This is a genomic window from Nocardia sp. NPDC060259 (genome assembly GCF_042728775.1).
In the GTDB taxonomy this organism is placed as follows: Bacteria; Actinomycetota; Actinomycetes; order Mycobacteriales; family Mycobacteriaceae; genus Nocardia.
In genome coordinates, this window is the sequence record NZ_JBHXAY010000006.1 from 1 (window position 1) to 110225 (window position 110225).

Annotated in this window: 102 protein-coding genes, 2 tRNA genes and 1 riboswitch; of the genes, 74 read left to right on the forward strand and 30 right to left on the reverse strand. The window is 68.5% G+C overall.

Annotated features, from left to right (window positions below; genetic code table 11):
• The first annotated feature begins 772 nt into the window (after nucleotides 1–772).
• The 3 genes from ACFWF2_RS04420 (at nucleotide 773) to ACFWF2_RS04430 (ending at nucleotide 4791) form a co-directional block, all read left to right on the forward strand.
• Nucleotides 773–1447 (forward strand): hypothetical protein, encoded by a 675-nt coding sequence (locus ACFWF2_RS04420; protein WP_379304540.1) that lies wholly within the window; start codon nucleotides 773–775, stop codon nucleotides 1445–1447.
• A 129-nt stretch (nucleotides 1448–1576) separates the two neighbouring features.
• A complete protein-coding gene (locus ACFWF2_RS04425; protein ID WP_379304542.1) occupies nucleotides 1577–2956 on the forward strand; it encodes a transcriptional regulator in 1380 nt (459 codons plus the stop codon).
• A 56-nt stretch (nucleotides 2957–3012) separates the two neighbouring features.
• Nucleotides 3013–4791: a DEAD/DEAH box helicase gene (locus tag ACFWF2_RS04430; protein ID WP_379304544.1), complete on the forward strand. Its 1779-nt coding sequence runs from the start codon at nucleotides 3013–3015 to the stop codon at nucleotides 4789–4791.
• A 15-nt stretch (nucleotides 4792–4806) separates the two neighbouring features.
• Here the strand turns inward: ACFWF2_RS04430 and ACFWF2_RS04435 are convergent, their stop codons facing one another.
• Both ACFWF2_RS04435 and ACFWF2_RS04440 read right to left on the reverse strand, forming a co-directional pair.
• On the reverse strand, nucleotides 4807–5583 hold the full coding sequence (locus tag ACFWF2_RS04435) for an NgoMIV family type II restriction endonuclease (RefSeq protein ID WP_379304546.1): 777 nt from the start codon (nucleotides 5581–5583) through the stop codon (nucleotides 4807–4809).
• 64 nt (nucleotides 5584–5647) lie between these two features.
• The gene (locus ACFWF2_RS04440) at nucleotides 5648–6034 is read right to left on the reverse strand and encodes a very short patch repair endonuclease (RefSeq protein ID WP_379304729.1); all 387 of its coding nucleotides are present in this window, start codon (nucleotides 6032–6034) and stop codon (nucleotides 5648–5650) included.
• A gap of 183 nt (nucleotides 6035–6217) precedes the next feature.
• On the opposite strand from ACFWF2_RS04440, the gene ACFWF2_RS04445 reads away from it, so the two are divergent.
• On the forward strand, nucleotides 6218–7558 hold the full coding sequence (locus tag ACFWF2_RS04445) for a DNA cytosine methyltransferase (RefSeq protein WP_379304548.1): 1341 nt from the start codon (nucleotides 6218–6220) through the stop codon (nucleotides 7556–7558).
• 512 nt (nucleotides 7559–8070) lie between these two features.
• Here the strand turns inward: ACFWF2_RS04445 and ACFWF2_RS04450 are convergent.
• Nucleotides 8071–8715, reverse strand: a complete 645-nt coding sequence (locus ACFWF2_RS04450) for a hypothetical protein (protein WP_379304550.1) — start codon at nucleotides 8713–8715, stop codon at nucleotides 8071–8073.
• A 67-nt stretch (nucleotides 8716–8782) separates the two neighbouring features.
• On the opposite strand from ACFWF2_RS04450, the gene ACFWF2_RS04455 reads away from it, so the two are divergent.
• Nucleotides 8783–9214 (forward strand): NUDIX domain-containing protein, encoded by a 432-nt coding sequence (locus tag ACFWF2_RS04455; RefSeq protein ID WP_379304552.1) that lies wholly within the window; start codon nucleotides 8783–8785, stop codon nucleotides 9212–9214.
• Here the strand turns inward: ACFWF2_RS04455 and ACFWF2_RS04460 are convergent, their stop codons facing one another.
• A complete protein-coding gene (locus ACFWF2_RS04460; RefSeq protein ID WP_379304554.1) occupies nucleotides 9215–10513 on the reverse strand; it encodes a hypothetical protein in 1299 nt (432 codons plus the stop codon).
• A 171-nt stretch (nucleotides 10514–10684) separates the two neighbouring features.
• Here ACFWF2_RS04460 and ACFWF2_RS04465 point away from each other — a divergent pair, with 171 nt between their 5' ends.
• Complete coding sequence (locus ACFWF2_RS04465; protein WP_379304556.1) at nucleotides 10685–10888, forward strand: cold-shock protein; 204 nt, start codon at nucleotides 10685–10687, stop codon at nucleotides 10886–10888.
• Here ACFWF2_RS04465 and ACFWF2_RS04470 read toward each other — a convergent pair.
• Both ACFWF2_RS04470 and ACFWF2_RS04475 read right to left on the reverse strand, forming a co-directional pair.
• Nucleotides 10885–11160, reverse strand: coding sequence for a hypothetical protein (locus ACFWF2_RS04470; protein WP_379304558.1), 276 nt, complete (start codon nucleotides 11158–11160; stop codon nucleotides 10885–10887). The genes ACFWF2_RS04465 and ACFWF2_RS04470 overlap by 4 nt on opposite strands.
• A gap of 74 nt (nucleotides 11161–11234) precedes the next feature.
• Nucleotides 11235–12017 carry an MHYT domain-containing protein gene (locus ACFWF2_RS04475; RefSeq protein ID WP_379304560.1) on the reverse strand — a complete coding sequence of 261 codons (783 nt, stop codon included), beginning with the start codon at nucleotides 12015–12017 and terminating at the stop codon, nucleotides 11235–11237.
• 396 nt (nucleotides 12018–12413) lie between these two features.
• Between ACFWF2_RS04475 and ACFWF2_RS04480 the strand changes: the two genes are divergently transcribed.
• Nucleotides 12414–12617 (forward strand): cold-shock protein, encoded by a 204-nt coding sequence (locus ACFWF2_RS04480; RefSeq protein ID WP_014987157.1) that lies wholly within the window; start codon nucleotides 12414–12416, stop codon nucleotides 12615–12617.
• A 59-nt stretch (nucleotides 12618–12676) separates the two neighbouring features.
• On the opposite strand, the gene ACFWF2_RS04485 is transcribed toward ACFWF2_RS04480, so the two are convergent.
• A complete protein-coding gene (locus tag ACFWF2_RS04485) occupies nucleotides 12677–13486 on the reverse strand; it encodes a DNA polymerase beta superfamily protein (RefSeq protein ID WP_379304562.1) in 810 nt (269 codons plus the stop codon).
• A gap of 133 nt (nucleotides 13487–13619) precedes the next feature.
• Here ACFWF2_RS04485 and serA point away from each other — a divergent pair, with 133 nt between their 5' ends.
• Together serA and ACFWF2_RS04495 are read left to right on the forward strand one after the other, a co-directional pair.
• Nucleotides 13620–15218, forward strand: coding sequence for a phosphoglycerate dehydrogenase (gene serA / locus ACFWF2_RS04490; protein WP_379304564.1), 1599 nt, complete (start codon nucleotides 13620–13622; stop codon nucleotides 15216–15218).
• Nucleotides 15219–15336: 118 nt separating this feature from the next.
• Nucleotides 15337–16344 (forward strand): 3-isopropylmalate dehydrogenase, encoded by a 1008-nt coding sequence (locus tag ACFWF2_RS04495; protein ID WP_379304566.1) that lies wholly within the window; start codon nucleotides 15337–15339, stop codon nucleotides 16342–16344.
• Nucleotides 16345–16498: 154 nt separating this feature from the next.
• Here ACFWF2_RS04495 and ACFWF2_RS04500 read toward each other — a convergent pair whose 3' ends face one another.
• On the reverse strand, nucleotides 16499–17623 hold the full coding sequence (locus tag ACFWF2_RS04500) for an MFS transporter (protein WP_379304731.1): 1125 nt from the start codon (nucleotides 17621–17623) through the stop codon (nucleotides 16499–16501).
• A gap of 356 nt (nucleotides 17624–17979) precedes the next feature.
• On the opposite strand from ACFWF2_RS04500, the gene ACFWF2_RS04505 reads away from it, so the two are divergent.
• From ACFWF2_RS04505 to ACFWF2_RS04520, 4 genes are all read left to right on the forward strand, one after another.
• Nucleotides 17980–18753, forward strand: a complete 774-nt coding sequence (locus ACFWF2_RS04505) for a fumarylacetoacetate hydrolase family protein (RefSeq protein WP_379304568.1) — start codon at nucleotides 17980–17982, stop codon at nucleotides 18751–18753.
• An 18-nt stretch (nucleotides 18754–18771) separates the two neighbouring features.
• Entirely contained in the window at nucleotides 18772–20247 is a 1476-nt protein-coding gene (gene gltX / locus ACFWF2_RS04510) for a glutamate--tRNA ligase (protein WP_379304570.1), read from the forward strand.
• 188 nt (nucleotides 20248–20435) lie between these two features.
• A tRNA-Gln gene (locus tag ACFWF2_RS04515) sits at nucleotides 20436–20507 on the forward strand.
• A 28-nt stretch (nucleotides 20508–20535) separates the two neighbouring features.
• Nucleotides 20536–20608 (forward strand) — tRNA-Glu (locus ACFWF2_RS04520).
• 45 nt (nucleotides 20609–20653) lie between these two features.
• Here ACFWF2_RS04520 and ACFWF2_RS04525 read toward each other — a convergent pair.
• Nucleotides 20654–21355: an IclR family transcriptional regulator gene (locus ACFWF2_RS04525; RefSeq protein ID WP_378851355.1), complete on the reverse strand. Its 702-nt coding sequence runs from the start codon at nucleotides 21353–21355 to the stop codon at nucleotides 20654–20656.
• Between the two features lie 63 nt (nucleotides 21356–21418).
• Here ACFWF2_RS04525 and leuC point away from each other — a divergent pair, with 63 nt between their 5' ends.
• The 3 genes from leuC (at nucleotide 21419) to ACFWF2_RS04540 (ending at nucleotide 24300) form a co-directional block, all read left to right on the forward strand.
• A complete protein-coding gene (leuC, locus tag ACFWF2_RS04530) occupies nucleotides 21419–22843 on the forward strand; it encodes a 3-isopropylmalate dehydratase large subunit (RefSeq protein WP_379304572.1) in 1425 nt (474 codons plus the stop codon).
• Between the two features lie 34 nt (nucleotides 22844–22877).
• Nucleotides 22878–23486, forward strand: coding sequence for a 3-isopropylmalate dehydratase small subunit (gene leuD, locus ACFWF2_RS04535; protein ID WP_189024488.1), 609 nt, complete (start codon nucleotides 22878–22880; stop codon nucleotides 23484–23486).
• 157 nt (nucleotides 23487–23643) lie between these two features.
• Nucleotides 23644–24300, forward strand: coding sequence for an HU family DNA-binding protein (locus ACFWF2_RS04540; protein WP_189024485.1), 657 nt, complete (start codon nucleotides 23644–23646; stop codon nucleotides 24298–24300).
• 192 nt (nucleotides 24301–24492) lie between these two features.
• Here the strand turns inward: ACFWF2_RS04540 and ACFWF2_RS04545 are convergent, their stop codons facing one another.
• From ACFWF2_RS04545 to cofC, 3 genes are all read right to left on the reverse strand, one after another.
• Nucleotides 24493–25413, reverse strand: coding sequence for an NUDIX domain-containing protein (locus ACFWF2_RS04545; RefSeq protein ID WP_379304577.1), 921 nt, complete (start codon nucleotides 25411–25413; stop codon nucleotides 24493–24495).
• A 20-nt stretch (nucleotides 25414–25433) separates the two neighbouring features.
• Entirely contained in the window at nucleotides 25434–27590 is a 2157-nt protein-coding gene (locus ACFWF2_RS04550; RefSeq protein WP_379304579.1) for an RNA degradosome polyphosphate kinase, read from the reverse strand.
• Between the two features lie 83 nt (nucleotides 27591–27673).
• Nucleotides 27674–28354 (reverse strand): 2-phospho-L-lactate guanylyltransferase, encoded by a 681-nt coding sequence (gene cofC, locus ACFWF2_RS04555; RefSeq protein WP_379304581.1) that lies wholly within the window; start codon nucleotides 28352–28354, stop codon nucleotides 27674–27676.
• 31 nt (nucleotides 28355–28385) lie between these two features.
• Here cofC and ACFWF2_RS04560 point away from each other — a divergent pair, with 31 nt between their 5' ends.
• Both ACFWF2_RS04560 and ACFWF2_RS04565 read left to right on the forward strand, forming a co-directional pair.
• Nucleotides 28386–29381 carry an NAD(P)H-dependent glycerol-3-phosphate dehydrogenase gene (locus tag ACFWF2_RS04560; protein ID WP_379304583.1) on the forward strand — a complete coding sequence of 332 codons (996 nt, stop codon included), beginning with the start codon at nucleotides 28386–28388 and terminating at the stop codon, nucleotides 29379–29381.
• 43 nt (nucleotides 29382–29424) lie between these two features.
• The gene (locus ACFWF2_RS04565; RefSeq protein ID WP_379304585.1) at nucleotides 29425–30519 is read left to right on the forward strand and encodes a D-alanine--D-alanine ligase family protein; all 1095 of its coding nucleotides are present in this window, start codon (nucleotides 29425–29427) and stop codon (nucleotides 30517–30519) included.
• A gap of 34 nt (nucleotides 30520–30553) precedes the next feature.
• Here the strand turns inward: ACFWF2_RS04565 and ACFWF2_RS04570 are convergent, their stop codons facing one another.
• The gene (locus ACFWF2_RS04570; RefSeq protein ID WP_379304587.1) at nucleotides 30554–31408 is read right to left on the reverse strand and encodes a DUF3515 family protein; all 855 of its coding nucleotides are present in this window, start codon (nucleotides 31406–31408) and stop codon (nucleotides 30554–30556) included.
• A 95-nt stretch (nucleotides 31409–31503) separates the two neighbouring features.
• Between ACFWF2_RS04570 and ACFWF2_RS04575 the strand changes: the two genes are divergently transcribed.
• From ACFWF2_RS04575 to ACFWF2_RS04585, 3 genes are read left to right on the forward strand one after another with little or no spacing between them, the layout of a single operon-like run.
• Nucleotides 31504–32508, forward strand: coding sequence for a thiamine-phosphate kinase (locus ACFWF2_RS04575; RefSeq protein ID WP_379304733.1), 1005 nt, complete (start codon nucleotides 31504–31506; stop codon nucleotides 32506–32508).
• 11 nt (nucleotides 32509–32519) lie between these two features.
• On the forward strand, nucleotides 32520–33203 hold the full coding sequence (locus tag ACFWF2_RS04580; protein WP_379304589.1) for a uracil-DNA glycosylase: 684 nt from the start codon (nucleotides 32520–32522) through the stop codon (nucleotides 33201–33203).
• A gap of 49 nt (nucleotides 33204–33252) precedes the next feature.
• Nucleotides 33253–33504 (forward strand): hypothetical protein, encoded by a 252-nt coding sequence (locus ACFWF2_RS04585; protein ID WP_378849454.1) that lies wholly within the window; start codon nucleotides 33253–33255, stop codon nucleotides 33502–33504.
• A gap of 7 nt (nucleotides 33505–33511) precedes the next feature.
• Here ACFWF2_RS04585 and ACFWF2_RS04590 read toward each other — a convergent pair whose 3' ends face one another.
• A complete protein-coding gene (locus ACFWF2_RS04590) occupies nucleotides 33512–34300 on the reverse strand; it encodes an enoyl-CoA hydratase/isomerase family protein (RefSeq protein ID WP_379304591.1) in 789 nt (262 codons plus the stop codon).
• Between the two features lie 268 nt (nucleotides 34301–34568).
• Between ACFWF2_RS04590 and ACFWF2_RS04595 the strand changes: the two genes are divergently transcribed.
• Nucleotides 34569–35441 (forward strand): arginase family protein, encoded by an 873-nt coding sequence (locus tag ACFWF2_RS04595; protein ID WP_379304735.1) that lies wholly within the window; start codon nucleotides 34569–34571, stop codon nucleotides 35439–35441.
• Nucleotides 35442–35446: 5 nt separating this feature from the next.
• Here the strand turns inward: ACFWF2_RS04595 and ACFWF2_RS04600 are convergent, their stop codons facing one another.
• Nucleotides 35447–35926, reverse strand: coding sequence for a GNAT family N-acetyltransferase (locus ACFWF2_RS04600; RefSeq protein ID WP_379304593.1), 480 nt, complete (start codon nucleotides 35924–35926; stop codon nucleotides 35447–35449).
• A gap of 81 nt (nucleotides 35927–36007) precedes the next feature.
• Nucleotides 36008–36199: a 50S ribosomal protein L28 gene (gene rpmB / locus ACFWF2_RS04605; RefSeq protein WP_011210730.1), complete on the reverse strand. Its 192-nt coding sequence runs from the start codon at nucleotides 36197–36199 to the stop codon at nucleotides 36008–36010.
• Between the two features lie 306 nt (nucleotides 36200–36505).
• On the opposite strand from rpmB, the gene ACFWF2_RS04610 reads away from it, so the two are divergent.
• Nucleotides 36506–38248 carry a DAK2 domain-containing protein gene (locus ACFWF2_RS04610; RefSeq protein WP_379304737.1) on the forward strand — a complete coding sequence of 581 codons (1743 nt, stop codon included), beginning with the start codon at nucleotides 36506–36508 and terminating at the stop codon, nucleotides 38246–38248.
• Nucleotides 38248–40512: an ATP-dependent DNA helicase RecG gene (gene recG, locus ACFWF2_RS04615; RefSeq protein ID WP_379304595.1), complete on the forward strand. Its 2265-nt coding sequence runs from the start codon at nucleotides 38248–38250 to the stop codon at nucleotides 40510–40512. Before ACFWF2_RS04610 ends, recG begins: the two co-directional genes overlap by 1 nt.
• Before the next feature lie 3 nt (nucleotides 40513–40515).
• On the opposite strand, the gene ACFWF2_RS04620 is transcribed toward recG, so the two are convergent.
• Nucleotides 40516–41940 (reverse strand): short-chain fatty acyl-CoA regulator family protein, encoded by a 1425-nt coding sequence (locus ACFWF2_RS04620; RefSeq protein WP_189024468.1) that lies wholly within the window; start codon nucleotides 41938–41940, stop codon nucleotides 40516–40518.
• 183 nt (nucleotides 41941–42123) lie between these two features.
• Nucleotides 42124–44388 carry a 5-methyltetrahydropteroyltriglutamate--homocysteine S-methyltransferase gene (gene metE / locus ACFWF2_RS04625; RefSeq protein WP_379304597.1) on the reverse strand — a complete coding sequence of 755 codons (2265 nt, stop codon included), beginning with the start codon at nucleotides 44386–44388 and terminating at the stop codon, nucleotides 42124–42126.
• A 142-nt stretch (nucleotides 44389–44530) separates the two neighbouring features.
• Nucleotides 44531–44729: riboswitch (cobalamin riboswitch) on the reverse strand.
• Between the two features lie 277 nt (nucleotides 44730–45006).
• On the opposite strand from metE, the gene ACFWF2_RS04630 reads away from it, so the two are divergent.
• From ACFWF2_RS04630 to coaD, 3 genes are read left to right on the forward strand one after another with little or no spacing between them, the layout of a single operon-like run.
• Complete coding sequence (locus ACFWF2_RS04630) at nucleotides 45007–48405, forward strand: pyruvate carboxylase (protein WP_379304599.1); 3399 nt, start codon at nucleotides 45007–45009, stop codon at nucleotides 48403–48405.
• A complete protein-coding gene (gene rsmD, locus ACFWF2_RS04635) occupies nucleotides 48402–48965 on the forward strand; it encodes a 16S rRNA (guanine(966)-N(2))-methyltransferase RsmD (protein ID WP_379304601.1) in 564 nt (187 codons plus the stop codon). The genes ACFWF2_RS04630 and rsmD overlap by 4 nt, the downstream gene beginning before the upstream one ends.
• A gap of 3 nt (nucleotides 48966–48968) precedes the next feature.
• Complete coding sequence (gene coaD / locus ACFWF2_RS04640) at nucleotides 48969–49454, forward strand: pantetheine-phosphate adenylyltransferase (protein WP_189024460.1); 486 nt, start codon at nucleotides 48969–48971, stop codon at nucleotides 49452–49454.
• Here coaD and ACFWF2_RS04645 read toward each other — a convergent pair.
• A complete protein-coding gene (locus ACFWF2_RS04645) occupies nucleotides 49451–49987 on the reverse strand; it encodes a GtrA family protein (RefSeq protein WP_379304604.1) in 537 nt (178 codons plus the stop codon). The two genes, coaD and ACFWF2_RS04645, sit on opposite strands and share 4 nt — an antisense overlap.
• A 251-nt stretch (nucleotides 49988–50238) precedes the next feature.
• On the opposite strand from ACFWF2_RS04645, the gene ACFWF2_RS04650 reads away from it, so the two are divergent.
• From ACFWF2_RS04650 to ACFWF2_RS04695, 10 genes are all read left to right on the forward strand, one after another.
• Nucleotides 50239–51012 carry a DivIVA domain-containing protein gene (locus tag ACFWF2_RS04650; RefSeq protein WP_379304606.1) on the forward strand — a complete coding sequence of 258 codons (774 nt, stop codon included), beginning with the start codon at nucleotides 50239–50241 and terminating at the stop codon, nucleotides 51010–51012.
• Between the two features lie 85 nt (nucleotides 51013–51097).
• The gene (locus ACFWF2_RS04655; protein WP_379304608.1) at nucleotides 51098–51781 is read left to right on the forward strand and encodes a YceD family protein; all 684 of its coding nucleotides are present in this window, start codon (nucleotides 51098–51100) and stop codon (nucleotides 51779–51781) included.
• Nucleotides 51782–51783: 2 nt separating this feature from the next.
• Complete coding sequence (gene rpmF, locus ACFWF2_RS04660) at nucleotides 51784–51966, forward strand: 50S ribosomal protein L32 (protein WP_040708879.1); 183 nt, start codon at nucleotides 51784–51786, stop codon at nucleotides 51964–51966.
• A gap of 3 nt (nucleotides 51967–51969) precedes the next feature.
• On the forward strand, nucleotides 51970–52704 hold the full coding sequence (gene rnc, locus ACFWF2_RS04665; protein WP_189024452.1) for a ribonuclease III: 735 nt from the start codon (nucleotides 51970–51972) through the stop codon (nucleotides 52702–52704).
• A 3-nt stretch (nucleotides 52705–52707) separates the two neighbouring features.
• A complete protein-coding gene (mutM, locus tag ACFWF2_RS04670; protein ID WP_379304610.1) occupies nucleotides 52708–53568 on the forward strand; it encodes a bifunctional DNA-formamidopyrimidine glycosylase/DNA-(apurinic or apyrimidinic site) lyase in 861 nt (286 codons plus the stop codon).
• Nucleotides 53569–53631: 63 nt separating this feature from the next.
• A complete protein-coding gene (locus tag ACFWF2_RS04675; protein ID WP_379304612.1) occupies nucleotides 53632–54213 on the forward strand; it encodes a dihydrofolate reductase family protein in 582 nt (193 codons plus the stop codon).
• 5 nt (nucleotides 54214–54218) lie between these two features.
• Nucleotides 54219–55256, forward strand: a complete 1038-nt coding sequence (locus ACFWF2_RS04680; protein WP_379304614.1) for a PHP domain-containing protein — start codon at nucleotides 54219–54221, stop codon at nucleotides 55254–55256.
• Between the two features lie 94 nt (nucleotides 55257–55350).
• The gene (locus ACFWF2_RS04685) at nucleotides 55351–56841 is read left to right on the forward strand and encodes a PstS family phosphate ABC transporter substrate-binding protein (protein WP_379304616.1); all 1491 of its coding nucleotides are present in this window, start codon (nucleotides 55351–55353) and stop codon (nucleotides 56839–56841) included.
• Between the two features lie 284 nt (nucleotides 56842–57125).
• Entirely contained in the window at nucleotides 57126–58298 is a 1173-nt protein-coding gene (locus ACFWF2_RS04690; RefSeq protein WP_379304739.1) for a glycosyltransferase family 4 protein, read from the forward strand.
• Entirely contained in the window at nucleotides 58295–60439 is a 2145-nt protein-coding gene (locus tag ACFWF2_RS04695; RefSeq protein ID WP_379304618.1) for a glycogen debranching N-terminal domain-containing protein, read from the forward strand. The genes ACFWF2_RS04690 and ACFWF2_RS04695 overlap by 4 nt, the downstream gene beginning before the upstream one ends.
• A gap of 44 nt (nucleotides 60440–60483) precedes the next feature.
• Here the strand turns inward: ACFWF2_RS04695 and ACFWF2_RS04700 are convergent, their stop codons facing one another.
• From ACFWF2_RS04700 to ACFWF2_RS04720, 5 genes are read right to left on the reverse strand one after another with little or no spacing between them, the layout of a single operon-like run.
• The gene (locus ACFWF2_RS04700) at nucleotides 60484–61353 is read right to left on the reverse strand and encodes a potassium-transporting ATPase subunit C (protein ID WP_379304620.1); all 870 of its coding nucleotides are present in this window, start codon (nucleotides 61351–61353) and stop codon (nucleotides 60484–60486) included.
• Nucleotide 61354: 1 nt separating this feature from the next.
• Nucleotides 61355–63502: a potassium-transporting ATPase subunit KdpB gene (gene kdpB, locus ACFWF2_RS04705; RefSeq protein WP_379304622.1), complete on the reverse strand. Its 2148-nt coding sequence runs from the start codon at nucleotides 63500–63502 to the stop codon at nucleotides 61355–61357.
• 1 nt (nucleotide 63503) lies between these two features.
• Nucleotides 63504–65174, reverse strand: coding sequence for a potassium-transporting ATPase subunit KdpA (gene kdpA / locus ACFWF2_RS04710; RefSeq protein ID WP_379304624.1), 1671 nt, complete (start codon nucleotides 65172–65174; stop codon nucleotides 63504–63506).
• Nucleotides 65175–65261, reverse strand: coding sequence for a potassium-transporting ATPase subunit F (locus ACFWF2_RS04715; RefSeq protein ID WP_218719288.1), 87 nt, complete (start codon nucleotides 65259–65261; stop codon nucleotides 65175–65177).
• The gene (locus ACFWF2_RS04720) at nucleotides 65258–65341 is read right to left on the reverse strand and encodes a potassium-transporting ATPase (protein ID WP_110035904.1); all 84 of its coding nucleotides are present in this window, start codon (nucleotides 65339–65341) and stop codon (nucleotides 65258–65260) included. The genes ACFWF2_RS04715 and ACFWF2_RS04720 overlap by 4 nt, the downstream gene beginning before the upstream one ends.
• Nucleotides 65342–65616: 275 nt before the next feature.
• On the opposite strand from ACFWF2_RS04720, the gene ACFWF2_RS04725 reads away from it, so the two are divergent.
• From ACFWF2_RS04725 to ACFWF2_RS04775, 11 genes are all read left to right on the forward strand, one after another.
• Nucleotides 65617–65781, forward strand: a complete 165-nt coding sequence (locus tag ACFWF2_RS04725) for a hypothetical protein (RefSeq protein WP_189024436.1) — start codon at nucleotides 65617–65619, stop codon at nucleotides 65779–65781.
• Entirely contained in the window at nucleotides 65778–68321 is a 2544-nt protein-coding gene (locus ACFWF2_RS04730) for an ATP-binding protein (protein ID WP_379304626.1), read from the forward strand. Before ACFWF2_RS04725 ends, ACFWF2_RS04730 begins: the two co-directional genes overlap by 4 nt.
• A 59-nt stretch (nucleotides 68322–68380) precedes the next feature.
• The gene (locus ACFWF2_RS04735) at nucleotides 68381–69088 is read left to right on the forward strand and encodes a response regulator (protein WP_379304628.1); all 708 of its coding nucleotides are present in this window, start codon (nucleotides 68381–68383) and stop codon (nucleotides 69086–69088) included.
• A 91-nt stretch (nucleotides 69089–69179) separates the two neighbouring features.
• Nucleotides 69180–69623 carry an OsmC family protein gene (locus ACFWF2_RS04740; protein ID WP_189024432.1) on the forward strand — a complete coding sequence of 148 codons (444 nt, stop codon included), beginning with the start codon at nucleotides 69180–69182 and terminating at the stop codon, nucleotides 69621–69623.
• On the forward strand, nucleotides 69620–69898 hold the full coding sequence (locus ACFWF2_RS04745; protein WP_379304630.1) for an acylphosphatase: 279 nt from the start codon (nucleotides 69620–69622) through the stop codon (nucleotides 69896–69898). Before ACFWF2_RS04740 ends, ACFWF2_RS04745 begins: the two co-directional genes overlap by 4 nt.
• A gap of 199 nt (nucleotides 69899–70097) precedes the next feature.
• Nucleotides 70098–70634, forward strand: coding sequence for a hypothetical protein (locus tag ACFWF2_RS04750; protein ID WP_379304742.1), 537 nt, complete (start codon nucleotides 70098–70100; stop codon nucleotides 70632–70634).
• Nucleotides 70634–71797, forward strand: coding sequence for a glutathionylspermidine synthase family protein (locus tag ACFWF2_RS04755; RefSeq protein WP_379304632.1), 1164 nt, complete (start codon nucleotides 70634–70636; stop codon nucleotides 71795–71797). The genes ACFWF2_RS04750 and ACFWF2_RS04755 overlap by 1 nt, the downstream gene beginning before the upstream one ends.
• Before the next feature lie 35 nt (nucleotides 71798–71832).
• On the forward strand, nucleotides 71833–72288 hold the full coding sequence (locus ACFWF2_RS04760) for a DUF350 domain-containing protein (protein WP_280300482.1): 456 nt from the start codon (nucleotides 71833–71835) through the stop codon (nucleotides 72286–72288).
• A gap of 88 nt (nucleotides 72289–72376) precedes the next feature.
• Complete coding sequence (locus ACFWF2_RS04765; protein ID WP_379304635.1) at nucleotides 72377–72880, forward strand: DUF1707 domain-containing protein; 504 nt, start codon at nucleotides 72377–72379, stop codon at nucleotides 72878–72880.
• A gap of 147 nt (nucleotides 72881–73027) precedes the next feature.
• Nucleotides 73028–76654, forward strand: a complete 3627-nt coding sequence (gene smc / locus ACFWF2_RS04770) for a chromosome segregation protein SMC (RefSeq protein ID WP_379304637.1) — start codon at nucleotides 73028–73030, stop codon at nucleotides 76652–76654.
• Between the two features lie 71 nt (nucleotides 76655–76725).
• Nucleotides 76726–77358, forward strand: a complete 633-nt coding sequence (locus ACFWF2_RS04775; protein WP_379304639.1) for an HAD family acid phosphatase — start codon at nucleotides 76726–76728, stop codon at nucleotides 77356–77358.
• Nucleotides 77359–77529: 171 nt separating this feature from the next.
• Here ACFWF2_RS04775 and ACFWF2_RS04780 read toward each other — a convergent pair whose 3' ends face one another.
• Nucleotides 77530–78753 (reverse strand): MFS transporter, encoded by a 1224-nt coding sequence (locus ACFWF2_RS04780; RefSeq protein WP_379304641.1) that lies wholly within the window; start codon nucleotides 78751–78753, stop codon nucleotides 77530–77532.
• Nucleotides 78754–78916: 163 nt separating this feature from the next.
• Nucleotides 78917–79828 (reverse strand): NmrA/HSCARG family protein, encoded by a 912-nt coding sequence (locus tag ACFWF2_RS04785; RefSeq protein ID WP_379304643.1) that lies wholly within the window; start codon nucleotides 79826–79828, stop codon nucleotides 78917–78919.
• 112 nt (nucleotides 79829–79940) lie between these two features.
• On the opposite strand from ACFWF2_RS04785, the gene ACFWF2_RS04790 reads away from it, so the two are divergent.
• The gene (locus tag ACFWF2_RS04790; RefSeq protein ID WP_379304645.1) at nucleotides 79941–80738 is read left to right on the forward strand and encodes a TetR/AcrR family transcriptional regulator; all 798 of its coding nucleotides are present in this window, start codon (nucleotides 79941–79943) and stop codon (nucleotides 80736–80738) included.
• Here the strand turns inward: ACFWF2_RS04790 and ACFWF2_RS04795 are convergent.
• Nucleotides 80722–81111, reverse strand: coding sequence for a DUF2237 family protein (locus tag ACFWF2_RS04795; protein ID WP_019048221.1), 390 nt, complete (start codon nucleotides 81109–81111; stop codon nucleotides 80722–80724). The two genes, ACFWF2_RS04790 and ACFWF2_RS04795, sit on opposite strands and share 17 nt — an antisense overlap.
• Nucleotides 81112–81266: 155 nt before the next feature.
• Here ACFWF2_RS04795 and ftsY point away from each other — a divergent pair, with 155 nt between their 5' ends.
• The 6 genes from ftsY to ffh all read left to right on the forward strand — a co-directional run bounded on the left by ftsY (nucleotide 81267) and on the right by ffh (nucleotide 89303).
• Complete coding sequence (gene ftsY, locus ACFWF2_RS04800) at nucleotides 81267–82730, forward strand: signal recognition particle-docking protein FtsY (protein ID WP_379304647.1); 1464 nt, start codon at nucleotides 81267–81269, stop codon at nucleotides 82728–82730.
• 291 nt (nucleotides 82731–83021) lie between these two features.
• Nucleotides 83022–84368, forward strand: coding sequence for an ammonium transporter (locus ACFWF2_RS04805; protein ID WP_379304649.1), 1347 nt, complete (start codon nucleotides 83022–83024; stop codon nucleotides 84366–84368).
• Nucleotides 84369–84373: 5 nt separating this feature from the next.
• Entirely contained in the window at nucleotides 84374–84712 is a 339-nt protein-coding gene (locus ACFWF2_RS04810) for a P-II family nitrogen regulator (protein WP_110036141.1), read from the forward strand.
• Between the two features lie 79 nt (nucleotides 84713–84791).
• The gene (locus ACFWF2_RS04815; protein WP_379304651.1) at nucleotides 84792–87236 is read left to right on the forward strand and encodes a [protein-PII] uridylyltransferase; all 2445 of its coding nucleotides are present in this window, start codon (nucleotides 84792–84794) and stop codon (nucleotides 87234–87236) included.
• 134 nt (nucleotides 87237–87370) lie between these two features.
• A complete protein-coding gene (locus tag ACFWF2_RS04820; protein ID WP_229739554.1) occupies nucleotides 87371–87685 on the forward strand; it encodes a hypothetical protein in 315 nt (104 codons plus the stop codon).
• A 55-nt stretch (nucleotides 87686–87740) separates the two neighbouring features.
• Nucleotides 87741–89303: a signal recognition particle protein gene (gene ffh / locus ACFWF2_RS04825; RefSeq protein WP_379304653.1), complete on the forward strand. Its 1563-nt coding sequence runs from the start codon at nucleotides 87741–87743 to the stop codon at nucleotides 89301–89303.
• 52 nt (nucleotides 89304–89355) lie between these two features.
• Here ffh and ACFWF2_RS04830 read toward each other — a convergent pair whose 3' ends face one another.
• Nucleotides 89356–90147 carry a 3-oxo-5-alpha-steroid 4-dehydrogenase gene (locus ACFWF2_RS04830; RefSeq protein ID WP_379304655.1) on the reverse strand — a complete coding sequence of 264 codons (792 nt, stop codon included), beginning with the start codon at nucleotides 90145–90147 and terminating at the stop codon, nucleotides 89356–89358.
• A 105-nt stretch (nucleotides 90148–90252) separates the two neighbouring features.
• On the opposite strand from ACFWF2_RS04830, the gene ACFWF2_RS04835 reads away from it, so the two are divergent.
• The 7 genes from ACFWF2_RS04835 (at nucleotide 90253) to trmD (ending at nucleotide 95199) form a co-directional block, all read left to right on the forward strand.
• Nucleotides 90253–91071, forward strand: coding sequence for a nuclear transport factor 2 family protein (locus ACFWF2_RS04835; RefSeq protein ID WP_379304657.1), 819 nt, complete (start codon nucleotides 90253–90255; stop codon nucleotides 91069–91071).
• Nucleotides 91072–91193: 122 nt separating this feature from the next.
• Nucleotides 91194–92288 (forward strand): amidohydrolase family protein, encoded by a 1095-nt coding sequence (locus ACFWF2_RS04840; protein ID WP_379304659.1) that lies wholly within the window; start codon nucleotides 91194–91196, stop codon nucleotides 92286–92288.
• Nucleotides 92289–92534: 246 nt separating this feature from the next.
• Entirely contained in the window at nucleotides 92535–93113 is a 579-nt protein-coding gene (locus ACFWF2_RS04845; RefSeq protein WP_379304660.1) for a Uma2 family endonuclease, read from the forward strand.
• A gap of 197 nt (nucleotides 93114–93310) precedes the next feature.
• Nucleotides 93311–93745, forward strand: coding sequence for a 30S ribosomal protein S16 (gene rpsP, locus ACFWF2_RS04850; RefSeq protein ID WP_379030953.1), 435 nt, complete (start codon nucleotides 93311–93313; stop codon nucleotides 93743–93745).
• Complete coding sequence (locus ACFWF2_RS04855; RefSeq protein ID WP_019048210.1) at nucleotides 93745–93987, forward strand: RNA-binding protein; 243 nt, start codon at nucleotides 93745–93747, stop codon at nucleotides 93985–93987. The genes rpsP and ACFWF2_RS04855 overlap by 1 nt, the downstream gene beginning before the upstream one ends.
• Nucleotides 93988–94512 (forward strand): ribosome maturation factor RimM, encoded by a 525-nt coding sequence (gene rimM, locus ACFWF2_RS04860; RefSeq protein WP_379304661.1) that lies wholly within the window; start codon nucleotides 93988–93990, stop codon nucleotides 94510–94512.
• A gap of 3 nt (nucleotides 94513–94515) precedes the next feature.
• Nucleotides 94516–95199, forward strand: a complete 684-nt coding sequence (gene trmD, locus ACFWF2_RS04865; protein ID WP_379078877.1) for a tRNA (guanosine(37)-N1)-methyltransferase TrmD — start codon at nucleotides 94516–94518, stop codon at nucleotides 95197–95199.
• A gap of 9 nt (nucleotides 95200–95208) precedes the next feature.
• On the opposite strand, the gene ACFWF2_RS04870 is transcribed toward trmD, so the two are convergent.
• Nucleotides 95209–95577, reverse strand: a complete 369-nt coding sequence (locus tag ACFWF2_RS04870) for a VOC family protein (RefSeq protein ID WP_379304663.1) — start codon at nucleotides 95575–95577, stop codon at nucleotides 95209–95211.
• A gap of 343 nt (nucleotides 95578–95920) precedes the next feature.
• Nucleotides 95921–96772, reverse strand: a complete 852-nt coding sequence (locus tag ACFWF2_RS04875) for a response regulator transcription factor (RefSeq protein WP_379304665.1) — start codon at nucleotides 96770–96772, stop codon at nucleotides 95921–95923.
• An 85-nt stretch (nucleotides 96773–96857) separates the two neighbouring features.
• On the opposite strand from ACFWF2_RS04875, the gene ACFWF2_RS04880 reads away from it, so the two are divergent.
• From ACFWF2_RS04880 to ACFWF2_RS04935, 12 genes are all read left to right on the forward strand, one after another.
• Nucleotides 96858–98486: an AMP-binding protein gene (locus ACFWF2_RS04880; protein ID WP_379304667.1), complete on the forward strand. Its 1629-nt coding sequence runs from the start codon at nucleotides 96858–96860 to the stop codon at nucleotides 98484–98486.
• Entirely contained in the window at nucleotides 98486–100099 is a 1614-nt protein-coding gene (locus tag ACFWF2_RS04885) for an AMP-binding protein (RefSeq protein WP_379304669.1), read from the forward strand. Before ACFWF2_RS04880 ends, ACFWF2_RS04885 begins: the two co-directional genes overlap by 1 nt.
• A gap of 47 nt (nucleotides 100100–100146) precedes the next feature.
• On the forward strand, nucleotides 100147–102537 hold the full coding sequence (locus ACFWF2_RS04890; RefSeq protein WP_379304671.1) for a Tex family protein: 2391 nt from the start codon (nucleotides 100147–100149) through the stop codon (nucleotides 102535–102537).
• Nucleotides 102538–102558: 21 nt separating this feature from the next.
• Entirely contained in the window at nucleotides 102559–103449 is an 891-nt protein-coding gene (locus ACFWF2_RS04895; RefSeq protein WP_379304673.1) for a hypothetical protein, read from the forward strand.
• A gap of 166 nt (nucleotides 103450–103615) precedes the next feature.
• The gene (gene rplS, locus ACFWF2_RS04900; RefSeq protein ID WP_019048201.1) at nucleotides 103616–103957 is read left to right on the forward strand and encodes a 50S ribosomal protein L19; all 342 of its coding nucleotides are present in this window, start codon (nucleotides 103616–103618) and stop codon (nucleotides 103955–103957) included.
• An 85-nt stretch (nucleotides 103958–104042) separates the two neighbouring features.
• The gene (lepB, locus tag ACFWF2_RS04905) at nucleotides 104043–104807 is read left to right on the forward strand and encodes a signal peptidase I (RefSeq protein ID WP_379304675.1); all 765 of its coding nucleotides are present in this window, start codon (nucleotides 104043–104045) and stop codon (nucleotides 104805–104807) included.
• A 30-nt stretch (nucleotides 104808–104837) separates the two neighbouring features.
• A complete protein-coding gene (locus ACFWF2_RS04910; RefSeq protein WP_379304677.1) occupies nucleotides 104838–105542 on the forward strand; it encodes a ribonuclease HII in 705 nt (234 codons plus the stop codon).
• A 46-nt stretch (nucleotides 105543–105588) separates the two neighbouring features.
• Nucleotides 105589–105894: a DUF2469 domain-containing protein gene (locus ACFWF2_RS04915; protein ID WP_011210678.1), complete on the forward strand. Its 306-nt coding sequence runs from the start codon at nucleotides 105589–105591 to the stop codon at nucleotides 105892–105894.
• Nucleotides 105895–106005: 111 nt separating this feature from the next.
• Nucleotides 106006–106362 carry a YraN family protein gene (locus tag ACFWF2_RS04920; RefSeq protein WP_379304679.1) on the forward strand — a complete coding sequence of 119 codons (357 nt, stop codon included), beginning with the start codon at nucleotides 106006–106008 and terminating at the stop codon, nucleotides 106360–106362.
• A complete protein-coding gene (locus ACFWF2_RS04925) occupies nucleotides 106362–107870 on the forward strand; it encodes a YifB family Mg chelatase-like AAA ATPase (protein ID WP_379304681.1) in 1509 nt (502 codons plus the stop codon). The genes ACFWF2_RS04920 and ACFWF2_RS04925 overlap by 1 nt, the downstream gene beginning before the upstream one ends.
• Before the next feature lie 29 nt (nucleotides 107871–107899).
• On the forward strand, nucleotides 107900–109072 hold the full coding sequence (gene dprA / locus ACFWF2_RS04930; RefSeq protein ID WP_379304683.1) for a DNA-processing protein DprA: 1173 nt from the start codon (nucleotides 107900–107902) through the stop codon (nucleotides 109070–109072).
• A gap of 102 nt (nucleotides 109073–109174) precedes the next feature.
• Nucleotides 109175–110098 carry a tyrosine recombinase XerC gene (locus tag ACFWF2_RS04935; protein ID WP_379304685.1) on the forward strand — a complete coding sequence of 308 codons (924 nt, stop codon included), beginning with the start codon at nucleotides 109175–109177 and terminating at the stop codon, nucleotides 110096–110098.
• Nucleotides 110099–110225 lie beyond the last annotated feature (127 nt).

Consider the following 110225-nt stretch of genomic DNA (forward strand, 5'->3'; position numbering starts at 1 on the left):
GCGGCGCCTGGGTGGTGTCGTCCTCTCCGGTCGCGGTGGTGGTGGGGGTGTGGGTGGGGGTGTGGGAGAGGGCGGCGGTGGCGTGGCGGGCCCCCCCCACCGGCCGCCGACTACACCATCGGATGCCGCAGGCCACGGATCAGCGGGGATTGCCAGCGCTTCCGGTACGGATGTCCCACATTCCGGGCATGCGACGGCAGATTTCTGCCCAGCGCTGCTGGCTGATCCATTCGGGCCGCCAGCAAAGTCCTGCCGTAGCTGGCGGAGGTCCTCCCAGTCGATTACCTCCAGGCTTCCGTCGATCGCTGACCTGGCAAAGACGTAGATCTGTCTCAGGGTGGGCTCATGTGGTCCGCGCTTGTGCTGGCCTGTCAGCAGCCGTGTCACGGCGTCTTTGCTGATATTGGCTCCGTCGGCAAGCAGGCGATGCGACGTGCGGGTGCAGCACATCAGCTTGCGAACTTCGAAAAGAAACCGGCACTGGCTATACGACCAGCCTTCGTCGAACTCGTAATCCGAACAGTTGATCAAAACAGCTCTCCCCAGGCCATATGCACGATCGAAACCATTGTGCCTCGCCGGGTGGGGACGGGAAACAGGCCGGCTGTCCTGACTTTTCCAGACTTATCTGGCCTGGTCGCGCCGGAAAAGTCGTGACGGCCAATCGCTTCCCACCGTGCGGGTTTTGCTGTTCCGTTGATAGGGCCAGGCCGCTAGGCCGATCTGGTGGAGTGATTCCGCCTGGCGCATCGACACGAAAGGACGAGACCTGATGGACTTGCCTGACTGGAACGACCCGAAGCTCGGCGCGATGAAGGCCTGTGCGCTGTGGCTGGTGCAGGAGATCGGAGTCGGCCAGCTCTTCACGAAGCATCAGTTGAGAGAGGCGTTTCCCAGAAAGTCCCAGATCGATCGGCGGATGCGTGACCTCCGAGACTTCGGCTGGCGGATCGACACTAATCGTGAAGACGCGTCTCTCGGACCGCACGAGCATCGGTTCGTCGAGCAGGGCGTGGCTGTGTGGGAGCCGGGCAAGGCGACGCGGCAGGTCGGAGTCACCATCACCGCTGCCGACCGGCACGAGCTGATGGTGCGAGACGGCCGCAAGTGCCGCTCGTGTGGTATCGGGCCGGGCGAAAACTATGCCGGCACGTATGTCGCTTCGCAGCTCGACGTCGCCCGTCGTGCGGTGAAGCTGCCCACGGGTGAAACCGAAGTGCAACTACTCATCGAGTGCAGCCGATGCCGCATCGGCGGCCGGGAATGGGTCGCGGACCTCGCGGACATGCTGGATCAGGTCGATAAGCTGCAGACCTATGAGAAGCAGATGCTGAGCCAGTGGATCGAGCGCGACGCTCGTGGCTTCAGTGAAGTCGAGGACCTGTGGGCCCTGTACCGGACACTCCCGGCGGAGTCCCGGGACGAAGTGAGGGGCCGTTTGAAGTAGATGGTTTTTGTGTAGTAGTTGATACAGCAAGCGGCAGCTGACCTGAGTCAGCACGGTTCGATCGAAAGAGACTGCAGAAACATGTTCACAAATTTTGGCGTTCCTCCTACGGCGGAAGCCGTTCGGACGATGGTTGCACAGCGTCTCGAGGACCTGGACCACGATGGTCGTGTCGCCGAGACGCTGACATTGGAGTGGCGCGACGCCCCGTTGCACGTCCAAGTCATCGATATGCCGCTCAACGCGCTCTACTATAATCCCGGCACGCATCGAATCCGTGCGCAGCGGAGCCTGGATCAGGCTCGTGACGCGGCCCTTTCCGAGGATCCATGGAGCCAGGAGAGCCAGGACTACCTGAAGTATCTGCTGACCTGTCGGCCGGCAGACCCATCGCAGCCGGATCCCGAATTCGACAAACTGGCGGAGCACCTCGAAGAGTTTGGCCAAATCGAACCCGGCCTGATCACCCGCGAAGGCATCCTGGTAAACGGGAACACTCGCTGCGCTGCGCTTCGAGACGGCGGAACATTCACCAGTATGCGTGTCGGTGTGTTGCCAGCTTCGTGTACCTGGGACGACATCAATGCCGTCGAAGTGTCCCTGCAGTTGCGGCGGGACAAGCGGCGCGACTACTCATACATCAACCATCTTCTGGCGCTGGAAGAGCAGCGTGACCAGCTGCACCGCCCGACAACGGTCATCGCGAAGACCTTTCACACGACGACAGCCGTGTGTGAGCGAGACTTCTGGGTCCTGGCCGAACTGCGCAACTGCATCAAACGCAGCCAGTCCACTGGGCAGGAGTCGATGCGGCTCGTGGACTTCGAGCAGTCCAAAGAGAAACTTGGCGAGCTCTATCGCGTGTACCGCGAAGAGCAGAGGAAGAGCCCTCAGCGGGCAGAGCTGCTCAAGGAATCCCGGCTGGCCGCCATCGTCCTGGATTATGCCAAGACCGATGTCCGGTTTATCGGCACGGATTTTCAGGAACGGTACCTCGACAAGGGATTGGTCGACGAATTCGGCCGCGTGGAGTCAGACACCGGCGCTGCTGTAATTCCGGGCTTGGGTCGTAGCGTGAAGTCACCCGGAGCCGATGTCGCGGCGGCGCGTGCCATCACCGACAGGCTTCTGCGAGCCAGGGCTGTGGCAACTGCTGATTCTGTTGACGAGCCCGCGAAAACGGCTGCAAAAGAACTTATTTCGGCGTACCACGAGGCCTTTGGTGAGGCGATCACTGTTGCGGGTCGTGACGCTATGCTTCGCAAGAAGCGTCTCGCTGCTCCCGACCGGGTTACTGCGGCGTGTAAGGATCTCGAACAGGCCGTCACGGACCTGGTTTTGGCGCGGGGCAACTCCAGTCTCGACGAGGATGCCTTCGACGACGCGCTGATCCAGATGCATACTGTGCTGGAGCAGCTCGCTACCGAGGCGCAGCGGTCGGTGAAGATACCTGGCAGTGGCCTCGACTGGCTCGCCACCGCAGTTGAGAACAGGCCTGAACTCTCGTGAACGACGCTGGTGACGACCCTTCGCTCCGGCTTCGGTTCGGGATGACCCGAACCCGGGTGGAACTGCTCACGACGCCGGCATGTCAACGTGAGTTCCAACAGCTGGCAGCCCGTCTCAGCACCTCCGGGGCGCGGGGGCCGCTGTCCGCAGAAGTTGATCTCGATGATCTTCTCGTCAATCTGGGAGAGCTGGCAGGCTGGCCCCACCCTGAGGTGGAGTGGGCCGACGACCTGAAGTCGCTTGTCACGGGGGTGCTCGACGACACCGAAGCCGTCGAGCGGAACCTGGCGGGTGCGACGGACGACCCGCCGGGCGTCCGGCCGGACATGGTTACCGATCTGCTCGGCAGCGAATGGACCGGCGAGCTCACTTCATTCCAGCAACGCGACATCGCTAGGCTTCTGTCGCTGCGGCACGGAGCGAACTTCAGTGTTCCAGGTGCGGGCAAAACCCGTGTGGCGCTGGCTGTCTACGCTGCGGCCCGCGCTCGCGGGCAAGCGGAACGTATTCTCATCGTCGGTCCGAAGTCAGCCTACGAATCCTGGGAGTACGAGAGCACGTACTGCTTCGCGAAACCACTGCGCACTGCCGTAACAGGCCGCTCTACCGATCCCTTGGCGGAGCTGTGCATCGTGAACTACGAACGCCTCGATCGTTCGCTGGACAGTCTGGCAGCCTGGCTCAGGGCGAAGCCCTCGATGATCGTGCTCGACGAGGCACATCGGATCAAGCTGGGCGCCCGCGGAACCTACGGCTCGGCGGCTCTGGCTCTCGGCCCACTGGCGAACCGCCGGTTGATCCTGACAGGGACACCGGCACCCAACGGTGCGCGTGACCTGGAAAGTTTGCTCTCGTTCGTGTGGCCGGGTCACGGCAAGCGGGCAGTGATCGAGGCTGTCGGTGGTGGTGATCTCGCGCGGGCCAGCGCCGTGCTGCGCCCGCTGTTCACCCGCACGACGAAGGGGGAGCTCGGGCTGCCGCCGTTCGAGCCGAGAATTAGATACGTGGACATGCCACCGATTCACGCGGAGATCTACGAAGCGCTGAAAGGGAACTTCTCCACCCGCGCAGAGGGTTCGCGAGGGAATATCGAAGCCCTCGGCCGGGCGATGCTCCGGATGCTGATGGCCGCGACGAGCCCGGCTCTGCTTCTCGAAGGAACGAGCCGCTACGAACCGCTGGAATACCAGCTCCCGCCGATTCAGCCTTCGCCGGGCGATTCGCTCTACGACCTCTTGCAGAACCTCCCCAACATCGAGCTCTCACCCAAGTATCGCGAAGCTGTCAAGATTGTTGCGGTCAACGCCGCCGTGGGCCGAAAAACGCTGGTGTGGACGACATTCGTTCGTAGCTTGACAACTTTGGAGAAGCTGCTTGAAAATTTCGGACCGGCGACAGTATACGGCGGCACTCTGAACCGGGACGAACAGCTGCGGCGATTCCGGGAAGACCCTGACTGCCACGTCCTCATCTCCAACCCAGCGACGCTCGGCGAAGGCGTCAGCCTCCACCACGTCTGCCACGACGCGGTCTATGTCGACAGGGACTTCATGGCCGGTCGATTCCTGCAGAGCCTGGACCGCATCCACCGGCTCGGACTTGCACCGGATACGGAGACACGAGTGACTGTCCTTGCCACTCGCGGCACGGTCGACGAAGTGGTGCGCCTCCGCTTGGATGCGAAGCTGAGGTTCATGGCGGCGATTCTCGATGATCCAGATGTTAAGCAACTGGCCGACCTGGAAGAAGAGCCTGCCGCAGGGGCAGGCATGGACGCTGCCGATGTCCGTGCACTGCTGCGGCATTTCGATGACGAGGTGGTTTCGGCCGAATAGCTGTTTCCCGGTGGGCTACCAGGTAGCGAGCGACGCAGCGAGTCGCGTGTAGTCCAGCAGACGTCCCTGTTCGGTGACCTCTGCCCACGCATCTTGCTGTTCGCGGGTTCCGACCGCCGCCACGGCCTGTGCCATGGCGGGATATGCAAGGTGGTAGGTGGCGTCGACTTCGCCGGTTCCGCGTGCGATCGATGCCAGCCGCGTCGGCAACGGTTCTGCGGTGATGGTCACCAAATGAGGCAAGCGTCCCCGCCGATGCCGGATCATATTGCCGTTTTCGTGACGGATGTTCTGGACCCGGTCGGACCGGATTGTCCACTTGCAGGCAAGCGCAGCGTGCAACCAGGGATGCTCTGTCGCTGTCGGGGTGCTGAGAAGACCCACGAGGACGTCCGGCTTGATCAGGTAGTCGGTCCCAAGGGTGACGCGAAGGTTCGGATCATTCGCGATAGCGCGGTCCATAGCGGCCAGATGCTGGTATTGCGCATAGTTGACGATGCTCTGCCCTTTGCGGACTTCCCACTTGCGTTGTGGATCCAGCAGCGGAAGCTCGGTGGCGAGGTCGGCCGCGACCTGGGTTTCGAGCAACGCACCCGGGTTGTCGGGAGGCTCGACTGGATCGGATGCACCGCCGTTCGGATTCGGGGCGGTCAGATACTCGAGCACAGCCGCCGACAGCCGGAGGCTCGACACGTTGTCGGTGTCGGCGGTATTCGGTACCCACTTCCAGCCGAGCTTGTTCTTTCGGCTGCGCTTCCACCCCAGCAGATCAGTTCCGAATGTCATCCCCATGTCTGCCAATCTAGCTCTGCCGGTGGGTTGCCGTGACCTCAGCTACCTGATCACCTACGATCGCTCATATGTTCGGGTCCCGATCGAGCTTGTCGACCACAGCGGTCAGTGCAGACGCGACCGGTTCGTGCTCCCAGACTCGGACCACTGTCCATCCAGCCGTCGACAACGCGGCGTCCGCTTCCCGATCCCGTGTGACGTTGCGGCGGAGCTTTGGTGTCCAATACCACTCGTTCGTGGTCGGTGATCTGCCGTGCTCAGGGCATGCGTGCCAGAAGCAGCCATCGACAAACACCGCAACCCGGCGAGCTGTGAACACGATGTCCGGTCTGACTGGCCTGCGACCCACGACCGCGATCGGGAAGTCTTTCCGGAACCGGTACCCGAGCCGATGCAGTTCGCTCCGCAGCTCGACCTCTGGCTTGGTGTCGGTACGCCTGATCGCCCGCATGTTGCGCCCACGGCCGGGCGACGATGCTGCCGGTACGCCATTGCGGCTATCCGGCCTCGGCGGCGGCAAGTCGTCTCGATCCATCCTCTACCCAGCTTTCGACTGGTCTCTGACTGCACGGCATGATAGCCATCCGCGTCCCACAGGATCGCTCGATACATCACTTCGCAGAAGGGACACCGCGTGACCGAGCTCAGCGTCATCGAGATTTGCGCAGGAGCAGGCGGCCAGGCGCTCGGGCTCGAGCGAGCAGGCTTCGAGCACAAGCTCGCCGTCGAACTCGACCAAACCGCTGCGGACACCATTCAGCGTAATCGTCCGCACTGGAAGGTCGAAGTCGGTGACGTGGCCAATCCTGCGGTGTTCAACCCGAAGGCATTTGCTCCGGATGCCGAGGGGCGGGGCGGACGGCAGATCGATCTGCTCGCAGGGGGTGTTCCGTGTCCTCCGTTCTCCATTGCGGGAAAGCAGCTCGGCGCGAATGACGAGCGGGACCTGTTTGCTTGGGCCGTCGAGCAAGTTGATGTAGTGCGACCCCGTGCGCTGTTGCTCGAGAACGTCCGCGGGTTGAGCATGCCGCGCTTTGCCGGATACCGGCAGCATGTGCTGGATCGACTCAACAAGTTCGGCTACTCGGCAGAGTGGCGCCTTATCCAGGCATCCGAATACGGAGTACCTCAGCTGCGGCCTCGATTTGTTCTCGTTGCCATGGCATCCGAAGATTTCCAGTACTTCAAGTGGCCCGAGGCGACCGGCGAAGTCAGGACCGTCGGGGAAACGCTACTGCCGTTGATGATGGAACGTGGCTGGAAGGGTGCGGCTGCGTGGGCGGAGAAAGCAAACGGTATCGCTCCGACAATCGTGGGCGGATCGAAGAAACATGGCGGTGCTGACCTTGGTCCGACCAGGGCGAAGCGCGCCTGGGCGGAACTCGGTGTAGACGCCTACGGGGTGCACGACACCGCGCCGCCCTACGACAAGCGGCCGATGACCGAGTTCGGCCCGAAACTGACAGTCGAGATGGTTGCGCGCATTCAAGGATGGGTCTTTGCCAGGGACGAAGCGCATCGGTCCGAGCTGGAGGATACCGGGAACGGCGAGTTTGCATGGATCTTCACGGGCAAGAAGACAGCTCAATATCGTCAGATCGGCAATGCGTTTCCACCTCCGGTTGCCAAAGCGATCGGGCAGTCCATTTCCCGCGCACTTCGTCACATCGGTAATCCGATCGAGCGCAACGGAGATCCACTCACAGATCCCATCTACAAGGTTCTGCGTGACCAGGCCCAACAGGACCCGGACACCTTCCTCACCGCGGCACAGATAATTCAGCGGGCGAAACTCTCCATCGACGATCCTGAAATCGACCGTCGAATTTCCCTGCTGGACAAAGACTTCGAAATCATCAAGGACGAGAGGTCCAGCGGTCTCGCGTATCGAATGGGTGAGTTTCGGGCGTTTATTGGTCAGGGCGACCACATTCGGCACGAGTACTATCGGAACCACATTTCGAGAGTGAGCTGACCTGTCCGCGTCAATGTCTGGCCGCTGGCATGGATGAAGACCGGGCTTGGGAAACTTAGCCGATCCTGTAACCGTTACAGGTACCCTTCGGTGGTCTGGGTCGCAGTTGGCCCACAGCTGCTGATCTGGGTGTACAGCGCGTCCAGTGCTGCGGCCCAGATGCGGAGGTGTATCGCCTCTTCTGCTGATTCTGCAATTGCTTCCCAAGCATCGTGCGTTCGCTGAATAGTCATGGGTTACCGCCCCTTTCTGGATATCCCGCTCGCGTGTACTTCAGCTCGAGCGAGTTGAGGTTCAGTGACAGGTAGAAAGGTCTATGGGTGTCCCACATCCGCTGGTGCTGTTGGCGCACACGCCGGCCGTCACGGGTGGCTCGGCGGCGAACGGGCACCACGGGATCTCACACACCTGGACAGACAGCTTGTCCGCCTGAGGGTAGGGCACGGGCCATGTTGTCTCCTCGGGATGGCTGACGTCGAACGGTGTCACAGCTGCATAGAGTCACCACAAGCTCAGTTCGTTGCGCGGACCTTGATGGCGTCGTGGGAGATGAGGACGTCGTATTCGCCAGGGGTGGCGATGACGGCGTTGCCGTAGGCGGATTTTACGAAGGGGGAGGTGTACCAGATGCCTTCGTTCATGTCTTCGAAGAAGTCTCGGTCGCTGCCGTTGAGCATGATGTGGTCTTGGGTGGTGTGTTTGCCGTCGAGGCGTTGGCCGTAGAGGCGGGTGATTTTGTAGCCGGAGTGGAAGCCGAGGGCGTTGACCCAAGGGTGTAGTTCGACGATGTTGGCTTGCAGGACCCAGAGGTTGCCTTCGACGCGGTGGGTTGTGCGGGTGTCTACCGCTCCCTCGTCGTCGAAGATGGTCAGTTCCAGGTCGAGTTGGTCGGATTGTCCGGCAACGGGTTTCGCGATGACGTGGGCGGCGGCGATTTCGCCGGTGAGGCCTAGGTAGGTCTGGAGCAGGGTGGCGATCCAGAGGAGGAGGGTGGCGACGAGGAGGAGGGCGAGGGCGGGGGCGCCTCGGCCGAGGACGGCTTTCGCGCCTCGGCGGCGGCGGGCCGCGAGGGCTGCGGAGACGAGGAGGGCTAGGGCGAGTGCGATCAGTGCGAGGAGGACGACCTGGGCGAGCCCGAAGGTCACCGGGAAACTCATGTTCTCGGTATACCCCGAATGTGGCTGTGGGATGGGTGGTCTCGTAGTTCTCGGTAGGGTGGAAATCGTGGACAAGTATCGGGTGCTCGTCGGCGTTCATCTGGTGCTCCTCGACAGGGGTGGGCGGGTGTTGCTGGGGCGCAGGCGCGATACCGGGTTCGGAGACGGGTTGTTCCACGTGCCTGCCGGGCATCTCGAGGCGGGGGAGTCGGCGGTAGCGGGGCTGATTCGGGAGGCACGCGAAGAGGTGGGGGTTGAAATCGACGCGGGGGATGTCGAATTCGCGCATGTGCTGCACAGTGCCGAGCGGGTGCAGATGTTCTTCACCGTCCGGCGTTGGCGAGGTGCGGTGACGAACTGTGAGCCGGAGAAGTGTTCGGAGCTGCGGTGGTTCGAGGTGTCGGCGCTGCCGACGGAGATCGTCGAGTACTGCCGTGTCGGGCTGGGGGAGGTACTGACCGGGCGGGCGTTCTCCGAACTCGGTTGGCAGGACGCCTGACTAGTCGGGCGCGGGGCGGTGACGGATCAGTAGTGCGATGGCGACGGCGCAGCCGATGGCGATGCCGATGGCGATGCCGATCGCGATCGCCGCCGGGAGCGGGCCTCGGTTCACGTCGGCGGTGCGGTACCAGGACGACGAGTAGGCCAGATGGCCGAACTCGCTGTCGCTCAACGCGACTCCGATGGACGGCACGCACAGGATCGACAGGCCGACCGTGGCAGAGGTGGGGCTCAACGGGACGGCGGAGCCGACGCAATAGCCGCAGATCGCGCCGAGTGCCAGGCAGCCGATCGCGGCATTGAGGGTTGCCGGTGGGTCGAGAAGGTCGGTAGCCAGGACGAAGACCGCCAAGCCCGCCACGCTGACTGCGGCGGCCAGGGGATGGGGACGGCGCAGGGCGGCCAGCAGTCCGGCGCCGAGGGCGATGACGGTGCCCACGTCGACCAGGCCCGAACGGGGCAGCGCGATGACGAGGCTGCCAGCCACGGCGAAACCGGTCATCAGCAGCACCAGGACACCGTCGCGGTCCGGCAGGATCAGCGCGGCCACCGTCGCGGCCGCGACGACGACGATCGAGCCGACGAGCACAGCCGGGATGCTCGTCTCGCGGGACGCCACGGCGAGTGACGTCATGAGAATGGTCGAGAAGGCGACGACGCCGGCGAACACGGGGGCCAAGGGAATCGCGGTGTCGACACCGTTGCGCGGCGGGGTGACGGTCGTGATCGCGAAGTAGGCGAGTGCGAGTACCCCGGCCGTGATGAACCACAGCGGCAGCGAGCCGGCGAGGACGCCGTCGAAGCCTGCCGAACCCTCGTCGGTGGGTGTCTCGGTGAGGTCGCCCAGCACGGCGGCGGCGGGCACCGCGAACAGGTAGACGGTCCGCAGCAGTGGTTCGGGCCAGACCACGACGGCCATCGCGCCCAGCGTCACGCCGGCGAGCAGCGCGTCGAGGAAATTGAGCGTGGCCAGCGAGAGGCCGGTGAAGTCCGCGTTGTCGCTGTGGGGGACCAACAGCAGGTGGCTCAGCACGATGCCGGCGAGTGCGAGCAGCGCCGTCCAGCGGGCGGTGCGCCGGCTGCCGACGGCGACCGTGACCGCCGCGGTGATGACCGCGGCGAACGCGCCACCGGTCATCGCCCGCGGAATGTTGAACACCAGCAGGTCGATGTGGCGCGCCTGCGCCAGGGCGGCGAAGCTGATCGGCAGCATGATCGCGAGCACCGCGACGGCGGTGGCCGCGAAGACGGTGACCGCTTCGGCGGCGGAACGGACGGTGGTGGCGCTGCGCTGCACCGACTCTCCGTTCTCCCGGACCCGGCCGGTCCCCTGCGGACCTACCTGGAGTTTATCCAGCGTGGATGCCTGCGAACGGCTGCGAGAACTCCACGGCTTTCGTGTCGCGGGGCTGGGCATGCGACCATGGGCGAATCAGCGTGTCAGGCAAATGATTCGGAAGGTCGGTTGATGCCGGGCGGCGTCGTGAGCTGGTTCGACAGCGGCAAGGGATTCGGATTCATCACCCCCGACGCGGGCGGGGCGGAGGTGTTCGTGGAGTACACCGAACTCGTCGGGGAGGGGTTCCGCACGCTGCGGGCCGGTCAGCGGGTGGAATTCGGGGTCAGGGAGACCCGGCGCGGACCGGAAGCGCACCACGTGCGGGTCGTCTAGTAGACGGCGACGGCGTAGATCGCGAAACCGGTCGCCGCCAGCGACGCCACCGCGCTGACGCTCAGCCACCGTGTGCTGAGCCGGTGCAACCGGTCGTGGCGGGCGCGCAGGACGAAGAACCCGCTGGTCGGGTTGCCGTCGCCGATGAAATGCGAGGCGGCCCGCGACGCGAGCAGCGCGTCGCTCGCCTTGGATTCGGCGATCGAGGCGGCGAACAGGGCGAGAGCGCCCGCGCCCGCGCAGAGCACGGCCGCGATGATGAAAAACAGCACGTAGATCCCCCGTGAAGACTCGGCCGGAGCCGGTGATTGCTACCTCCTCAGTGTCTCAACGGGGTACGACAGATTCAGTTCTGGCCGCTGGGCCAGAAGCGGCTCGCGCGCTGATCGTGCACCGGCCTGGCCAGGTTGGGGTCCTCGGCCTCGGTGACACCGACCTGCATGAGCAGCACCATGGTGACCATGCTGATTCCGATGATCAGCGGGGTGAGCAGTTGGTACGCGGTGGCGCCGGAGGCGTGGGCGACGTGGGCGCTGGTGTGCGCGCTCATCGAGAACATGCCGGTGTAGTGCATGCCGGTGACGGCCACACCCATCAGCAGGGCGGCGCCGATGGTGGCGACGAGGCCGTGGATGTGCAGGGCGAACCAGAGCGCGGCCGTGGCGGCGACGACGGCGATGACCATCGAGACGGCGACGACGAACGGGTCGTAGACGATTTCGATGTCGGTCTTCATCGCGTACATGCCGGAATAGTGCATCGCGCCGACGCCGAGACCGGTGATCGTCCCACCCACCGGGAGGGCGGCGCTGTCCCAGCTGCGGCGCACCACGATGGACAGGCCGAGCCACACCACGCCCATTGCGACGGCGGCGCTGAACAAGGTGATCGGGACGTTGTATCGGATGGTCGCGCCGTGCACGGAAAAGCCGAGCATCGCGATGAAATGCATGACCCAGATGCCGGTCCCGCCGAGTGCGATCGCGGCCGCGGTGAGCCAGCCGCCGTGACTACCCGATGCGCGCGAGCGAACCATGCAACGCAGTGCCAGCATCGATCCGATGACCGACATGAGATACGCCAGCAGTGGGGTTACCCAGCCGTAGGTGAAATGGTTGATGTCCAGCACTCTCTACTCCTTGCGTGATTTCTCCGCGGGGTGTGCCCTCCCTCACAAACTCGGAAAATACGCTGGTAGGAAATTTGCCGTACTAGGTTTCTTGAAAATGTCTAGGGATGCTGACGGTGACCGGGCACAGTGGCATAGAGATGTCGATGGTGAAGCGTGCCAGCCGGTTCGGTGGAGGGTGTCGATCGAATCCGGCATCCTCGCCGCAACTACCTCGGCATACACCGAGCATCCAAGCGGTCGCTTGTGTGACGGCACCGGTCAACGGCATCGCGGCGTTGGCTTCCTCACAGTCGACGAAGTCGGGTGTGGAGGAATTCGTCGGATCATGGCATTGTTGAAGCCGAGACCGGGACCGGACTATTAGGACCTGGCTCGTCTACAGAAGGTTTTGAAATGGCTCAGGGCATTGTGAAGTGGTTCAACAGCGAGAAGGGCTTCGGCTTCATCGCACAGGACGGCGGCGGACCCGACGTCTTCGTGCACTACTCGGCTGTTAGCGGCTCGGGCTTCCGCTCCCTCGACGAGGGTCAGCGTGTGGAGTTCGAGATCGGTCAGGGTCAGAAGGGCCCGCAGGCTCAGGACGTCCGCGTCCTCTGATTCTGCGCTTGACCAGCGTACGAACGTGAAGCTCCGCACCGGTAGGTGCGGAGTTTCTGCTATCTGGGGGCCAGTGCCTCCGCGCGGAAGAACTCGTCGGTCACCGCTCGCGCCGCCGTCAGATCGCGCGGCCCGCGCGTCGCGAATTCCGCTGCCGCCCTGGTGAACTCGTCGTCGATGAAGTCCGCGATCAAACGCGGCGGCTCGGCCGAGCCCATTTCCCTGGTCTTCGACTTGAGTGCCGTCAGTTCGGTGATCGAGGCGACCAGGTCGGCGGGCAGCTCGCACTGGGCGAGCAGGGTCGGCAGGTGCATCGGGGCCACCGCGGCGCCGGGATGCTCGCGCAACCAGCGCAGCGCCATCGCCGGGCGCAGCGAATAGAACACCTTCTTCAAGCCGCCGTTGCGCTCGAACAGCGCCCACTGGCGCGCGCCCAGGTGCAGATAGTGCCGGGCGATCCGGTCGCGATCGGCCACCTCCTCGGCCACTTCGCGCAGGCGGGCGCGGAACGCCTCGTCGCCGCGATAGACGATCGGTGACATCAGCCACTCGACCAGCACCGCGTTGCCCTGCACCAGCAGGCGCAGCGCCTTGGCCAGGTCCCAGCCGTTCACATCGAGCAGCCCGACCAGCGGCGTCTCGATGACATCGCGACGCGACCACGGCGACAGATAGGTCTCCAGGCTCGCCACATAGACGAACCGGCAGTCGTAGTCGGAGTCCGGCGAGGGGAAACCCCAAGCGCGGCTGCCGCTTTCGATGGCGAGCCGGATGGACACGCCGTGCTCGGCCGCCACCCGGTCGAGCTCGGCGTCGACGGCGGCCACGACGGCCGGATCCATCGAGTCGGGGACGGTGCGCAATGACATGGCGTGATGGTAGGTGGCGCGACACCCAGGGTTCACCCGGTTTTCGGCAGGGGGGTAAGGGCAGCCGAACTCCGCCGACTATTCTGGTCGGCGGTAACTGCCGACCCCCTCTCTTCCCCAGGAGTACCCCACAGTGAGCCAAGCAGGCCGTCCTGTAGTTCTGATCGCCGACAAGCTCGCCCAGTCGACCGTCGACGCGCTCGGTGACGGTGTCGAGGTTCGCTGGGTCGACGGCCCCGACCGCCCGGCGCTGCTCGCCGCGGTCCCCGAGGCCGACGCGCTGCTCGTGCGCTCCGCCACCACCGTCGACGCCGAGGTGCTCGAGGCGGGCAAGAAGCTCCAGATCGTCGCCCGTGCCGGCGTCGGCCTCGACAACGTCGACGTGCCCGCCGCCACCGAGCGTGGCGTGATGGTCGTCAACGCGCCGACCTCCAACATCCACACCGCCGCCGAGCACGCTGTCACCCTGCTGCTCGCCGCCGCGCGCCAGATCCCGGCCGCCGACGCCACCCTGCGCGAGAAGACCTGGAAGCGCAGCAAGTTCAACGGTGTCGAGATCCTCGGCAAGACCGTCGGCGTCATCGGCCTCGGCCGCATCGGCCAGCTGTTCGCGCAGCGTCTTGCGGCTTTCGAGACCAAGATCGTCGCGTACGACCCCTACACCTCGCCCGCTCGCGCCGCCCAGCTCGGCATCGAGCTGCTGAGCCTGGAGGAGGTGCTCGAGCGCGCCGACTTCATCTCCATCCACCTGCCGAAGACGCCCGAGACCAAGGGCATGCTCAACGCCGAGACGTTGGCCAAGACCAAGCCGGGCGTCATCATCGTCAACGCCGCCCGCGGTGGCCTGATCGACGAGCAGGCGCTGGCCGACGCCATCAAGTCCGGCCACGTGCGCGCCGCCGGTCTGGACGTGTTCGAGACCGAGCCGTGCACCGACAGCCCGCTGTTCGAGCTGCCCGAGGTCGTCGTGACCCCGCACCTGGGCGCCTCCACCGCCGAGGCCCAGGACCGCGCCGGCACCGATGTCGCCAAGTCGGTGCTGCTGGCGCTGGCCGGTGAGTTCGTGCCCGGCGCGGTGAACGTCACCGGTGGCGCCGTGAACGATGTCGTCGCGCCGTGGCTGGACGTCGTGCGCAAGCAGGGCCACCTGCTCGGCGCCATCGCCAGCGAGCTGCCCGTCAGCGTCGAGGTGCAGGTGCGCGGCGAGCTCGCCTCGCAGGACGTCGCCGTGCTGGAGCTGTCCGCGCTGCGCGGCGTGTTCTCGGCGCTGGTCGAGGACCAGGTCACCTTCGTCAACGCGCCCGCGCTGGCCAAGGAGCGTGGCATCACCGCCGAGGTCACCACCGCCACCGAGAGCCCGAACCACCGCAGCGTCGTCGACCTGCGCGCCGTGTTCGGCGACGGTTCGACCCTGAACGTCGCGGGCACGCTGACCGAGCCGAACCTGGTCGACAAGATCGTCAACATCAACGGCCGCAACTACGACATGCGCGCCGAGGGCCTGAACCTGGCCGTGCTGAACTACGGTGACAAGCCGGGCGCGCTGGGCAAGATCGGCACCAAGCTGGGCGAGGCCGAGATCGACATCCTGGCCGCGCAGCTGAGCCAGGACGTGGACGCCGAGGGCGCCACCGTGATCCTGCGCGTCAACCGCGAGGTGTCCGCCGAGGTGCAGACCGCGATCGCCGAGGCCGTCGGCGCCGCCAAGGTCGTCCTGGTCGACCTGGCCTGAGTTGTGACGTCCCGGTCTCCGGGACATCGGCAGCTGCGCGCCGTCACCCCACGGTGGCGGCGCGCACCTGTATCCCCGGCGCGGCACGATCCGCCCCGACTTCGAACGGAGCTTGTTCATGAAACTCGCAGTCATCGCCGGTGACGGCATCGGTCCCGAGGTCATCGCCGAGGCGCTCAAGGTGCTCGACGTGGTGTCGCCCGGTGTCGAGAAGACCGAATACGACCTGGGCGCTGCCCGCTACCACCGCACCGGCGAGATCCTGCCGGAGTCGGTGCTGCCCGAGCTAAAGCAGCACGACGCGATCCTGCTCGGCGCCATCGGCGACCCGTCGGTGCCCAGCGGCGTGCTCGAGCGTGGTCTGCTGCTCAAGACCCGCTTCGCGCTGGATCACCACGTGAACCTGCGTCCGTCGCGGCTGTACCCCGGCGTCACCAGCCCGCTGGCGGGCAACCCCGACATCGACTTCGTGGTCGTGCGTGAGGGTACCGAGGGCCCCTACACCGGCACCGGTGGCGCGATCCGCGTCGAGACTCCGCACGAGGTCGCGACCGAGGTGTCCACCAACACCCGCTTCGGCATCGAGCGCGTGGTCCGCTACGCCTTCGCCACCGCGCAGGCCCGCCGCAAGCACCTGACCCTGGTGCACAAGAACAACGTGCTCACCTTCGCCGGTTCGCTGTGGCAGCGCACCGTGAACGAGGTCGCCGCCGAGTTCCCCGAGGTGCAGACCGCCTACCAGCACATCGACGCCGCCACCATCCACATGGTGACCGACCCGGGCCGCTTCGACGTGATCGTCACCGACAACCTGTTCGGCGACATCATCACCGACCTCGCCGCCGCCGTCAGCGGTGGCATCGGCCTGGCGGCCTCGGGCAACATCGACGCCTCCGGCGTGAACCCGTCGATGTTCGAGCCGGTCCACGGCAGTGCCCCCGACATCGCGGGCCAGTCCAAGGCCGACCCGACTGCCGCCATCCTGTCGGTCTCGCTGCTGCTCAACCACCTCGGCAACACCGAGGGCGCGGCGCGCATCGAGTCCGCCGTCGCCAAGGACCTGGTCTCGCGCGCCGGCACCGCCTCCACCGTCGAGGTGGGCGACCGGATCGCCGCCATCGTCTGAGGACGCTGAACAACCGAAGGCCCGCTCGGCTGTTGCCGGAGCGGGCCTTCGCGTTGTCCGACCAAGGCGCGCTCCGGATCGCACCGGGAGCGGGCTCTCGCCGTCCTGTTGTGTCGCACCAGGATTCGGTCTAGCGAAACATGATGCGGCACAGCTACTTTCGCGGTACCAACGGGACCGCGGCCGCGGCGGCGACGGCGGCCACCGCGAAGGCGGCGGGGAAGCCGGTGGCGGTGATCAGGAGGCCGAAAACCGGTGGGACGGCGGCGATGGCGAGGTTCTGGCCGGTGTTCTGGATACCCAGGCCGCGGCCGCTCCAGAACGGGCCCGCGATTTCGGCGACGGCGGTGAAGGCCAAGCCGTTGTCGGACACCGAGATCACCGAGGCGGCGACCATCAGGGGGACGGCCGGCCACCACCAGCCGGTCCAGGCGGTGGTCGTCAGGGCGGCCATCGCGACGACGGCGGCGACGGCCACCTGACGCAGCGGGCCGAGGCGGCTGCCGACCCGGTCCGACCAGGCGCCCGCGCCGATTCGTCCTGCGGCGCCCAGGAATTGGGTGGCCGTCATCAGGGCGCCCGCGGCGGCCAGCGACCAGCCCAGGTCGCGGTGCAACCACAGCAGGGCGAAGGTCCACAGGGTGGCCTGCGGGACGACCAGCAGGATCGACACGGCGTGGATGCGCCACAGGGTGGAATCGCCGCGGTAGGGGTTGGCGCGGTCGGCGGCCTTGGCGGGTGGACGTGGCGGGTCGACGATGCCGACCAGGCAGCCGACCGCGGCGATACCGGCCATCAGCGCGGGGACCAGCAGGGCGGCGGGGATGCCGTGGTGTTGGGCGACCCACGGAATGCTCAGCGCGGCCAGGCCGACGCCGAGCGGCTGGGCGGTCTGGCGGATGCCCATGGCCAGGCCGCGCCGGTCGGGCGGGAACCAGCCGACGATCACCCGGCCGCTCGCGCCGTTGGAGCTGGCCGCGCCGACACCGCCGAGGAACAGCAGCGCGCCGAACGCGATCGGGTTGTCCACCAGCGCGGCGGCCACCCCGGCCACGAACATCAGCGCCGTGCCCGCCACCAGCACGATCCGTTCGCCGATCCGGTCGACGACATAGCCCCACGCGATCAGCGTGCACACCAGGCCGACGGTCGGCAGGGCGACCAGCGCGCCCGCGGCGAACAGGGAATCGCCGCGCGCGGTGAGCGCGGGCAGCAGGAACGGGGTGCCGTGGATGAAGATCGAACTCGAGGTCTGCGCGAACACACCGAGGGCGAGCATCAGCCAGCGTCTGCCGTCGCCGATCCTGGTCACTTCGGCCCTCGGCCGCACCTGTGTCACGATTCTCACCTCGCCGGATTGCACGATTGCATCTCAATATTTGAGATTGATGTCTCATGGGGTGAACATCTGGATTCACGGTACACCCGTGACCGCCGAATGACGCCCCTCGATTCGGTGTCTGACAGATCACAACCGGCGAGGACGGTGCGGAGTGCGAATCCCACAGGCGGGCAGCGGCTTCGAATCACCCCGGTGTGAGATTGCCCGCACTCCACCCGCGGGCGCATCACTCGTCGCACGCCGCATCCCGGGTGCGTTCGGGCAGGTGGGCGTGTCTCGATAGACTCCGGGGCATGCGCTTAGGTCGAGTTGCCAGTCCCGATGGAGTCGCGTTCGTCAGCATCGAAGGTGACGGCAGCGATGCCACCGCCAAGGAGATCGCCGAACACCCGTTCGGCTCGCCGACGTTCACCGGCCGGAGCTGGCCGCTGGCCGATGTGCGCCTGCTGGCGCCGATCCTGGCGAGCAAGGTCATCTGCATCGGCAAGAACTACGCCGCCCACGCGGCCGAAATGGGTGGCGAGGCGCCGGCCGACCCGGTGATCTTCATGAAGCCCAACACCGCGATCGTCGGCCCGAACGCGTCGATCATCCTGCCGCCCAGCTCGTCTCAGGTCGACTACGAGGGCGAGCTGGCCGTGGTGATCGGCCGCCCGTGCAAGGACGTGCCCGCGGCCAAGGCGGCCGATGTCATCCTGGGCTACACCGTCGCCAACGACGTCACCGCCCGCGACCAGCAGCGCCACGACGGGCAGTGGACAAGGGCCAAGGGCTACGACACGTTCTGCCCGCTCGGCCCGTGGATCGAAACCGCGCTGGATCCAAGCGATCTGGAGATCGTCACCGAGGTCGAGGGCGAGGTCCGCCAGCGCAGCCGCACGTCGCTGTTCCTGCACGACATCCCCAAGATCGTCGAATGGGTGTCGACCGTGATGACCCTGCTGCCCGGTGACGTGATCCTCACCGGCACACCGGAAGGCGTCGGCCCGCTGCGGGCCGGGCAGAACGTGTCGGTCACCGTCGAGGGCATCGGCACCCTCACCAATCCTGTTGCCACCAAGCGCTGATACCGCGGAGAGAGAGTCATGACTGAAGTACGGGTCCGTTTCTGCCCGTCGCCGACCGGCACGCCGCACGTCGGCCTGATCCGCACGGCGCTGTTCAACTGGGCGTACGCGCGCCACCACGGCGGAAGCTTCGTCTTCCGCATCGAAGACACCGACGCCGCACGCGATTCCGAGGATTCCTACCGGGCGATCCTGGACGCGCTGCGCTGGCTCGGCCTGACCTGGGACGAGGGCCCCGAGGTCGGCGGGCCCTACGAGCCGTACCGGCAGTCGCAGCGCCGCGATCAGCACCTCGAGGTCGTGCGCAAGCTGGTCGAGGCGGGCGAGGCCTACGAATCCTTCTCGACCCCGGACGAGGTCGAGGCCCGGCATCTCGCGGCCGGTCGTGACCCGAAACTGGGTTACGACAATTTCGATCGGGACCTGACCGCCGAGCAGATCGCGACATACAAGGCCGAGGGCAGGCCCGCGGTGATCCGGTTGCGGATGCCGAACGAAGATCTCGGCTGGAATGATCTCGTGCGCGGCGAAACCACCTTCAAGGCCGGTACCGTGCCCGACTTCGCGCTCACTCGCGGCAATGGCGATCCGCTTTACACACTGGTGAATCCGGTCGACGACGCGTTGATGAAGATCACCCATGTGCTGCGTGGCGAGGACCTGTTGTCCTCGACGCCGCGCCAGCTCGCTTTGTACGCGGCACTGCAGCGTATCGGGGTCGCGGAGTTCACGCCGGAGTTCGGTCACCTGCCGTTCGTGATGGGCCAGGGCAACAAGAAACTGTCCAAGCGCGACCCGGAATCGAATCTGTTCGTCCACCGTGATCGCGGATTCATCCCCGAGGGTTTGCTGAATTACCTGGCCCTGCTCGGCTGGAGTATCGCCGAGGATCGCGATGTGTTCTCCATGGCGGAGATGGTGGCGGCATTCGACATTTCGACGGTGAATTCGAATCCGGCCCGCTTCGACCAGAAGAAAGCCGACGCCATCAATGCCGAGCAGATTCGTTTGCTCGAGCCGGGTGATTTCGGCCACCGTTTGCGCGAGTACCTGACCGCGCAGGGGCATATCGGCGCCGAAATCGACGAGAAGGCGTTCCTCGCCGCGGCCGAACTCGTGCAGACCCGCATCGTCGTCCTCGGCGACGCGTGGGACCTGCTGAAGTTCCTGTTCGTCGAGCCCGCGGAGTTCGCGATCGACCAGGCCGCCGGCGGCAAGAACCTCGGCGCCGAGGCCGATCCGGTGCTCGACGCCGCGATCGCCGCCGTGGAGCCGCTGGCCGAGTGGACAACGCCTGCCCTGGAAGAGGCGCTGAAGAAGGCGCTGATCGACGATCTGGGGCTCAAGCCGCGCAAGGCGTTCGCGCCGGTGCGCGTCGCGGTGACGGGTTCGCACATCAGCCCGCCGCTCTACGAGTCGATGGAACTGCTCGGCCGCGAGGTCTCGCTCGACCGGCTGCGTGCCGCGCGTGGCTGGGTGCCCGCAGCGCAGTGAGTGCGTCCGGGGCGGACGCGGCCGGTCCGCAGCCGCCCCGGAACGGTCGAAACAGCCAAAAATAGGCTTCTGACCAGGCGATTTGTAGTTTACCCCACTGTGTTTGGTAATCTTCTCCTCGCCGCGGAACACGGCCTCGCAACACCGACAACCAGCCGGTGAGATGCCAGGCCGAGCGTTTCCATCCTTGGGGTATGGTGTAATTGGCAACACAGCTGATTCTGGTTCAGCCATTCTAGGTTCGAGTCCTGGTACCCCAGCAAGGTTTCACTTCGGTGAGATCGTCCTGGCCCCGTCGTCTAGCGGCCTAGGACGCCGCCCTCTCAAGGCGGTAGCGCGGGTTCAAATCCCGTCGGGGCTACAAAGAAAGACCCCCGGTCGAATTCGACCGGGGGTCTTCTTCGTTTTACAACCGCTTGTGCAGTGCCTCGGCGGCGGCGACCAGATCGGCGGCCCAGCGCGCGCCCGGTCGCCTGCCCATCCGGTCGATCGGACCCGAGACCGACACCGCGGCCACCACGAGGCCCGCCGTGTCGCGGACCGGCGCGGAGACGCTCGCCACGCCCTGTGCGCGCTCGGCGGCGCTCTGCGCCCACCCCCGCTTGCGGACCTCGGCCAGCGCGCGATCGCCGAACACCGCGTCGGCCAGGACGGTGCGCTGTAGTTCGGGATCGGCCCACGCCAGCAGCACCTTGGCCGCCGAGCCCGCGGTGAGCGGGAGCCGGGAGCCGACCGGCACGGTGTCGCGCAGGCCGACGGGCGGCTCCAGCGCGGCCACGCAGACGCGTGCGTGCCCGTCGCGGCAGTACAACTGGACACTCTCGCCGGTGATCTCCCGCAGACGGGGCAGAATGGACCCTGCGGCCTCCACCAGTGGATCGGCGGCCCCCGCGGACAGTTCGGTGAGCGCGGGGCCCGGACGCCACAGCCCGTTGCCGTCACGTGCCAGCAGCCGGTGCGTCTCCAGCCCGACCGCCAGCCGGTGCGCCGTGGCGCGGGGCAGGCCGGTGCGGGTGCACAGGTCGTTGAGACCGCATGGCTCGTCCGCGACGGCGTAGAGCACCGCCACGGCTTTGTCGAGGACACCGATACCGCTATGCTGTCTCATAGAACGATACTAACGTCTCATATGTTGAGATACCAAGTATGCCCGTCGAAAGGTGATCAAGCCATGGCCGAGCGCGCCAGCACACTGGCAGAGAAGGTGTGGGAACAGCACGTCGTCACTACCGGTGCCGGCGAAGGTTCCTCCCGTGAACCCGACCTGATCTACATCGATCTGCACCTCGTGCACGAGGTGACCAGCCCGCAGGCCTTCGACGGGCTCCGCGCGGCGGGCAGGCCGGTGCGCAGGCCTGATCTCACCATCGCCACCGAGGACCACAACGTCCCCACCACCGACATCGACAAGCCGATCGCCGACCCCGTCTCGCGCACCCAGGTGGAGACGCTGCGCCGCAACTGCGCCGAGTTCGGCGTCCGCCTGCACCCGATGGGCGATGTCGAGCAGGGCATCGTGCACGTGGTCGGCCCGCAGCTCGGCCTGACCCAGCCGGGCATGACCGTGGTGTGCGGCGACAGCCACACCTCCACCCACGGCGCGTTCGGCGCGCTGGCGATGGGCATCGGCACCAGCGAGGTCGAGCACGTGCTGGCCACCCAGACGCTGTCGCTGCGCCCGTTCAAGACGATGGCCATCACCGTCGACGGCGAATTGGCGCCCGGCGTCACGAGCAAGGACCTGATTCTGGCCGTGATCGCCCAGATCGGCACCGGCGGCGGCCAGGGCTATGTGCTGGAGTACCGCGGCGAGGCGATCCGCAAGCTGTCGATGGAAGCGCGGATGACGATCTGCAACATGTCCATCGAGGCGGGCGCTCGCGCGGGCATGATCGCCCCGGACGAGGTGACCTACGAATTCCTCAGGGGCCGCCCGCACGCACCGCAGGGCGCGGACTGGGACGCCGCGGTGGCCGCCTGGGAGGCGCTGAAGACCGACGAGGGCGCGGTTTTCGACGCCGAGGTCCATATCGACGCGAACAAGCTGACCCCGTTCGTCACCTGGGGCACCAACCCGGGCCAGGGCCTGCCGCTGGGCGCCGACGTGCCGGATCCGGCCCAGATCGCCGACGAGAACGAGCGCGACGCCGCCGAGAAGGCGTTGCGCTACATGGACCTGACGCCGGGAATGCCGCTGCGCGCGGTGAGCGTGGACACCGTATTCGTCGGTTCCTGCACCAACGGCCGGATCGAGGATTTGCGTGCCGTCGCCGATGTTTTGAAGGGACGCCACGTCGCCGACGGGGTGCGAATGCTGGTCGTACCCGGGTCGATGAAGGTGCGCGCGCAGGCGGAAAAAGAAGGACTCGGCGAGATTTTCACCGCCGCGGGCGCGGAATGGCGCCAGGCGGGCTGCTCGATGTGCCTCGGCATGAATCCCGATCAGCTCGAGCCGGGCCAGCGCTGCGCGTCCACCTCGAACCGCAATTTCGAAGGCAGGCAGGGCAAGGGTGGCCGTACCCACCTGGTCTCGCCGCTGGTGGCCGCCGCCACCGCGGTCCGCGGAACCCTGTCCTCGCCCGCCGATCTGGCCTGAGCGCCCCGACCACCACGATCGAAGGAGAATCGTTATGGAAGCCTTCACTGTTCACAAAGGCATCGGGGTCCCGCTGCGCCGGTCCAATGTCGACACCGACCAGATCATCCCCGCCGTTTACCTGAAGCGGGTGACCCGCACGGGTTTCGAGGACGGCTTGTTCGCCGGTTGGCGGGCCGATCCGGACTTCATTCTGAACACCGAGCCCTACCGTCACGGCAGTGTTCTGGTGGCCGGACCGGATTTCGGCACCGGTTCCTCGCGTGAGCACGCGGTGTGGGCGCTGTCGGACTACGGCTTTCGGGTGGTCATCTCGTCGCGTTTCGCCGACATCTTCCGTGGGAATGCGGGCAAGGGCGGCCTGTTGGCCGCGCAGATGTCACAGAACGATGTCGAAATGCTGTGGAAGCTGATGGAGGAACAGCCCGGCCTGGAATTGGTTGTCGACCTGACCGCGCGCACCGTGACGGCGGGAACCGTCGTGTTGCCGTTCGATATTGACGACTACACCAGGTGGCGTCTGCTGGAGGGTTTGGACGACATCGGCCTGACGTTGCGCCAGGCCGACGTCATCGGCGACTTCGAAAAGGGAAGGCCGTCATGGAAACCCGTGACGCTGCCGGAGCCTATTTCGCAAGCGTAATCACCACCGACGATTGGCGGCGCATCCCCTGGGGGCGGTAGCTGGACGTGTGCTAAACCACATGAATTTTGGCGTGGCACATAGACTCTTGCTCAAACTGGGTTTACCGTGGTACCTAGTCGGTCCGACGACGGGCCATTAGTCTGCGGAGGATTCAATGAACAAGGCGGAACTGATCGACGTTCTGACCGAAAAGTTGGGTACGGACAGGCGCACGGCTACTGCGGCTGTCGAGAACGTGGTCGACACCATCGTCCGTGCCGTGCACAAAGGTCAAAGCGTCACCATCACCGGATTCGGTGTGTTCGAACAGCGCAAGCGTGCCCCCAGGGTTGCCCGTAACCCGCGTACCGGTGAAACCGTGAAGGTGAAGGCGACTTCGGTGCCTGCCTTCCGGCCGGGCGCTCAGTTCAAGGCGGTGATCGCGGGCAAGCAGAAGCTGGCCGCGTCCGGCCCCGCCGTCAAGCGCGGCGTGAACGCCCCGGTGGCGGCGAAGAAGGCGGCAGCCAAGAAGACGGCGGCCAAGAAGACCGCCGCCAAGAAGGCGACGCCGTCGAAGGGTCCGGCCAAGACCACCGCCCGTAAGGCAGCCACCAAGGCACCCGCCGCCAAGAAGACCACGACGGCGGCAGCGAAGAAGACCACCGCCGCCAAGAAGACCACGGCGGCAAAGAAAGTGACCGCGGCCAAGAAGGCGCCGGCGAAGAAGGTCACGGCGGCCAAGAAGACCACCGCCGCCAAGACCACGGCCGCCAAGAAGGCCCCCGCGAAGAAGACTGCTGCGAAGAAGACAGCCACCCGTCGTGCTCGTTGATCCCGCCGCAGCGGGATCGGGTCGGGGAATGTGCACGTAGGCGTACCTCCGCCTTCGCTCCGGCCATGCGCGAAAGACTGTGGAACGCTGTCGCGCCTGTGCTTATTGAGCCGCATCACCCACCACTGGACCGAGAACGGCCCCGGGAAACCCGGGGCCGTTTCGGCTGTTTGAGGGCACTCAGGCCGGTATTCAGGCGGTGACGATGCCCGTCGACAGCGAACGGTCCATATGGTCGGCGGCGACCAATCGGTCCCCGACGAACGACAATGCCCAGACGCTGCCCTTGCGATTGCGGGCAGGCGGCAGCGTGAGCTCGCTGCGCTGGGCGAGCCACTGCACCAGATCGGGAATCACCCCGCCCTGACTGCACACGACCGGGACACCCCGATCCGTTACCAAAGACAGAAATCGCTGCCGCGCGGCGCTTTTCGCTGAATCGTAACCTTGCTCGGAAAACATTGGCTCGCAATTGATTTCGGTGTTCAACTGTTCCGCCAACGGTGTCACGGTTTGGATACAGCGCAGCGGATCGGCCGAATGGATCTCGGATGCCCCGAACGCCAGCAGATTCGGCGTCAATGCCTTCGCCTGCTGCTCGCCGGCGGGCTCGAGCGGGCGCAACTCGTCGGGTCCGTCGAAGCGCGCGCGCTTGCCCGCCTTGGCATGGCGCACCAGCAGCACCGTGTTCGTCGTCGCGGGCAGCCGGGCGAACATCCGCACGACCTGACGGTCCATCGGATACGACAGCTGATCCATCACCTGGTCGAGCGGGAACCAGCGCAGCTGGTCGACTTCGGCGTTGACGGCGAACTCGCCCGCCGCGGCTTCGGCGGCCCAGTAGTCGACCCGCTTGAGCTGACGGTGGCCGGGGATCGGATAGGTGACGTGCCCGAGATAGCGCCCGAGCGTGCACGGCAGGCCGGTTTCCTCGCCGACCTCGCGGACCGCGGCGACGATCGGGGTCTCGCCGGGGTCGAGCTTGCCCTTGGGCAGCGACCAGTCGCCGTATTTGGGCCGGTGGATCACGGCGATTTCCGGCCCAGCGGCGCCGATGCGCCACAGGACCGCGCCCGCGGCATGGATGTTGGGCCGCACTCTGGGGTCACGCATCGGTTTCTGTACGCCCTTGCTCACGGCTGATCGGGACGACGCAGCCGCATGAGGAACTGCTGGTGGTCGCGCACCCCGCCGGCCTCGGCAGCGGTCGGGCTTGCCTGCCAGGTGCCGTCGGGACCGAGCACCCAGCAGCGGGTCATCGGGTCCAGCGCCGAATCGAACACCATGGCGAGCTGTTCGACCAGGCGCGGATCCTTCACCTGCACCATGACCTCCACGCGGCGGTCGAGGTTGCGGTGCATCATGTCGGCGCTGCCGATCCAGGTCTGTTCCTGCGCGCCGAACTCGATCACCCGGGAGTGCTCGAGGAAGCGGCCCAGAATCGAGCGCACCTCGATGTTCTCGCTCAGGCCCGCCACACCGGGGCGAAGGCCGCAGATGCCGCGCACCACGATCTGGACCGGAACCCCCGCCTGGGAGGCCCGGTACAGCGCGTCGATGATCTGCTCGTCGACGATCGCGTTGGCCTTGATCCGGATCCGCGCGCCGAGTCCCTGCCTGGCCAGTTCGATCTCGCGGTCGATCCGGTCGATGATGCCCGCCCGCACGCCGAGCGGGGCGACCATCAGATTGCGGTAGTCCTCCTTGCGGGAGTAACCGGTCAGCGAATTGAACAGGTCGGTCAGGTCGGCGCCGATTTCCGGTGCGGCCGTGAACAATCCGACGTCCTCGTACAGGCGCGCGGTCTTCGGGTTGTAGTTGCCGGTGCCGATGTGGCAGTAGCGGCGGATGGTCGAGCCCTCGCGGCGCACCACCAGGCAGGTCTTGCAGTGGGTCTTGAGGCCGATGAGGCCGTAGACGACGTGCACGCCCGCCTGTTCCAGTGCGCGCGCCCATTTGATGTTGGCCTGCTCGTCGAAGCGGGCCTTGATCTCGACCAGCGCGACGACCTGCTTGCCCGCCTCGGCGGCCTCGATCAGCGCGTTGATGATGGGCGAGTCACCGGAGGTGCGGTACAGCGTCTGCTTGATCGCGAGCACCTGCGGATCGGCCGCGGCCTGCTCGATGAAACGCTGCACGCTGGTGGAGAACGAGTCGTAGGGGTGGTGCACCAGCACGTCGCCCTCGCGCAGCGCGGCGAAGACATTGCGCGGAGTCTCGCGCTCGCCGAAGGCCGCCGGGGTGGCCGGGACATACGGCGCGTCCTTGAGATCGGGACGGTCGACGCCGTAGACCTGCCAGAGGCAGGACAGGTCGAGCAGTCCGGGAACCTGGATCACATCGGCGGGGTCGACCTCGAGCTCACGTAGTAGCAACTCCAGCATGTGCTCGGTCATGTCGTCGGAGACCTCGAGCCGCACCGGCTTACCGAAACGGCGGCGGGCGAGTTCGCGTTCCATCGCCTGCAGCAGGTCTTCGTCGCGGTCCTCGTCGACCTCGAAATCGGCGTTGCGGGTGATCCGGAACGAATGCGTCTCCACCACGGTCAGGCCGGGGAACAGCAGATCGAGGTGCGCGGCGATGAGGTCTTCCATCGGCAGGAACGCCGCGATCGCCGACGGCGCCGCGGTGCGCCGGACGCGGACGAACCGGTCGACATTGTCGGGCACCTTCACGCGGGCGAAATGCTCACCGCCGGTGCCCGCGTCCTTCACCGTCACGGCGAGGTTGAGGCTCAGGCCGGAGATGTAGGGGAACGGGTGCGCCGGGTCGACGGCCAGCGGGGTGAGCACGGGGAACACCTGGTCGGTGAAGTAGCCCGAAAGGCGCTGCCGTTCATCGTCGTCGAGATCGGCCCAGCCGATGAGGTCGATGCCCTCGGTGGCCAGCGCCGGATCGACGTCGTCGAGGAAGACGTTCGCGTGGCGCTCGGCGAGTTCCTGGGCGCGCGCGGTGATCATCTCCAGCTGTTCCGACGGTGAGCGGCCGTCGGCGGAGCGCACCGACAGACCGGTCTCGGCGCGACGTTTGAGCCCGGCGACACGGACCATGTAGAACTCGTCGAGGTTCGAGGCGAAAATCGCCAGGAACTTCGCGCGTTCGAGCAGCGGCAGCGAGGCGTCCTCGGCGAGAGCGAGCACCCGGGCGTTGAAGTCGAGCCAGCTCAGTTCGCGGTTGAGATAGCGATCCCGGGGCAATCGCTGCGAGGTGGTGTCACCGCCCGAGGCGATGGCGGCCGCAGGTGGCGGGGAAATCGGGGGCTGCTGCTTGATGGTTTCCGTGTCGCTCACGCATCAATCATCCCCTACATACCGGGCAGTCCGCAGCATGACACCGACCGGTTCGCCCGATGTGAACTGATTGCGGCGATCGGCTAGCACACGGTGCGAACGGGGTCACCGATCCGTGCGGGCAGCCCGAATTCGCGGAGCGTGATCGCGGTGCGCGGGCCGACCCCGAGCGTGCGGACGGTATCGAGGTCGGCGGGGGTGTCGACGTCGCAGCGCAGGCCGGGCCAGTGCCCGGAGAGGGGGTGCGCGCCGGCGTCGCGGTGGGCGCGGGCGGAGTCGGCGCCGAAACGTGGTGCCAGTGCGGCGGTGGTATCGCGGACCAGTAATGCCGCGGTGCCGGTGCCGGTGTGATCGATCACGACCGAGCGAATTCCGTCGGGCGCGACCGTGAGCAGGTCGGCGAGTTCGGCCGGGCGCAGGGCGGGGAGGTCGGCCTGCAGAGCCAGCAGATGGGCGGGGCCGTGCCGGTCGCGCACGTCGGCGGCCCCTGCGGCCAGGGCCGTGTTGAGCGGATCGTCGGCGCCCACCGGCTCGTCGAGCACGTACGCGCCGAGCTCGCGGGCGCGGGCGGCCACGAGTGGATCGGGCGTGACGACGGTCAGCGACAACACCTCGGGCACGGCGGTCGCTGCCGCGACGGTGTCGGCGAACATGGCCAGCACGAGCTGCCCGCGCTGCTCGGGAGTCAGCACGTCGGCCAGCCTGCTCTTGGCCCGATCGATGTGCTTGACCGCCATCACGGCGTGCACGGTGTGCGGACGCATGGGGTCAATCCTTCCATGGCATATTGAGCTGATGACGAGGGCGGCGGTTATGGGTGCGGGGTCGTGGGGCACCGCGTTCGCGAAGGTGTTGGCAGAGGCGGGGACCGATGTCACGATCTGGGCCAGGCGAGCCGAGGTGGCGCAGGCGCTCGACACCGAGCATCGCAACCCGTTCTACCTGCCCGGCGTGCAGTTGCCGCCCGTGCGGGCCACCGACGATCACGGGGCCGCGCTCGCGGGCGCCGACCTGGTCGTGCTCGCCGTGCCGTCGCAGTCGCTGCGCGCGAATCTGGACCGGTGGAAGGGCGATATCGACGCCGACGCCACCCTGCTCAGTCTCGCCAAGGGCATCGAGACCGGCACCCTGCTGCGGATGAGTCAGGTCATCGCGGAGGTCACCGGGGCCGAGCCGGGACGCATCGCGGTGCTGTCGGGTCCGAACCTGGCCGGTGAGATCGCGCAATGTCAGCCCGCGGCGACGGTGATCGCGTGCACCGACACCGAGCGTGCCGGGGTGGCACAGCGGGCCTGCGCCACCGGGTATTTCCGGCCGTACACGAATACCGATGTGATCGGCTGCGAGATCGGTGGCGCGTGCAAGAACGTCATCGCGCTGGCCTGTGGCATCGCCTCGGGGATGGGGCTCGGTGACAACACCGTCGCCAGCCTGATCACCCGCGGGCTGGCCGAGGTCATCCGGCTCGGGGTCGCGCTCGGAGCGCAGCCGGTCACCCTGGCCGGGCTCGCCGGTGTCGGTGATCTCGTGGCTACCTGCACCTCGCCGCTGTCGCGCAACCGGTCCTTCGGCCATGTGCTCGGCGCGGGCGGTTCGATGCAGGCCGCGCAGGAAGCGACCAATGGGCAGGTCGCCGAAGGTGTGAAGTCGTGCACATCGGTGCGGGCCCTGGCCGCCGCGCATCAGGTGGAGATGCCGCTGACCGACGCGGTGCACCGGGTGTGCCACGAGGGCCTTTCGGTGCGTGAGGCGGTCGACAGTTTGCTCGGCAGGCGGATCAAACCCGAGTAGGGCGATAGCGCCGCGAACCGGGCAAACGGTTACGGTGACGTTCATGACGAACCGGATCAGGGTGGCCGTGGTTTTCGGCGGGCGCAGCAGCGAGCACGCCGTCTCGTGTGTGTCGGCGAGCAGTGTGCTGCGCAACCTCGATCCAGAACGCTACGAGGTGGTGCCGATCGGCATCACCGCCGACGGCGGCTGGGTGCTCGCCGAGGGCATCGGCGAACTCGCGCTCAGCCACGGTTCGCTGCCGGCGGTCGACGCGGCGGGCACCGCGCTCACCCTGGCCGCCGATCCCAGCCGCGCCGGTGCGCTGGTGGCGCTCGACGATCCCTCGGCCGCGCTGGGCCGGGTCGACGTGGTGTTCCCGATCCTGCACGGTCCGTTCGGCGAGGACGGGACCTTACAGGGCATGCTCGAGTTAGCCGGCGTCCCCTACGTGGGGGCGGGCGTGCTGGCCAGTGCCGCGGGCATGGACAAGGAGTTCACCAAGAAATTGCTGGCGGCCGAGGGGTTGCCCGTCGGCGTGCAGGTCGTGCTGCGGCCCGGTACCGCGACGCTGACCGAGGCGGAGCGGGCACGGATCGGACTGCCCGCGTTCGTGAAGCCGGCGCGCGGTGGGTCCTCGATCGGCATCACCAAGATCACCGGCTGGGCCGATCTCGACGCCGCGATCGCCGCGGCGCGCGAGCACGATCCGAAGGTGATCGTAGAAGCGGGCATCGTCGGCCGGGAAGTCGAGTGCGGCGTGCTGGAATTCGCCGACGGCCAGGTGCGGGCCAGCGTCGTCTCCGAGATCCGGATGCCCGACGCCGATGCCGCCGCACCCGAGTTCTACGACTTCGCCACCAAGTACCTCGACGACGTGTGCGAATTCGATGTGCCCGCCAAGCTCGACGACGAGGTCGCCGACCAGATCCGCGAGCTGTCGGTGGCCGCGTTCCGCGCACTGGACTGCCAGGGGCTGGCGCGTGTCGACTTCTTCGTCACCGCGGACGGTCCGGTGATCAACGAGATCAACACCATGCCCGGGTTCACCCCGATCTCGCAGTACCCGCGGATGTGGGAAGCGACTGGGATCGACTACCCGGCGCTGGTGTCGACGCTGATCGAGACAGCCGTGGCGCGCGGCACCGGTTTGCGCTGAGCTGTGTCCTCGGCGGCTGCGCCGGTCGCCGAAACTACAGTTCGCCCGGGTTCGGTTGGCGGGCAGGCAGATTCGCGGTGATGACGTCGGACACCGTGGTGATCGCGCCGGTTCCCGAGCCGTCGGGGACGGTCAGGGCGATGTAGGTTTCGCGGTCGACGGCGAACCAGGTGCCGACCTTGCCGACCTCGTCGCGGACCTGGAACCACTGCACGCCGTTGATCTCGGTCAGTGTGGACGCGCGGTTGAATTCCAGCGGCCGGTCGAGGCCGCAGCGCAGGACGATCGGTTCGCCGCCGTCGGGGTGCTGCCAGGCGCGGGTGGCGGGCGGCGCCGGTTCGGCGAGGGTGGACTTGGTGTAGTCGCCGAGGTCGGCGGGCAGGGCGGGGAGCAGGGCCTGGCAGGCGGGGCCGTCGGCGGCGGGGGCGGGGACCGGGCCGAGGGGGAGGGGTTCGCGTTCGACAGGGGCGCGCAGGGCGAGGAAGGCGGCTGCGAGGACGCCGACGATCAGGACGATCGGCAGGGCGACGGCGGTGGCGATGAGCGCGGGGGAGTAGGGCGTCGACGTATCGTCGTCATCCGCATCCGCATCCGCATCCGCATCCGCATCCGCATCCGCATCCGCATCCGCATCCGGCTTCGCATCGGAATCGGCATCGGTGTCGGCCTCCGGATTCGCGTCGGCGTCCCGCTTCGCACTCGCGTCGGGCTTCGCGTCGCTGTCGGCGGCACCGCTGTCGGTCGACGCGGTGCCCGCCGCCGAATCGGCGTCCGAGCCGGTCGTCGGCTTGCCGGTCGAGGACTCGGGCGCGGTGTCGGGGCCGTCGCCGGCCGGGGACGTGTTGTCCCGATCGTCTGCCGCTGTCGAGTCCGACGAATCCGCCGCCATAACCGTCCGGTCCTTTCCGTTGTGTCCGATCGCCTCCGAAAGGGTACCGTCGGGGCGATTTCGTCGGTCGTCAGCACAGTGGGAAGGGGCCGGTCATCAGCGAGGACAGCCGTCCGCAGACGGTGCGTGAGCTGGGCGAGTTCGCCTTGATCGACCGGATCAACGCGGGCAGGCAGCAGGCAGCGCACGTCCTGCTCGGACCCGGTGACGATGCCGCGCTGGTCGCCGCGCCCGACGGCCGGTTCGTGGTGAGCACCGACATGCTCGTCGAAGGCAGGCACTTCCGGCTCGACTGGTCGGCGCCCGAGGACATCGGCCGCAAGGCGATCGCCCAGAACGCCGCCGACATCGTGGCCATGGGCGCGCGTCCGACGGCGTTCGTGGTCGCGCTCGGCTGTCCGGCCGACACCCCGGTGCCGGTGGTGGAGGGCATCGCCGACGGCATGTGGGCCGAGGCGGGGCGCGCGGGCGGGTCGATCGCGGGCGGCGATCTGGTGCTCAGCGAACAGCTGGTCGTCTCGGTGACCGCGTTCGGCGACCTGGGCGGGCAGGCCGCGATCACCCGTGCGGGTGCCGAGGCGGGCGACATCGTCGCTGTCGCAGGCGAACTCGGCTGGTCCGGTGCGGGGCTTGCCGTATTGTCCGGCAGCGCGGACTCTTCCGATCCAGCCTTCGCGCATGCCCTTGCGACACATCGGGTTCCGCAGCCGCCGTATGGCGCCGTGCTGGACGTGGTCGGCGGCTCGGTCCCGAACGCGCTCACCGATGTCTCCGACGGATTGCTCGCCGACCTCGGTCATCTCGCCGCGGCCTCCGGGGTCGCCGTCGACGTGCACAGCGCGGCGCTGGCCGATCCCGAACTGACCGCGATCGCCCGCCTGCTCGATGCCGATGCGGCGCAATGGATTCTGGCCGGCGGCGAGGACCACGCCTTCGCGGGAACCTGGCCCGCCGGCACGGCGCTGCCGCCCGGCTGGCGGCCGATCGGGGTCGTCACCGCAGGCAGTGGCGTCACCGTGGACGGTGCGCGGCCCGCGGGCGGCACCGGCTGGGAATCGTTCCGTGGGGCGGACGCCACGCCCACCGGCCGGAAACGATAGGTTGTGCGGTCATGGGTGCCAAACCACTGTCGGAGATCATCGATCCGGGCTGGGCCCGGGCACTGGAACCGGTCGCCGACCGGATCAGCGAGATGGGCGAATTCCTGCGCGCGGAGAATGCCGCGGGTCGCGGCTATCTACCGTCCGGGGAGAACGTGCTGCGCGCGTTCCGGCGCCCGTTCGACGCGGTGCGCGTGCTGATCGTCGGCCAGGATCCCTACCCGACGCCGGGCCACGCCATGGGCCTGAGTTTCTCTGTCGCGCCGGATGTTTCGCCGGTGCCGCGCAGCCTGTCCAACATCTTCGCCGAGTACAGCAAGGACCTCGGCTTCGATACGCCGAGCTGCGGTGACCTGAGCCCGTGGTCGGATCAGGGTGTGCTGCTGCTGAACCGGGTGCTCACCGTCACCCCCGGCACCCCGGCCTCGCATCGCGGCAAGGGCTGGGAAGCGGTCACCGAGCAGGCCATCCGTGCGCTGGTCGCCCGGGACGAACCGCTGGTCGCCGTGCTGTGGGGCCGCGACGCGGGCTCGCTCAAACCCACCCTCACCGAGGCCGAGATCCCCTATATCGAATCGGCGCACCCCTCACCGCTGTCGGCTTCGCGGGGCTTCTTCGGTTCGCGACCCTTCTCCCGGGTCAACGAACTGCTCGACGAACTCGGCGCCGAACCAGTCGATTGGCGGCTGCCCTGACCCGGGGCGTCGCCCGCACCAGAAGAAAATGATGAAGGAGCACAACCGCATGCACATCACGACCGTTCGCGCTGCCGTCGCGACCGCCGCCGTCGCCGCCGCCCTCACCGCGGGCGCCGCCTCGGCCAACGCGGCCGGGCTCGCGCTCGAGCCCTACGACGAGCAGGCCGCGCCGGTGGCCACCAGCCAGATCGGTGAGGAATGGACCTCCACCGGCACCTCCACCATCTCCGCCGGCGTGAACGCGAAGGTGACCTGCCTGCTGCAGAACACCTTCAGCGCCCTCGGCGCAGCCTGCTGAGGCTGATTCAGTTCAGCCCGAGGTAATCGGGCTTGCGCTTGGCAACGAAGGCGTCGACGCCTTCGCGGCCGGTGCTGTTGTTCGCGGCGGCGGCGATGCTGTCGCGTTCGGCGTCGAGCTGCTGGTCCAGGGTCGCCGTTGGCGATTGGGCCAGCAGCTTTTTCATGGCCGAGTACGTGGCGCGGGGGCCGGTGACGAAACTCCGGGCGACGCGCAGGGCCTCGGCGCGGACCTCGTCGTCGGCGACGGTGCGGCTCAGGATGCCGAGGCGCACGGCTTCCTCGGCGCCGATCACGGCGTCGGTGAGCAGGATCTCCCTGGCACGGCTCGCGCCGACGATGCGGGGCAGCAGCCAGGACATGCCACCGTCGGGGCTCAGGCCGATGCCAGGGTAGGCGGGGCGCAGCTTGGTCGACGGGCCACCGATGGCGATGTCGGCGGCGCACACCAGGCTCATGCCGGCGCCCGCGGCCCAGCCGTGCACCGAGGCGACGACCGGGACAGGGGTGGCGGCCAGGGCGCGCGCGAAGTCGTGCAGCTCGTCGGCCAGCTTGTACAGGTAGGCGCCGCGGTCGTCGGCACCGGCGAAGTGATGGACGTTGCCGCCCGCGCAGAAATTGGCGCCCGCACCGGTCAGCAGCACGGCGCCGACCTCGGAATCGAGCGAGCGCAGAGCTTCGGTGCCCTCATTGACCAGGTCGAAATTCATCGAGGTGCCCGCCGCGGCGGTGGCGATCGTCAGCTGCAGCACGCCGTCGACGAGGGTGACGGCGGTGACCGGTTCGGTGGTACTCATCTCGTCACCCTAGCGAGGGCCGCGGCACCACAACTGTTCGGGCAGCAGGGTGTGCAGGGTCGATGCGGCGGACGCCGGTTTCCGGCCACTGCGTGGCGTCGCTGTGCGGCCGAAGCGCGAACACGCCCGTGGCTACCGTCACACACCGAGTGATGACAGACTGATCCGGTAGCGGAATCTCCGCCAATTCTCGGCTGAGCGGCATTGATGCCGAGTGCAGGATCGGACCGCCACCTTCGTTCGATCGGAGGCTCAGCGAGTGGGTGCGATGAGTGGGAGGCGCTGGGCGCTGCTGGGATCGCCGCTGGACTGCTCGGGGAGGGGTCGGGGCGAGGAACGAGGCCCCGATGCCCTGCGCGCGGCGGGGCTCGTCGACCGTCTGGGGATTGCGGACCGGGGCGATATGCATCCGCTCTTGACCGACGCGCGTCGCGATCCGGCGACGGGGATCGTCGGCTTCGCTCAGGTCCGCGACGCGTGCGTGGGGGTCCGGGACCGGGTCCGCGGCGTGCTCGCCGATGGGCTGCGGCCATTGGTGGTCGGCGGCGACTGCAGCTTCCTCGTCGGCGCGCTGGCGGGTGCCCGCCTCAGCATGGGCCGGGTTGGTCTGGCATTCTTCGACGGCCACCTCGACTCCCTGGACGGCAGCACCTCGCCGACCGGCGAGTGCGCCGACATGGACCTCGCCATCAGCTACGGGCACGGTCCCCCTGGAATCGTGGACCTCGCCGGTCCGCCACCCACCGTCAGCCCCCGCGATGTCATCGCCGTTGGCTACCGCCCCAGCGACGGCCTCGAAGAGCGTGTCGTCGACAAGCGCACCGTGAGAATCGCAGCGGACGAGCTGAGGCGGCGTGACGCGACCGCGGTCGGCGCCGACATTGCGCAGCGCGCCGACAAGATCGGCCGCTATTGGGTCCACCTCGACGTCGACGTCCTGGATGAGAAGGTCCTCACGGCGGTCACCTATCCCCAGGGCGGCGGTATCGACTACGAAACGCTCGCCCTGCTTCTCCGTCCAGCGCTCTCCGGTGCCGGGCTCATCGGTTTCAGCGTCGCCGACCTTGTGCCGCCCCTCGATGTCGACGGCACCGACACGAGGCGGCTCACTGCGTTCCTCGTCGAGATGCTCTCGCCCTGAACCACCTACGGATAGTCCACGGCCCGGCTGAGGCCGCGGCGCCACAACTGTTCGGGCAGCAGGGTGAAGGGGTCGACCCGGCGGACTCCGGTGTCGGCGAAGCCGTGCCTGCGATAGAAGGCATGGGCGCGTGGATAGTCGCCGAACACCCACAGCGTGCACGGTGAACCCGGCGCGGCGGCGTCGATCAGGGCGTCGGCGACGCCGGTGCCGTGCCACGCCGCGCGGACGTAGAGGGCTTCCAGTTCGGTGTCGGTCGCGGCGGCGAAACCGATCAGCCGGTCACCGGCCAGCGCGATCGGCAACCGGTGGGTCCCGTCGGTGCGGCGGCGTTCCCAGATGGCGGCGGAGCGTTCGAGGTCGAATCCGGCGAGCACATGCCCGGGGACGAGGGCGTCGTACGCCTCGCGCCAGCTCGCGATGTGGCAGGCGGCCAGTGCGGTGACGCGCTCGCCGGTCAGTGCCTCGATCCGCCAGTCAGGCACCTCGGCCCCCATCGACGACAAAGCCCCGGATCACCCACGCGGGGTGCCGGGGCACTGTCGGCAGAATGTACGGGCTGAGAATCAGCCGCGAACGACCTTGCCCGCCTTCAGGCAGGAGGTGCACACGTTCATCCGGCGGGTGTTGCCAGGGGCAACCTGCGCACGCACGGTCTGGATGTTCGGGTTCCAGCGACGGTTGGTGCGCCGGTGCGAGTGCGAGACCGACTTCCCGAAACCGGGGCCCTTGGCGCAGACGTCGCAAACGGCAGCCATGTCGCGAGCTCCTTCATGTCATAAGCGGACAGCGGCGCACGTATGCCCGCTGAACCGGAAACTGATGTCGTCAAAATGCCTTGCCGACTTGCGTCGGCCAGCGCAGACCGGATGGGCCGCACGAGGCAACCCTGCAAGGGTAGCTGGCCGGGCCGTGATCTTCCAAACCGGGTGTCCCGGTCGACACGCCGGGCACGGCCCGGATGCCGGGCCCGTCCACGGTCAGCATACCGCTGTCGGCGGCTGCCGCTAACCTGGCGTGCGGTGCCCGGCGCGCGGGCACGCAGAACGGGGAGCGAGGTGGCGGTGTCGCACGTGCGGGAGGCGCTGGACGGCGCCGATCTTTTGGCCTGGGCCCGAACCTGCCGCACCGACCTGGAACTACGCCGCGCCGAGATCGATGCGCTCAATGTGTTCCCCATCGCCGACTCCGACACCGGAACGAACATGCTCGCCACCGTCCGGGCGGCGGTCGCCACCGCCGAGCGGGCCGGGTCAGGGGCCGCGGGCGATGGCCCGTCCGCACATCTGGTCGCGCAGGCGCTCGCGCGCGGAGCGACGATCGGTGCTCGGGGAAACTCCGGGATCATCCTGTCGCAGGTGCTGCGCGGCATCGCCGAAGCGGTGGTCGCGGGCCCGCTGACCGGTGAACGGTTGCGCACGGCGTTGCAGCGGGCGGCGGTGCTCGTGCGCACGGGGCTGAGCGCCCCGGTCGAAGGCACGATCCTGACCGTCCTCGAGCGCGCCGCGGTCGCCGCCGCCGAATCGGCGGACCTCTCCCTCCCCACCGTCGCCCGATCGGCCGCCGACGGTGCCGCGCGTGCGCTGAACGAGACGCCCGCGCAACTGGGCGTCCTGCGCGCGGCCGGGGTGGTCGACGCCGGAGCACGGGGACTGCTCGTACTGCTCGACTGCCTCGTGGCCCAGATCTGCGGCGAGGCCCCCGCCAGGCACAGCTATACCCGCGATCACGAGGACGACGGGCCGCGGCGCCGAAGCAATGACGAACGCGCCGACGGTGACCGCGGCGGCGACGTCGACCACCGCGAACAATCCTCCGACCCCCACTTCGAGGTCATGTACGTGATCGCGCAGGCCGACGAGACGGCCGCGGGCACCTTGCGCGACCGCCTCGCCGTCCTCGGCGATTCGGTGGTCGTGGTCGGCGACGGTGACCACACCTGGTCGGCCCACGTGCACTGCCGCGACGCGGGCGCGGCGATCGAAGCCGGACTCGCGATCGGCACCGTCACCGGCATCCGCATCGAGAGTTTCGCGGTGACAGCGCCCCACGGCGCGAGCCACGAGGACCACCGGGACCGCGCCGCCGCCGGTCCGCACGGCAACGGCCACCGGGATGTCGCGGTACCGGCCCAGCGGCCCAGCGGTCTCGCCGACCGCGGCATCCTCGCCGTGGCGTCCGGTGCGGCGGCCGCGCGCCTGTTCGAAGACGCGGGCGCGGTGGTGCTGCACGGCGACCGGCAGCTCGACACCACCGCGCTGCTGACCGCGATCCGCGCGATGCCGCACCGGGAAGTCCTTGTCCTGCCCAACGGCGCCCTGCCCGCGCAGGAGCTCGTCGCCGCCGGTGTCGCCGCCCGCGATGGGTCACGTGACGTCCTGCTGCTGCCGAGCGCATCGATGGTGCAGGGCCTGGCCGCGCTGGCGGTCCATGATCGCGGGCGGATCGCGGTCGACGACGCGTTCGCGATGTCGGAGGCGGCGGCGACCACGCGATGGGGTGCGCTGCGGGCGGCCAGGGTGCGCGCCTTGACCATGGTCGGAATGTGTTCGCCCGGCGACGGACTCGGCCTCGTCGGGCACGACGTGGTGGTGATCGACCCGGATGTGGTCGGCGCGGGCCGCATCCTGCTGGATCGAATGCTCGGTCTCGGTGGCGAATTGGTGACACTGCTGATGGGCGCCGACGCGGGCCCCGAACTGGGTGCGGTCCTGGCCGATCACGTGACGGCCGGTTTCCCCGGTGTCGAGGTCGTGGTGTATTCCGGTGGGCAGCAAGCGGATCTGGTGCAGATAGGGGTCGAGTGATGGCGACGTTGAGTGACCGGCTCGACCACGTGCTTGGCGTGAAGGCGGCCGACCGGCTGACCGAGGCTTTCGACATGACCACGGTCGAGGACCTGCTGCGCCACTATCCGGCGCGCTACGCCACCCAGGGGCAGCCGCTCACCGAGGAGGAACCGGAGGAGAGCGCGCACATCACCGTCATCGGCCGGATCACCAAAACCGAACTGCGCCCGATGAAGAACCGGCGCGGCTCGCTGCTGAAGGTGCAGCTCGACACCGGTGCCGCGCGCCCGATCGAGGCCACCTTCTTCAACGGCGACAAGGTGCGCTACCTGGTGAAAGAGGGTGTGCGGGCGATGATGTCGGGCACCGTGCACTGGTGGCGCCCCGACCGCTGGAACCTCTCACACCCGGACTATCTGATCCTGCCAGACAAGGCCGAGGCCGGTGTCGAGGAACTCACCTCCGTGCGCGGCAGCGGAGCGCTGCGCGGTCTGGCGCAGAGCGCGAAAGGCGCGGGGGGAGTGGATGCGGCGTTCTTCGAGCGCGAGTTCGTGCCGGTCTATCCGGCGACCGCGAAGGTGCAGAGCTGGGACCTGCTGGCCTGCATCCGCCAGGTGCTCGACCAGCTCGACCCGATCGATGACCCGCTGCCCGCCGACCTGCGCGAGGAACGCAACCTCCTCGAGGTCTCCGCCGCACTGCGCTTGATCCACCTGCCCGAGCACAAGCTCGACATCGAGAAGGCAAGGGACCGGCTGCGTTTCGACGAAGCACTGGCGCTGCAACTGGTGCTGGCCGAACGCAGGCACGAGGTCGAGGGCCGCACCGCCCCCGCCTGCCCGCCGAGCTCCGACGGCATCGCCGCCGCCTTCGACGACCGGCTGCCGTTCGAACTGACCGAGGGTCAGCAGCAGGTGATCGACGAGATCTCCGCGGACCTGTCGCGCACCCGCCCGATGCACCGCCTGCTGCAGGGCGAGGTGGGTTCGGGCAAGACGATCGTCGCGCTGCACGCGATGCTGCAGGTGGTCGACTCCGGACGTCAGTGCGCGCTGCTCGCGCCGACCGAAGTCCTTGCCGCCCAGCACTATCGGTCGCTGCGGGCGATGCTCGGCGACCTCGGCACCGCCGGGGAGCTCGGTGCGGCCGAGCAGTCAACCAAGGTGGTGCTGCTGACCGGATCGATGACGGCGGCGGCGAAGAAGACGGCGCTGCTGGACGCGATGACCGGCGAGGCGGGCATCGTCATCGGTACCCACGCGCTCATCCAGGACGCGGTCGAGTTCTTCGACCTCGGCCTCGTGGTCGTCGACGAACAGCACCGTTTCGGCGTAGAACAGCGAGACGCGCTGCGGGCCAAGGCGAAAGGCGGCATCAGTCCGCATCTGCTCGTCATGACCGCGACCCCCATCCCGCGCACCATCGCGATGACCACCCTCGGCGACCTGGAGACCTCCACCCTCACCCAGCTGCCGCGCGGCCGCTCGCCGATCGTGTCGAAAGTCGTTCCGCGCAAACTGCATCCGGGCTGGGTCGAGCGCGCGTGGGAGCGCATCCTCGAGGAAGTCGGTGCGGGCAGGCAGGCATACGTGGTGTGCTCGCGCATCGGGGAGGACCCCGAGGCCCCACCGGCCAAGGGCAAGAAATCGGCGGAGGAGAAGGAAGGGCCGACCACCCAGGCGGCGGTCGACATGTACGAGACGCTGAGCGCGGGACCGCTGGCCGGAGTCCGGGTCGGCCTGCTGCACGGCAGGCTGCCCGCCGACGAGAAGGACCAGGTGATGCGGCAGTTCAACGACGGCGCCATCGATGTCCTGGTCTGCACCACGGTCGTCGAGGTCGGTGTCGACGTGCCGAACGCGACGGTGATGGTGATCGTCGACGCCGACCGGTTCGGCGTCAGTCAGCTGCATCAGCTGCGCGGCCGGATCGGCCGTGGCAAGCACCCCGGCCTGTGCCTGCTCGTCACCGACGCCGCCCCGGGCGGGACGGCGATGGCCCGGCTGGAGGCGGTCGCCGCGACCACCGACGGCTTCGAACTCTCGGTGCTCGACCTGCGCCAGCGCCGCGAGGGTGACGTGCTCGGCGCCGCCCAATCCGGCACCGCCCGCTCGCTGAGACTGCTGTCGTTGCTCGACGACCTCGAGGTGATCACCGCGGCCCAGGAGCTGGCCAGGCAGGTCGTCGCCGACGATCCCGGCCTGGTGAAACACCCCGGCCTGGCGGGCATGATGGACGCCGCCGTCGACGGCGAACGCATCGAATACCTCGCGAAGTCCTGACGCTCAGCGCGGCAGGCGCGGATACGGCAGATCGGTGCTGGTGTGCTCGGCCACCGCCAGCGGCCGCCCGATCTGCGGAAACGCGCGCTGCGGGCACGAGGGCCGCTCGCACACCTTGCAGCCGGCCCCGATCGGGACCGCCACCTGCGGGTCGTCGAGCTGCAGGCCCTGGGAGTACACCAGCCGGTCGGCGTATTCGATATCGCAGCCGAGTCCGATGACGAAGTTCTTCGACGCCGCCCCGAACCCCTGGGGGCTGGCCGGGGTTGTGCGGGCGATCCACAGGTAGCGGCGTCCGTCGGGCATCTCCGAGATCTGGGTGAGGATCCGGCCCGGATGCGCGAACGCCTCGTGGGTAACCCACAGCGGGCAGCTGCCGCCTACCCGGGAGAAATGGAACGCGGTGGCGGACTGGCGTTTCGAGATGTTGCCCGCCCGGTCCGTACGGACCAGGAAGAACGGGACGCCACGCTGACCCTGGCGTTGCAGGGTGCTGAGCCGGTGGCAGACCGTCTCGAAACCGACCTCGAACCGCAGGGCGAGCAGGTCGGCGTCGTAGCGCAATTCCTCGGCCGACCGGAGGAACCGCCCGTAGGGCAGGATCAGCGCGCCCGCGAAGTAGTTGGCCAGTCCCACCCTGGCCAGGGTGCGGGATTCGCCGGTGAGCCCCCTGGACTCGGCGAGCACATTGTCGATCTCGCGACCGTAGAGCAGCAGGCCGAGGGTGGTGGCGATCTGGAAGGCACGCTGGCCGGGACGCAGCCGCCTGGCGAGGGTGAGTGTGCGGGTGTCGGGGTCGTAATGGCGTTTCGGGATGGTCGGGTCGGCGCCGTCGCCGCGGACCAGCACGGTGACGCCGGCGCGTTCCTCGGCGATCCTGGCCAGCTGGCGATCCAGCGAGCCGATGCTGAGGCCAGATTCCTCGAACAGTTGCTCGGCCGCGTGATCGAGGGTGGAGATGTGGTTGCGGTGGTCGTAGAAGAAGTCCCGCACGTCCTCGTACGGCATGGGGGTGCCCGGCGCGCCGCTGGGCGTGTCGACCCGTGACGACAGCAGATCGAGCTGATCGGTGGCCGCGCGCAACCTTCGGTGCATGGCGATGACGATCCGCGCGACCTCGGGGAGCCGGGTCGCGAGTTCCTCGACCTCGGTGATCGGCGCGGTGTCGCCGCCCCCCGCGGCTTCGACGAGCACCTCGTGCAGATCCGAGACCAGGCGCGCGTCGGAGTCGGCGGCGAAGAACTGCACGTCCAGATCGAAGGTCGAGTTCAGTTTCAGCAGAACGGGAATGGTGAGCGGGCGCTGATCGCGCTCGAGCTGATTGAGATAGCTGGGGGAGAGATCCAGCGATTTCGCGAGCGCCGCCTGAGTCATCCGTCGTTCTTCACGCAGCCGTCGTAGCCTGGCCCCCGCGTACATCTTCCGCACGCCGAGATCCTAACTCTCCGGGTTTGCAATGTTCGCTCGAAATGGCGATTGTCCTGGGAGAAGTCCAGTCCTGCAAGGGAATTTACCTGTGACTACTGGTGCGTAACGTGCGAAGGGGGACGGCGGTGGCAGGCGGGACTCGCCGCCCCGGACGGATTCGCCCCGTCCGGGGCAGCGGTCCGCTCAGCGCAGTGCGGCCGCCGCCGTCACCAGGTTGCGCAGCGACGCCTCGACCTCCGCCGGGCCACGGGTCTTGAGACCGCAGTCGGGGTTCACCCAGAGCCGTTCGGCGGGCACCGCTTTCAGCGCGGCGGCCAGCGAGGTGGTGATCTCCTCGACCGAGGGCACCCGCGGGGAGTGGATGTCGTAGACGCCGGGGCCGACCCCGAGCGCGAAACCGGCCGCGTTCAGGTCGTCGAGGACCTCCATGTGCGAGCGCGCCGCCTCGATCGAGGTGACATCGGCGTCCAGGCCCGCGATCGCCGAGATCACCTCACCGAACTCCGAGTAGCACAGGTGGGTGTGCACCTGGGTGGTGTCGGCGACACCGGCGGTCGAGAGCCGGAACGAGTCCACCGACCACCGCAGGTAGGCGGGCTGATCCGCCGCGCGCAGCGGCAGCAGTTCGCGCAGGGCGGGCTCGTCGACCTGGATGATCCGGGTCCCCTGGGCTTCCAGGTCGACCGTCTCGTCGCGGATCGCCAGCGCGACCTGACGCGCCGACTCGCCCAGCGGCTGGTCGTCGCGGACGAACGACCACGCCAGGATCGTCACCGGGCCGGTGAGCATGCCCTTGACCGGCTTGCTGGTCAGCGACTGGGCGTGGCCGATCCACGACAGCGTCATCGGCTCCGGGCGCGAGACGTCGCCGAACAGGATCGGCGGACGCACGCAGCGGGTGCCGTAGGACTGCACCCAGCCGTTCTCGGTGGCGGCGAAGCCGTCGAGGAGTTCGGCGAAGTACTGCACCATGTCGTTGCGTTCGGGCTCGCCGTGTACCAGTACGTCCAGGCCCAGCTTCTCCTGCAGCGTGATCACCTCGGCGATCTCGGCCCGCATCCGGCGCACGTACTCGCCCTCGTCGATCTCGCCTTTGCGCAGCGCGGCGCGAGCCAGCCGGATCGCCGAGGTCTGCGGGTACGAGCCGATCGTGGTGGTCGGCAACAGCGGCAGATCGAGGTGATCGCGCTGCAGCGCCCGGCGCTCGTCGGCCGGGAGCCGGTTCAGATCGCCCTCGCCGAGTCCGGCCAGCCGGGCCCGCACCTGCTCGTTGTGCAGGCGGGGGTCGGTCCGGCGGGATTCGGCGGCATCGCGGGCCGCGGCCAGCTCGGTGGCAACGGCGTCGGTGCCCGAGGTCAGGGCCGTGGCGAGGACGCGCACCTCCGCGACCTTCTCGGCGCCGAAGGCCAGCCACGACCGCAGCCGCTCGTCGAGCCCGGTCTCGGGGGTCAGCGAATACGGCACGTGCAGCAGCGAGGCCGAGCTGGACACGGCCACGGAGGCGACGCTGCCGAGCAGGGCGCCCAGCGTGCCGAGTGCGGCGTCGAGATCGGTGCGCCAGATGTTGCGTCCGTCGACGACACCGGCGACGAGCAGCTTGCCTGCCAGCGCGGGCAGCACCGCGATGTCGGCGAGCTTCGTGCCCGCGGTGAAGTCGACCGCGATGCCGTCGACGGCGGTGTCGGCGAGGGCGCCCAGTGCCGCGTCGGGATGCCCGAAGTAGGTCGCGACCAGGATCGCGGGCCGCTGCGGCACGCGCGACAGCGCGGTGTAGGTCTCGCGGACGGCGGCGAGCTCGGCCTCGGTGAGGTCGGTGACCAGCACCGGCTCGTCGATCTGCACCCACTGCGCGCCCGCGTCGGCCAGCTGGGTCAGCAGGTCGCCGTAGAGCGCGACCAGCTCGGGCAGCCGATCGAGGGCGTTGCTGTCGGCCGCCTTGGCCAGCTTCAGGAACGTGAGCGGGCCGATCACCACCGGCCGCGCCTGCACGCCGAGTTCGATCGCCTCGGCCAGTTCGGCCAGCAGCTTCTCGGGGTGCAGGGAGAACGTGGTGGCCGCGTCGATCTCGGGCACCAGGTAGTGGTAGTTGGTGTCGAACCACTTGGTCATTTCCAGCGGGGCGACGGTGTCGGTGCCGCGCGCGGCCGCGAAGTAGCGGTCGAGCGGGTCGGCGATCGCGGCCACGCGGGGCGGTAGCGCGCCGAGCAGGACTGCGGTGTCGAGCATCTGGTCGTAGTAGGAGAAGGTGCCGACCGGCACCGAATCCAGTCCGGCCGCCTGCGATTCGGCGAACTGCGCCCGGCGCAGCTTGCGGCCGACGGCGTGCAGGTGCTCGGCATCGACGCGGCCCGCCCAGTAGGCCTCGGTGGCGCGCTTGAGTTCCCGGTTCGGGCCGACCCGCGGCAGGCCGAGAACCGTTGCGGTGAACGGAGAGTGCGAAACAGTCACGGAGATTCTCCAGTGTCGTGCAGGGAGAGCCGTCGCCTTACCGCGGGCAGCCGCCGACACCGGAGGGACCCGCCGCGAAGACGCGACAGGTCGGCACAGGTGGTCAGCGCGCCCGATCCACGAGGCGGTGGCCGCCGGATACGGCGTATCCGGCACAGTCGGCAGGTCTTCGGACTCGCTGGCACCGGTCGTGTGTTCGACCGACCTACTGGCCGTCGCTTCCCAGGCATCGTGCCCAGTGCTGTTGACGGCGGTCGTTCCTGCATACCGCTGCGGGACAGTCCCGGATTCTCACCGGGTTCCCTCTTCACCCGGCGCGCGGCGACGCGTGCCCGGGTTTCGACGCCGGCGCGGGAGGTCGGGGCTCCGACTCTTCCACCGCGCAGGCGAACCAGCTGCATCACTCAGCATAGGGCCTCGCCGGCGGTGACAGCTACCGCCCTGCCGGTGCACCCGGCGTGACCTGCGCGTTGCGGGCGCACCGCCGACCGGTCGCCGCGGTGAGATGTGACGGCCGGATGAACGCAACTTCGCAGGTGGGCGGGTGTGCGATGTGAAGATTGCTGCGAAGGCACCTTGCGTGTCGGTCGCGCGGTCACGGCCGGGTACCGTGGTCGAATGTTCTCGAAAGTCTTGGTCGCCAATCGTGGTGAGATCGCCATTCGCGCCTTCCGCGCGGCATACGAACTCGGCATCGGAACGGTCGCGGTGTTCCCCCACGAGGACCGCAACTCCGTGCACCGGCTGAAGGCGGCCGAGTCGTATCAGATCGGCGAGGAAGGGCACCCGGTCCGGGCGTACCTGTCGATCGAGGCGATCATCGACGCGGCCAAGTCGGCGGGCGCCGACGCCATCTACCCCGGTTACGGCTTCCTGTCGGAGAACCCTGATCTCGCCGCGGCCTGTGAGCGTGCGGGCATCACCTTCATCGGTCCCTCGGCCTCGGTGCTCGAGATGGCCGGTAACAAGGCCACCGCCATCGCCGCGGCCAAGGCTGCCGGGCTGCCGGTGTTGAAGTCGAGCGAGCCCAGCGCCGACATCGACGCGCTGCTGGCCGCGTCGCAGGAGTTCGAGTACCCGATCTTCGTCAAGGCTGTGGCCGGTGGTGGTGGTCGCGGTATGCGCCGGGTCGCCGCGCCGGAGCAGTTGCGCGAGTCGATCGAGGCGGCCTCGCGTGAGGCCGAGTCGGCGTTCGGTGATCCGACGGTGTTCCTCGAGCAGGCGGTGGTGAACCCGCGCCACATCGAGGTGCAGATTCTGGCCGACCAGCACGGCAATGTGATGCACCTGTTCGAACGGGACTGCTCGCTGCAGCGCCGTCATCAGAAGGTGATCGAGCTCGCGCCCGCCCCGAACCTGGATCCCGCACTGCGGGAACGGATTTGCGCCGACGCCGTGGCTTTCGCCCGCCAGATCGGATACAGCAACGCGGGCACGGTCGAGTTCCTGCTCGACGAGCGTGGCAAGCACGTGTTCATCGAGATGAACCCGCGGATCCAGGTCGAGCACACGGTGACCGAGGAGATCACCGATGTCGACCTGGTGCAGTCGCAGTTGCGGATCGCCTCCGGCGAGACCCTCGCCGACCTCGGCCTGAGCCAGGACAAGGTATCCATCCGTGGCGCCGCGCTGCAGTGCCGTATCACCACCGAGGATCCGGCCAACGGCTTCCGTCCCGACACCGGCCGCATCACCGCCTACCGCACCCCCGGCGGCGCGGGCATCCGTCTCGACGGCGGCGCGAACCTGGGCGCGGAGATCGGCGCCTACTTCGACTCGATGCTGGTCAAGCTGACCTGCCGTGGTCGCGACCTGCCCGCAGCGGCCGCCCGCGCCCGTCGCGCGCTGGCCGAGTTCCGTATCCGTGGCGTCACGACCAACATCCCGTTCCTGCTGTCGGTGCTCGACGATCCCGACTTCCAGGCGGGCCGGGTCACCACCTCGTTCATCGACGAGCGTCCCGAACTGCTGACCTCGCGTGGCTCGGCCGACCGTGGCACCAAGATCCTGAGCTACCTGGCCGATGTCACCGTCAACAAGCCGCACGGTGACCGCCCGACCACGGTGTACCCGTACGACAAGCTGCCCGCTGTCGATATGACGGTGGCGCCGCCGGACGGGTCGCGCCAGCGGCTGCTCACCCTCGGGCCCGAGGGGTTCGCGCGGGCGCTGCGTGAGCAGAAGGCGCTCGGCGTCACCGACACCACCTTCCGTGACGCGCACCAGTCGCTGCTGGCGACCCGCGTGCGGACCAACGGTCTGCTCGGTGTGGCCGGGCATGTCGCCCGCCTGACCCCCGAACTGCTCTCGATCGAGGCGTGGGGTGGCGCGACTTACGATGTGGCGCTGCGGTTCCTGCACGAGGACCCGTGGGAGCGGCTGGCCGCCCTGCGTGAAGCGGTGCCCAACATCTGTCTGCAGATGCTGCTGCGCGGCCGCAACACCGTCGGCTACACGCCGTACCCGGAGCAGGTCACCCGCTCGTTCGTGTCCGAGGCCGCGACGACCGGTATCGATATCTTCCGTATCTTCGACGCGCTCAACAATGTCGACCAGATGCGCCCCGCGATCGACGCCGTGCGCGAAACCGGTACGGCCATCGCCGAAGTCGCGCTGTCCTACACCGGTGACCTGCTGGATCCGAACGAGACGCTCTACACCCTCGACTACTACCTGAAGCTGGCCGAGCAGATCGTCGACGCCGGCGCGCATGTGCTCGCCATCAAGGACATGGCGGGCCTGCTGCGCGCTCCCGCCGCGGCGAAGCTGGTCACCGCGCTGCGCAGCAACTTCGACCTGCCGGTGCACGTGCACACCCACGACACTCCCGGCGGTCAGCTCGCCACCTACCTGGCGGCATGGCAGGCCGGTGCGGACGCGGTCGACGGTGCGTCCGCGGCGATGGCGGGCACCACCTCGCAGCCCGCTCTGTCGGCGATCGTGGCCGCGGCCGCGCACACCGAGCGTGATACCGGGTTGAACCTGCAGAACGTGTGCGATCTCGAGCCGTACTGGGAGGCGCTGCGCAAGGTGTACGCGCCGTTCGAGTCGGGTCTGCCCGCGCCGACCGGTCGCGTGTACACCCACGAGATCCCGGGTGGTCAGCTGTCGAACCTGCGCCAGCAGGCGATCGCGTTGGGCCTGGGCGACCGGTTCGAGGAAGTCGAAGCCAAGTACGCCGCCGCCGACCGCCTGCTGGGTCGTCTGGTCAAGGTGACCCCGTCGTCGAAGGTGGTCGGTGATCTGGCGTTGGCGCTGGTCGGTACCGGTGTCGATATCGAGGACTTCTCCGCCGATCCGGGCCGCTACGACATTCCGGATTCGGTGATCGGTTTCCTGCGCGGTGAACTCGGCACCCCGGCCGGTGGCTGGCCGGAGCCGTTCCGCAGCAAGGCCTTGGCCGGACGCAACGAACCCAAGCCGGAGACCCCGCTGACCCCGGCGGATCAGAAGGGCCTCGACGGTTCCTCGCAGGAACGCCGCGACACCCTCAACCGCCTGCTGTTCCCCGGCCCGACCTCCGAATTCCAGGCGCATCGAGAGAAATACGGCGACACCACCGGTCTGTCGGAGAACCAGTTCTTCTACGGTCTGCGCCGCGGCGAGGAACACCGCGTGCAGCTGGAGAAGGGCGTCACCCTGCTCATCGGCCTCGAGGCGATCTCCGAGCCGGACGAGAAGGGCATGCGCACCGTCATGTGCATCATGAACGGGCAGCTGCGCCCGATCGCGGTGCGCGACAGGTCCATCGCCTCGGAGGTTCCGGCCGCGGAGAAGGCGGACAAGAACAACCCGGGCCACATCGCCGCACCGTTCGCCGGTGTCGTCACTCTGGCGGTGTCCGAGGGCGACGAGATCCACGCGGGCGACACCGTCGGCACCATCGAGGCCATGAAGATGGAAGCGGCCATCACCGCGCCGCGCGGCGGCATCGTCGGCCGGATCGCGACCGCGAAGGTGCAGCAGGTCGAGGGCGGCGATCTGCTGGTGGAACTGGCTGCGCGCGAGTCGGAATGACGCGCATCGTCGCGGGCACGGCAGGCGGGCGGCGGCTGAAGGTGCCGCCCGCCGGTACCAGGCCCACCTCGGACCGGGTGCGTGAAGCCCTGTTCAGCGCCATCGACGCGCGCCTCGACCTCGACGGTGCCCGGGTCGTCGACCTGTACGCGGGGTCGGGCGCGCTCGGTCTCGAGGCGCTGTCGCGTGGCGCCGCGCACGCTCTGCTGATCGAGGCCGACCGCAAGGCGGCCGCGATCGTGCGCGCCAATATCGCCGAGCTCGGCCTGCCCGGTGCCGAACTGCGCCTCGGCACGGTCGCCTCGGTGCTGGCGCACCCAGCGCCCGCCGCCTACGACCTGGTCCTGTCGGACCCGCCGTACGACGTGAGCACCGAGGACGTGCTCGCCGACCTCACCGCGCTGGCGTCCAACGGCTGGCTTGCACCGGACGCGCTGGTGATCGTCGAGCGATCCATTCGCTCACCCGAAATCGCCTGGCCCACAGGCTATGCGCCGCTGAAGCCGCGCAAATACGGGGAGACCAGAATCGAGCTCGCCGAATTCGGTGCTAGCGTCTGACCCATGGCTGCAGCACTGTGCCCCGGCTCCTTCGACCCGGTCACCAACGGTCACCTCGACGTGTTCACCCGCGCGGCCGCGCAGTTCGACGAGGTGATCATCACCGTCAATGTGAACCCCAAGAAACAGGGCATGTTCACCGTCGAGGAGCGCATGGAACTGCTGCGCGAATCGGTCGCCCACCTGCCCAACGTGCGCGTCGCGTCCTGGCAGGGCCTGACGGTCGACTTCGCCAAGCAGGAGGGCGTCACCGCGATCGTCAAGGGCCTGCGCGACGCGGGCGACTTCGGCTACGAACTCCAGATGGCCCAGATGAACCACAAGCTGGCCGGCGTCGACACCTTCTTCATCGCCACCAACCCGTCGCTGAGCTTCCTGTCCAGCTCACTGGTGAAGGAAGTCGCGGCCCTCGGCGGCGACGTCAGCGACATGCTGCCCCCCGCCGTGCACAAGCGCCTGCTCGACCGCCTGGCCGAACGCCGCGCTTAGAAGACCCAGCCGCGCAGGGCGAGAAAACGCATTCCGCCGACCGCTGCGGTGATGGCCAGGACCGCCAGCGCCTGGACGCTGTCGCCCAGGCCGGGGGCCCACACGCCCAGTGCGGCAAGGCCCGCCGTCGTGATGCCCAAACCGAGCAGCGCGAGCCCGCCGCCCTCCCATTGCGCGGTGAACCAGGTGACGCGGTCGGCGGCGTGGAAGGTGAGCTGGCGATGCAGTTCGTTGGCGATGACCGTGCTGACGACCGAGCCGGCCACATTGGCGATCAGCGGTCCGACGCCGTGCATGGCGAAGAACAGCAGCACGTAGGCGACATTGCTGAATCCGCCGACCAGGGCGAAGCGGATGAGCTGGGGAAGCGCGCGGTCACCGCGCAGGTAGACCAGCGCCCGGTCGACCTGCGGACGCAGCGTGGGCGCCGGCTCGCTCGCCACGGGCACGGACACGGGGTACGGACCGATCCAGGGAGTGAACATGCCCGCGACATGCGACACCGCGCTTCGCGGTGTTTCCAGAACGGTCATGATCGACTCCGATCGCAATGAACGAGCGTCGAGGAGTACAACAGGTGAAAACGTGCAGTGCTTCCCGGCGGAGGGCGTTGTCGTGCCTCCCGATGGTAGCGGAAGTGGAGGGGTTCACTCCACTTGATATCTGTGCGATCTAGGACACTGTCGCGACACACCGCGACGACATTCGGAACACGCGCCGCAGGCAGGCAGACTGGGCCACGGCGGTAGTGGTTGCGCCGGTAGTCGGCAGGAGGGTAGTGAGCATGTATCGCGTATTCGAAGCACTCGACGAGCTGGTCGCCATCGTCGAAGAGGCGCGCGGCATCCCGCCGACCCGCAGTTGCATCGTGCCCCGCGGCGATGTCCTCGAACTGCTCGACGACGTCCGCGACGCCCTGCCCGGTGAGCTCGACGACGCCCAGGACGTCCTCGACCATCGCGACAAGATCGTCGGCGACGCCCGCACCGGTGCCGAGGCCACGGTGACCTCCGCCAACGAACAGGCGAGCACCACCATCGAGAAGGCACGCGCCGAGGCCGACCGCATCCTCGCCGACGCCAAGGCGCACGCCGACCGGATGGTCGCCGAGGCGACAACGCACGCCGACCGCCTGGTCGCGACCGCGCAGGCCGAGGCCGATCAGGTGATCGCCGACGGCAACGCCGAATACGACGAGCTCACCGGCCGCGCCCAGATCGACGCCGACCGGGCGATCCAGGCGGGCAAGGACTCCTACGAGCGCTCGGTCGCCGACGGCAAGGCCGAACAGGCCAGGCTGGTCGCCCAGACCGAGGTCGTGCGGGCCGCGCACGCCGAGTCGGCGCGCCTGATCGACGGCGCCCAGGCCGAGTCCGACCGGGTCCGCGCCGAATGCGACGACTACGTCGACGAGCAGATGGCCGATTTCGACGGCAAGCTCGCCGCGCTGGGGGAGACGCTGGCCACCGCCCGCCGCACGATCACCCGCGGCCGCCAGCACATGCGCGGCGGTCCGGCGCCCGAATATCCCGAATACGCCGCCGACCACCGGCGCTGAGCGCGTCCGCGTTTTGAGTTCCGACGGGGTCCTGCCGTACTGTTGAGTGGTTGCCCAAATCCCCTCAGAAGTAAGTGAGTCAGTGATGCCCGCCGCTTCCGGTTCGCCGTCGCGTCCGCACAAGACCAGTGGTCCTGTGTCCGACGCGGGCTTCGTGCTGGATGTCCGCAGTCTCGGCCGTCGGCCGGGAACCATGCGGGAGCTGCGTCGCACCGTCACCGACCATGAGCGGCTGGGTCTCGACCTGATCGCCATCCCGGCCGACGCCGTGGTGGAACTCGATCTGCAGCTGCAGGCGGTCTCGGAAGGTGTGCTGGTCACCGGCACGGCGTCCGGGCCGACGGTCGGGGAGTGCTCGCGCTGCCTCGAACCGTTCGACGACCAGGTGGAGATTCGTCTGACGGAGCTGTTCGCGTATCCGGACAGCACCACCGAGCAGACGACCGAGGACGACGAGGTCTACCGCATGGAAGACGACCTCATCGATCTCGAGCCGGTGATCCTCGACGCCATCGGCCTGGAGCTTCCGCTGCAGCCGCTGTGCACCCCGGACTGCGCGGGCCTGTGCCCCGAGTGCGGTGTGCGGATGGCGATTGCGGGTCCTGATCATGGGCATGAGATACTGGACCCTCGCTGGGCCAAGTTGGCGGGTTTCGCCGCAGAGGCGCCCGGCACCGGCGACCCCGCTGAGGGTTCCACCACCCCAGACCGATCCGCTCCCGTGGCAAACGATGCCGACGTGGCCAGCGAAAACACAGAGGAGAAGTAGCCGTGGCTGTTCCCAAGCGCCGGATGTCCCGTTCCAACACCCGGTCGCGGCGCAGCCAGTGGAAGGCCACCGCGCCGACCCTGGTCACCTGCCCGAACCGTGCCTGCGGTGAGAAGACCCTCCCGCACATCGCGTGCCCGTCCTGCGGCACCTACAAGGGCCGCCAGGTCACCTCTGCTGTCTGATTCGTGACAGCCAGCAAAGACACAGCGGGCTCGGCCGATCACGCCAGCCTGCTCACCGCCCTCGGTGTCGACGTACGACCGGAGCTGCTGCGCCTCGCGCTGACGCACCGGTCGTACGCGTACGAGAACGGCGGCCTGCCGACCAACGAGCGCCTCGAGTTCCTCGGCGACTCGGTGCTCGGCCTCAGCATCACCGAGCGCCTCTACACCGAGCACCCCGAGAAGTCCGAGGGTGAGCTCGCGAAGCTGCGCGCCAGTGTGGTGAACATGCACGCGCTCGCCGAGGTGGCGCGTGGTCTCGGCGACGGCGGACTCGGTCAGTACCTGCTGCTCGGCAAGGGCGAAGAGCTCACCGGCGGCCGCGACAAGCCGAGCATCCTCGCCGACGGCATGGAGTCCCTGCTCGGCGCCGTGCATCTCGAGCACGGCATCGAAGTGGCCCGTGGCGTCGTGCTTCGCCTGTTCGCCGAACTGCTCGAGCGCGGCCCACGCATGGGTGCCGGCCTCGACTGGAAGACCAGCCTGCAGGAGCTCACCGCCGAACGCGGACTCGGTGTGCCCAGCTACGAGATCACCTCCACCGGCCCTGACCACAACAAGGAGTTCACCGCCACCACGGTGATCGCCGGTCGTCCGTACGGTCAGGGTGTCGGCCGCTCCAAGAAGGAAGCCGAGCAGAAGGCCGCAGGCACCGCCTACAAGGCACTCACCGACGAATCCGTCGCCGACGAGATCTGATCTGTGCCCGAACTGCCCGAAGTCGAGGTGGTACGGCGCGGTCTGGCCGAGCACGCGGTCGGTCGTGTCATCGATTCCGTCACCGTCACCCACCCGCGAGCTGTGCGCAGGCACATCGCGGGTGGTGTCGATTTGGCGGCCCGTCTCACCGGGCTGAAGATCGAGAGCGCGCAGCGTCGCGGCAAGTACCTGTGGCTCACCTTCGACGAACCCGATACCGCGCTGGTCGTCCATCTGGGGATGAGCGGTCAGATGCTGGTGCAGCCCGCGGGCGCTCCCGTCGAGAAGCACGCGCACATTCGCGCCGCCCTCGGTGACGGCAGCGAGCTGCGGTTCGTCGATCAGCGCACCTTCGGCGGCTGGGCGCTGGCCGACCTCGTCGAGGTCGACGGCACCGTCGTCCCGGACACGGTCGCCCACATCGCCCGTGATCCGCTGGATCCGCGCTTCGACCGCGAAGCCGTCGTCGCGAAGATCCGCGCCAAGAACACCGAGATCAAGCGGGTGCTGCTCGACCAGACCGTCGTGTCGGGTATCGGCAACATCTACGCCGACGAGGCGCTGTGGCGGGCCGGGCTGCACGGCACCCGGATCGCCGCCGACCTCACCCGGCCGGTGGTGCGCATCCTGCTCGACAGTGTCACCGCGGTCATGAACGAGGCGCTGGCCGTCGGCGGCACCTCCTTCGACGCGCTGTATGTGAACGTGAACGGCGAGTCGGGCTATTTCTCCCGGTCGCTGGCCGCCTACGGGCGGGTGGACGAGCCGTGCGATCGCTGTGGCACGCTGCTGATCCGCGAGCAATTCATGAATCGTTCGTCGTTTTCCTGCCCGAAGTGTCAGCGGAAGCCTCGCCGCCGCTGATCCGGGCGCGCTACGGTTTCTCCTGACAGGTCGTTTCGGACCGGGTCCGTGCAGGAGGACGTTATGCGCAAGCTGACCTATTTCGTGGCATCGACGATCGACGGGTTCATCGCCGCCGAGGACGGGACACTGGACTTCTTCCCGGTGGGCGGCGACCACGGGCCATCGATCACCTCGCAGTACCCCGAGACCCTGCCGACCAAGGTGCGCGAGTCGCGCGGCATCGCGGCGGGCAACGTGTACTTCGACACCGTGATCATGGGCCGCAAGACCCATGACTTCGGGGTGCGCACCGGCACCGCAAGCCCGTACGAGCACCTGCGGCAGTTCGTGGTGTCCACGACGCTGCCCGAGTCGCCAGCGCCCGGGGTCGAGCTGATCACGGCCGATCCGGTCGCCGCCGTCCGGGAGCTGAAACGCGAAGCGGGACTCGGCATCTGGCTGTGTGGCGGCGGTGAGCTGGCGCAGGCGCTGCTGCCCGAGATCGACCAGGTGTTCCTCAAACTGCATCCGGTGGTGCTCGGCACCGGTCGCCCGCTGTTCGGCGGCGGCACGAAACTGCCCGCGCCGGAACGGTTCCGGGTGATCACCAGCCGCGTGTACGCCGACGGCGTCGCGTTCCTGAAGTACGGCCGGATCAAGTAGCGCCCATGACGTCGGCGGCGAGTCCTGGCCCGGTGGCGGCCCTGCGCGAGATCGGGTTCTGGCTCGAACGCTCTCGCGCGGAGACCCACCGGGTGAAGGCTTACCGCCGCGCCGCCGACGTCGTCGCCGCCCTGTCCGACGCCGAGCGGGCGACCAGGGCGAGCGAGCACAGCTGGCGTGAGCTTGCCGGCATCGGACCCAAGACCGCCGCCGTCATCGAACAGGCCTATGCCGGTGAGGTTCCCGATTATCTGGCCGAATTGCGCAGCGCCGCGCAACCTGTCGGACCGGCCGGTGACCCGCTGCGCACCCTGCTGCGCGGTGATCTGCACACGCACTCGGACTGGTCCGACGGCGGCAGCCCGATCGCCGAGATGATGGGCGTCGCCGCCGCGCTCGGCCACGAATACTGTGCGCTGACCGATCATTCGCCGCGTCTGACAGTCGCCAACGGGTTGTCCGCCGAACGCCTGCTGCGCCAGCTCGACGTGATCGCCGAGCTCAACGACCAGCTGGCGCCCTTCCGCGTCCTCACCGGCATCGAGGTCGACATCCTCGACGACGGCACCCTCGACCAGCGCGCCGATCTGCTCGAACGCCTGGATGTCGTTGTCGCCAGCGTGCATTCGCATCTGCGTGCCGACAGCGCCACCATGACCAAACGCATGGTCTACGCCGTCGCGAATCCGAACGTCGATGTCCTCGGTCACTGCACCGGCCGCCTCGTCACGGGTGGCCGCGGCACCCGCCCCGAATCCAGTTTCGACGCCGAACTCGTCTTCGAGGCCTGCCGCAGGTACGGCACCGCCGTGGAGATCAACTGCCGCCCCGAACGCCGGGACCCACCCGGCCGCCTCATCGACCTGGCCGTCGAGATGGGCTGCCACTTCAGCATCGACACCGACGCCCACGCTCCCGGCCAATTGGCCTGGCAGGGTTACGGTTGCGAGCGGGCGCTTGCCCATGGCGTCACCGCCGACCGGGTGATCAACACCTGGCCGGTCGACGAGCTGCTGACGTGGTGCGCGGCGACCATCGGGTGAAGAGTCGCCGAACACCTGGCGTCGAGCGCTGCGGACACGAATCGACCTGATAGACAGTCGGATACAGGCATCCGGTGTGGGGGGAGGGGAGCCGATGGGCGAGTTCCCGGTCGAGATCGTGCTGTCGACGCTCGGTCTGCTCGTGGCGACGGCCACTTTCCTCCGTGAGTTCGTTTTCGTCGGCCGCAAGCGCCTCGGCTACCGCGTGCAGATGAACACTCCGGCCAGCCGGATCCAGCTCACCGACGCCAATGGTGCAGCGGCACAGGGGGGCGGCTCGGCGGCGGAGCCGGTGTCGGTGGTGCTGATCCGCATCGAGAACTACGGCTCCACGGTGATCGAGGATGATGACTACGCCGCCGGCGATAGTCCGCGACTGCTCTTCCCGCATCACACGATCCGGGCGCTCGAGGTCACCGAGCGGGTGAACCGCACGGACCAACCGGTGACCGCACTCAGCGATGCTCTGCGGGAGCTGGCTCCCAGCGTAGGCGCGGACAATGCCGCGCGGATCGTGCTGCCGAGCGAACGGCTCGAACGCGGTGAGCACTACAAGGTACTGGCTGTGCTGGCAGGTCCGGCGCCCGATCCGCAAGACGTCAACGCGGAGCAGGTGGTGAGCAAGGCGGGCAGCCTCAAAGGCGGCCGATTCGTCAAGACCACCAGCCGTTCCCGGCGGGAGCCCGCACTGCTCGGTCTGAGTGTGTTCCTCGCCCTGGTGGTGATGGTGCAATTGCTGGCCACCGTCCTGCGTGGCGATCCGGCGCCGCGCGACTGTGCTGCCGGCGATCTCACCGTGGTCGGCTCCACCGCGATGGCGCCGATGATCCGCAAGGCGGCGCAGAACTACGAGAAGACCTGCACCGGAGCGCGATTCCGGTTCGACTTCGCCGGCACCGAGCCGGGGCTGCGCACGTTGGCCAAAGCGGGGCCGACGCAGAGCATGCTCGCCATCGGTGACGGGTCCAAGGGCACCTCGTTCGAGGCGCTCACCGAGCAGGCGCTGGCCCGCGCGTCGTTCTCCATGGTCGTGCACCCGGGTGTCGGGCTGAAAGACCTCACGACTCAGCAGGTCAGGGACCTCTACCGTGGAAGCATCAGGAACTGGAACCAGATCGGCGGGCCCGACCTGCCGGTGGTCCTGATCGACCGGACCGCGGGCTCGGGGACGCGCCGCGCGCTGGAGTCGAGACTGCTCGAGGACAACCGCAAGGTGTTCCGCTACACCAGTTGCGTCGGAATGGCCGCGGGTGGCGAGCAGTGCGAGGTCGACGTCACCGAGGAAGTGGCTACGTTCGTTGCCAAAATCCCTGGTGCGGTGGGTTATCTGGAAACCTCGGCGGTCGGCGGTGAGGTCGCGGCCGTCACGATCGACGGGGTGGGCCCCACGCCCGACACGATCCGTTCCGGTGCCTACCGCTTCACCGGTGTCGAGTACGCCTACACTCATGGACCGGTCGCCGGTGATTCGCTGGTGGCCCAGTTCCTGGACTATCTGACCCGAGGTAAGGCCAGGCTTACCATGACCGAGTTCGGCAACATCCCATGTGTCGATCCGGTCGAACCGAAATTCTGTACGCCGTAGACCGCCGCTGACGGCGTAATCTCCTGTCGCGGCACGGAATCGCCGATGCGAAAACCCAGCAAACCACTGGTTTACTCGCCGGTAGCGGGGTACGTTCCTCTACGGCCCCTCTGTTCAGGCGGGCACCCACGTGGTGCGCTCCACGTCTGACCAGGCCAACCATGCCCCATGGACGGCGGTGAAGCTCTCGTCTCCACCCCCGCCGAGGCGGCCATCTCTTGTTCGCGCAAGTGTTGCGAGGTTGTGTCCCTGGAAGGAAGGTCATGAGTGCAGATACGTCGGCAATGTCGCCGACCGGGTTCTCCACGTCCGATCTCTACGCGATCGAGCACAACGGCGGCCCACTGCGGATCGCGATGGTGGTTCCACCGTATTTCGATGTGCCTCCCAAGGCGTACGGCGGCGTCGAGGCCGTCGTAGCCGATCTGGTCGATTCACTCTGTGAGCGCGGCCATCACGTCACCCTGTTCGGTGCGGGCGAGCCGGGTACCAAGGCGAATTTCGTCCCGCTGTGGGACCGGATCGTCCCGGAACGACTCGGTGATCCGTTCCCCGAGGTGGTGCACGCCCTGCGGGTGCGCCGCGCGATCGAGCGCCTGGCCGAGACCGAAGGTATCGACCTGGTCCACGATCACACCTTCGCGGGCCCGCTGAACGCGCCCGCCTACGCCAATCTCGGCCTGCCGACCTTGGTCACCGTGCACGGTCCCGTGCAGGACGAGTGCTACGACTACTACCGCGAACTGGGCGAGGAATGCTCGCTCGTCGCGATCAGTGACAGGCAGCGCGAACTCGCGCCCGATCTGCCGTGGGTAGGACGCGTGCACAACGCACTGCGGCCGGATCTGTGGCCGTTCCAGACCGAGAAGCAGGACTACGCGCTGTTCCTCGGCCGCTTCCACATGGACAAGGGCCCGCACCTGGCGCTCGACGCCGCCCACGCGGCCGGAATCCCGCTCATCCTGGCGGGCAAGTGTTCCGAGCCGCATGAGAAGGCCTACTTCGAGGAGTACGTGCGCCCGCGGCTGACCGACGACGATCATGTATTCGGTCTCGCCGACGCGACGGCCAAGCGTAAACTGTTGTCCGGAGCACGGTGTCTGCTGTTCCCCATTTGCTGGGAGGAGCCGTTCGGCATGGTGATGATCGAGGCAATGGTCTGCGGAACGCCGGTGGTCGCGTTGCGCGGCGGCGCGGTGGCCGAGGTGCTGGTCGACGGCGTCACCGGACGCATCTGTGAGGAGCCGGACGAGTTGCCCGGCGCCATCGCGGAAGTCGCGACGTTCGATCCGGCGGACTGCCGGGCGCACGTCGAGGCGAATTTCGGCGCCGACACCCTCGGCGGTGGCTACGAGCAGGTGTACCGGCAATTGTTGGCCCGCACCGCGATCGGGTACGGCAGCGCGTTCGACGCGATGCCGATGCCGTTCGGGGCGGCGGTCAGCGGGCGCGTATGAGCCTGAACAGCGCGTCGCCGCCGAGCCCGCTCAACGCGGGGGAACCCGCGGGGCTCGGCGGCAACGGCGGCAACGTCACCCTCGTCGAAGGCGGCACCTTCTGCCTGTCCGACCGGCTCGGCGACATCGAGCCGGGCAAGCCGCAGGGCCTGTTCTTCCGTGACGCCAGGGTGATTTCGCGCTGGGAGCTGATGATCGACGGCAGACGGCCCGAACCGCTGTCTGTGCTGAGCCCGGAGGCCTTCGCGGCACGGTTCGTGCAGCGAAGGCCGCCGCAGCAGGGCAGGGCCGACAGCACCCTGCTCGTCGTGCGCGACCGGCTCGTCGCCGAGGGCATGCACGAGCTCATCACGCTGGAGAACATGAGCCGCGAGGCCACCGCGGTGGTGATCGAACTGCACGTCGACGCCGATTTCGTCGACCTGTTCTCGGTGAAGGAAGGCCGGATGAACGGCCACCGGGCGGAGATGACGACCGCCGACGGCGAGCTGCTGCTGCACGACCGGGCCGACCTCTCGCGCGGGCTCGCGCTCACCTCGACCGTCGAGCCGATGGTGCTGAACGGCACCATGATCTGGCGCGTCGTCGTCCCCGCAGGCGGACGCTGGCAGACCGAGATCACCGCCCAGCCCGCGGGCGCCGCGCAGCGCCCGCAGACCCAGGGCACCCCGGGCGAGCGGTACCGGGCCAGCGAGCCGGTGCGCAAGATCCAGGCGTGGCGGGCCACCGCCACCGACATCGCCGCCGATTCCGGACTGCTCAACCAGATACTGCGCCGCAGCGAAAGTGATCTGGGCGCCTTGCAGATCCAGCCCGACTCGGGCACCGGCAGGCCGTTCGTCGCGGCGGGCGCACCCTGGTTCATGACACTGTTCGGCCGGGACTCCCTGCTCACGGCATGGATGTCGCTGCCGCTGGAAACCGATCTCGCCCTCGGCACGCTGCAGCAGCTGGCCGAATTGCAGGGCCAGACGGTCGATCCGCTGGTGGAGGAGGAACCGGGCCGGATCATGCACGAGATGCGGCGCGGTCCCGCGGTCGGGCAGGTACTGGGCGGCCAGATCTACTACGGAACCGTCGACGCCACACCGCTGTTCGTGATGCTGCTCGCCGAATGCCTGCGCTGGGGCGCCGAACCGGCCTCCATCGCGACCTTGCTGCCCGCGGCGGACGCGGCGATCGGCTGGATCACCGACTTCGGTGACCGCGACGACGACGGTTTCGTCGAATACGTGCGCGCCACCGATCGCGGTCTGATCAACCAGGGCTGGAAGGACAGCTTCGACGGGATCAACGACGCCGCAGGACATATCGCGCAGGCACCGATCGCGCTGTGCGAGGTGCAGGGGTATGTGTACGCGGCGTACCTGGCCAGGGCCGAGCTGGCCGACGCGTTCGACGATCCCGCGCTGGCCGGTCGAATGCGCGAACGCGCGGCCGATCTGCGGACCAAGTTCGCGGAGCAGTTCTGGCTACCCCAGTGCGGCTGGTACGCCGTGGCATTGGACGGCAGCAAGCGGCAGGTCGACGCGTTGACCAGCAATGCCGCGCACTGTCTCTGGTCGGGCATCGCCACCGACGAGCACGCCGAGCTCCTGATCGAGAACCTGGCCAAGGCGGAGATGGATTCCGGCTTCGGCCTGCGTACCCTGGCGTCGAACATGGGCGCCTACAACCCGATGAGCTATCACAGCGGGTCGGTGTGGCCGCACGACACGGCGATCGCGGTCGCCGGGCTCATGCGGTACCAGCACGTGCCGGGCGCGGTGGAACTGGCGACCAAGCTCTCGGCCGGTCTGCTCGACGCCGCTGCCGCGTTCGACGGCAGGCTGCCCGAGTTGTTCTGCGGTTTCCCGCGGACCCGCTTCGCGGCGCCGGTGCCCTATCCCACCTCGTGTTCGCCGCAGGCGTGGGCGAGCGCGGCGCCGCTGCTGCTGGTGCGCTCGTTCCTCGGGCTCGACCCCGACGTGCCCGCCCGGACCCTGACCCTGCGGCCGCAGGTGCCGCCGTCCTGGGGGTGCGTGCGGATGTCGGAGTTCCGGCTCGGCGAGGTCACCGTCGATATCGAGGTCTGCGGGTCCGCGGTCACCGTGACGGGTCTGCCCGAGGGCTGGGCGCTGATCACCGACGAGGACGAGTAGCGAGTCAGGGCCGGATCCGTGGGATCCGGCCCCGATCGCAGAACTCAGCCCTGGAACGGGAAGCGTTCGTCCAGTGCGAGATTGAGCTCGAGAACGTTCACCCGCGGCTCACCGAGGAAACCGAGCGTGCGCCCGTCGGTGTGCGCGTCCAGCACCGCGCGAACCTGGTCCGCGGTGATGCCGCGCGCCTTCGCCACCCGCTCGACCTGGATGGCCGCGTACTCGGGGGAGATGTGCGGGTCGAGGCCGCTGCCGCTGGCCGTGACCGCGTCGGCCGGCACCGCGGCGTCGGCGGGGGCGTCACCGAGGATCGGGATGATCCGGCCGGTCGAGTAGTCCTGGCCCTCCTGCGCGCACTCCACGGCGACGCCGCGGAACGTGGCGAGGAACGGCTGCGCCGGACAGAGCTCGTTGACGCTGACCACCTGCACCGGCCGGGACACGTCGCCGTCGGCATCGCGTGGCCCGATCACCGAGAGAACCGCGCCCACACCGTCTTTCGTGCAGAACTGGCGGGCGCCGTCGACCCCCTCACGGTCGCCGACCTCCTTGGAGCGGGTGCACACGGTGGTGAGCAGGCCGGTACGGGCGGCGCTGTCGACGATGTCCTCCGGGCCCAGGTTGCTCGCCGCGGTGGACAGTGGGTCGTAGCCGTCGCCCGCGGCCGACGGGCGGCTCTGGAAGTACTGCACCATGGCCTCGCCGTCGGCGTCGGTGAACGACTGCCCGATCAGGCTGGAGCCCACCAGCTTTCCGTCGCGCTCGAGGAGCGAGCCGTCGGCCTTGTCGTTCAGTCCGGGCAGTTGCGCGACCGCGAAAACCGCGACGGGGTACACGATTCCGGTGATCACCGTCAGCACGAGCAGGGCGCGCAGGGCGGCCAGGTGCTGGCGGATCCAGGTTGACATACGCATTTCAGGACATCCCGGGGAGGAGTTGGACGAGCAGGTCGATGATCTTGATGCCGAGGAACGGCGCGATGATGCCGCCCAGGCCGTAGATCGTCAGGTTGCGGCTCAACAGCTTCGAGGCATTGCTCGGCCGGTAGTTGACACCGCGCAGCGCCAGCGGGATGAGCGCCACGATGATGATCGCGTTGAAGATGACCGCCGACAGGATCGCCGACTGCGGGCTGGCCAGGCGCATGATGTTGAGCGCGTCCAGGCCGGGGAACAGCGCGACGAACAACGCGGGAATGATCGCGAAGTACTTGGCGATGTCGTTGGCGATGGAGAACGTGGTGAGCGCGCCACGGGTGATCAGCAGTTGCTTGCCGATCTCGACGATCTCGATCAGCTTGGTCGGGTCCGAATCCAGATCGACCATATTGCCCGCCTCTTTGGCGGCCGAGGTGCCGGTGTTCATCGCCACGCCCACGTCGGCCTGGGCCAGGGCGGGGGCGTCGTTGGTGCCGTCACCGGTCATGGCGACCAGGCGGCCGCCGTCCTGTTCGGACTTGATCAGGGCGAGCTTGTCCTCCGGCGTCGCCTCGGCGAGGAAGTCGTCCACGCCCGCTTCGTCGGCGATCGCCTTGGCGGTCAACGGGTTGTCGCCGGTGATCATCACCGTGCGGATGCCCATGCGGCGCATCTCGTCGAAGCGTTCCCGCATGCCCTGTTTGACGACGTCCTTGAGATGGATGACGCCGAGCAGCCGCGGGGTGCCGTCCTTGACCTCGCCGACCATCAGCGGCGTGCCGCCCGAGGCCGAGATGCCGTCGACGATCGCCGTGGCATCGCCGGGGACCGAACCGCCCTGGGCCCGAACCCAGTCGATCACCGCACCCGCTGCCCCCTTGCGCAGCTGGTGCCCGTCGGCGAGGGTGACACCCGACATGCGGGTCTGCGCGGTGAACTCCACCCAGGTGGCACCGGGCAGCTCGCCCGCGGAACGTTCCCGCTTGTTGAACGTCTGCTTGGCGAACACGACGATCGACCGCCCCTCCGGCGTCTCGTCGGCCAGGCTCGACAGCTGCGCGGCATCGGCGAGCTCGTCGTCGAGAATGCCTGGCATCGGGACGAATTCGGCCGCCTGCCGGTTGCCGAGGGTGATGGTGCCGGTCTTGTCGAGCAGCAGCGTGTTCACATCACCGGCGGCTTCCACCGCGCGACCCGACATGGCCAGCACATTGCGCTGCACGAGGCGGTCCATGCCTGCGATGCCGATGGCCGAGAGCAGCGCGCCGATGGTGGTCGGGATGAGGCAGACCAGCAGCGAGACCATCACGATGCCGGTGATGCCGTGCGCGTCCAGCGCCGAAGTGTCCGGCACGCCGGGGTTGTTCGACTTGGCGAAGATCGCGAGGGGCTGCAGCGTGGTGACCGCGAAGACGAAGATGATCGTGAGCGCGGCCAGCAGGATGTTGAGCGCGATCTCGTTCGGTGTCTTCTGGCGGCTGGCGCCCTCGACGAGCGCGATCATCTTGTCGATGAAGCTGGCGCCGGGCTCCTGGGTGATCTTGACGACGATCCGGTCCGAGAGCACGGTGGTGCCGCCGGTGACGGCCGACCGGTCGCCGCCGGATTCGCGGATGACCGGGGCGGATTCGCCGGTGATGGCCGATTCGTCCACCGAGGCGATGCCTTCGACGACATCGCCGTCACCGGGGATGACCTGGCCTGCCTCGACGACGACGTGGTCACCGCGGCGCAGTTCGGTCGCGGCGACCCTTTCCTCGATGATGCGGCCGCCGGGAGTCCAGTCGGCCAAGCGGCGAGCGACGGTGTCGGTCTTGGCCTTTCGCAGGGTGTCGGCCTGGGCTTTGCCACGCCCTTCGGCGACGGCCTCGGCCAGGTTGGCGAACACCACGGTCAGCCACAGCCACACCACGATCGCCCAGGCGAAGAAGCTCGGATCGGCGATCGCGAGGATGGTCGACCACACCGCGCCGATCTCCACGATCAGCATCACGGGGTTCTTCCACAGCGTGCGCGGATCGAGTTTGCGCAGGGCGCCGGGCAGCGAAGTGAGCAGCAGCTTCGGATCGAGGACGCCCTTCTGAACGCCCTTGGTGCGGTGCTCGGGCCGCGGCGCGGCCGGTGTTTCGAGGGTGGGACTTGTCATCTCAGTGGATTCCTTCGGCGAGCGGCCCGAGCGCGAGGGCGGGCAGGAAGGTGAGCGCGACCAGGATCACCGTCACGCCGACGACCATGCCGACGAACTGCGGCCGGTGCGTCGGCAGCGTGCCGATCGAGGCGGGAGTGGTGCCCTGCTGGGCCAGTGAACCGGCCAGGGCCAGGACGAAGATGATCGGCAGGAACCGGCCGAACACCATCGCCAGGCCGAGCGCGGTATTGAACCACTCGGTGTTGCCGGTGAGTCCGGCGAAGGCGGAACCGTTGTTGTTGGCCGCGGAGGTGAAGGCGTACAGCACTTCCGAGAGTCCGTGCGGGCCGCTGTTGAGCATGCTCGCCCGCTGGCCGGGCAGCGCCATCGCGATCGCGGTGCCGATCAGCACGATCAGCGGGCTCACCAGGAAATAGGAAGCGGCCAGCTTGATTTCGCGCGGCGTGATCTTCTTGCCGAGGTACTCCGGGGTGCGGCCGACCATCAGGCCCGCCACGAAGACCGTGATGACGGCGAGGATCAGCATGCCGTACAGGCCGGAGCCGACACCGCCGGGCGCCACCTCGCCCAGCTGCATGTTGAACATCGTCATCAGGCCGCCGAGACTGGTGTAGGAATCGTGGAACGAGTTCACCGCACCGGTCGAGGTGAGCGTGGTCGCGCCGGCGAAGGTCGCCGAATCGGCGACGCCGAAGCGGGTTTCCACGCCCTCCATGGACGCGCCGATCGCGGTCGGCACGGTGCCGTGGTGCTGCAGCTGGAACAGGTTGGTCAGCGCGATGCTGGTCAGTGCGATCGTGCCCATCACCGCCACGATCGCGTACCCCTGCTTGGTGCTGCCTACCATCCGGCCGAACGTGCGCGGCAGCGAGAAGGCGATCACCATCAGCAGGAAGATCTCCAGGAAGTTCGTCCAGGTGCTCGCGTTCTCGAACGGATGCGCGGAGTTGGCGTTGTAGAAGCCGCCGCCGTTGGTGCCGAGTTCCTTGATGACCTCCTGGCTGGCAACGGGTCCGCCGGTCAGAGTCTGCTCCGCGCCGCCGATGGTCTGGGCGACCTGATCGTGCAGGTGGAAGTTCTGGATGACACCGCCCGCGACCAGGATGATCGCGAAGACGAACGCGATCGGCAGCAGGATGCGCAGGGTGCCGCGCACCAGGTCGACCCAGAAGTTGCCGAGCTCACCGGTGTGGCGGCGGGCGAAGCCGCGCACCAGCGCCACCGCCACCGCCATGCCGACGGCCGCGGAGACGAAGTTCTGCACCGCCAGACCGGCCATCTGCACCAGATGACCCTGGGTCGACTCACCGGAGTAGTTCTGCCAGTTCGTGTTGGTGACGAAGCTGACCGCGGTGTTCCATGCCAGCGCCGGGGTCATCTCGGTGCCGGGGTCGTTCAGGTGCAGCGGCAGCGCGCCCTGCACCAGCTGGGAAAAGAAGAGGAACAGGATGCCGACCGCCGAGAACGCCAGCACACTGCGGGCGTAGACCGGCCAGGTTTGTTCGACCTCGGGTTTCGCGCCGATGGCGCGGTAGATCAGCCGCTCGGCCCGGGAGTGCTTGTCACTGCTGTAGACCCGGTACATGTAGTCGCCGAGCGGCACATGCACCAGGGCCAGCGTGATGACCAGGGCCGCCACGAAGACGATCCCCGCCGTAGTCGTGTTCACCTAGAACCTCTCGGGGAAGAGCAGCGCCGCGACCATGTACACGGCGACGAGGACGGCCAGAACCAGACCGACAAGGTTCGCGATCACAGCTTCTCCACTCCCCGCTGGATCACGCCCAGCAGCGCGAAGATCGCCACGGTGAGCACCGTGAACACCACGACAGACATTTCCAACCTCCTTGCGCTCCGAGGTGAAGCGCCTAGGTGAGTGAAACGCCGGATCAGGCCTCGGCGTGGATTCCTTACGACTCCTTAGCGCCGGGCGGCACGGCCTTTGCGGAATGTTGACGCGATGCCCGGTGGCGGGTGTGAGGATGCCGTCAAGGCGGGCCGGATAGCCGTCAACACTCCGTAAAGATCGAGATCAGGCGATATTCGCGCGGATACAAAGGTGTGCACCGGCGGGCGCCGCCGGTCCCTTGCTCATGGAAAGTGAGATCGCGGTGTCTGTGGTGACTCTTGCGGTGATCTTCGGATTCGTCGCATCGCTGCTGCTGATCCGGGTGCTCGGCAGGCTCAATACTTCACACGCGCCGATGGTGACCGTCGGTGTGTTGCCGGTGCGCCCGCAGGCTCCGGAGCGCCGGCACGCGATGATGGACAGGTGAAACGCGGACAGCTGCGCATCTACCTCGGTGCGGCGCCGGGCGTCGGCAAGACCTACGCCATGCTCGGCGAAGCGCATCGGCGGCTGGAACGCGGCCGCGATGTGGTCGCGGCCCTCGTGGAGACGCACGGCCGGAAGAAGACCGCCGAACTGCTCGACGGCATCGAGCGGATTCCGACGAAACTGATCGAGTACCGGGGGACCGAGCTGCCCGAACTCGACGTCGACGCCGTGCTGGCTCGCAAGCCGGCGGTGGTGCTCGTCGACGAGCTGGCGCACACCAACGCGCCGGGCAGCGTGCACGAGAAGCGCTGGCAGGACGTGGAGCAGTTGCTCGACGCGGGCATCGACGTCATCTCGACGGTCAACGTGCAGCACCTCGAGAGCCTCAACGACGTGGTCCAGCAGATCACCGGCATCGAGCAGCGCGAGACCGTGCCCGATGCCGTCGTCCGTGCGGCCGACCAGGTGGAGCTGGTCGACCTCACGCCGGAGGCGTTGCGGCGCAGGCTCTCGCACGGCAATGTCTACGCCGCCGACAAGGTCGACGCGGCGCTGCGCAACTACTTCCGCCCCGGCAATCTGACCGCGCTGCGTGAACTCGCGCTGCTGTGGCTGGCCGATCAGGTCGACGCCGCGCTCGCCAGATACCGGGCCGACCACAAGATCACCGAGCTGTGGGAGGCCCGCGAGCGGGTGGTCGTCGCGGTGACCGGCGGCCCGGAATCGGAGACGGTCGTGCGCCGGGCGGGGCGGATCGCGTCGAAGTCCAGCGCCGATCTCGTCGTGGTGCACGTGGTGCGCGGCGACGGGCTGGCCGGGGTGTCGACCGAGCGGATGGCCAAGCTGCGCGAACTCGCCGCCGGTCTCGACGCGTCGTTGCACACCGTCACCGGTGACGACGTGCCCACCGCGCTGCTCGAGTTCGCGCGCGAAGTCAACGCCACCCAGCTGGTGCTCGGCACCTCGCGGCGGTCGCGGTGGGCCAGGATGCTCGACGAGGGCATCGGGTCCACCGTGGTGCAGCGGTCCGGGAAGATCGACGTGCACATGGTGACCCACGAGGAAGCCAACCGCGGGGTGCGTAGGCATTGGTTGCGGCCGCGCCGGCCGGTCACCGCGTGGCTGGCCGCGATCGTCGTTCCGGTGCTGGTGAGCGTGATTTGCGGGCTCTTCCTCGACGGCTGGCTGAAGCTGGGCGGGCTCAGCGCCATGTTCTTCGTCGGCGTCGTCGCGGTGGCGCTGTTCGGCGGCGTGGTCCCCGCCGGGCTGTCGGCGCTGCTGTCGGGGTTGCTGCTGAACTGGTACTTCACCGCGCCGCGCTACAGCTTCACCATCGCCGAGCCGGACAACTTCGTCACCGTGGTCGTGCTGCTCATCGTCGCCGTCGCCGTCGCGGCCCTGGTCGACGTGGCGGCCAAGCGGACGGTGCAGGCGCGCAAGGCCTCCCGCGAAGCGGAGCTGCTGACCATGTTCGCCGGCTCGGTGCTGCACGGCGCCGACCTGTCGAAGCTGCTCGAGCAGGTTCGCGAGACCTACGGGCAGCGCGCGGTGAGTGTGCAGTGCGGCGACCAGATCGTCGCCGCGGTGGGGCCGGAGCCGCCGCTGCGGCCGTCGGAGGCCGAGACCGTCATCGAGGCGGGTGACGCGCAGAGCCACCTGCTGCTGGCGGGCCGGTCGATCGACTCCACCGATCGGCCGGTGCTCAACGCGGTCGCCAATCAGGCGGTCGGGCTGGTCCGGCAGGCGAGGCTGGCCGAGGAGGCCAGTGCGGCGGCGGCGCTGCTGGAAGCCGATCGGCTCCGCCGGGCGCTGCTGTCGGCGGTCAGCCACGATCTGCGTACACCGCTGGCCGGTGCGAAAGCGGCCGTGTCCAGCCTGCGCAGCGACGACATCGAGTTCTCGCCCGAGGACACCGGTGAGCTGCTGGAGGCGATCGAGGAGTCGGTCGACCAGCTGACGGCGCTGGTCGGCAATCTGCTCGACTCCTCGCGCCTGGCCGTCGGCGTCGTCACGCCGCAGTTGCGGCAGGTCTACATGGATGAAGCGGTGCATCGTGCGCTGGTCAGTGTCGGCATGGGTACCCGCGGGCTGCGCCGGGCGGCGATGGACCGGGTGAAGGTCGAGGTCGGGGAGGTCTCGGTGCTCGCCGACAGCGGCCTGCTCGAACGCGTGCTGGCCAACCTGATCGACAACGCCCTGCGGCATTCCGGGCGCGAGACACCGGTGCGGGTCACTGCCGAGCACGACGGTGACCGCGTGTCGATCGCTGTCGTCGATGTCGGACCCGGAGTTCCCGCGGGCACCGAGGAGCAGCTGTTCGAACCGTTCCAGCGGCTCGGCGACCGTGACAACACGACCGGCGTCGGCCTCGGCCTGTCGGTGGTACGCGGCTTCGTCGAAGCGATGGCCGGCACGGTGCACGCCGAACCGACTCCCGGCGGCGGTCTGACGATTCTCGTCGACCTGCCGTCGGGCACCAGCGCCGCGCCGACCACAGACGATGACAGTGCGACCGAATCCGACGAGACTGACCGATGACCGCATCAACAGTCGCCCCAGATCGGGCCGGTACGCCCGGCCACAACCCAGGAACGGTGATGACGGACAAAAGTCAGGCTCCTGCCGCCACCAAGGTGCTGGTGGTCGACGACGAGCCACAGATCGTGCGGGCCTTGCGAATCAACCTGTCGGTGCGTGGGTACGAGGTGATCACCGCGGGCAACGGTGCGGCCGCCTTGCGCGCCGCCGCCGAGAAGCACCCCGATGTCATCGTTCTCGATCTGGGTCTGCCCGATATGGACGGCATCGAGGTCCTCGCCGGGCTGCGCGGCTGGACCTCCGCGCCGGTGCTGGTGCTCTCGGCGCGCACCGATTCCGCCGACAAGGTCGAAGCGCTCGACGCGGGCGCCGACGACTACGTCACCAAACCGTTCGGCATGGACGAGCTGCTGGCCCGGCTGCGCGCGGCGGTCCGGCGCGGGGCGACCGATGTCGACAGCGTCGACCCGGTGGTGGTCACCGACTCGTTCACGGTCGACCTGGTCGCCAAGAAGGTCACCAAGCAGGGCGAATCCGTGCATCTGACGCCCACCGAGTGGGGGATGCTCGAGATGCTGGTGCGCAATCGCGGAAAGCTGGTGGGGCGCAAGGAACTCCTGCGTGAGGTGTGGGGTCCCGCCTATGCCACCGAGACCCACTACCTGCGGGTCTATCTCGCCCAGCTGCGGCGCAAACTCGAGGACGACCCGGCCAACCCGCGGCACCTGCTGACCGAGGCGGGCATGGGGTACCGCTTCCAGGAGTGAGCGTGCCCCGGGTCACTCCGCCGGAATGCCGTCCTGGGTGTAGACGTTCCCAGGCGTGAATCGTCTTCGACGCGAATGGCAGGATCAGGCTATGGCTGAGCAGAACGCACCCGTGACCACCGCACCGACCGAACTGTGGGTCGAGCGCACCGGAACCAGGGCCTACACCGGGCGCAGCAATCGCGGCGCGGAGGTCCTGATCGCCTCGCAGGGCGTCGAAGGCGCGTTCACCCCCGGTGAGCTGCTCAAGATCGCCCTCGCCGCCTGCACCGGCCTCAGCTCCGACCTGCCGCTCTCGCGCCGCCTCGGCGACGACTTCGACGCCACCATCCGGGTCTCCGGCGACGCCGACCGGGAGAACGAGCTGTACCCGCAGATCGACGAGGTCGTCGAACTGGATCTGTCCGAGCTGGACGAGGCCGCGCGTGAGCGACTACTGGTCACCGTGCAGCGCGCCGTCGACAAGGTGTGCACCGTGGGCCGTACCCTCAAGGCGGGCACCAAGGTGACGTTGAACTTCGACATCGACGCATGAGCGAGACGGTGCGGTTGAGCGCCTGGGTGCACGGGATGGTGCAGGGGGTGGGTTTCCGCTGGTGGACCCGCTCGCGCGCACTGGAACTCGGGCTCACCGGCTTCGCCCGCAACCACAGTGACGGCCGGGTGCACGTTGTCGCCGAAGGGCCGCGAACGGCGGACGAGAAGCTGCTGGAACTGCTACGGTCCGGCCATGCACCTGGCCGGGTCGACCTGGTTGTGGAAAGCTGGGAGCCCGCGCGGGGCGACATGACGGGATTCGAGGAGCGCTAGTGGTGACTTCGGGGGCTAGGGGGCGGCAGCGGTGAGCACACAGAACCCTGGTCCGCCCGATCAACCTGAGCAGCCCCCGAACGGTGGCTCCGGGCAGTCGCCGTGGCAGCCACCGGATCCCGGTGCGGGCTGGCCGCCGATGCCGCAGCAGCCGCCCGGCGCGCCGGAACCCGAGGGCGAGTCCCCGAGGCCGGGCCGGATGGCCAGGCAGGAACCCGGTGTGACCCAGCCGCGCCCGCCGACGGTCGGCGAGGCACGGGCCCGCGACAAGGCGCGCAAGCAGGCCGAGCAGGCCCAGCGCGCGGCGGCCGAGGCCGCGGAAGCCAAGCGGCGCACCAGGAAACGCGTGATGATCGGCGGCGTCGCCGTCGTCGGTGTCGCCGCGCTGGTCGGCGGTGGCTACCTGGCCTACCGGGCGGTCACCGCGCCGGACCAGGTGACCGCCTCCTGCGTGCAGATCGATCAGAACGGCAACGAGGTCGTCGTCCCGGACGACAATTGCGGCGAGGGCAAGTCCAACTTCCGCAGCGACACCAGTCACGGCGGCGGTGGCAGCCTGATCCTGCTCGGCTGGCCGCAGTACCGGTACCACTACGGCGGCACGCCCACCATCGGCAAACCGCCGGTCGGCGGCAGCTCGGTGAAACCGCGCAACGCGACCATCACCACCAAGAGCGGCACCACGATCCAGCGCGGCGGGCTCGGCAGCAAGTCGACCGGCGGGAGCGGGTCCTAGTGCGGCGGGTGGTGAGTACGCCGCGACCGGGCTGGCAGCAGATCATCGAGAGTCAGGGCCTGGTCTACGGCGCGCCCGGCCGCGATGCCAGCGGGCAGCCGCGACCGTACTGGGACGAATCGGTGCACTACGAGTTCTCGATGGACGAGATCCTCGCGCTGGAAGCCGATGTGGAACTGCTGCAGTCGATGTGCCTGCACGCCGCCGAGCACGTGGTGCTCACCGAGCGCTACGCCGATTTCGGTCTGCCGGAATGGAGCTGGGGGCCGATCGCCGAATCCTGGCGCCGCAGTGACCCGTACGTGTACGGGCGCTTCGATCTGCGCTACGACGCGCGCCGTCCGGCCAAGCTGCTCGAGTACAACGCCGACACCCCGACCTCGCTGCTCGAGGCCGCGATCATCCAGTGGCACTGGTTGCAGCAGGTGTATCCCGGTGGCGACCAATGGAATTCGCTGCACGAGAAGCTGGTGGAACGCTGGACCGGGCTGCGCGCCGTGCTGCCAGGCACCGAGCTGCACTTCACCTGGTCGGGCGCGGACGCCACCGGCGAGGACAACGTGACCACCGCCTACATGCAGGAGACGGCGGCCGAGGCGGGCTTCGACACGGTCGCGCTGCCGATCGAGGAGATCGGTTACGACACCGAGCTGCACCGGTTCGTCGATCTGGCCGAGGCGCCGATCGAATCGGTCTTCAAGCTGTATCCGTGGGAGTGGATCCTCGACGACGACTTCGGCAAGCGCGTGGTCGAGAGCCTGCCCGCCACCGCCTGGATCGAACCGCTGTGGACGACGCTGCTCAGCAACAAGGCGCTGCTCGCCGTCCTGTGGGAGATGTACCCCGGCCACCCGAACCTGTTGCCCGCCTACCTCGACAGCCCGCACGAGCTCACCGAATACATCCGCAAACCCAAGCTCGGCCGCGAGGGCGCCAACATGACCATCGTCGGTCCGGGCATGGAGACCGCGACCGGCGGCGTCTACGGCGCCGAGGGCTTCGTCTACCAATTGCTCGACCCGCTCCCGGAATTCGACGGCATGCGCCCGGTGCTGGGCGCCTGGGTCGTCGGTGACACGGCGGCGGGCCTCGGTATCCGCGAGACGGCAGGCCTGATCACCGATGACGGTGCCGCGTTCGTCCCGCACCGCATCGTCGACTGACCCGTGACAACCCACCCTTGTTCGAAAGGACCACGATGACCGCCCTCGCCCTGGAATCGGGTTATTGGAGCGCGCTCGGTGAAGGCGTCGGCGCCATCATCCTGTACTGCCTGATCGGCCTGGCGCTGATGCTGATCGGCTTCTTCGCCATCGACCTGACCACGCCGGGCAAGCTGCGCGACCTGGTCGTCGCGGGCAAGCCCAACGCGCTGATCGTGTCCGCCGCGGGCATGGTGAGCATGGCGTTCATCGTCGTGTTCGCCGTGCTGGCCACCGGCGGGGTCAACAAGCTCTCGGAAGGGCTGATCGCCGCGGTCGTCTACGGCCTGGTCGGCATCGTGGCGCAGGTGATCTCGGTGCGGGTGATCGAGAAGGTCACCGGCATCGACATCGGCCGCACGCTGCACGCCGAGACCTACACCCCCGAGGTGCTCGTGGTCGCCGCCGCGCACTTCGCGCTCGGTCTCGTGGTGGCCTTCGCCATCCTCTGATCCGCCGCACGCGGGTTGACATTACACAGTGGAGGGTGGAGGCTGGAACCAATACTCCACTGTGGTTGGTGAACGAGAGGATGTCGGCATGGACATCACCCCCGGCACACGCGCGTCCGATGCCGAGCGCAACGCGATCGTCACCCAGCTGGGCACCCATTTGGCCGACGGGCGCCTCGACCTGGCCGAGTACGACCAGCGCGTCGCCAAGGTCTACGCGACCACCACGCGCGACGAGCTCGCGGTCGTCCTGTCCGACCTGCCACCGCTGACGAAACAGGCCACCGCACCCGCCGAGCGCACACCCGGCAAGCGCATCCCGGTCTGGCAGCGCATCGAGGCGGGCAGCTGGCTCGGCGTCAGCGTGATCGTGCTGGTCATCTGGGGTCTGATCTCGCTCACCGCGGGCGAGCTCACGTACTTCTGGCCCATGTGGGTCATCGGCCCGTGGGGCGCTGTCCTGCTGTTCCGTGTGATCACCGGCTGGGAAGCGACGCCGGGCACCCAGACCCACCTTCGCCAGCTCCAGCGGCAGATGAAGCACGCCCAGCACATGGACCCGCACAACCCGGATCGCCCGCACCGACACTGAACGGCCGGTAGCGGCGGGTAAGCTCACGCGAGCACATGGGTAATTCGTCGGGTACCGGCTATCCGGCTCGATGCCACCACCGCCGGCCGCGTGTCTCAATCCTCTCGCACCTAGGTCTGGCCTGAATCCCGGAGAGGCGGGCCAGCCTTGCACCTGAAGAGCCTGACGTTGAAGGGGTTCAAGTCCTTCGCGTCCGCGACCACGCTGCGCTTCGAACCGGGGATCACCTGCGTCGTCGGGCCGAACGGATCCGGTAAATCGAACGTCGTCGACGCCCTCACCTGGGTGATGGGTGAGCAGGGTGCCAAGGCGTTGCGGGGCGGCAAGATGCAGGACGTCATCTTCGCCGGCACGACCGGGCGCGCGGCGCTCGGGCGCGCCGAGGTGACGCTGACGATCGACAATTCCGACGGCGCGCTGCCGATCGACTATGCCGAGGTGTCGATCACCCGGCGGATGTTCCGCGACGGCGCGGGCGAGTACGAGATCAACGGCAGCAGCTGCCGGCTGATGGATGTGCAGGAATTGCTGTCGGACTCCGGTATCGGGCGCGAGATGCACGTCATCGTCGGTCAGGGCCAGCTCTCGGCGATTCTGGAGTCCCGGCCGGAGGATCGGCGCGCGTTCGTCGAAGAGGCCGCGGGTGTGCTCAAGCACCGCAGGCGCAAGGAGAAGGCGGTCCGCAAGCTCGACGCGATGCAGGCCAACCTCGCCCGGCTCACCGACCTCACCACCGAACTGCGCCGCCAGCTCAAGCCGCTCGGCAGGCAGGCCGAGGTGGCGCGGCGCGCGCAGACCGTGCAGGCCGACCTGCGCGACGCGCGGCTGCGGCTGGCCGCCGACGACCTGGTCACCCGCCGCCACGAGCTGGAGTCCCAGCTCAGCAAGGAGGCCTACGCCCGCGAGCAGCAGATCACCGTGCAGTCCGAGCTCGACGCCGCCAATGCCGCACTCGCCCAGCAGGAGTTCCAGCTGTCACGGCTGAGCCCCAGCGCCGAGGCGGCCGCGCAGACCTGGTTCCAGCTCTCGGCGCTGGCCGAGCGGGTCAATGCCACCATCCGCATCGCCGGTGACCGGGCCAGGCACCTGCACACCGAGGCACCCGTCGGCACCGGCCGTGATCCCGACCAGCTCGAGGCCGAGGCCGACCGGATCGAGGCCGAGGAAGCCGAACTGCGCTACGCGGTGGAGATGGCCACCGAAACCCTCGAAGCCGCCCGTGAGGCCCTCGCCGATCGCGAGTACGCGGCCAAGGCCGCCGAGCAGGCACATCTGGCCGCCGTGCGCGCCATCGCCGACCGCCGCGAAGGCCTGGCCCGGCTCTCCGGTCAGGTCGAGAACCTGCGCACCAGGGCCCAATCGGTCGACGCCGAGATCGCCCGCCTGTCGGTCGCGATCGCCGACGCCCGCCACCGCGGCGAGGCCGCCCAGGTCGAATACGACTCGGTGCAGGACGAACTCGGTGAACTCGACGCGGGAGAGAAGGGGCTCGACGCCCAGCACGAACACGCCGTCGCCGCCTTGGAACTGGCCGACGAGCGCGTGCGCGAACTGCGTGAACAGGACCGCGAGGCGAGCAAGCTGGTCGCCCGGCTCGGCGCCCGCATCGAAGCGCTCGGGATGAACCTGGCCCGCAAGGACGGCGCGGCCTGGCTGCTCGAACACGGCGTGAGCGGGCTCGGTGACCGGCTGTCGGCGCAGTTGCGCGTCGAGGGCGGCTTCGAGGCCGCGGTCGCCGCGCTGCTCGGCCCGCTTGCCGACGCGATCACCGCCGACACCTCCACCGCCGCCGACGCGGCCGTCCGCGAGCTGCGTTCCGGGGACGGCGGCCGGGTCGCCTTCGTCTTCGCCACCGCCGGGCTGGTCCCCGCCGAGCGTGGCACCCTGCCCGCCGGCGCGCGCTGGCTCGCCGAGGTCGTCGACGGCGCCGAACCGGTGCGTCCCGCCCTCGCCGCGCTCACCGCGGGCGTTGTCGTCGTCGACGATCTGGCCACCGCCTCCGAGCTCGTCGCGCTGCGTCCCGAACTGCGCGTGGTCACCCGCGACGGCGATCTGGCCGGTTCGGGCTGGATCGTCGGCGGCTCGGAGCGGATGCCGAGCCAGCTCGAGGTGCAGGCTGAGATCGACACCGCCACGGCCGAATTGGTGGCCGCCCAGCGCAGGGCCGAGGAACTGGAAGCGGCGCTGGCCGGTGCGCTGGCCGAGCAGACCGACCGCAAGGACGCCGCCGACCACGCCCTGATGGCGCTGCACGAATCCGATCAGGCGCTGCTGGCGATCTACGACCGGCTGGCCCGCGTCGGCCAGACCGCCCGCGCGGCGCAGACCGAGGGCGAGCGGCACGCCGCCCAGCGCGCCGAAGCCGAATCCGCGCGGGAGAAGTCCCTGGCCTCCCTCGCCGAACTCGAGGACCGGCTGCGGCACGCCGAGATGGAACACGACGGCGACGACGACAGCTACGGCGCCGCGGGCACCGAGTCCGCGGGCCGCGAACGCGAGGAAGCCGCCGCCGCGCTCGCCGAGGCCCGCACCATGGAGGTCGAAGCCCGCCTGGCCGTGCGTACCGCCGAGGAACGCGCGGAATCGGTACGCGGCAAAGCGGATTCGCTGCGCCGGGCCGCCCGCGCCGAACGCGAGGCAAGGGCCCGCGCCGAACGCGCGCAGGCCGCCCGCCGCCAGGCCGCCGGCGTGGCCGCCGCCGTCGCGGAGTCCGGCGCCAAGATCGCGCACGAGCTCGAGCAGGTCGTGGCCGCCGCCGCGGCGCGCAGGGACGAGCTGGTCCGGCGGCGCGGGGAATGCGCCGCCGCGCTGGAACAGGTGAAGGAACGGGCGCGGGCGCTGACCACCCAGCTGGCCCAGCTCACCGACGCCGTGCACCGCGACGAGGTCGCCAAAGCCCAAGCGGCCCTGCGCATCGAACAGCTCGAGACCACCATCTCCGAACAGTTCGGCATCGCCCTGGCCGATCTCGTCGCCGAATACGGACCCGATGTCCCGCTGCCGCCCTCGGCGCTGGAACTACAGGAGTACGAGGACGCCAAGGAGCGCGGCGAGCAGGTCAGCGCGCCGCAGCCGATGCCCTACGACCGGGCATCCCAGGAGCGCCGCGCCAAACGCGCCGAGAAGGACCTCACCACCCTGGGCAAGGTGAATCCCCTTGCGCTGGAAGAGTTCGCGGCGCTCGAGGAACGCTACAACTTCCTCGCCACCCAGCTCGAGGACGTCAAGAACGCGCGCAAGGACCTCCTCGATGTGGTCGCCGAGGTCGACGCCCGCATCCTGCAGGTGTTCACCGAGGCCTACGCCGACGTGGAGCGCGAATTCGTCGGCGTCTTCGCCAAGCTGTTCCCCGGTGGCGAGGGCAGGCTGGTGCTCACCGACCCCTCCGACATGCTCACCACCGGTATCGAGGTGGAGGCCAGGCCGCCGGGCAAGAAGGTCAAGCGGCTGTCTTTGCTTTCCGGTGGCGAGAAGTCGCTGACCGCGGTCGCGTTGCTGGTCAGTATCTTCCGGGCAAGGCCGTCCCCGTTCTATGTGATGGACGAGGTCGAGGCGGCGCTGGACGACACCAACCTGCGCAGGCTCATCGGGTTGTTCGAGCAGCTGCGGGAGAAGAGCCAGCTGATCGTCATCACGCACCAGAAGCCGACCATGGAGATCGCCGACGCGCTCTACGGCGTGAGCATGCGTGGTGACGGCATCACCCAGGTGATCTCGCAGCGGTTGAACCGGGCCGAGGTGGCCGATGCCGATCCGGTGGGCGCGCCCGCGTAGCAGTCCCACTGTGCGGGATTGTGAAACTGCGATACGTTTCATTGGCTCGGTCCGCTGTTAGCGTGCGATAGATGAAACGTCTTACCGCATCGCTCGTCGCCGGTGTCGCGGCCGCGCTCCTCGCTCCACTGCCCGCCGCGGGCGCCGACACCGGGTCGTCGTCCCTGTCCGGTGGCGGCTCGTCCTCGCTGTCGGGCAACAAGTCCGAGTTGCCGCCGTACGCGCAGTGGATCGGCGAGATCACCCCCGTCGTGGCCGAGGCGAAGACCTATCTCGCCGGTCGGCTGCCCGGCGCGACCCGGCCCGCGATCGTCTTCGACATCGACAACACCACGCTGGAGACCTCCTACAACACCGGCCTGATCATCCCGGCGATCCAGCCGGTGCTCGGCCTGGCGACCTGGGCGAAGCAGAACGGCGCCGCGATCATCTTCGTCACCGGCAGGCCCGCCCTGGTCAACGCCTACTCGCAGGCGAATCTGACCTCGGTCGGCTATCCGGTCGACGCGCTGTACGGCAGCGCGCCGACCACGCTGTCGGCGGGCAATGCCGGTCTGGCCGAGTACAAGACCGCGAGCCGGGCCGACATCGAGAGCAAGGGCTACACGATCGTCGCCAATATCGGCAACAGCCCGACGGACCTGTCGGGCGGGCATGCCGAGCGCACCTTCAAGTTCCCGGACTACGACGGCGCACTGAACTGAGCCGCGCGGTGCGGCCCACCGGCGCCGGGTAGACCGGGATTCGCGCGGCGCCGGGGGCGCACCGACCCCGGCACCGCGCGCGTGCAGCATGACCCCGCGCTGCCGCGTCCACGCCCGCACCGAACGCCCCACGCGCATGCGGCGGCCCGAACTCACCTGAGCACGAGATCGTCACTCAGGGTGCCTGCTGTGCTCGGCCGGAGCCGAGTCACCGGATGTGGTCGTCACCAGGATCGCCGCGACTCCGATGGACAGTGCCGCGATCATGGCGGTCGCGGTCCAGCCGAACCACGCGACCGCGGCGGCCCCGATGGCGGTGCCGAGGCTGCCGCCCACGAAGTACACCAGCATGTAGACGCTGTTGAAGCGAGCGGGCGACGCCGCGTCGATGGCGAGCACGGTGCTTTGATTCGCGACCTGGGCGGCGAAGAGACCGGCGTCGAACAGCACGAGGCAGACCAGCGTCCCCACGGTGCTGGTGAGCATGCCGCCGACGACGATCGCGGCGGACCCGGCCAGGGCGAGGCCGACCAGGATGACCCGCCGCGGGCCGACCCGATCGGTCCACGCGCCCGCGATCCGCGTCGCCGCGATGCCCGAGAGCCCGGCCAGGGCGTACAGGCCGATCCGTTCCGCCGAGTACGACAACGGCGGCTCGGCGAGCGCGACCGCGAGTCCGCTCCACACCGCGCAGAACGCGAAGAACCACAGCGCGCCGCGGATCGCCGCGATCCGCAGCGTGGCGTGGTGCGTCAACAGGCCGGGGAGGGAACGCAGCGTCGCGAGGTAGCCGCGGTCGGTCGTGCCCCGGTTGGTCGGCAGCACAGCCAGGCAACCGAGCGCGACGCACGCGCAGGCACCGGCGACCGCGAGTTGCATTCCGCGCCAGCCGATCTCGTCGGTGAGCCACCCACCGACGATGCGCCCGGCCAGGATCCCGGCGGAGATCCCCGCGGTGACGATGCCGAGGATCGTCGCGCGCCGCCGCGCTGGCGCGAGCCGGCCCGCCACCGAACTGAGACCGGCGCCCACCGCCGAACACGCGCCGACGACCCCGATCACCAGCCCCAGTTGCCACGCGCTGTCGACCGCCGCGCACGCCGCCGACGCCACCGACAGCACCCCGAATTGGATCGCGAACAGCCGCGCGGGCGAGTAGCGGTCGGCCAGCGGAACAAGGAGACCGAGCCCGACCAGGTACCCGACCGGCCCACAGGCCAGCGCGAATCCGACGGCGGCGATCGACGCGCCGACGGAGTCCGCGACCGCCGCGATCGCGGGCTGCAACGGGTAGAGGGCCGCGGTCCCCAGGGCCGCGGCCAGCGACATGAACAGCACGAGGGAGCCACGCAGCGCCGTGCCGGTGGGCATCGTGGCGACAGATTCAGCATTCACACCGACCGACGGTAGGAAGCGGCCGCACCGGTCGCTGGCGGGATACCGACACCACCGTCGCTGCCCGCCGACCGGGTCGTGCGGTGCGGCGGGCGGCGCGGCGGATCGCCCGGCGGGTCCACCCGGCACAGCGGTGCGACACGCTCGGAGGGCGGATCGGAGGTCAGACAGCCGGTGCCGGCTCGTCGAGGCGGGCCAGGATCTTCTCGGCGCCGCCACGGGTCAGCCACTCGGGCAGTCGCGTGAGCTGGGGATACAGCTGTCGCAGGGCGGGCAGGTCGGCGTGCCAGCCGCCGGTCTCGCGGATCAGGCGCCAGGTGTTGCCGAGCTGCGGCCCGATCGCCTCGGCTTCGGCTTCGGTGACTTCGCGGTAGTGGACCGGGCGGCCGGTGGCCGCGCTGATGGCGGCCGCGGCGTCGACAGGGGTGATCGCGTCACTCGCCAGTTCCAGGGCGCGGCCGTGCCAGCCCTCGGGGTCGGCGAAGGCGAGCGCGGCGAACGCGCCGATGTCGTCGAGGGCGATCATCTGCAGTGGCCGATCGGCCGGGAACAGGTGCGGGTGCTCGCCGCCAACGCGGACCCCGTCGACAGGGGAACCCTGCAACAGGTAGTTCTCCATGAAGCGCACCGGGCGAAGCAGCGTATAGCGCAGGCCCGAGGCGACGATCGCGTCCTCGATCTGCCGCTTGCCCTCCTGACCCCACGAGTCGGCCGCGCCCATGGTGGCGATGCCGGAGAAGACGATCTGCTCGACGCCTGCCGCGCCTGCCGCGTCGACCATCGCGATGCCACGCTGAGCCTCCAGGCCCGCTGTCCAGCCGCTGGGTCCGTAATCGGCTGGGGGAATGAGGAATACGGCACGCGCGCCGGTCGCCGCAGCACGCAGCGAGGCAGGGTCGTCGAAATCGCCTGTCGCCAGGTCGGCGCCCGCGTCGACCAGAGCCCGGGCCGCCGCAGTGGCGGGATCGCGGACGAGGGCGCGTACCGGATGACCGTCGGCGAGCAGTTTCCTGGCGGTGACGCCGCCCTGTTTGCCGGTCGCGCCGGTGATCAGAACGGGATGTGCTGATGACATTGCGGATGAGCTCCGTTTCGTTCCCTACAATCGGGTCGGGCGACCCGTATTCCGGACGGTACGGACGGTTCGACCCGGTTGGCCAGGCGTAGTGCAGGGAAGGCGTAACGAAATGACCGTCGACAACGGCGTGGAACCCGCGATCAGAGCGGACGCCCGGCGAAACCGCGCCCTCGTCCTCGCCGCGGCGCAACGCGCGCTCGCCGAGCGGGGGACCACCGTCTCGCTGGCCGAGGTCGCCCGCCGCGCCGGTGTCGGCGCGGGCACCGTCCACCGGCATTTCCCCACGAAAACCGACCTGTTGGAAGCGGTGATGCAACAGCGGGTCGACCGCCTGGCAGCGCTGGCCGCCGATCACCTCGCCGACCCTGACCCCGGTGCGGCCTTCTTCGCCCTCTGCACCCATGTCATCACCACGACGCCCGGCAACAAAGACCTCTGCGACCTGGTGCAATCCGACGACGGCTGGCCGCGCGCCCTCCTGCGCGGCGCGGGCAACCGCTTCCACCGTGCCCTCGGCGCACTGCTCACCGCAGCCCAGCGTCAGGGCGCGGTCCGCCCCGATGTCACCATCACCGAAGTCCTCGACATCTTCACCGGATGCGTTGCGATCCAACGACATCGGCGCGCCGGCGATCCCTTGGCTCCGGCCGTCGTCCGCATCCTCGATGCGTTGCGAACCCGACCGTCACGCGTAACGGAATCCGCGAAAGCTGACCGTGACGAAACCCGTGGACGTGACGAAACCTCGCCACCGCGCTGCCCCGTCTGCGCCGGACCCGTTCACCGGTCCACCACCGGCAGACCCGCTCGCTACTGCTCCCCGGCCTGCCGCCAGAAGGCTCACCGACGGCGCCACGCTCACCCGCCTCGCGAGGAGCTGTCGTCGACCCCTACAACAGGTCGCTGACGTCGTCCGGGACGTCCACGGCGTACTTGCGCAGAATGTCCATGGAGATGACCTCCAGGGCGTTCTCGTGTGTCGCGGCCAGCACCACCGGTGCGGCGACCCCGTCCTCGTGCGCGTGCAACCAGCGCACCGCCACCACACACCAGCGGTCGCCCGGCTGCAGGCCGGGGAAGTTGTTCTCCGGACGCGGAGTGCTGAGGTCGTTGCCGATGGATGCCTGATGCTCCAGGAATTCCGCCGTCACGACGGTGCACACGGTGTGGCTGCCGAGATCCTCCGGACCGGTGCTGCAGCAGCCGTCCCGGTAGAAGCCCGTGAGAGGATCGGTGCCGCACTCTTCCAGCGGCCCCCCAAGCACGTTTCGATCGGTCACGCCGCCGATCCTATGGGGCGAGCGCCAGAAGTTCCGCAGGACAACGAATCTGTAGTGATTCCCCGGCGAGCCGACGGGCCCTTTCCCCAGCTACCGACCCGCCGCGCCGACGCCGCCGACGTGGGACGATCGGCCGCCCGAATAGACTCGGCCGGGTGAGTTCGCAAGCGTGGATCCTGATCGCCGCGATCGCCGCCGTGCTGTTGGTGGCGCTCGTCGCGGGTTTCGTCCTGTACAAGCGGCGCCAGATCTCCCTGGCGCCGCCCGAGCCGGACAAGGAGTTGACGGACAAGTCCGGTGGCTACACCGCGTCCGGGGGATTCAACTTCAAACAGGGCGGGGCGGCCACGCTGCCGCGCCCCGAACCGGCGCCCGAGCGGACCGATACCGAGGGGCAGCCGCACGTCGGTGACGATGCGGCCGTCCCGCGCGACGCGCCACGGCGCAGCATCACCGACGTCCCGCTGCCCGAGACCGACGTGCGGGTCACCGAGGACGTGGTGGTCCCCGACGACCTCAGCACGCTCGATACCACCGCCCCGCCCACCGAGATCACACCCGCCGACACCGCCCCGGTCGAGGAAGTGCCGGCAGAGTCCGCGCCTGTCACGGAATCGGCACCCGCCGAAGCGCCCGTCGAGACCGCGCCCGCGGAGGTCGACGCCGTCGCCGCCGCCATCGAAGAGATCGACCCCACCTCGGGCAGGCTGGTCCGCCTGCGTGGCCGCCTGTCTCGCTCGCAGAACGCCGTCGGCAAGAGCCTGCTCGGCCTGCTCGGCGGCGGTGACCTCGACGAGGACTCGTGGGAGGAGATCGAGGACACCCTGGTCCTGGCCGATATCGGCACCGCGAGCACCGCGAAGATCGTCCAACGCCTGCGCGAGGAGATGGCCACGCGCAGCGTGCGCACCCCCGAACAGGCCCGCGCCACCCTGCGTGACGTGCTGATCGAGGCGCTGCGCCCCGAGCTGGACCGGTCGATCCACGCGTTGCCGCACGCCGATCACCCGGCGATCCTGCTGGTCGTCGGCGTGAACGGCACCGGCAAGACCACCACCACCGGCAAGCTGGCCCGCGTCCTCGTCGCCGACGGCCGCCGGGTGCTGCTCGGCGCCGCCGACACCTTCCGCGCCGCCGCCGCCGATCAGCTGCAGACCTGGGGCGAACGGGTCGGTGCGGAGACCGTGCGCGGTAAGGAGGCAGCCGACCCGGCCGCCGTCGCGTTCGACGCGGTCACCGCGGGCATCGATCGCGGCGTCGACGCCGTCCTCGTCGACACCGCGGGTCGCCTGCACACCAAGACCGGCCTGATGGACGAGCTGGGCAAGGTCAAGCGGGTCGTCGAGAAGAAGGCCGAGGTCGACGAGGTCCTGCTCGTCCTCGACTCCACCGTCGGCCAGAACGGGCTGATGCAGGCCAGGGTGTTCGCCGACGTCGTGGACATCACCGGCGTTGTGCTGACCAAGCTGGACGGCACCGCCAAGGGTGGCATCGTGTTCCAGGTGCAGCACGAGCTCGGTGTTCCGGTGAAGCTCGTCGGACTGGGTGAGGGCGCCGACGATCTGGCGCCGTTCGAGCCCGGCGCCTTCGTCGACGCCCTGCTCGGCACCACCTCCTAGCGTTCCCCTGCTGCCCGCCCGATCCCAGCGATCGGGCGGGCAGTGCTTTTTCCAGGGGAAACGCCGCATCAGCCTCCCGCCGCGAACCCCGGGTGAACCGCACACTCATACCGGCCTCACCGTGAGCCCGCAGGTGGTGGACAAACGCACGAAACGTGGAAGCAACACAACAGCGCAATCCGTTCACTCAGGTGAAACACCACTGCTCAACGGATGAAACACCGAGTGGCGACCCTCTGTACAGGTCCTTTTGCCGTCATCGGCAGGGCCCGAGATGAGGAGGAACACAAGGTGGCATTTCCCGTAATCGGCGCACCCGACGCCGGTGACACCGCATGGTTGCTGACCGCATCAGCACTCGTGCTGCTGATGACGCCGGGCTTGGCGTTTTTCTACGGCGGTATGGTCCGTGGCAAGAACGTCCTGAACATGATCATGATGAGCATCTCGGCGATGGGCCTGGTCACCATCCTGTGGTGTCTCTACGGCTTCTCGGTGGCATTCGGCGAGGACAAGGGCAACTTCCTCGGTGACCCGCTGCAGTACTTCGGCCTGAAGGGCGTGTTCGGCGGTCAGTATCTGGCCACCACCGACCCGGAGGCGCCTGCGGGCATTCCGCTCGCGGGCACCATCCCGCTGTCGGTGTTCGTCGCCTTCCAGCTCATGTTCGCGATCATCACCGTCGCACTCATCTCGGGCGCGGTCGCCGACCGCCTGAAGTTCGGATCGTGGCTCCTGTTTGCCGGAATTTGGGTCACCGTCGTCTACTTCCCCGTCGCGCACTGGGTCTTCGCCTTCGACGGCGTCACCGCCGAGAACGGTGGCTGGATCGCCTCCGGTATCAAGGCGATCGACTTCGCGGGCGGTACCGCGGTCCACATCAACGCCGGTGTCGCAGGTCTGGTCCTCGCCGTGGTCCTCGGCAAGCGAAAGGGCTGGCCGAAGACTCCGTTCCGTCCGCACAACCTGCCGTTCGTGATGCTCGGCGCCGGTCTGCTGTGGTTCGGCTGGTACGGCTTCAACGCGGGCTCGGCGGTCGGCGCCAACGGCATCGCCGGTGCCACCTTCCTCACCACCACCATCGCCACCGCGGCCGCCATGCTCGCCTGGCTGCTCGTGGAGCGTCTGCGTGACGGTCACCCGACCTCCCTGGGCGCGGCCTCGGGCATCGTCGCCGGTCTGGTCGCCATCACCCCGGCGTGTTCGTCGGTGAACGTGGTCGGCGCGCTGGCCATCGGCATCGTCTCCGGCGCGCTGTGCGCCCTGGCCGTCGGCTTGAAGTTCCGCTTCGGTTTCGACGACTCGCTCGACGTCGTCGGCGTCCACCTCGTCGGTGGTCTGGTCGGCACCCTGATGGTCGGCCTCGTCGCCACGGCCGAAGCTCCCGCGGCTGTCGATGGTCTGTTCTACGGTGGTGGAGTCGAGCAGTTGAAGCTGCAGGCTGTCGGTGCCTTCGCCGTCCTGGCCTACTCGCTCGTCGTGACGGCCGTCATCGCCTACGCGATCAAGTTCACCATCGGCCTGCGCGCGAGCGAAGAGTCCGAGTCGGCGGGTCTGGACGAGTCCGAGCACGCGGAAACCGCATACGATTTCACTGCTGTGGGTGGCACGGCACGCTCGCTCGTCAAGGAGGCATGACGAACATGAAACTGGTTACGGCAATCGTCAAACCGTTCACGCTCGAAGATGTGAAAACCGGGCTGGAACAGGCAGGCGTGCTCGGCATGACCGTCAGCGAGGTCCAGGGTTACGGCCGCCAGAAGGGCCACACCGAGGTCTACCGCGGTGCGGAGTACTCGGTGGACTTCGTTCCGAAGGTCCGGGTCGAGGTCGTCGTCGACGATGCGTCGGTCGAGAAGGTCGTCGAGGTGATCGTCGAGGCCTCGCGCACCGGAAAGATCGGTGACGGCAAGGTGTGGGTGACCCCGGTGGACACCATCATTCGCGTCCGCACCGGCGAACGCGGAAGCGACGCACTGTAATTCGGCAGCAACGCACGGATATCGATCGAGCGGCGGCCCCGCTCCCACCGGCACGACCGGTCGGGGCGGGGCCGCCCGCATGAATGGCGGTGGGACTGTGGCACAACAGAACGGCGGTATTCAGCACAACGGGGCGGCCGACCTGGTCAAGGCCAGGGCGCAGCTGCTCGACGGGGCGGGGACCCGCAATCCGCGCCTCGATCCGGAATCCCTGCGCGCGGCGCTGGTCGACCTGTTCGAACTCTGGCTGACCAGCAAGGGCAACGAGCTGGGCATCACCGCCGACAGCGGCCTGGCCGTCGTCGCGGTGGGTGGCCTCGGCCGCCGGGAGATGCTGCCGTACTCCGACCTGGATCTGGTACTGCTGCACGACGATGTCGACCCCGCCGTGGTGTCGGAGATCGCCGACAAGCTCTGGTACCCGCTCTGGGACGCCCACATCAAGCTCGATCACAGCGTGCGCACGGTGCCGCAGGCACTGCGGGTGGCCGCCGACGACATGATCGCCGCGCTCGGCCTGCTCGAGGCCCGTCACATCGTCGGCGACGAGGACCTGTCCAACCTGCTCATCGGCGGGGTGCGACGGGAATGGCGGACCGGCATCAGGTCCCGTTTCGACGACCTGATCGCCCAGACCAACGCCCGCTGGCAGCGCAGCGGCGAGATCGCCCACCGCGCCGAACCCGACCTGAAGAACGGCCGCGGCGGTCTGCGCGACATCCAGCTGCTCGACGCGCTAGCCATCGCCCAGCTGACCGACGCCATGCCGGGCCTCGGCCCCGAGGTGCCGGGCGGCGGCCTGAAGCAGGCGCACCGCAGGCTCCTCGACGTGCGCACCGAACTGCACCGGGTCGCCGGTCGCGCTCGCGACCAGCTGCGTGCCCAGGACGCCGACGAGATCGGCGCGGCGCTGCGCATCGGCGACCGGTTCGACTTGGCCCGCACGCTGACCGATTCGGCCCGCACGGTGAGCTATTCGACCGACGTCGGCCTGCGCACCGCGGCCAACGCGCTGCCGCGCCGCGGCCTGGCCCGCCTGCGCCGGATGCCGGTGCGCCGACCACTCGATGAGGGGGTGGTCGAGCACGCCGGCGAGGTGGTGCTGGCCAGGGACGCGCGGCCACAGCGCGATCCCGGCCTGATCCTGCGGGTCGCCGCCGCCTCGGCGCAGACCGGGCTGCCGATGTCGGCGACCACGCTCAACCGCCTGTCCGAGGAGTCGCCCGAACTGCGCGAGCCGTGGCCCAAGGACGCGCTCAACGATCTGCTCGTGCTGCTGGGCGCGGGCCGCGGCAGCATCGATGCGGTCGAGGCGCTCGATCGAACCGGGCTGTGGGGCAGGCTGTTTCCCGAGTGGGGCGCGGTGCGCGACCTGCCACCCCGCGACGCGCTGCACACCTGGACCGTCGACCGGCACCTGATGGAGACCGTCGCCTACGCGGGCGCGCTGAGCACCAGGGTCGCCCGGCCCGACCTGCTCACCCTCGGCGCACTGCTGCACGACATCGGCAAGGGCAGGGCGGGCGATCACAGCGTGGTCGGCGCCGAACTCGCCACCCACATCGGGCGCAGGCTCGGCCTGTGGCCCTCGGATGTACGCACCCTCAGCGCCATCGTGCGCCACCATCTGCTGCTGCCCGACACCGCGACCCGCCGCGATCTGGCCGACCCGGAGACGGTGCGTCAGGTCGCCGACGCGCTCGACGGTGATGTCGGCCTGCTCGAACTGCTGCACACGCTGGCCGAGGCCGACTCGATGGCCACCGGCCCCGGCGTCTGGGGCGACTGGAAGGCCTCGCTGATCGGCGACCTGGTCCGCCGCTGCAAGCTGGTCATGGCGGGGGAGCCGCTGCCGCAACCGGAACCGATCGACCCCGCCCTGCTGGACAAGGCCGGGGCCGGTGGCGTGCACGTCACCCTCGCGCCGGGTGAGGGCAAGCACACCTACGTGGTGACGGTCATCGCCCCCGACGAGCCCGGCCTGCTCTCCGACGCGGCGGGCGTGCTCGCCCTGCATTCCCTGCGTGTCCTCTCGGCCGCGCTCGGCGCGGCGGGAGACTCGGCGATCAACACCTTCGTCGTGACCCCGAAGTTCGGTGACCCGCCCGACGCGGGCCTGCTGCGGCAGGAGCTGATCCGCGCGACCTCCGGCGCGCTGAATCTGCCCGAAGTGCTGGCCAAACGCGAGGCCGAGGCCGTCGGCGCCGGGCCGGGCCGCTACGCGCGGGCAGTGCCGCGGCTGATCTGGTCGACGAGCGGCGCGCCCGGTCAGGCCATCCTCGAACTGCGTGCCGAGGACCGGGTCGGCCTGCTCAGCAGGCTGGCGGGTGCCTTCGCCGCGACCGGGGCGAACGTGCGGTGGGCCAAGGTGGTCACGATGGGTTCGGCCGTGGTCGACGCGTTCTGCCTCGATCTCGGCGACGCCGACAGCCCGCAGCTACGAGACCGCATCGAAAAGGCCGTCCTGGACGTCGTTCCGCATCCGGCGCCCGCCCCGCCGTCGGCGGCGGATGTCACCGACTGAGATCATCAGGACACGGTTTACTCACCGATTGCTATCAGGTTGCCCCGCAAACCGTGATCGCTGCCCGATCGGTCGAGAATGGACCTATAGCATTCGAGAGGTCTGGCTGTCACTCGTACGAGGGGAGCAGATCTGTGGCTATCGAAGTCGTTTCCGCATCGATGATGACCAGCGACGCGACCGCGCACATCGCGCGCTGCGTCGGTGGTGACCTGTGGGTGGTTTCGTGGCTACCCGGGCGCACACTCACCGGATCCCAAGCCCTGGCCGCGATGACCATCGCGTCGACCACCGCACGGCACATCGACAGCCCCGATGCCGAATGGCAGCGCATCGAGGCACTCGCTCGCGAACTCGGCCTCACCGGCAGGGAAGCGGTGTACCTCGTGAACATCGAGAATCACGAGTTGTGCCGCACCACGCCACCGCACGTGCGCCACCGGGAATAACACCCATTACCCTGGGAGGGCAATAGACGTCCCTTTCAGATCAGGAGCGCGATCGGTGTTCGAATCCCTGTCCGACCGGCTTACCGGTGCACTGCAGGATCTGCGCGGTAAGGGGCGTCTGTCACCGGCCGACATCGACGCCACCGCGCGCGAGATCCGCCTCGCGCTCCTCGAAGCCGATGTCGCGCTGCCCGTGGTGCGCGGCTTCATCGCCAACGTCAAGGAGCGCGCCAAGGGCGCGGAGGTCTCCGCGGCGCTCAACCCGGCGCAGCAGGTCGTCAAGATCGTCAACGAGGAGCTCGTCGGCATCCTCGGTGGCGAGACCCGCAGGCTCAACCTCGCCAAGAACCCGCCGACGGTCATCATGCTGGCCGGTCTGCAGGGTGCGGGTAAGACCACCCTGGCGGGCAAGCTCGCCAAATGGCTGAAGGGTCAGGGGCATCAGCCGATCCTGGTCGCCTGTGACCTCCAGCGCCCTGGCGCGGTCACCCAGCTGCTGGTCGTCGGTGAGCGCGCCGGCGTGCCCGTGTTCGCGCCGCACCCCGGCACCTCCGTCGGCGGCGGCGAGAACCCGCTCGGTATCTCGGCAGCCGACCCGGTCGGTGTCGCCCGCGCCGGTGTCGAAGAGGCCAAGGCCAAGCAGTACGACGTGGTCATCGTCGACACCGCGGGCCGCCTCGGTATCGACGCCGAGCTCATGCGCCAGGCCGCGGGCATCCGCGACGCCGTGCAGCCCGACGAGACGCTGTTCGTCCTCGACGCGATGATCGGTCAGGACGCGGTCAGCACCGCCGAGGCGTTCCGCGACGGCGTCGGCTTCACCGGTGTCGTGCTCACCAAGCTCGACGGTGACGCCCGCGGTGGTGCCGCGCTGTCGGTCCGCAATGTGACCGGTTCGCCGATCATGTTCGCCTCCACCGGTGAGAAGCTCGAGGACTTCGACGTCTTCCACCCGGACCGGATGGCCTCGCGCATCCTCGGCATGGGTGACGTGCTCACCCTGATCGAGCAGGCCGAACAGGTCTACGACGCCCAGCAGGCCGAGGAGACCGCCCGCAAGATCGGCAGCGGCGAGCTCACCCTCGAGGACTTCCTCGACCAGATGCTGGCCATCCGCAAGATGGGCCCGATCGGCAACCTGCTCGGCATGCTGCCCGGCGCCGGTCAGATGAAGGACGTGCTCGCCCAGGTCGACGACAAGCAGCTCGACCGGGTGCAGGCCATCATCCGCGGCATGACCCCCGCCGAGCGCGACAACCCGAAGATCATCAACGCCTCCCGCCGCCTGCGCATCGCCAACGGCTCGGGCGTGCAGGTCTCCGAGGTGAATCAGCTCGTCGACCGCTTCTTCGAGGCCAAGAAGATGATGGCCATGATGGGCCGTCAGATGGGCCTGCCCGGTTCGCGCCGCGGCAACACCAAGAAGGGGAAGAAGGGCAAGAAGGGTGGCCGCGGCCCGACCCCGCCGAAGGTGCGCGGTGGTTTCCCCGGTATGCCCGCCGGGATGCCGGGCCTGCCGCCGGGCATGGACCTGTCGCAGATGCCGCCGGGTCTCGATCAGCTGCCGCCCGGTCTGGACGGTATCGACCTGTCGCAGCTGAAGTTCCCCAAGAACTGATCAGACAGAACACCGCGGTCGAGGTTTCGACCGCGGTGTTGCTGTGTCCGGCTCAGATCACGCCGGGGATCAGGGCTTTGCGGTGCGCCGGGTAGTCGACGAACTTCTCCCGGTACCAGCGATGCGTCGCGAAGGCGCGCGGCACCAGGTTGCCCGCGGTGATCAGGAAGATCGCCACACCCGCCAGCGACCAGGTCAGCAGCGCGAACCCGGCCCAGGCGATCAGTTCGCCCAGGTAGGCCGGGCTGCTGACGAACCGGAAGCCGCCGCCGTACGGGATGCGGTACTCGGCGGCGCCGGGGTTGTCCTTGTCGCGCAGATTGCGCACGATCGCCTCGGACCGCACCAGCAGCGCGAATCCGCACAGATACACGACGAGCCCGATCAGGAACCGAGGGTCGGTGAGCCAGGCGGTGCCGTACTGGTTCTTGTAGTCGTTGCTGAAGAACGCGCCGTTGAGGTAGCCGTGCAGCGAGGTCACGAACACCCCGGCCGCGACCACCGAGAAGTTGAAGCTGCTCTTCTTGCCCGGCACCTGCCGGATCGAGAGCGGGAAGAACCAGCCGCGATTGCCGTAGTGCAGCAGCCAGATCGCCGCCAGCACCAGCGGCACCGGTTCGAAACGATCGGGGCCGCTGAAGTAGAACACCGCGAAAACGACGGTAGCGGGCAGTTCCATCAACCACCAGCCCAGCTTGGGGTTGAGATTGAAGCCGATCGAGGTCGAGGCGAAGCGGCCGTAGGGACTCTGCGCGAACAGCCCGCCAACGATCACGAACGCGGCGAAGGCGAAGGCGATGGCCAGCACCGTGTCGTAGGTGGCGTTCCCGGTGTACCAGTCCATCGAGATTCCTTTGTCCAACAGCGCGCCGGGCACGATCGCCGACGCAAAACTAGAACACGTTCTATCATGGATCGGGCAGGGGAAGCGTGACTATGGAGGACCTACATGCCGTTGGATCGGACCGCTGAAGACCTGCTGGCGGCGGTGCAGGCGTCGCCGCGCGCGGTGGCAGCGCACGACAAGAACACCTGGGTCGGCCTGTTCGTCGACAACGCCGCGGTGCACGATCCCTACGGCGCGCGCGAGCACATCGGCCGGGAGGCGATCTCGCGGTTCTACAACGTCTTCATCGCGCCCAACTCCATCGTCTTCCGGGTCGAACGCGACCTCGTCGCGGGGCGCACGGTGGTGCGTGACCTGCATATCGAGACGACCATGTCGACCGGCGCCACCGTCATCGTGCCCATGCACCTGCGCTACGACCTGATCGAATCCGGGGGCGGCTGGCGGATCGCGCGACTGGCCGCGCACTGGGAACTGGCGGTGATGATCCGGCGGCTGCTCGGCACTGGCCCGTCCGGGCTGGTGGCCGGGTGCAAGCTCGGCCCGCAACTGGTCACCGAGCTGGGCGCCGGTGGGGCGATGGGCATGATGCGTGGTCTGCGCGGTGTCGGCGCGACGGGCAAACGGGTCGTCGGCCGGTTGTTCGGCGCCGCCGCGGCGGGCGATGTGGCCGGTGTACGGGACCTGCTCGGTGCGCGTGCGGCGGTGGAGCTGCCCGCCGGGCATCCGGTCGACGCGGCGGAGTTCGCCGAGCTCGCGCGAGACATGGAGTGGGACAAGCTGATCGCCGCCGGGCGCACGGTCAGCGCCAGCGTGCGGATCGGCGTGGCGCGCGGCGTGGCCTTCGTCGACTTCGCGGCCGACGAGCCGCGGATCGTGGCCGTGACGGTCTTCCTCGACGGGCCGCTGCCCGGCCGCTAGCCGTTTTGTTCCGGCCGCCGGGCGCGAACCGAGGCGATGGCGGACCGGCGCGCCGCCTGACCCGGGTGCGTTGGCCGATCACCGGCGGTAGGTTGGGGCCAGGCCGAGGTCTGGAGGTTCGTGTGCATCTGCGTGGTGTGGTTCTTCCCGGCGACGAGGAACGTGATCTGTGGGTCGTCGACGGTGTCGTCACCTTCGAGCCGGTTCGCGGGGCTGAAACCCTCTGTCACACAGGGTGGATCGTGCCCGGCCTCGTCGATGCGCACTGCCACGTCGGCATCCGCTACGGCGGCGGCGACGAGTCCCGCGACGGTGCGATCGAACAGGCGGAGACCGAACGCGACGCGGGCGCCCTGCTGCTGCGCGACGCGGGCTCGCCGATCGACACCCATTTCATCGACGAGCACGCCGAGCTGCCCCGCATCATCCGCGCGGGCCGCCACATCGCCCGCCCGAGGCGCTACATCCGCGAACTCGGCATCGAACTCGACGACGAACGCGACCTGCCCGAGATCGTCGCCGAACAGGCCCGCTTCGGCGACGGCTGGGTGAAGATCGTCGGCGACTGGATCGATCGATCCGTCGGCGACCTGCGCCCGCTGTGGAGCGACGACATCCTGAAGCAGGCCATCGACGCCGCCCACGCCAACGGCGCCCGCGTCACCGCCCACGTCTTCGGCGAGGACGCCCTGCCCGGCCTGATCAACGCGGGCATCGACTGCCTCGAACACGGCACCGGCATCACCGACGACACCATCGAACTGATGCTCGCCAACGGCACCGCCCTTGTCCCCACCCTGATCAATATCGACACCTTCCCCAGCATCGCCGACGGCGCCACCAAGTTCCCCGTCTACGCCGCCCACATGCGCGACCTGCATCGCCGGGTCCGCGACACCGTCGGCCGCGCCCACGAGGCAGGCGTCCCCATCTACGCGGGCACCGACGCGGGCGGCGGCATCCGCCACGGCCGCATCGCCGACGAGATCGCCGCCCTCACCGGCGCGGGCCTGTCACCCCACGAAGCCCTCGGCGCCGCCTCCTGGAACGCCCGCACCTGGCTCGGCCGCCCGAGCGTCGACGAGGGCGCCCCCGCCGACTTCGTCGTCTACGCCGACGACCCCCGCGCCGACCCGGCCGCCCTCACCGACCCGCAATGGGTCGTCCTGCGCGGCCTCGTCGTCAAAACCCCGAACCCCGTCACCGGCCACCGGTGATTGGTGGGGCGGTCGCGTTTGCGGAGTTGATGGGCGTTGCGCACGCACTACGCGCATCGACCTGGGCGAACTCTGTGTATTTCGCACGTGCTACGCACTCAGCCCTGGACAAGCTCTTATACAGTGGGGTCGAGCGGTACCGCTAACCAGTTTCCACGAGGTTCGTCGGTCACCGCGTACCTCCGGGTATTGCACGAGTTCGGTTCGAGCGAGCGCGACGCGAACGGGAGATCGGACGGAATGACCATGAGCGCCGAGGTTTCGATGTTTCACCCGCTGGGCCCGAATACTGTGGAAGATTGGCTCGTCGAAGAGCAGCCGGCCGATGGATCGCGACTCGAACTCATCTGGGGGTACCTGTACATGACGCCGCCGCCGGGTGGTCCGCATCAGTACGCCTCGTTCGAGTTGGCCGTGATGTTGCGAGATGCGCTGCGGGCAGCGGAACGGTTCGACCTCCACGTTCTTCCTGCTGTGGGTGTTCGTATCAGCACGCCCTTGCGTACCGCGTTCATCCCGGACATCTCCGTGGTGGTCGGTGGGATCAACCATGTCAGCTTCGCGGCCGAGAACATTCTCCTCGCGGTGGAGGTCTGGTCACCCGGAAACACTCGGGAAGAGCGCGATACCAAGATCGCGGCCTACGCCGCCGCGCGGGTGCCGTACTTGTGGATCATCGAGCTGCCCGACGGTAAGCCGGCTCGATTCTGGGGCTACAGCCTGGGGGAGACCGGCTATCGGCAAGAAGTTTTTGCCCGCGACGGGGAAGCCGTGAAAGTGCCCGGCCCGGTACCGGTCGTCGTCGACACCGCGCAGTTGCGCTGAGGCGGCGGCGGTCGAGCCGATTTCAGCTGCGCTCGACCCGTCTGGCACAATGGTCAACCGTCCTTCCTGGACAGTGTCAGCCCGTCTCCGGTTACGTACCGCGCGGCGGTCACACACTCCATGCGCGAAACCGGACCCGCAGACCATGCGGGTCGCCGAATCGCGTGGTGACCAACTATCGAAAGAGGCAGATCAGCATGGCTGTTCGCATCAAGCTCACCCGCCTGGGCAAGATCCGCAACCCGCAGTACCGCGTCGTCGTCGCCGACGCCCGCACCCGTCGTGACGGCCGGGCCATCGAGGCCATCGGCAAGTACCACCCGAAGGAAGAGCCTTCGCTGATCGAGATCGATGCCGATCGCGTGGCGTACTGGCTGTCCGTCGGCGCGCAGCCGACCGAGTCGGTGCAGCGTCTGCTGGAGATCACCGGCGACTGGCAGAAGTTCAAGGGCCTGCCGGGCACCGAGGGCACCCTCAAGGTGAAGGCCGCCAAGCCGTCCAAGCTCGACCTGTTCAACGCCGCGCTGGCCGCCGCCGACAACGAGCCCGTCGCCGAGGCCGTCACCCCGAAGAAGAAGGCCGCCAAGAAGGACGAGGCCGCCGAAGAGGCCGCCACCGAGGCTGCCGAGTAATGACTGCCGTTGTTGCCGATGCCGTCGAACATCTGGTTCGCGGCATCGTCGCCAACCCCGATGACGTCCGCGTCGAGCTGATCACCGGCCGCCGCGGACGCACCGTCGAGGTGCACGTCCATCCTGAGGACCTGGGCAAGGTGATCGGGCGCGGTGGTCGTACCGCGACCGCGCTGCGCACCCTGGTCGCCGGTATCGGCGGCCGTGGGATCCGGGTCGACGTGGTCGACACCGACGCCTAGATGGAACTCGTCGTAGGTCGAGTCGCCAAGTCGCACGGCGTGCGCGGCGAACTCGTCGTCGAGGTGCGCACCGACGAGCCGGAACTCCGGTTCGCTCCCGGCGCCACCCTGCACGGCAGGATGCCGAAATCCGCGGCGACCCGTGACTACACCGTGAAGTCGGCCCGAGAGCACTCGGGCCGGCTTCTGGTGTTCGTCGACGGCATCGACGACCGCACCGCCGCCGACGCACTGCGCGGCCTGCTGTTCGTCGTCGACAGCGAGTCGCTGCCGCCGTCCGACGACGAGGACGCCTTCTACGACCACGAGCTCGAAGGCCTGCGCGTCGAACTCGGCGACGGCACCGTCGTCGGCGAGGTCACCGAGGTGCTGCATTCGGCCGCGGGCGAGCTGCTGTCGGTGCGCGCCGCCGACGACGGCCGCGAAATTCTCATTCCCTTTGTCACCGCCATCGTGCCGACCGTGTCGATCGCCGATGGACTGGTGGTCATCACGCCGCCCGAGGGCCTGCTCGATCCGGAGTAATTCGTGCAACTCGACGTCGTCACGATCTTCCCGGAGTATCTCGAGCCGCTGCGGACCGCGCTGCTCGGCAAGGCCGTCGACAAGGGCCTGATCTCGGTCGGCGTGCACGATCTGCGTGACTGGACCCACGACGTGCACAAGTCCGTCGACGATTCGCCCTACGGCGGTGGTCCGGGCATGGTCATGAAGCCCACCGTCTGGGGCGACGCGCTCGACGCGGTGTGCCCCGACGACGCCCTGCTCGTCGTCCCCACCCCGGCCGGTGTGCCGTTCACCCAGGCCACCGCGCAACGCTGGTCCACCGAGAAACACCTCGTCTTCGCGTGTGGTCGCTACGAGGGTATCGATCAGCGCGTGTTCGACGATGCCGCCCGCCGCGTCCGCGTCGAAGAGGTGAGCATCGGCGACTACGTCCTCATCGGCGGCGAGGCCGCGGTGCTGGTGATGACCGAGGCCGTGGTCCGGCTGATCCCCGGCGTGCTCGGCAATCAGCAGTCCCACCAGGAGGATTCGTTCTCCGACGGGCTGCTGGAAGGGCCGAGCTACACCCGCCCGGTCTCGTGGCGCGGCCTGGACGTGCCGCCGATCCTGCTGTCCGGCGATCACGCCAAGGTGGCCGCGTGGCGCCACGAGCAGTCCCTGGAACGTACCCGCGAGCGCAGGCCGGATCTACTGCCGGAGCAGTAGAACCCCGGCCTACCCCGATGCGGCGCGGGTGGTGATGGCGAACGGGTGCCCGGCCGGGTCGAGCAATACCCGCCAGCGCGGATCCTGTTGCACTGGAGCGGGTTTGGCGCCGATCGCCAGTGCGTGCTGCTCACACAGATCCAGATCGGCGTCGGCGGCCAGCTCCAGCTGTACCGCGGCGCTGCCCGGCCATTGCGGCGGGAAGTAGTTCTCGACGCGTTGCGCCGCCAGGGTCAATCCCGACGGTATGCGGATACCTACGCTGTGGGCGTCGTTCCACAGCACACGGCCACCGAGCAGCCCGAGGTAGAAGCGGGCGAGGGACTCGGGGTCGTCACAGTCCAGCGAGACGCCGGCCAATTGAAAAGGCTCCGTCATCGGACCGACGGTACCGGTCGGGATGGACGCCGAGATTGTTTTGTCGTAAAGATGTTTGGGTATTCATCGGGGTCATTCGTTGTGTCATCGTCCATGGTGAGGATTACTCGTTCCATCCGGAATGTGTTCGGTGACCGCGGTACTCGGTGCGACGGACGCGGCCGACCGGTCACCGTGCCCATCTGCCCTGGACAGACCGTGCGCCCCTTGGTGATTCGGCGTCCCTGACACTCGGCGCGCTGCGCGCGAGCGAGAGGCGAAACGAGCAGCGGCCGGATCGCCGAACTCGTGCACGGGTGCTCACAGCGACGGAACTTCGCCCGAGAGCGTGACATATTCCACATCAGGGCAGCAGGCGATGACGCCGTGCCAGTGCCACGGCCTCGTGCCGGGTTCGCGCGTCGAGCTTGCTCATCGCCTGCCTCAGGTAGCTCTTGACGGTTTCCGCGCCGAGCGACAGCCGAAGCGCCGCTTCCTGATTCGTGCAACCGAGCGCGATCTGCGCGAGCACGTCGAGTTCGCGCCGCGACAGCCGGGGAACCTCGTCCGACGACTCGCCCGCCAGCACACCGGTCAGCCGATCGCACACACCCGAGAGCCGGTCGCGCATCGCCGCATCACCGGCGGCGGTCGCCATGGCCCGCAGCTCGGCGTGGATCTCGCGCAATTCCTCGGCGACCGCGGGGGTGGCGGCCGGGGCCGGAGCGGTGAGTTCGAGCATCCTGACCCGCCGATCCACCTCGTCGCGGATCGCGATCTCGGTCGCCAGCCGGCTGCCTGCCTGCACGATCACCTCGGTGGTGCGATCACCGAGCGGACCGGCGCCGCGGGTGGCCGCGTAGAGCACGGCACGGGGCCGGTCGGCGACCACGACCGGAACGGCGACCACCGACCGCAATCCCTCGCCGCAGACCGGTCCGTCGTAGTGGTGGGTGATCGAGGACGCGCCCCGGTAGTCGGCCACCGCGGCGGGTCGGTGGTGCTCCATCACCTGCCCGCCGAGCCCGGAGGTACGCAGTACCGACAGGCCGCGCAGCCCGGTGGTGATCGTGCCGACGAACTCGGTGAGCAGCAGTGTGTCCTCGTCGACCGGCCCGCCGAAGACCACCGGAACATTCGCCCGGCGCGCCACCCAGCGGATCTCGGCGCGCAGCGCATCGCCGTCGCGGGGACGCAACAGGGAAGTGGCCGGCATCGGTCACCCCTTTTCGGGGGTAGTGGCGAACGTGAGGTGTGCCACATTCTAGGACAGACCTGGTTACCCGTTGAGGAGAACTGCGATGAGTACCGACCTGGACGCGCGGGTGCGCGACCTGCTCGACTGTTACGACGGACCCGAGGCCTGCGCGGCCGAGCTGCTGTGCGACCGGCATCCGGCCGGTCGGGTCGCGTTCACGGTGGTCGAGTCCGATCTGAGCGCGCACGAGCTGACCTACGGCGAGCTGCGTGAGCGGTCGGCCCGTTTCGCGGCGGCGCTGGCCGAGCTCGGTGTCGGTCCAGGGGATCGGGTGGCGACGTTGATGGCGAAGTCCGCCGATCTGGTGGTCGCGCTGCTCGGTATCTGGCGCCGCGGTGCGGTGCACGTGCCGCTGTTCACCGCGTTCGCGCCGCCCGCCATCGGGTTCCGGCTCGGCGCGAGTCACGCGAAGGTGGTCGTCGTCGATGCCGATCAGGCGTCGAAACTGGCTGTGGGCGAAGACATTCCCGCCGACCCGGAGCGCCGGACGATCGTCGTCGGTGCGGCCGATATTCCCGGCGCGCTGTCGTTCGGCGATCTGCTCGCCACGCACCGGTCCGACGACCCCCGCGCGGCCCCTGTGGTGGTCGGCGGTGACGGCCTGCTGGTCCAGCTGTTCACCAGCGGCACAACCGGTACGCCCAAGGGCGTGCCGATCCCGGTGCGCGCCTTGGCCTCCTTCCACGCCTACCAGGAGTTCGCCCTGGATGTGCGCCCCGAGGACGTCTACTGGAACGCGGCCGACCCGGGCTGGGCGTACGGCCTCTACTACGCGATCCTCGCGCCACTGGCGACCGGCGTGCGCAGCCTGCTTCTGCACGCGGGCTTCTCCGCACCGCTCACCCTGGACGTGATGCGCCGCTTCGGCGTCACCAACTTCGCCGCCGCGCCGACGGTCTACCGCGCGTTGCGCGCGGGCGCGGCCCCCGAGGGGATCACGTTGCGCCGGGCGTCGTCGGCGGGGGAACCGCTCACGCCGGACGTCGTCGCCTGGTCGCGGCGCGCGCTCGGCGTCGCCGTCCGCGACCACTACGGCCAGACCGAACACGGCATGGTCATCTGCCACGCCTGGCACCCCGCCGTCGACCGGCCCGCGCCGCTCGGCTCGATGGGTTCCCAGCTGCCCGGCTGGACCTGTGCGGTCCTCGCTGAGGACGCCGACACCGAGGCCGCGCCCGGCGAGATCGGCCGCGTCGCCATCGACACCGATCACAGCCCGCTGCTGTGGTTCCTCGGCTATCTCGACGCTCCCGAGCGCACCGCGAGCCGCTACACCGCCGACGGCCGCTGGTATCTCACCGGTGACGTGGGCGCGCGCGATGCCGACGGTTTCTTCCGCTTCAGCTCGCGCGACGACGACGTGATCATCATGGCGGGCTACCGGATCGGCCCGTTCGAGGTCGAGAGCGTGCTGGTCCTGCACGATCAGGTCGCCGAGGCCGCCGTCGTCGGGATGCCGGACGAGCTGCGCGGCGAGGTGCTCGAAGCCTTCGTCGTCCTGCGTGACGGCGTCGACGGCAGTGCCGAGCTGGCCGCCGAACTTCAGCAACTGGTCAAGGACAAGTTCGCCGCGCACGCCTATCCGCGGACGGTTCATTTCGTCTCGAGTCTGCCCAAGACCCCGAGTGGCAAGGTGCAGCGATTCGTGCTGCGCGGCAAGGAGATCCGCTGATGACCGAACTGAGCTACACCTGTGGACTCGCCGACACCCCGCTGCTCGGTGACACCATCGGCGCCAATCTCGACCGCACCGTCGCGGAGTATCCCGACAACGAAGCGCTGGTCGACCGTCCGACCGGCCGTCGCTGGACCTATCGCGAGCTCGGCGCGGCCGTCGACGCCGTCGCGACCGGACTGGCCGCGAGCGGTATCGCCGCGGGCGACCGGGTCGGGATCTGGGCGCCCAACTGCGCCGAATGGTTCCTGGTCCAGTACGCCACGGCGAAACTGGGCGCGGTCCTGGTCACTATCAATCCCGCCTACCGCACCAGCGAACTCGGGTACGTCCTCGGTCAGGCCGGCGTCCGGCTGCTGATCGCCGCGCCGGAGTTCAAGACCTCCGACTATGCGGCGATGATCGAGCAGTTGCGGCCGAACTGCCCCGCCCTGGAACAGGTGCTGATCCTCGGCACCGACCAGTGGCAGCAGGTGGCGGCCACCGCGCCCGATGCCGCAGGACTGGTCGCGATCGCCGCGACCCTGTCCACCGATGATCCGATCAACATCCAGTACACCTCGGGGACAACGGGTTTCCCGAAGGGCGCGACGCTGAGCCACCACAACATCCTCAACAACGGCTACTTCGTCGGCGAGCTGTGCGGCTACACCGCGGCCGACCGGATCTGCGTGCCGGTGCCGTACTACCACTGCTTCGGCATGGTCATGGGCAATCTCGCGGCGACCTCGCACGGTGCGGCCGTGGTGATTCCGGCGCCGTCGTTCGATCCCGCCGCGACGCTGGCCGCCGTCGCCGCGGAGCGCTGCACCTCGCTCTACGGCGTGCCGACCATGTTCATCGCGATGCTCGCCGAACTCGACGCCGGTGCCACCGCCGACCTGTCGAGTCTGCGCACCGGCATCATGGCGGGCTCGCCGTGCCCGGTCGAGGTGATGAAACGGGTGATCGAGCAGATGGGGATGGCCGAGGTCGCCATCTGTTACGGCATGACCGAGACGTCGCCGGTGTCCACCCAGACCCGCCGCGACGACAGCATCGACCGCCGCACCGCCACCGTCGGCCGGGTCGGCCCGCATCTCGAGGTGAAGGTGATCGACCCGGCGAGCGGACGCACCCTGCCGCGTGGCGAGGCGGGCGAACTGTGCACCCGCGGCTATTCGGTGATGCTCGGCTACTGGGATCAGCCGGACAAGACGGCCGAGGCGATCGACGCCGCCCGCTGGATGCACACCGGTGACATCGGCGTCATGGACGACGACGGCTACCTCTCGGTCACCGGCCGGATCAAGGACATGGTGATCCGCGGCGGCGAGAACATCTACCCCCGCGAAATCGAGGAATTCCTCTACACCCACCCCGATATCGTCGACGCCCAGGTGATCGGCGTCCCCGACGAGAAGTACGGCGAGGAACTCATGGTCTGGCTCCGCCTGCGCGAGGGTGCCGCCGTCCTCGACGCGGCCGCGATCCGCGACTTCTGCACCGGTCGCCTCGCCCACTACAAGATCCCGCGCTACGTGCACGTGGTCGACGAGTTCCCGATGACGGTCACCGGCAAGATCCGCAAAGCGGAGATGCGGGAACTGGCCAAGGATCTGCTCGCCTGACCTGGGAGTCGGCCGGTTGTCGGGGAAGAGCTGTAGTCTCTGCGGTCGTGACGACAGCGCCCGAGACCGACACAACGACCATCCTCGCCAGCGTGGGCAGGCGGATCGCCGACGAGCTGGGGGTGCGCGAGACCCAGGTCCGCGCCGCCGTCGAATTGCTCGACGGCGGTTCGACGGTGCCGTTCATCGCGCGCTACCGCAAGGAGGTCACCGGCGGCCTCGACGATGCCCAGTTGCGCCAGCTCGACGAGCGGCTCGGCTACCTGCGTGAACTCGACGAACGCCGCGGCGCGATCATCGAATCCATCCGCGGCCAAGGCAAACTCGACCCGGCGCTGCACCAGCAGATCATGCTCGCCGAGACCAAGGCCCGCCTCGAGGACATCTACCTGCCGTACAAGCCCAAGCGCCGCACCAAGGCCCAGATCGCCCGTGAAGCCGGGCACGAGCCGGTGGCCGACGCCCTGATCGGCGACCCGGCCACCGACCCGGCCGGCTACACCGCCGAACAGCTCGATGGCGCCCGCGCGATCCTCGTCGAACGCTTCGCCGAGGACGCCGACCTGGTCGGTGAACTCCGCGAGCTCATGTGGAACCGTGGCCAGGTCACCTCGACGGTGCGCGCGGGCAAGGAGGAGGCGGGCGCCAAGTTCGCCGACTACTTCGAGTTCAGCGAGCCGTTCCACAAACTGCCATCGCACCGGATCCTGGCGCTGCTGCGCGGTGAGAAGGAAGAGGTGCTCACCCTGCACCTGGAACCCGACACCGAAGAGCCCGCGCCCGGCGAGCGCACCATCTACGAGGGCCGCATCGCGGTCGCCTTCGGCATCGCCGATCAGGGCCGCCCTGCCGATCCCTGGCTGCTCGACACCGTGCGCTGGGCCTGGCGCACCAAGCTGCAGGTGAGCATGGGCATCGACACCAGGATGCGGTTGCGGCAGGCGGCGGAGAAGGACGCGGTCGACGTGTTCGCCGCGAACCTGCGCGACCTGCTGCTCGCCGCACCGGCGGGCACCCGCACCACCATGGGCCTCGACCCCGGCTACCGCACCGGCGTGAAGGTCGCGGTGGTCGACGCCACCGGCAAGGCCGTGGCGACCGAGGTCATCTACCCGCACAAGCCGCAGGGCCAGACCGAGAAGTCCCTGGCCGTGCTGGCCGCGCTGGTCGCCCGGTTCGATGTCGAGCTCATCGCCATCGGCAACGGCACCGCCTCCCGCGAGACCGATGCGCTTGCCACCGAACTGATCTCGCGCATCCCCGAGAAGAAGCCGACCAAGATCGTCGTGTCGGAGGCGGGCGCCTCGGTGTACTCGGCCTCGGCCTACGCCTCGGCCGAACTGCCCGGCATGGACGTGTCGCTGCGCGGCGCTGTCTCCATCGCCCGCCGCCTGCAGGACCCGCTCGCCGAACTGGTGAAGATCGATCCCAAGTCGATCGGCGTCGGCCAGTACCAGCACGATGTCTCCGAGACCCTGCTGGCCCGCTCGCTGGGCGCGGTCGTCGAAGACGCGGTGAACGCGGTCGGTGTCGACGTGAACACCGCCTCGGTGCCGCTGCTCTCGCGTGTGTCGGGTGTGTCCGGCTCGGTGGCGGAAAGCATTGTGGCGCACCGCGACCAGAACGGACCCTTCCGCAGCCGGACCGCCCTGCTCGAGGTTCCCCGTCTCGGCCCCAAGGCGTTCGAGCAGTGCGCGGGCTTCCTGCGCATCCGCGGCGGCGACGACCCGCTCGACACCTCCGCGGTGCACCCCGAGGCCTACCCGGTCGTGCGGCGCATCCTCGAGCACACCGGCCGCCCGATGGCCGAGGTCATCGGCAACACCGGCACGCTGCGCGCACTGCGGCCCGCCGACTTCACCGACGAGAAGTTCGGTGTGCCGACCGTCAGCGACATCATCGCCGAACTGGAGAAGCCGGGCCGCGACCCGCGTCCGGAGTTCAAGACCGCCGAATTCGCCGCGGGCGTGGAGAAGGTCGCCGACCTGGAGCCGGGCATGGTGCTCGAAGGCGTCGTCACCAATGTGGCCGCGTTCGGCGCGTTCGTCGATGTCGGCGTGCACCAGGACGGCCTCGTGCATGTCTCGGCCATGTCGCACACCTTCGTCAAGGACCCGCGCGAAGTAGTCAAGTCCGGTGACGTGGTGAAGGTGAAGGTCCTCGAGGTCGACGTCGCCCGGCAGCGGATCGGTTTGAGCTTGCGGCTCGATGACGAGCCGGGCAAGCCCGCGCAGGGGGACAATCGTGGTGGCGGCGCACCGCGCGGCCAGGGCCGAGGCCAGGGCCGTCCGCAGGGCGGTCGTGGCCAGGGTTCGGAACGTGGCCAGGCGCAGGGTCGCAGCCAAGCTCAGGGGCGTGGCGGCAACCAGCGCAAGCCCGCGGCCGAGCCGAGCGGATCCATGGCCGACGCGTTGCGCCGGGCGGGATTCGGCAAGTAACTCGACGACAGGGCGGGCGGCATGGGACGGTGGTTCGAAGACGAAGTGATCGCGCGCGGCCGCCTGCCCCTGTTGTGCTTCCTGCTGGGATTCATCCTCGGTTTCGTGGTCATCCGGATCAGCGTGCGGCTGATCAGGGCGCAGGTGCGGTGGTGGCCGGGCAACATCAAGGCGGGCGACACCCACATCCACCACATGGTGTTCGGCGTCATCACGGTGCTGCTCACCGGCATCGGGCTGATCGCGACCGCCGAGGACTCCACCCAGGTCACCTCGAGTGTGCTGGCCGCCCTGTTCGGGATCGGCGCCGCGCTGGTCCTCGACGAGTTCGCCCTGATCTTCTACCTGCGTGACGTCTACTGGGAGGAACAGGGCCGCACCTCGGTGGACGCGGTCTTCGTCGCCCTCGCCGTGACCGGCCTGCTGCTGCTCGGCGTGCAACCGGCGACGTTTCTCGACTACGACGACTTCCGGCAGTCGCGCGGGTTCGGCGTCCGGATCGCCGTGTTCGGCACCCTCGTACTGAACCTGCTGCTGGCCGGAGTGGTGATCGCCAAGGGCAAGATCTGGACCGGGCTGTTCGGCATGTTCTTCACCCCGCTGCTGCTGATCGGCGCCATCCGGCTCAGCCGCCCTGGCGCGCCCTGGGCTCGGTGGCGCTACGGCAACCGGCCCAAGACGATGGGCAGGGCGATCGCCAGGGAGCGGCGATACCGGCGCCCGGTCGTCCGAGCGAAGATCTTCATCCAGGACCTCATCGCGGGGAAACCCGACGTCGAGCACGCACGCACCGCGGCCGAGGCAGAGTTGCAGCGCACGGTCGTCGCGGCCCCGCCCGCGCCGCCGCCACACCCGCATCTGCTGCCGCGCCGCCGGGCCGATGCCACGGCCGACACCTCGGCAGGCGAGTGAGGCGCGCCTCACCCGATTTCAGTCCGGGCTGCCGGGTCTGGCACAATAAACCGGTTGCCTTGGACGAGTCATGTCCGAGAGCACTCCTGTTCTGAGCATGAACCGGTCGAGCGCGCGAGTGCCGCCAGGTTCCTCTGTTCGCGCAAAGAATCCGAAAAGGTGGAAAATGAACACCCTTGATTTCGTCGACGAGAAGTCGCTGCGTAGCGATGTCCCCGACTTCCGTCCGGGCGACACCCTGAACGTGCACGTGAAGGTCATCGAAGGCTCGAAGGAGCGCATCCAGGTCTTCAAGGGCGTCGTGATCCGGCGTCAGGGCGGCGGCATCGGCGAGACCTTCACGGTCCGCAAGGTGTCCTTCGGTGTCGGTGTCGAGCGCACCTTCCCCGTGCACAGCCCCAACATCGACCACATCGATGTCGTGACCCGCGGTGACGTGCGTCGCGCCAAGCTGTACTACCTGCGCGATCTGCGCGGCAAGGCCGCCAAGATCAAGGAAAAGCGCTGACACAGCGGTAGCTGATTCCAGCACAGAGTTTTCCGGTAGCCCGGCGCTCCGACTTCGGTCGGGTCGCCGGGCTACTCTGTTCGGCGTGGCAGACGAAAGTGGGTCGGTGTCGGTGTCCGATTCGGGTGACGAAGGTGGACGGCGCAAGAGACAGCGCAGCGAGAAGAAGCAGCGCCCGTTCTGGCAGGAGCTGCCGATACTGATCGTGATCGCGGCGGTCATCGCCGCGCTGATGGTCACTTTCATCGGGCGGCCCTACGTGATCCCGTCGCAGTCGATGGAGAACACGCTGCTGATCGGCGACCGCATCTATGTCGAGAAGATCAGCTATTACGGCTCCGAACCCGGCCCCGGCGATGTCGTGGTCTTCGTCGGCCCGCCGTCGTGGAACGGGCACTACAAGTCGATCCGCTCCGACAACACCGTCGTGCGTGGCATCCAGAACTTCCTGTCCTACTTCGGCCTGGTCCCGCCGGACGAGAACGATCTCGTCAAGCGCGTCATCGCCGTCGGCGGGCAGACCGTGCAGTGCTGTGATCCGCAGGGCCGGGTGATGGTCGACGGCAAACCGCTCGACGAGCCGTACATCAAGAAGGACTACCCCTGGTTCACCGACCGCCCCAACGCGGTCTATCCGGCGGGCCGGGTGTTCGGACCGGTGAAGGTGCCCGAGGGCAACCTGTGGGTGATGGGCGACAACCGCAACGAGTCGGCCGATTCCCGCGCCCACGTCAGCGACGATCTGCAGGGCACCGTGCCGGTGGACAATGTGCGCGGCAAGACGGTGTTCAAGATCTGGCCGCCGAACCGGATGGGCCCGGTACGCAGCCAGAACCCGCAGGAAAACTGACACGCGACGAGACACGGGGACAATCGAACTGTGGGGCAGGATCGGACCAACTGGCCGCCGCGGGTGGTGATGCGCAGGGCCGGGGGGCTACGCACACTCGAGGCGGCGCTCATCCGCGGCGGCCTCGGCCCGGTGGCCGGCGTCGACGAGGCGGGCCGCGGCCCGTGCGCCGGGCCGCTGGTGGTCGCCGCGTGCCTGCTGGCGCCCAAGGCCTACGACAAGCTGTCCGGGCTCGACGACTCCAAGAAACTGACCGAGGCGGCCCGTGAGGAGCTGTTCCCGGTCGTCCAGCGGTTGGCGCTGGCGTGGAGCGTGGTGGTGGTGCCCGCCTGGGAGATCGACTCCATCGGTATCCATGTCGCCAATATCGAGGGCATGCGCCGGGCGGTCGCCGGTCTCGGCCGCGTCCCCGGTTACATCCTGACCGACGGTTTCAAGGTTCCCGGCCTGCCCGCACCGTCATTGCCGGTCATCGGCGGCGACGGCACGGCGGCCTGTATCGCCGCGGCGAGCATCCTGGCCAAGGTGACCAGGGACCGGATGATGGTCGAGCTCGACGGGCAGCTGCCCGGATACGGATTCGCCGCGCACAAGGGCTACAACACGCCCGAGCACACCGCCGCGCTGCGGCAGCTCGGACCGAGCACAGAACACCGCCGGTCCTGGCGCAATGTGCGCGAACTCGACGTGCCGGGCGGTAGCCGAGTGGCTTCCCGCGCCGCGCATGCGCGATGATGTCCACTATGAACGCGGCGCTGCTAGAAGGAGGACGGCCCACCCGATGAGTGCTGAGGACCTCGAGAAGTACGAAACCGAGATGGAACTGTCGCTGTACCGCGAGTACAAGGACATCGTCGGCCAGTTCTCGTACGTGGTGGAGACCGAACGTCGCTTCTACCTGGCCAATTCTGTCGAATTGCGGCCGCAGAACGCCGACGGCGAGGTCTACTTCGAAGTGCGGATGAGCGATGCGTGGGTGTGGGACATGTACCGTCCCGCGCGTTTCGTCAAGCACGTGCGAGTGATCACGTTCAAGGACGTGAACATCGAAGAGCTGGAGAAGCCCGACCTCCGTCTGCCGGAGTGAGGGCGCACCGCCGGCCTGGGGTTGTCCACAGGCCGGCGGTTGTCCACAGGTTTGTTGTCCGCCCAGGTCGGCGGGCGGCTGCCGACGGTGCGAGTCGGCATGCTTCGACTCGTGGCAGACAAACAGGCGCTCGGCGCATACGGGGAGAAGCTGGCCGCGCAGTACCTGCGTGAGTCGGGAATGGAGATCGTCGCCCGCAATTGGCGATGCCGGTACGGCGAGCTGGACCTGATCGTCCAGGACCCGACGATCACGGCCTTCGTCGAGGTGAAGACGCGATCGGGGCTGGGATTCGGGACACCGGCCGAATCGGTCACCTTCGGCAAACAGCAGCGGATCCGGCGGCTCGCGCTGCTGTGGCTGGCCGAGCAGGAAGGGCCGTGGCGGCGCATCCGGTTCGACGTGGTGTCGGTGCTGGTCCCGCGGGGGCACCGGCCGGTCATCGACCATCTGGCCGGGGCGTTCTGATGGCGCTCGGTCGGGCGTTGTCGGTGGCGGTGACCGGCGTCGACGGCCAACTGGTGGAGATCGAGGCCGATATCGGTCAAGGTCTGCCTTCGGTGAATCTGGTCGGGCTGCCCGATACGGCGCTGCAGGAATCGCGCAATCGAGTGCGCTCCGCGGTCGCCAATACGGGGGAGAGGTGGCCGGACGGGCGGGTGATCCTGGCGCTGTCTCCTGCCACGCTGCCGAAGGTGGGCAGCGTCTACGACCTGGCGCTGGCGGTCTCGGTGCTCGACGCCTCCGGCGCCGTGCCGGGGGAGCGGCTGGCCAAGACGGTGCTGCTCGGTGAGCTGGCACTCGACGGCAGGGTGCGCCGGGTGCGCGGGGTGCTGCCCGCCGTCATCGCGGCGCGTACCGCGGGATTGCCGACCGTGGTGGTGCCCGCGGAAGCGGTGGCCGAAGCGGGGCTGGTCGAGGGGATCGAGGTGCTCGGCGCGACGAGTTTGCGGGCGGTGGTCACCTGGTTGCGTGGCGAAGGCAGCTTGCTGGAACCGGACGGGATCGTGCCGGGGGCGCAGGCGCCCAGCGGGGACCTGAGCGATGTGGTCGGCCAGGACGAGGCGCGCTGGGCGCTGGAAGTCGCGGCAGCCGGTGGTCACCATTTGTTGTTGACGGGGCCGCCCGGCATCGGCAAAACGATGCTGGCGCAACGGCTTCCGGGTTTGCTGCCGCCGCTGTCGGAGGCCGAGTCCCTCGAAGTCACCGCGATCCATTCGATGGCGGGGTCGCTGTCCGCGGAGCAGCCGTTGATCACCCTCGCGCCCTTCGTCGCCCCGCATCACTCGACCTCGGTGACCGCGATGATCGGCGGCGGTTCCGGCATGGCCAGACCAGGGGCGGTCAGCCGGGCGCACCGGGGCGTGCTGTTCCTCGACGAATGCGCGGAGATCGGCACGAAAGTGCTGGAGGCACTGCGCACTCCGCTCGAGGAGGGAGAGGTGCGGATCGCCCGGCGCGACGGTGTCGCGCGTTACCCGGCCCGGTTCCAGCTCGTGCTGGCCGCGAACCCCTGCCCGTGCGCGCCCGCCCGGGATGTCGACTGCATCTGCGCGCCGCTGGCTCGGCGCCGCTACCTCGGCAAGCTGTCCGGTCCGCTGCTGGACCGCATCGATATCTGGGTGCAGATGCGCGGTCAAGCGGGCGCGACTTTCGGCGACGAGCAGGCCGAGACCAGCGCCACCGTGGCGGCACGGGTGGCGCAGGCGAGGACGCTGGCCGCGCAGCGCTGGAGTGCCGACGGCTGGGCGACGAATGCCGAAGTGCCCGGACATATTCTGCGACAACGGTTCCGGTTGCCGCGCGAATCGATCGCGCCGATCGAGACGGCATTGCGGCTGGGCCGGATGTCGGCCCGTGGCGCGGACCGGGCGATCCGGGTCGCCTGGACGGTCTGCGACCTGCGCGGCGGAGAGCTCCCGACTGTTCAGGATGTGTTGTCGGCCTTGAACTTCCGGCAGCGGGGCGCGCAGTGAGCGGGCTGGGGGATCCTCGGACCGCAACGGTGGACCTCGACGTCGACGAGCGCAGACTCGCGTGGGTGTACCTGTCTCGGGTGGTGCAGGGGCCGTGTGCGCCGTTGTCGGCCTTGATCGCCTCGGTCGGAGTGTGCGAGGCGGCGCGGGCCGTGCGTGAGCACGAACTGCCGGAAGCATTGCGCGGACCGACGGCCGCCCGCCGTGAGATCGATACGGCAGCAGCGGATTTAGATGCGATAGCGCGGCTGGGTGGACGGGTCATCACGCCGGATGACGACGAATGGCCAGGCTGGCGGATGCTCGGACTGGATCAACTCGACACCGACCGCGATCGCGAAGGAGCGGTGCCGCTCGTGTTGTGGGCACGCGGCCCACTGTCGCTACAAGCCGCGTCCGAACGTGCTGTCGCCGTGGTCGGTTCGCGATGCAGCAGCGGCTACGGCGTCCAGGTGGCCGGCGAGATCGCCTGCGACCTGGCCGCGCGGGGCTGGACCATCGTCTCCGGTGCGGCATTCGGCATCGATGCGGCCGCACACAGGGCGGCCCTCGCCGTCGGCGGTTCGACCGTCGCCGTCCTCGCGTGCGGCGTCGACCGGCCGTACCCCGCCCAGCACGACCGCCTGCTCGCCGCCATCGCCGACACAGGCCTCGTCCTCAGTGAATATCCGCCGGGAACGAGCGCGCAGAAACACCGCTTCCTGGCCCGAAACCGGCTCATCGCGACGCTCGGCGACGGCGTCCTCGTCGTCGAAGCAGGCCTGCGCAGCGGCGCCCGCAACACCGTGAAATGGGCCCGCCGCCTCGGGCGACCCGCCATGGCGGTTCCCGGCCCTGTCGGATCCGCCTCGTCGGCCGGCTGCCACCGCATGATCCGTGAAGGTGAAGCGCTCCTCGTCACCCGCGCCGAAGACGTCATCGACGAGGCAGGCCCACTCCGCCTCCCGGTAGCCGACGCGACCGTCGACCCCGCGGCTCACCTGCGCGGCGCCGAAGCCGACGTCTACGCGGCCCTGCCCGCCATCGGCTCCCGCCTGCCCCTCGAGCTGGCCCAGCAATCCGGCCTCGATCTCGCCACGGTCCGCGCCGTCCTCCCCGGCTTGGAGCTTGCCGACCTGGTTGGCTGCGATTCCGGTGGATGGTTCCGGACTCGGGGCCGCGGCACCGAGCGCGATCGAACGATGCCGACCCGACCAGGGTGAGCTCTGGTGCCGGGACGTGCACCATCGGCGCGGGGTGATGGTGGGCTGTCTGGTGCGGCGTGGTGGGTTGCGTGGGGTGATGGAAAGGGTCACGGTGGGGGAATGGACGTGCTGCCCGATGATCTGACCGCGCTGCTCACGGAGTTCGGGCGGCATCTGCGGTTGGGGCGGAATCGGTCGGCGCATACGGTGCGGGCCTATCTCGGGGATGTGCGGTCATTGCTGGAGCATCTGTATGCGCGCTCGGCCGATTCGGCGGTGCGTGAGCTGGATCTGCCGTTGTTGCGTTCGTGGCTGGCCGAGCTCGCCGCGTCGGGGGCCGCGCGGACGACGTTGTCCCGGCGCGCTTCTGCCGCAAAGACTTTCACCGCGTGGCTGACCGAGACCGGACGCTTGGCCCTCGACCCGGGGTTGCGGTTGCAAGCGCCGCGAGCACATCGGGTGCTGCCCGCGGTGCTCGCACAGGGGCAAGCCGTGCAGGCAATGGATGCTGCGGAATCTGGTGCAGCCCAGCAGGATCCGATGGCCCTGCGGGATCGTCTGATCGTGGAGGTGTTGTACGCCACGGGAATCCGTGTCAGCGAGCTGTGTGGGCTCGATATCGACGACATCGATCGGGAACGCCGGCTCGTCCGGGTTCTCGGCAAGGGAAACAAGGAACGTTCGGTACCGTTCGGCGGTCCCGCCGACACGGCGCTCGACGCCTGGCTCCGTGCGGGCCGCCCAACCCTGGTCAACGAGCACTCCGGCCGAGCGCTCCTCCTCGGACAACGCGGCCGCCGCCTGGACCAACGCCAAGCCCGCACCGTCGTCCACGAGGTCGTGTCGGCAATCCCCGGCGCACCCGGCATGGGCCCGCACGGACTACGCCACACCGCCGCCACCCACCTCCTCGAGGGCGGCGCCGACCTCCGAGTCGTCCAGGAACTACTGGGCCACGCCAGCATGGCGACCACCCAGCTCTACACCCACGTCTCTGTAGAACGCCTCAAACGAGTACACGACCAGGCCCACCCTCGCGCGTAATCGGCGTACCCGCGCGTGTGGCTGGTGTGCTCGCGCGTGTGGCTGGTGTGCTCGCGCGTGTGGCTGGTGTGCTCGCGCGTGTGGCTGGTGTGCTCGCGCGTGTGGCTGGTGTGCTCGCGCGTGTGGA

Bases quoted from the DNA above. Each gene is read 5' to 3' on its own strand.
- ACFWF2_RS04420 (WP_379304540.1), top strand. From the start codon at position 773: ATGGACTTGCCTGACTGGAACGACCCGAAGCTCGGCGCGATGAAGGCC.
- ACFWF2_RS04425 (WP_379304542.1), top strand. From the start codon at position 1,577: ATGGTTGCACAGCGTCTCGAGGACCTGGACCACGATGGTCGTGTCGCC.
- ACFWF2_RS04435 (WP_379304546.1), bottom strand. From the start codon at position 5,583: ATGGGGATGACATTCGGAACTGATCTGCTGGGGTGGAAGCGCAGCCGA.
- ACFWF2_RS04440 (WP_379304729.1), bottom strand. From the start codon at position 6,034: ATGCGGGCGATCAGGCGTACCGACACCAAGCCAGAGGTCGAGCTGCGG.
- ACFWF2_RS04450 (WP_379304550.1), bottom strand. From the start codon at position 8,715: ATGAGTTTCCCGGTGACCTTCGGGCTCGCCCAGGTCGTCCTCCTCGCA.
- ACFWF2_RS04465 (WP_379304556.1), top strand. From the start codon at position 10,685: ATGCCGGGCGGCGTCGTGAGCTGGTTCGACAGCGGCAAGGGATTCGGA.
- ACFWF2_RS04480 (WP_014987157.1), top strand. From the start codon at position 12,414: ATGGCTCAGGGCATTGTGAAGTGGTTCAACAGCGAGAAGGGCTTCGGC.
- ACFWF2_RS04485 (WP_379304562.1), bottom strand. From the start codon at position 13,486: ATGTCATTGCGCACCGTCCCCGACTCGATGGATCCGGCCGTCGTGGCC.
- ACFWF2_RS04495 (WP_379304566.1), top strand. From the start codon at position 15,337: ATGAAACTCGCAGTCATCGCCGGTGACGGCATCGGTCCCGAGGTCATC.
- ACFWF2_RS04500 (WP_379304731.1), bottom strand. From the start codon at position 17,623: ATGCTCGCCCTCGGTGTGTTCGCGCAGACCTCGAGTTCGATCTTCATC.
- ACFWF2_RS04505 (WP_379304568.1), top strand. From the start codon at position 17,980: ATGCGCTTAGGTCGAGTTGCCAGTCCCGATGGAGTCGCGTTCGTCAGC.
- gltX (WP_379304570.1), top strand. From the start codon at position 18,772: ATGACTGAAGTACGGGTCCGTTTCTGCCCGTCGCCGACCGGCACGCCG.
- ACFWF2_RS04525 (WP_378851355.1), bottom strand. From the start codon at position 21,355: ATGAGACAGCATAGCGGTATCGGTGTCCTCGACAAAGCCGTGGCGGTG.
- leuC (WP_379304572.1), top strand. From the start codon at position 21,419: ATGGCCGAGCGCGCCAGCACACTGGCAGAGAAGGTGTGGGAACAGCAC.
- leuD (WP_189024488.1), top strand. From the start codon at position 22,878: ATGGAAGCCTTCACTGTTCACAAAGGCATCGGGGTCCCGCTGCGCCGG.
- ACFWF2_RS04540 (WP_189024485.1), top strand. From the start codon at position 23,644: ATGAACAAGGCGGAACTGATCGACGTTCTGACCGAAAAGTTGGGTACG.
- ACFWF2_RS04545 (WP_379304577.1), bottom strand. From the start codon at position 25,413: ATGCGTGACCCCAGAGTGCGGCCCAACATCCATGCCGCGGGCGCGGTC.
- cofC (WP_379304581.1), bottom strand. From the start codon at position 28,354: ATGCGTCCGCACACCGTGCACGCCGTGATGGCGGTCAAGCACATCGAT.
- ACFWF2_RS04560 (WP_379304583.1), top strand. From the start codon at position 28,386: ATGACGAGGGCGGCGGTTATGGGTGCGGGGTCGTGGGGCACCGCGTTC.
- ACFWF2_RS04565 (WP_379304585.1), top strand. From the start codon at position 29,425: ATGACGAACCGGATCAGGGTGGCCGTGGTTTTCGGCGGGCGCAGCAGC.
- ACFWF2_RS04570 (WP_379304587.1), bottom strand. From the start codon at position 31,408: ATGGCGGCGGATTCGTCGGACTCGACAGCGGCAGACGATCGGGACAAC.
- ACFWF2_RS04580 (WP_379304589.1), top strand. From the start codon at position 32,520: ATGGGTGCCAAACCACTGTCGGAGATCATCGATCCGGGCTGGGCCCGG.
- ACFWF2_RS04585 (WP_378849454.1), top strand. From the start codon at position 33,253: ATGCACATCACGACCGTTCGCGCTGCCGTCGCGACCGCCGCCGTCGCC.
- ACFWF2_RS04590 (WP_379304591.1), bottom strand. From the start codon at position 34,300: ATGAGTACCACCGAACCGGTCACCGCCGTCACCCTCGTCGACGGCGTG.
- ACFWF2_RS04595 (WP_379304735.1), top strand. From the start codon at position 34,569: ATGAGTGGGAGGCGCTGGGCGCTGCTGGGATCGCCGCTGGACTGCTCG.
- rpmB (WP_011210730.1), bottom strand. From the start codon at position 36,199: ATGGCTGCCGTTTGCGACGTCTGCGCCAAGGGCCCCGGTTTCGGGAAG.
- recG (WP_379304595.1), top strand. From the start codon at position 38,248: ATGGCGACGTTGAGTGACCGGCTCGACCACGTGCTTGGCGTGAAGGCG.
- ACFWF2_RS04630 (WP_379304599.1), top strand. From the start codon at position 45,007: ATGTTCTCGAAAGTCTTGGTCGCCAATCGTGGTGAGATCGCCATTCGC.
- rsmD (WP_379304601.1), top strand. From the start codon at position 48,402: ATGACGCGCATCGTCGCGGGCACGGCAGGCGGGCGGCGGCTGAAGGTG.
- coaD (WP_189024460.1), top strand. From the start codon at position 48,969: ATGGCTGCAGCACTGTGCCCCGGCTCCTTCGACCCGGTCACCAACGGT.
- ACFWF2_RS04645 (WP_379304604.1), bottom strand. From the start codon at position 49,987: ATGACCGTTCTGGAAACACCGCGAAGCGCGGTGTCGCATGTCGCGGGC.
- ACFWF2_RS04650 (WP_379304606.1), top strand. From the start codon at position 50,239: ATGTATCGCGTATTCGAAGCACTCGACGAGCTGGTCGCCATCGTCGAA.
- ACFWF2_RS04655 (WP_379304608.1), top strand. From the start codon at position 51,098: ATGCCCGCCGCTTCCGGTTCGCCGTCGCGTCCGCACAAGACCAGTGGT.
- ACFWF2_RS04675 (WP_379304612.1), top strand. From the start codon at position 53,632: ATGCGCAAGCTGACCTATTTCGTGGCATCGACGATCGACGGGTTCATC.
- ACFWF2_RS04680 (WP_379304614.1), top strand. From the start codon at position 54,219: ATGACGTCGGCGGCGAGTCCTGGCCCGGTGGCGGCCCTGCGCGAGATC.
- ACFWF2_RS04685 (WP_379304616.1), top strand. From the start codon at position 55,351: ATGGGCGAGTTCCCGGTCGAGATCGTGCTGTCGACGCTCGGTCTGCTC.
- ACFWF2_RS04690 (WP_379304739.1), top strand. From the start codon at position 57,126: ATGTCGCCGACCGGGTTCTCCACGTCCGATCTCTACGCGATCGAGCAC.
- ACFWF2_RS04695 (WP_379304618.1), top strand. From the start codon at position 58,295: ATGAGCCTGAACAGCGCGTCGCCGCCGAGCCCGCTCAACGCGGGGGAA.
- ACFWF2_RS04700 (WP_379304620.1), bottom strand. From the start codon at position 61,353: ATGCGTATGTCAACCTGGATCCGCCAGCACCTGGCCGCCCTGCGCGCC.
- kdpB (WP_379304622.1), bottom strand. From the start codon at position 63,502: ATGACAAGTCCCACCCTCGAAACACCGGCCGCGCCGCGGCCCGAGCAC.
- ACFWF2_RS04720 (WP_110035904.1), bottom strand. From the start codon at position 65,341: ATGTCTGTCGTGGTGTTCACGGTGCTCACCGTGGCGATCTTCGCGCTG.
- ACFWF2_RS04735 (WP_379304628.1), top strand. From the start codon at position 68,381: ATGACGGACAAAAGTCAGGCTCCTGCCGCCACCAAGGTGCTGGTGGTC.
- ACFWF2_RS04740 (WP_189024432.1), top strand. From the start codon at position 69,180: ATGGCTGAGCAGAACGCACCCGTGACCACCGCACCGACCGAACTGTGG.
- ACFWF2_RS04745 (WP_379304630.1), top strand. From the start codon at position 69,620: ATGAGCGAGACGGTGCGGTTGAGCGCCTGGGTGCACGGGATGGTGCAG.
- ACFWF2_RS04750 (WP_379304742.1), top strand. From the start codon at position 70,098: ATGGCCAGGCAGGAACCCGGTGTGACCCAGCCGCGCCCGCCGACGGTC.
- ACFWF2_RS04760 (WP_280300482.1), top strand. From the start codon at position 71,833: ATGACCGCCCTCGCCCTGGAATCGGGTTATTGGAGCGCGCTCGGTGAA.
- ACFWF2_RS04765 (WP_379304635.1), top strand. From the start codon at position 72,377: ATGGACATCACCCCCGGCACACGCGCGTCCGATGCCGAGCGCAACGCG.
- ACFWF2_RS04775 (WP_379304639.1), top strand. From the start codon at position 76,726: ATGAAACGTCTTACCGCATCGCTCGTCGCCGGTGTCGCGGCCGCGCTC.
- ACFWF2_RS04785 (WP_379304643.1), bottom strand. From the start codon at position 79,828: ATGTCATCAGCACATCCCGTTCTGATCACCGGCGCGACCGGCAAACAG.
- ACFWF2_RS04790 (WP_379304645.1), top strand. From the start codon at position 79,941: ATGACCGTCGACAACGGCGTGGAACCCGCGATCAGAGCGGACGCCCGG.
- ACFWF2_RS04810 (WP_110036141.1), top strand. From the start codon at position 84,374: ATGAAACTGGTTACGGCAATCGTCAAACCGTTCACGCTCGAAGATGTG.
- ACFWF2_RS04815 (WP_379304651.1), top strand. From the start codon at position 84,792: ATGAATGGCGGTGGGACTGTGGCACAACAGAACGGCGGTATTCAGCAC.
- ACFWF2_RS04830 (WP_379304655.1), bottom strand. From the start codon at position 90,147: ATGGACTGGTACACCGGGAACGCCACCTACGACACGGTGCTGGCCATC.
- ACFWF2_RS04835 (WP_379304657.1), top strand. From the start codon at position 90,253: ATGCCGTTGGATCGGACCGCTGAAGACCTGCTGGCGGCGGTGCAGGCG.
- ACFWF2_RS04845 (WP_379304660.1), top strand. From the start codon at position 92,535: ATGAGCGCCGAGGTTTCGATGTTTCACCCGCTGGGCCCGAATACTGTG.
- rpsP (WP_379030953.1), top strand. From the start codon at position 93,311: ATGGCTGTTCGCATCAAGCTCACCCGCCTGGGCAAGATCCGCAACCCG.
- ACFWF2_RS04855 (WP_019048210.1), top strand. From the start codon at position 93,745: ATGACTGCCGTTGTTGCCGATGCCGTCGAACATCTGGTTCGCGGCATC.
- rimM (WP_379304661.1), top strand. From the start codon at position 93,988: ATGGAACTCGTCGTAGGTCGAGTCGCCAAGTCGCACGGCGTGCGCGGC.
- ACFWF2_RS04870 (WP_379304663.1), bottom strand. From the start codon at position 95,577: ATGACGGAGCCTTTTCAATTGGCCGGCGTCTCGCTGGACTGTGACGAC.
- ACFWF2_RS04875 (WP_379304665.1), bottom strand. From the start codon at position 96,772: ATGCCGGCCACTTCCCTGTTGCGTCCCCGCGACGGCGATGCGCTGCGC.
- ACFWF2_RS04880 (WP_379304667.1), top strand. From the start codon at position 96,858: ATGAGTACCGACCTGGACGCGCGGGTGCGCGACCTGCTCGACTGTTAC.
- ACFWF2_RS04885 (WP_379304669.1), top strand. From the start codon at position 98,486: ATGACCGAACTGAGCTACACCTGTGGACTCGCCGACACCCCGCTGCTC.
- ACFWF2_RS04895 (WP_379304673.1), top strand. From the start codon at position 102,559: ATGGGACGGTGGTTCGAAGACGAAGTGATCGCGCGCGGCCGCCTGCCC.
- rplS (WP_019048201.1), top strand. From the start codon at position 103,616: ATGAACACCCTTGATTTCGTCGACGAGAAGTCGCTGCGTAGCGATGTC.
- ACFWF2_RS04915 (WP_011210678.1), top strand. From the start codon at position 105,589: ATGAGTGCTGAGGACCTCGAGAAGTACGAAACCGAGATGGAACTGTCG.
- ACFWF2_RS04925 (WP_379304681.1), top strand. From the start codon at position 106,362: ATGGCGCTCGGTCGGGCGTTGTCGGTGGCGGTGACCGGCGTCGACGGC.
- ACFWF2_RS04935 (WP_379304685.1), top strand. From the start codon at position 109,175: ATGGACGTGCTGCCCGATGATCTGACCGCGCTGCTCACGGAGTTCGGG.